Annotated in this window: 81 protein-coding genes and 1 pseudogene (1 of these 82 only partly in view); 38 read left to right on the top strand and 44 right to left on the bottom strand. The window is 66.6% G+C overall.

All coding sequences use genetic code 11. From position 1 onward, the window contains the following. The 5 genes in view from DZC52_RS09120 to ccoN are tightly spaced (at most 20 nt apart) and all read right to left on the bottom strand, a layout consistent with a single transcriptional unit that may run on beyond the window. Nucleotides 1-38 carry the beginning of a hypothetical protein gene (locus tag DZC52_RS09120; protein WP_116650830.1) on the bottom strand. Its footprint begins 244 nt before the window's first position, so 38 of the gene's 282 nt are visible here — the first part of the coding sequence; its start codon is at nucleotides 36-38; its stop codon lies off the left edge, out of view. Then, the gene (gene ccoP / locus DZC52_RS09125; RefSeq protein ID WP_116650831.1) at nucleotides 25-939 is read right to left on the bottom strand and encodes a cytochrome-c oxidase, cbb3-type subunit III; all 915 of its coding nucleotides are present in this window, start codon (nucleotides 937-939) and stop codon (nucleotides 25-27) included. The genes DZC52_RS09120 and ccoP overlap by 14 nt, the downstream gene beginning before the upstream one ends. After that, nucleotides 936-1,109: a cbb3-type cytochrome oxidase subunit 3 gene (locus DZC52_RS09130; protein WP_116650832.1), complete on the bottom strand. Its 174-nt coding sequence runs from the start codon at nucleotides 1,107-1,109 to the stop codon at nucleotides 936-938. Before DZC52_RS09130 ends, ccoP begins: the two co-directional genes overlap by 4 nt. Next, nucleotides 1,106-1,756 carry a cytochrome-c oxidase, cbb3-type subunit II gene (gene ccoO / locus DZC52_RS09135; protein ID WP_116650833.1) on the bottom strand — a complete coding sequence of 217 codons (651 nt, stop codon included), beginning with the start codon at nucleotides 1,754-1,756 and terminating at the stop codon, nucleotides 1,106-1,108. Before ccoO ends, DZC52_RS09130 begins: the two co-directional genes overlap by 4 nt. A 20-nt stretch (nucleotides 1,757-1,776) precedes the next feature. After that, entirely contained in the window at nucleotides 1,777-3,204 is a 1,428-nt protein-coding gene (gene ccoN / locus DZC52_RS09140; RefSeq protein WP_116650834.1) for a cytochrome-c oxidase, cbb3-type subunit I, read from the bottom strand. Between the two features lie 164 nt (nucleotides 3,205-3,368). Between ccoN and DZC52_RS09145 the strand changes: the two genes are divergently transcribed. From DZC52_RS09145 to cspE, 3 genes are all read left to right on the top strand, one after another. After that, complete coding sequence (locus DZC52_RS09145; RefSeq protein ID WP_116650835.1) at nucleotides 3,369-4,817, top strand: DUF2868 domain-containing protein; 1,449 nt, start codon at nucleotides 3,369-3,371, stop codon at nucleotides 4,815-4,817. Beyond that, nucleotides 4,814-6,211 (top strand): GTPase/DUF3482 domain-containing protein, encoded by a 1,398-nt coding sequence (locus DZC52_RS09150; protein ID WP_116650836.1) that lies wholly within the window; start codon nucleotides 4,814-4,816, stop codon nucleotides 6,209-6,211. Before DZC52_RS09145 ends, DZC52_RS09150 begins: the two co-directional genes overlap by 4 nt. 205 nt (nucleotides 6,212-6,416) lie before the next feature. After that, nucleotides 6,417-6,620 (top strand): transcription antiterminator/RNA stability regulator CspE, encoded by a 204-nt coding sequence (gene cspE / locus DZC52_RS09155; protein ID WP_116650837.1) that lies wholly within the window; start codon nucleotides 6,417-6,419, stop codon nucleotides 6,618-6,620. 58 nt (nucleotides 6,621-6,678) lie between these two features. Here the strand turns inward: cspE and DZC52_RS09160 are convergent, their stop codons facing one another. The 5 genes from DZC52_RS09160 to DZC52_RS09180 form a co-directional block, all read right to left on the bottom strand. Beyond that, entirely contained in the window at nucleotides 6,679-7,173 is a 495-nt protein-coding gene (locus DZC52_RS09160; RefSeq protein WP_147307647.1) for a hypothetical protein, read from the bottom strand. Between the two features lie 114 nt (nucleotides 7,174-7,287). Beyond that, nucleotides 7,288-7,755, bottom strand: a complete 468-nt coding sequence (locus DZC52_RS09165) for a PaaI family thioesterase (RefSeq protein ID WP_116650839.1) — start codon at nucleotides 7,753-7,755, stop codon at nucleotides 7,288-7,290. 56 nt (nucleotides 7,756-7,811) lie between these two features. Beyond that, a complete protein-coding gene (locus tag DZC52_RS09170) occupies nucleotides 7,812-11,642 on the bottom strand; it encodes a translocation/assembly module TamB domain-containing protein (RefSeq protein WP_116650840.1) in 3,831 nt (1,276 codons plus the stop codon). Further along, nucleotides 11,639-13,555, bottom strand: a complete 1,917-nt coding sequence (locus DZC52_RS09175; protein WP_116650841.1) for an autotransporter assembly complex protein TamA — start codon at nucleotides 13,553-13,555, stop codon at nucleotides 11,639-11,641. Before DZC52_RS09175 ends, DZC52_RS09170 begins: the two co-directional genes overlap by 4 nt. 61 nt (nucleotides 13,556-13,616) lie before the next feature. Next, nucleotides 13,617-15,125: a YifB family Mg chelatase-like AAA ATPase gene (locus DZC52_RS09180; protein ID WP_116650842.1), complete on the bottom strand. Its 1,509-nt coding sequence runs from the start codon at nucleotides 15,123-15,125 to the stop codon at nucleotides 13,617-13,619. 147 nt (nucleotides 15,126-15,272) lie between these two features. Here DZC52_RS09180 and DZC52_RS09185 point away from each other — a divergent pair, with 147 nt between their 5' ends. After that, complete coding sequence (locus tag DZC52_RS09185; RefSeq protein WP_116650843.1) at nucleotides 15,273-15,497, top strand: hypothetical protein; 225 nt, start codon at nucleotides 15,273-15,275, stop codon at nucleotides 15,495-15,497. Between the two features lie 26 nt (nucleotides 15,498-15,523). Here the strand turns inward: DZC52_RS09185 and DZC52_RS09190 are convergent, their stop codons facing one another. After that, nucleotides 15,524-18,394, bottom strand: coding sequence for a bifunctional diguanylate cyclase/phosphodiesterase (locus tag DZC52_RS09190; RefSeq protein ID WP_181918866.1), 2,871 nt, complete (start codon nucleotides 18,392-18,394; stop codon nucleotides 15,524-15,526). 162 nt (nucleotides 18,395-18,556) lie between these two features. Here DZC52_RS09190 and DZC52_RS09195 point away from each other — a divergent pair, with 162 nt between their 5' ends. Both DZC52_RS09195 and trmB read left to right on the top strand, forming a co-directional pair. Further along, the gene (locus DZC52_RS09195) at nucleotides 18,557-19,423 is read left to right on the top strand and encodes an EamA family transporter (protein WP_116650845.1); all 867 of its coding nucleotides are present in this window, start codon (nucleotides 18,557-18,559) and stop codon (nucleotides 19,421-19,423) included. 165 nt (nucleotides 19,424-19,588) lie between these two features. Continuing rightward, complete coding sequence (trmB, locus tag DZC52_RS09200) at nucleotides 19,589-20,272, top strand: tRNA (guanosine(46)-N7)-methyltransferase TrmB (RefSeq protein ID WP_116650846.1); 684 nt, start codon at nucleotides 19,589-19,591, stop codon at nucleotides 20,270-20,272. Here the strand turns inward: trmB and DZC52_RS09205 are convergent. Next, nucleotides 20,256-21,143, bottom strand: coding sequence for a polyprenyl synthetase family protein (locus tag DZC52_RS09205; RefSeq protein WP_181918867.1), 888 nt, complete (start codon nucleotides 21,141-21,143; stop codon nucleotides 20,256-20,258). The genes trmB and DZC52_RS09205 overlap by 17 nt on opposite strands. Before the next feature lie 25 nt (nucleotides 21,144-21,168). Then, on the bottom strand, nucleotides 21,169-22,020 hold the full coding sequence (locus DZC52_RS09210) for an outer membrane protein assembly factor BamD (RefSeq protein ID WP_116650848.1): 852 nt from the start codon (nucleotides 22,018-22,020) through the stop codon (nucleotides 21,169-21,171). A gap of 43 nt (nucleotides 22,021-22,063) precedes the next feature. On the opposite strand from DZC52_RS09210, the gene rluD reads away from it, so the two are divergent. From rluD to gcvT, 9 genes are all read left to right on the top strand, one after another. Beyond that, nucleotides 22,064-23,014, top strand: coding sequence for a 23S rRNA pseudouridine(1911/1915/1917) synthase RluD (gene rluD, locus DZC52_RS09215; protein WP_116650849.1), 951 nt, complete (start codon nucleotides 22,064-22,066; stop codon nucleotides 23,012-23,014). Continuing rightward, a complete protein-coding gene (pgeF, locus tag DZC52_RS09220) occupies nucleotides 23,001-23,720 on the top strand; it encodes a peptidoglycan editing factor PgeF (RefSeq protein WP_116650850.1) in 720 nt (239 codons plus the stop codon). The genes rluD and pgeF overlap by 14 nt, the downstream gene beginning before the upstream one ends. A gap of 319 nt (nucleotides 23,721-24,039) precedes the next feature. Beyond that, nucleotides 24,040-25,695 carry a CTP synthase gene (locus tag DZC52_RS09225; RefSeq protein WP_116650851.1) on the top strand — a complete coding sequence of 552 codons (1,656 nt, stop codon included), beginning with the start codon at nucleotides 24,040-24,042 and terminating at the stop codon, nucleotides 25,693-25,695. Beyond that, on the top strand, nucleotides 25,692-26,510 hold the full coding sequence (kdsA, locus tag DZC52_RS09230) for a 3-deoxy-8-phosphooctulonate synthase (RefSeq protein WP_116650852.1): 819 nt from the start codon (nucleotides 25,692-25,694) through the stop codon (nucleotides 26,508-26,510). The genes DZC52_RS09225 and kdsA overlap by 4 nt, the downstream gene beginning before the upstream one ends. Before the next feature lie 184 nt (nucleotides 26,511-26,694). Continuing rightward, nucleotides 26,695-27,981 carry a phosphopyruvate hydratase gene (gene eno / locus DZC52_RS09235; RefSeq protein ID WP_116650853.1) on the top strand — a complete coding sequence of 429 codons (1,287 nt, stop codon included), beginning with the start codon at nucleotides 26,695-26,697 and terminating at the stop codon, nucleotides 27,979-27,981. A 30-nt stretch (nucleotides 27,982-28,011) separates the two neighbouring features. Then, the gene (locus tag DZC52_RS09240) at nucleotides 28,012-29,811 is read left to right on the top strand and encodes a monovalent cation:proton antiporter-2 (CPA2) family protein (RefSeq protein ID WP_116650854.1); all 1,800 of its coding nucleotides are present in this window, start codon (nucleotides 28,012-28,014) and stop codon (nucleotides 29,809-29,811) included. A gap of 138 nt (nucleotides 29,812-29,949) precedes the next feature. After that, nucleotides 29,950-31,023 (top strand): extracellular solute-binding protein, encoded by a 1,074-nt coding sequence (locus DZC52_RS09245; protein WP_116650855.1) that lies wholly within the window; start codon nucleotides 29,950-29,952, stop codon nucleotides 31,021-31,023. Beyond that, complete coding sequence (locus DZC52_RS09250) at nucleotides 31,007-32,614, top strand: ABC transporter permease (RefSeq protein WP_220338321.1); 1,608 nt, start codon at nucleotides 31,007-31,009, stop codon at nucleotides 32,612-32,614. The genes DZC52_RS09245 and DZC52_RS09250 overlap by 17 nt, the downstream gene beginning before the upstream one ends. 35 nt (nucleotides 32,615-32,649) lie before the next feature. Next, nucleotides 32,650-33,723: a glycine cleavage system aminomethyltransferase GcvT gene (gene gcvT, locus DZC52_RS09255; RefSeq protein ID WP_116650856.1), complete on the top strand. Its 1,074-nt coding sequence runs from the start codon at nucleotides 32,650-32,652 to the stop codon at nucleotides 33,721-33,723. A 28-nt stretch (nucleotides 33,724-33,751) separates the two neighbouring features. Here the strand turns inward: gcvT and DZC52_RS09260 are convergent, their stop codons facing one another. After that, nucleotides 33,752-34,240, bottom strand: coding sequence for an asparaginase domain-containing protein (locus DZC52_RS09260; protein WP_116650857.1), 489 nt, complete (start codon nucleotides 34,238-34,240; stop codon nucleotides 33,752-33,754). Nucleotides 34,241-34,275: 35 nt separating this feature from the next. Here DZC52_RS09260 and DZC52_RS09265 point away from each other — a divergent pair, with 35 nt between their 5' ends. Further along, nucleotides 34,276-36,915: a hypothetical protein gene (locus DZC52_RS09265; RefSeq protein WP_147307648.1), complete on the top strand. Its 2,640-nt coding sequence runs from the start codon at nucleotides 34,276-34,278 to the stop codon at nucleotides 36,913-36,915. A gap of 18 nt (nucleotides 36,916-36,933) precedes the next feature. Here DZC52_RS09265 and DZC52_RS09270 read toward each other — a convergent pair whose 3' ends face one another. From DZC52_RS09270 to arsC, 3 genes are read right to left on the bottom strand one after another with little or no spacing between them, the layout of a single operon-like run. Then, complete coding sequence (locus tag DZC52_RS09270) at nucleotides 36,934-37,269, bottom strand: DUF2069 domain-containing protein (RefSeq protein WP_116650859.1); 336 nt, start codon at nucleotides 37,267-37,269, stop codon at nucleotides 36,934-36,936. Then, the gene (wrbA, locus tag DZC52_RS09275; protein WP_116650860.1) at nucleotides 37,269-37,865 is read right to left on the bottom strand and encodes an NAD(P)H:quinone oxidoreductase; all 597 of its coding nucleotides are present in this window, start codon (nucleotides 37,863-37,865) and stop codon (nucleotides 37,269-37,271) included. The genes DZC52_RS09270 and wrbA overlap by 1 nt, the downstream gene beginning before the upstream one ends. Continuing rightward, nucleotides 37,862-38,212 (bottom strand): arsenate reductase (glutaredoxin), encoded by a 351-nt coding sequence (gene arsC, locus DZC52_RS09280; RefSeq protein ID WP_116650913.1) that lies wholly within the window; start codon nucleotides 38,210-38,212, stop codon nucleotides 37,862-37,864. Before arsC ends, wrbA begins: the two co-directional genes overlap by 4 nt. A gap of 55 nt (nucleotides 38,213-38,267) precedes the next feature. Between arsC and DZC52_RS09285 the strand changes: the two genes are divergently transcribed. From DZC52_RS09285 to DZC52_RS09295, 3 genes are read left to right on the top strand one after another with little or no spacing between them, the layout of a single operon-like run. Beyond that, nucleotides 38,268-39,545 carry a virulence factor BrkB family protein gene (locus DZC52_RS09285; RefSeq protein ID WP_181918868.1) on the top strand — a complete coding sequence of 426 codons (1,278 nt, stop codon included), beginning with the start codon at nucleotides 38,268-38,270 and terminating at the stop codon, nucleotides 39,543-39,545. Beyond that, on the top strand, nucleotides 39,542-39,991 hold the full coding sequence (locus tag DZC52_RS09290; RefSeq protein ID WP_116650862.1) for a TlpA family protein disulfide reductase: 450 nt from the start codon (nucleotides 39,542-39,544) through the stop codon (nucleotides 39,989-39,991). Before DZC52_RS09285 ends, DZC52_RS09290 begins: the two co-directional genes overlap by 4 nt. Beyond that, nucleotides 39,978-40,253, top strand: coding sequence for an acylphosphatase (locus DZC52_RS09295; RefSeq protein ID WP_116650863.1), 276 nt, complete (start codon nucleotides 39,978-39,980; stop codon nucleotides 40,251-40,253). Before DZC52_RS09290 ends, DZC52_RS09295 begins: the two co-directional genes overlap by 14 nt. A 90-nt stretch (nucleotides 40,254-40,343) precedes the next feature. Here DZC52_RS09295 and DZC52_RS09300 read toward each other — a convergent pair whose 3' ends face one another. From DZC52_RS09300 to rpsB, 16 genes and pseudogenes are all read right to left on the bottom strand, one after another. Next, nucleotides 40,344-41,630, bottom strand: coding sequence for a DUF4785 domain-containing protein (locus DZC52_RS09300; protein WP_181918869.1), 1,287 nt, complete (start codon nucleotides 41,628-41,630; stop codon nucleotides 40,344-40,346). Nucleotides 41,631-41,647: 17 nt separating this feature from the next. Further along, nucleotides 41,648-42,508 carry a hypothetical protein gene (locus DZC52_RS09305; RefSeq protein WP_220338323.1) on the bottom strand — a complete coding sequence of 287 codons (861 nt, stop codon included), beginning with the start codon at nucleotides 42,506-42,508 and terminating at the stop codon, nucleotides 41,648-41,650. Nucleotides 42,509-42,620: 112 nt separating this feature from the next. After that, a complete protein-coding gene (rnhB, locus tag DZC52_RS09310; protein ID WP_116650866.1) occupies nucleotides 42,621-43,208 on the bottom strand; it encodes a ribonuclease HII in 588 nt (195 codons plus the stop codon). Further along, the gene (lpxB, locus tag DZC52_RS09315) at nucleotides 43,195-44,355 is read right to left on the bottom strand and encodes a lipid-A-disaccharide synthase (RefSeq protein WP_116650867.1); all 1,161 of its coding nucleotides are present in this window, start codon (nucleotides 44,353-44,355) and stop codon (nucleotides 43,195-43,197) included. The genes rnhB and lpxB overlap by 14 nt, the downstream gene beginning before the upstream one ends. A gap of 10 nt (nucleotides 44,356-44,365) precedes the next feature. Continuing rightward, nucleotides 44,366-45,136: an acyl-ACP--UDP-N-acetylglucosamine O-acyltransferase gene (gene lpxA / locus DZC52_RS09320; RefSeq protein ID WP_116650868.1), complete on the bottom strand. Its 771-nt coding sequence runs from the start codon at nucleotides 45,134-45,136 to the stop codon at nucleotides 44,366-44,368. Further along, nucleotides 45,133-45,600, bottom strand: coding sequence for a 3-hydroxyacyl-ACP dehydratase FabZ (fabZ, locus tag DZC52_RS09325; RefSeq protein WP_116650869.1), 468 nt, complete (start codon nucleotides 45,598-45,600; stop codon nucleotides 45,133-45,135). Before fabZ ends, lpxA begins: the two co-directional genes overlap by 4 nt. A 19-nt stretch (nucleotides 45,601-45,619) precedes the next feature. Next, a complete protein-coding gene (gene lpxD, locus DZC52_RS09330) occupies nucleotides 45,620-46,636 on the bottom strand; it encodes a UDP-3-O-(3-hydroxymyristoyl)glucosamine N-acyltransferase (RefSeq protein WP_116650870.1) in 1,017 nt (338 codons plus the stop codon). Nucleotides 46,637-46,653: 17 nt separating this feature from the next. Beyond that, nucleotides 46,654-47,229: an OmpH/Skp family outer membrane protein gene (locus DZC52_RS09335; protein ID WP_116650871.1), complete on the bottom strand. Its 576-nt coding sequence runs from the start codon at nucleotides 47,227-47,229 to the stop codon at nucleotides 46,654-46,656. A gap of 12 nt (nucleotides 47,230-47,241) precedes the next feature. Beyond that, nucleotides 47,242-49,683 carry an outer membrane protein assembly factor BamA gene (bamA, locus tag DZC52_RS09340; protein ID WP_116650872.1) on the bottom strand — a complete coding sequence of 814 codons (2,442 nt, stop codon included), beginning with the start codon at nucleotides 49,681-49,683 and terminating at the stop codon, nucleotides 47,242-47,244. A 58-nt stretch (nucleotides 49,684-49,741) separates the two neighbouring features. Continuing rightward, on the bottom strand, nucleotides 49,742-51,115 hold the full coding sequence (gene rseP / locus DZC52_RS09345; RefSeq protein ID WP_116650914.1) for an RIP metalloprotease RseP: 1,374 nt from the start codon (nucleotides 51,113-51,115) through the stop codon (nucleotides 49,742-49,744). A gap of 128 nt (nucleotides 51,116-51,243) precedes the next feature. Then, on the bottom strand, nucleotides 51,244-52,062 hold the full coding sequence (locus DZC52_RS09350) for a phosphatidate cytidylyltransferase (RefSeq protein ID WP_116650873.1): 819 nt from the start codon (nucleotides 52,060-52,062) through the stop codon (nucleotides 51,244-51,246). After that, the gene (gene uppS / locus DZC52_RS09355) at nucleotides 52,055-52,783 is read right to left on the bottom strand and encodes a polyprenyl diphosphate synthase (protein WP_245960796.1); all 729 of its coding nucleotides are present in this window, start codon (nucleotides 52,781-52,783) and stop codon (nucleotides 52,055-52,057) included. Before uppS ends, DZC52_RS09350 begins: the two co-directional genes overlap by 8 nt. Nucleotides 52,784-52,791: 8 nt before the next feature. Then, the gene (frr, locus tag DZC52_RS09360; protein WP_116650874.1) at nucleotides 52,792-53,349 is read right to left on the bottom strand and encodes a ribosome recycling factor; all 558 of its coding nucleotides are present in this window, start codon (nucleotides 53,347-53,349) and stop codon (nucleotides 52,792-52,794) included. A 98-nt stretch (nucleotides 53,350-53,447) separates the two neighbouring features. Continuing rightward, entirely contained in the window at nucleotides 53,448-54,164 is a 717-nt protein-coding gene (pyrH, locus tag DZC52_RS09365; RefSeq protein WP_116650875.1) for a UMP kinase, read from the bottom strand. 50 nt (nucleotides 54,165-54,214) lie between these two features. Next, nucleotides 54,215-55,084: a translation elongation factor Ts gene (gene tsf, locus DZC52_RS09370; protein WP_116650876.1), complete on the bottom strand. Its 870-nt coding sequence runs from the start codon at nucleotides 55,082-55,084 to the stop codon at nucleotides 54,215-54,217. Between the two features lie 336 nt (nucleotides 55,085-55,420). Beyond that, nucleotides 55,421-56,194, bottom strand: a pseudogene (gene rpsB / locus DZC52_RS09375) (30S ribosomal protein S2); the annotation flags it as partial. 361 nt (nucleotides 56,195-56,555) lie between these two features. Between rpsB and DZC52_RS09380 the strand changes: the two are divergent. Both DZC52_RS09380 and DZC52_RS09385 read left to right on the top strand, forming a co-directional pair. Then, nucleotides 56,556-57,815, top strand: coding sequence for a mechanosensitive ion channel family protein (locus DZC52_RS09380; RefSeq protein WP_181918870.1), 1,260 nt, complete (start codon nucleotides 56,556-56,558; stop codon nucleotides 57,813-57,815). 227 nt (nucleotides 57,816-58,042) lie between these two features. Next, nucleotides 58,043-59,656: a tail fiber domain-containing protein gene (locus tag DZC52_RS09385; protein ID WP_116650879.1), complete on the top strand. Its 1,614-nt coding sequence runs from the start codon at nucleotides 58,043-58,045 to the stop codon at nucleotides 59,654-59,656. A 54-nt stretch (nucleotides 59,657-59,710) separates the two neighbouring features. Here DZC52_RS09385 and DZC52_RS09390 read toward each other — a convergent pair whose 3' ends face one another. Both DZC52_RS09390 and DZC52_RS09395 read right to left on the bottom strand, forming a co-directional pair. Next, nucleotides 59,711-61,420, bottom strand: a complete 1,710-nt coding sequence (locus DZC52_RS09390) for a proline--tRNA ligase (protein WP_116650880.1) — start codon at nucleotides 61,418-61,420, stop codon at nucleotides 59,711-59,713. Nucleotides 61,421-61,679: 259 nt separating this feature from the next. Next, complete coding sequence (locus tag DZC52_RS09395; RefSeq protein WP_116650881.1) at nucleotides 61,680-62,141, bottom strand: DUF4124 domain-containing protein; 462 nt, start codon at nucleotides 62,139-62,141, stop codon at nucleotides 61,680-61,682. Nucleotides 62,142-62,255: 114 nt separating this feature from the next. Between DZC52_RS09395 and pssA the strand changes: the two genes are divergently transcribed. From pssA to DZC52_RS09420, 5 genes are read left to right on the top strand one after another with little or no spacing between them, the layout of a single operon-like run. Next, the gene (gene pssA, locus DZC52_RS09400; RefSeq protein WP_116650882.1) at nucleotides 62,256-63,038 is read left to right on the top strand and encodes a CDP-diacylglycerol--serine O-phosphatidyltransferase; all 783 of its coding nucleotides are present in this window, start codon (nucleotides 62,256-62,258) and stop codon (nucleotides 63,036-63,038) included. Next, the gene (locus tag DZC52_RS09405) at nucleotides 63,035-63,523 is read left to right on the top strand and encodes a hypothetical protein (protein ID WP_147307649.1); all 489 of its coding nucleotides are present in this window, start codon (nucleotides 63,035-63,037) and stop codon (nucleotides 63,521-63,523) included. The genes pssA and DZC52_RS09405 overlap by 4 nt, the downstream gene beginning before the upstream one ends. After that, nucleotides 63,523-64,002, top strand: a complete 480-nt coding sequence (gene rimI, locus DZC52_RS09410) for a ribosomal protein S18-alanine N-acetyltransferase (RefSeq protein ID WP_116650884.1) — start codon at nucleotides 63,523-63,525, stop codon at nucleotides 64,000-64,002. Before DZC52_RS09405 ends, rimI begins: the two co-directional genes overlap by 1 nt. A gap of 48 nt (nucleotides 64,003-64,050) precedes the next feature. Beyond that, nucleotides 64,051-66,450, top strand: a complete 2,400-nt coding sequence (locus DZC52_RS09415) for a serine/threonine protein kinase (RefSeq protein ID WP_181918871.1) — start codon at nucleotides 64,051-64,053, stop codon at nucleotides 66,448-66,450. After that, the gene (locus DZC52_RS09420; protein ID WP_116650886.1) at nucleotides 66,443-67,039 is read left to right on the top strand and encodes an ECF-type sigma factor; all 597 of its coding nucleotides are present in this window, start codon (nucleotides 66,443-66,445) and stop codon (nucleotides 67,037-67,039) included. The genes DZC52_RS09415 and DZC52_RS09420 overlap by 8 nt, the downstream gene beginning before the upstream one ends. Before the next feature lie 16 nt (nucleotides 67,040-67,055). Here the strand turns inward: DZC52_RS09420 and DZC52_RS09425 are convergent, their stop codons facing one another. From DZC52_RS09425 to DZC52_RS09445, 5 genes are all read right to left on the bottom strand, one after another. Then, complete coding sequence (locus DZC52_RS09425; RefSeq protein ID WP_181918872.1) at nucleotides 67,056-68,582, bottom strand: CSLREA domain-containing protein; 1,527 nt, start codon at nucleotides 68,580-68,582, stop codon at nucleotides 67,056-67,058. A gap of 92 nt (nucleotides 68,583-68,674) precedes the next feature. Then, nucleotides 68,675-69,430: a right-handed parallel beta-helix repeat-containing protein gene (locus DZC52_RS09430; protein ID WP_116650888.1), complete on the bottom strand. Its 756-nt coding sequence runs from the start codon at nucleotides 69,428-69,430 to the stop codon at nucleotides 68,675-68,677. 87 nt (nucleotides 69,431-69,517) lie between these two features. Next, on the bottom strand, nucleotides 69,518-71,029 hold the full coding sequence (locus DZC52_RS09435) for a CSLREA domain-containing protein (protein WP_181918873.1): 1,512 nt from the start codon (nucleotides 71,027-71,029) through the stop codon (nucleotides 69,518-69,520). A gap of 55 nt (nucleotides 71,030-71,084) precedes the next feature. Further along, the gene (locus DZC52_RS09440; protein WP_116650890.1) at nucleotides 71,085-72,206 is read right to left on the bottom strand and encodes a hypothetical protein; all 1,122 of its coding nucleotides are present in this window, start codon (nucleotides 72,204-72,206) and stop codon (nucleotides 71,085-71,087) included. A 55-nt stretch (nucleotides 72,207-72,261) separates the two neighbouring features. Continuing rightward, complete coding sequence (locus DZC52_RS09445; protein ID WP_116650891.1) at nucleotides 72,262-73,653, bottom strand: hypothetical protein; 1,392 nt, start codon at nucleotides 73,651-73,653, stop codon at nucleotides 72,262-72,264. 162 nt (nucleotides 73,654-73,815) lie between these two features. On the opposite strand from DZC52_RS09445, the gene DZC52_RS09450 reads away from it, so the two are divergent. From DZC52_RS09450 to DZC52_RS09460, 3 genes are read left to right on the top strand one after another with little or no spacing between them, the layout of a single operon-like run. Next, nucleotides 73,816-74,934 (top strand): efflux RND transporter periplasmic adaptor subunit, encoded by a 1,119-nt coding sequence (locus tag DZC52_RS09450; RefSeq protein ID WP_116650892.1) that lies wholly within the window; start codon nucleotides 73,816-73,818, stop codon nucleotides 74,932-74,934. After that, complete coding sequence (locus DZC52_RS09455; protein WP_116650893.1) at nucleotides 74,931-78,230, top strand: efflux RND transporter permease subunit; 3,300 nt, start codon at nucleotides 74,931-74,933, stop codon at nucleotides 78,228-78,230. Before DZC52_RS09450 ends, DZC52_RS09455 begins: the two co-directional genes overlap by 4 nt. After that, the gene (locus tag DZC52_RS09460; protein WP_116650894.1) at nucleotides 78,227-81,280 is read left to right on the top strand and encodes an efflux RND transporter permease subunit; all 3,054 of its coding nucleotides are present in this window, start codon (nucleotides 78,227-78,229) and stop codon (nucleotides 81,278-81,280) included. Before DZC52_RS09455 ends, DZC52_RS09460 begins: the two co-directional genes overlap by 4 nt. Here DZC52_RS09460 and DZC52_RS09465 read toward each other — a convergent pair. The 3 genes from DZC52_RS09465 to DZC52_RS09475 form a co-directional block, all read right to left on the bottom strand. Next, nucleotides 81,274-84,042 carry a valine--tRNA ligase gene (locus DZC52_RS09465; protein ID WP_116650895.1) on the bottom strand — a complete coding sequence of 923 codons (2,769 nt, stop codon included), beginning with the start codon at nucleotides 84,040-84,042 and terminating at the stop codon, nucleotides 81,274-81,276. The two genes, DZC52_RS09460 and DZC52_RS09465, sit on opposite strands and share 7 nt — an antisense overlap. Nucleotides 84,043-84,157: 115 nt before the next feature. Continuing rightward, a complete protein-coding gene (locus DZC52_RS09470) occupies nucleotides 84,158-84,559 on the bottom strand; it encodes a DNA polymerase III subunit chi (protein WP_116650896.1) in 402 nt (133 codons plus the stop codon). Nucleotides 84,560-84,778: 219 nt separating this feature from the next. Then, entirely contained in the window at nucleotides 84,779-86,272 is a 1,494-nt protein-coding gene (locus DZC52_RS09475) for a leucyl aminopeptidase (RefSeq protein ID WP_116650897.1), read from the bottom strand. 85 nt (nucleotides 86,273-86,357) lie between these two features. Between DZC52_RS09475 and lptF the strand changes: the two genes are divergently transcribed. Together lptF and lptG are read left to right on the top strand one after the other, a co-directional pair. Further along, a complete protein-coding gene (gene lptF / locus DZC52_RS09480; RefSeq protein WP_116650898.1) occupies nucleotides 86,358-87,425 on the top strand; it encodes an LPS export ABC transporter permease LptF in 1,068 nt (355 codons plus the stop codon). Then, nucleotides 87,422-88,495 (top strand): LPS export ABC transporter permease LptG, encoded by a 1,074-nt coding sequence (lptG, locus tag DZC52_RS09485; protein ID WP_181918874.1) that lies wholly within the window; start codon nucleotides 87,422-87,424, stop codon nucleotides 88,493-88,495. The genes lptF and lptG overlap by 4 nt, the downstream gene beginning before the upstream one ends. A gap of 28 nt (nucleotides 88,496-88,523) precedes the next feature. On the opposite strand, the gene DZC52_RS09490 is transcribed toward lptG, so the two are convergent. After that, entirely contained in the window at nucleotides 88,524-88,970 is a 447-nt protein-coding gene (locus DZC52_RS09490) for an RDD family protein (protein WP_281268754.1), read from the bottom strand. 210 nt (nucleotides 88,971-89,180) lie between these two features. On the opposite strand from DZC52_RS09490, the gene DZC52_RS09495 reads away from it, so the two are divergent. The 7 genes from DZC52_RS09495 to DZC52_RS09530 form a co-directional block, all read left to right on the top strand. Then, nucleotides 89,181-89,948 carry a DUF3450 domain-containing protein gene (locus DZC52_RS09495; RefSeq protein ID WP_116650901.1) on the top strand — a complete coding sequence of 256 codons (768 nt, stop codon included), beginning with the start codon at nucleotides 89,181-89,183 and terminating at the stop codon, nucleotides 89,946-89,948. Nucleotides 89,949-89,953: 5 nt separating this feature from the next. Beyond that, nucleotides 89,954-91,303, top strand: a complete 1,350-nt coding sequence (locus DZC52_RS15740) for a MotA/TolQ/ExbB proton channel family protein (protein WP_245960797.1) — start codon at nucleotides 89,954-89,956, stop codon at nucleotides 91,301-91,303. Beyond that, nucleotides 91,287-91,811 (top strand): MotA/TolQ/ExbB proton channel family protein, encoded by a 525-nt coding sequence (locus DZC52_RS09505; protein WP_116650903.1) that lies wholly within the window; start codon nucleotides 91,287-91,289, stop codon nucleotides 91,809-91,811. The genes DZC52_RS15740 and DZC52_RS09505 overlap by 17 nt, the downstream gene beginning before the upstream one ends. Nucleotides 91,812-91,855: 44 nt before the next feature. After that, the gene (locus tag DZC52_RS09510) at nucleotides 91,856-92,263 is read left to right on the top strand and encodes an ExbD/TolR family protein (protein WP_116650904.1); all 408 of its coding nucleotides are present in this window, start codon (nucleotides 91,856-91,858) and stop codon (nucleotides 92,261-92,263) included. 2 nt (nucleotides 92,264-92,265) lie between these two features. Continuing rightward, the gene (locus DZC52_RS15520) at nucleotides 92,266-92,901 is read left to right on the top strand and encodes an energy transducer TonB (protein WP_181918876.1); all 636 of its coding nucleotides are present in this window, start codon (nucleotides 92,266-92,268) and stop codon (nucleotides 92,899-92,901) included. Then, nucleotides 92,901-94,172 carry a tetratricopeptide repeat protein gene (locus DZC52_RS09525; RefSeq protein WP_181918877.1) on the top strand — a complete coding sequence of 424 codons (1,272 nt, stop codon included), beginning with the start codon at nucleotides 92,901-92,903 and terminating at the stop codon, nucleotides 94,170-94,172. The genes DZC52_RS15520 and DZC52_RS09525 overlap by 1 nt, the downstream gene beginning before the upstream one ends. Before the next feature lie 34 nt (nucleotides 94,173-94,206). Further along, nucleotides 94,207-94,422, top strand: a 216-nt coding sequence (locus DZC52_RS09530) for a hypothetical protein (RefSeq protein ID WP_181918878.1), incomplete at its 3' end; no start/stop codon positions are given.

Here is a 94,422-nt window from a genome sequence, read left to right on the forward strand (position 1 = left end):
AGGGGGCGCGGCGGGATGTCGAGATCAGCCCTGGTCATCGTCTTGCTGGCTCAAGCTGAGGACATAAGCCGCGACGAATCTCGTACGGATCTCGCCGAGCAGATCCATCTGCGCCGGCATCACGCCGTTGCGCCCGCCACGGATCGTCTCCCGGATGGTATCGAGATCGCCGCCGTAGGTATAGACGCCAGCCGTCAGATCGGGCGCACCGAGATAGATGTTGCCGGTGCCTTCCGGGCCGTGGCAGGCCGCGCAGTTCTGCTGGAAGAGCTTCTCGCCGGCGGCCGCCATGGTGGCGTCGACCGTGTTCCCGGCCAGCTGCTGCACATAGATAGCCACTCGAGTCACGCCCTGCTCGCCCAGCGAGTCACCGAACGGCGGCATGACCGCCTGGCGACCGGCCTGGATGGACTCGAGCACGCGCTGGGGAGCCCCGCCCCAGATCCAGTGGCTGTCGGTCAGGTTGGGATAACCTTCGGCGCCGCGGGCGTCGGAACCGTGGCAGGTCGAGCAGTTGTGGGCGAAGATGTTGCGCCCCACCCGCAGTGCCTCTTCATTGTCGGCAAGCTGCTCCACCGGCTGGGAGGCCAGGTCGGCGAACTGTGCCTGGAAGGCCTTGGCGGCTTCTGCCATCTCGGCTTCGTATTGCTTCTCCTGCGTCCAGCCCAACGTGCCGTCATAGCGGCCCAGGCCGGGATAGAACACCAGGTAGCCCAGCGAAAAGATGACCGACAGGTAGAACAACCACAGCCACCAGCGCGGCATCGGGTTGTTGTACTCGCGCAGGTCTTCGTCCCAGACGTGACCCGTGGTGTCTGCGCCGTCACCGTCGGTCTGCTTGTTCACCCTGGCGCGGCCGGTGGCGATGAACAGCCAGACCATCGCGGCGGTGAAGCCGAGCGTGATGATGACGACGAACCAGTGCCAGAACGCGCTCATGATGAATTCTCCTTGTCCTTTTGATCCTTGTCTTGCCGACGGCGATTTTCCTCGTCCAGCGGCAGGTTGGCCTGTTCGTCGAAGTCTTCCTTGCGCTTGACCACGAACACCCAGATGACGATGGCCACGAAGGCGATCATGGCGAAGGCGGTGACCAGCCCGCTGCTCATGAGTCGCCTCCCTGGGCCATGGCCGCGGCCGTGGCCTCGTCCTGGCCGGTCCACTCGGTACCCAGGCCCTGCAGGTAGGCGATCACGGCCTCGAGCTGGGTGCGCCCGGCGACGGCGTCCGCTGCCGCTTCGATCTGCTCTTCGGTGTAGGGGTGGCCCATACCCTTGAGCACGCGCATGCGTTTCTGGATGGACTCGGGATCGACGAATCGTTCGGCCAGCCAGGGATAGGCCGGCATGTTCGATTCCGGCACGACCGCGCGCGGGTCCATCAGGTGCAGCTCGTGCCAGGCGTCGCTGTAGCGGCCGCCCACGCGGGCCAGGTCCGGACCGGTTCGCTTCGAGCCCCACTGGAAGGGCCGGTCGTAGACGAACTCGCCGGCCACTGAATAGTGGCCGTAGCGCTCCGTTTCCGACCGGAAAGGACGGATCTGCTGGCTGTGGCAGTTGTAGCAGCCTTCCGACACGTAGATATCGCGTCCGGCCAGGCGCAGCGCACTGTAGGGCTCGACGCCTTCGGCCGGTTCGACCACGGCGGCCTTGAACATCAGCGGGACGATCTCGACCAGGCCGCCGAAGCTGATGGCGACCACGATCAGGACGGCCATCAGGCCGGCGTGTTTTTCGATCTTGTCATGCATTGCCATGATTGAAGTCTCCGTATCGATCAGGCGTGGGCCGGTGCCTTGACCGGCACTTCGAGATCATCCGTTTCGCGCATCTGCCAGGTCTTCCAGACGTTGTAGAGCATGATGAACATGCCCGACAGGAACACCAGGCCGCCGAGCAGGCGCAGCATGTAGAACGGCTCGGTCTGCTGCAGCACCTCGATGAAGGTGTAGGTCAACGTTCCGTCGTCGTTGAACGTGCGCCACATCAGGCCCTGCATCACCCCGGCAATCCACATGGCGGTGATGTAGAGCACCGTGCCGATGGTCGTGACCCAGAAGTGCCACTCGATCAGCTTGGTCGAGTACATCTTGTCGACGCCGAACAGGCGCGGGAACAGGCCGTAGAGCGAGCCGATGGTGATCATCGCCACCCAGCCCAGCGCGCCGGAATGCACGTGGCCGATCGTCCAGTCGGTGTAGTGCGACAGGGCGTTGACCGTCTTGATCGACATCATCGGGCCCTCGAAGGTCGACATGCCGTAGAAACTCAGAGCCACGATCATGAAGCGCAGGATCGGGTCGGTGCGCAGTTTGTACCAGGCGCCCGACAGGGTCATGATGCCGTTGATCATGCCGCCCCAGCTGGGTGCGAGCAGCATCAGGGAGAACACCATGCCCAGCGACTGCACCCAGTCGGGCAGCGAGGTGTAGTGCAGGTGGTGCGGACCGGCCCACATGTAGATGGCGATCAGCGACCAGAAATGCACGATCGACAGGCGGTAGGAGTAAACCGGGCGGCCGGCCTGCTTGGGCACGAAGTAGTACATCATGCCCAGGAATCCGGCGGTCAGGAAGAAACCCACCGCATTGTGGCCGTACCACCACTGCACCATGGCGTCGACGGCGCCCGAGTAGACGGGGTAGGAGTGCAGCCAGTCGGTCGGGATGGCCAGGTTGTTGACGATGTGCAGCACCGCGATCGTCAGGATGTAGGCGCCGAAGAACCAGTTGGCCACGTAGATGTGGCGCACCTTGCGCTTGACGATGGTGCCGAAGAACACGACGGCGTAGGCCACCCAGACGACCGCGACCAGGACCGACAGCGGCCAGATCAGCTCGGCGTACTCGCGGCTCATCGTGTAGCCCAGCGGCAGGGTGATGACTGCGCCGATGATCACGGCCTGCCAGCCCCAGAAGGTGAAGGCCGCCAGCGATCCGCCGAAAAGTGGGGCGTGACAGGTTCGCTGCACCACGTAGTAGCTGGTGGCGAACAGGCCGGAGCCGCCGAAGGCGAAGATCACGGCGTTGGTGTGCAGGGGCCGCAGGCGGCCGTAGCTGAGCCAGGGAATGCCGGCTCCCAGCTCGGGCCAGATCAGCTGCGCGGCGATGATCACGCCGACGAGCATGCCGACGATGCCCCAGATCACGGTCGTCCAGGCGAACTGCCGGACGACGCGGTCGTTGTAGGTGGTGGAATGCGCCATCGTGGATTCCTTGTTGTTGGTCGGTACCAGAACGGGGTGGTAGCGGATTATCCTCAGTGCGGAAGCCTGAATACTTGATCAGAATCAATCATGGGCTACCGCCGGTCCCCAGACGGTATGATTGCGGCGATGAATCCGCAAGCACCGTGCTTCCACAGGCTCGCATGCCTCGCCTGAGAGTCAATGACTGGCTGCTGGCCGAGGCCTTTCGCCATGTCGAGGAGCGCGTGGGACGACAGCCCGACGCAGCGGCACTGGCGATCGCCCGAGACCGCGGCGGGGACCTGCCCGGACGCATCCGGGCCCGGGCGAACGCCCTCGAGCAGGCGCCGGGTCTGCGCGCCGACATCCAACGCCTCCGGCGCGCGCTGGCCTGGCTGGGCGGCGCCTTGTTGCTGGTCGGCCTGGCCCTGGGCGCCCTCGCCGCGCGCGCGACCATCGCCGACCGCCAGGTCGACATCCTCCTGGCGACTGCGGCGCTGTTGCTGGTGCCGAGCCTGATGCTCATCGCCTGGGTCGCCGCAATGCTGCTCGGCTTGCGCCGTGGCGGTTCCGGCGGCCTGGTCGGTGGGGTGGTGCTCAACGCCCTGCGCTGGCTGGGTCCGCGGCTGCTTTCCTCGCCGCATTCGGCCGAAGCGATGACCGCATTCGGGGGCGCCGCAGCTACGCCCTGGGGGCGCTGGCGCCTGAGCGCGATCACCCACGGTTTCTGGCTGGCCTATGCTGCCGGTGCCTCTGCAACCCTGTTCGTGTTCTTCGCGGTGGTCCAGTACGAGCTCACCTGGGGCACCACCCTGCTGAGCGACGACAGCGTCGTAGGCCTGGTCGAGTGGCTGGCCGCCTGGCCGGAGTTGCTGGGACTCATGCCCGAGGCCGACCGGGCCTGGATCGAGGCGGGTCGGGAAGGCACCGGCGACGTCTCGGCCCGCGCGCAGTGGGCTCGGTTCCTGCTGGCGATGATCGCGGCCTGGGCGATGGTGCCGCGAGCGATTCTCGGCCTCGCCTCCCTGGGCGTCTCCGCCCTGGTCGGCCGCCGCATGGAACTCGACACCACGCGCCCGGGCTACCTGCGCCTGGCCGCCGATCTCTCGCCGGCGCGGGCCGGGGCCGAAACGAAGGATCGGCCCGTGCCGGAGGCTGCGTCGCGACCTCGGCGTCGCCGGCGATCCAACGCGGAGGGAATCCTCGCCGTGGCCGTCGAACTCGAAGGCATGGATGTCGATGTGGCCGGCCTCGTGCCCGGAATCGAGCTGATCGACCTGGGTCGCGCGGACGACCGGGCCGGCCGCAGTGCGGCGATCGAAACCGTCGAAGGGCTGCGCCGGCCGGCGGCCGCGGTGATCGGCGTGTGCTCGATGCTGCGCACACCCGACGCCGGCACCGAGCGCTTCCTGGCCCGGCTGGCCGAAGGTGCCGACGCACCCCTTTGGATCGTGGTCGATGAAGGCGGCCGCTTCGAGGCGCGCGGCGGCGATGTCGCTTCGCGCCGGCAGGACTGGCAGGCTCTTGCGGATCGCGCCGGCGGCCAGGCGGTGTTCATCGACCGCGAAGCGCCCGGCGCCGCGGAGCTCGCCCGCCTGCACCGAGCGCTCGACGGCGGGGGCGTTTCGTGAGCGGGCGACACCTGAAGGTCGCGGTCGTCGGGCACACCAATACGGGCAAGACCTCGCTGGTGCGCACGCTGACGCACAATCGCGCCTTCGGCGAAGTGCGCGACCAGGGCGGCACGACCCGGCGGATCGTCTCCGGCGAGTTGGTGGCCGACGGCGGCGCGCGCATCGAGTTGTTCGACTCGCCCGGCCTGGAGAGTGCCCCGGAGCTGCTCGACTGGCTCGACCGCCAGCCGGGCGACCGACACGACGGGCCGGCGCGCATCCGGCGCCTGATCGAGAACGCCGAGACCGCCGCGCGCTTCGATCACGAGGCGCGCGTTCTGGAGCTGATGCTGGGTGTCGACGTGGCGCTTTACGTCATCGACGCCCGCGAGCCGGTGCTGGAGAAGTACCAGGACGAACTGGCCGTACTCGGCCTGTGTGCACGGCCGATCGTGGCCGTGCTCAATTTCACCGCCGCGCCCGACAGCCGCGAGACCGAATGGCGCGAGGCGCTGGCGCGGGTTCAGCTGCACACGGTGCTGGCTTTTGACGCGGCCGTACGGGATCCGGCGACCGAACTGGCCCTGTTCGAGAAGCTCAAGAGCCAGCTCGACCAGCACGCGGCCGCGCTATCGGCCTGGCTCGAACACCGTCGGGCCGAGGAGCGGCGTCGCCGGCGCGCCGCCCTGGAGGCCACCGCGTCCCTGCTGCTCGACGTGGCCGCCTTCGCGCGCGAGGTGCCCGCCGACAGCGAGGCCGCCCGGCAGCGGGCCTGGCGCGAAATGCACGACGCCATTCATCGCCGCGAACAGGCCTGCGTGGATACCTTGCTCGAACTCTATCGCTTCGGCCGCGAGGACTTCGACGAGGAAGAACTCCCGCTGAGCGAAGGGGGGTGGCAGGCCGATCTGTTCGATCCCGAGACCTTGCGGCACTACGGGCTGCGCGCCTCCGGCTATGCCGCGCTGGGCGCGGGCGCCGGTGCGGCGATCGATGTCGGTACCGGCGGGCTGTCGCTGGGCGCCGGCACCCTGACCGGTGCGGCCCTGGGTGCGGGTGCGGGACTGGTGCGCGGCGCCGGCTCCCGGCTGGTCAGCCGGATCCGGGGCCGGGCGACTCTGCAGGTCGACGACGCGGTGATGCGATTGATCATGGTTCGCGCCCTGGAGCTGCTCTCTGCGCTGGTTCGCCGAGGCCACGGCAATCCCGGCCGTATCCGGGCGCGGATCGTTGACGACCTGCAACGGCGTCGACTGCCGCGCAGTGTTCGCCGGGCCCGCCACCATCCGCGCTGGTCGGCGCTCAACGAGGGTGGCGGAGGGGCCGATTCGCGAGCGGATGCCCTGGCGGTCCTGGTGGACGAGCTCGATCGACTTGCCGCCGATGCAGGCGATCGCTTCGAGCGTCACTGAGTGCCCGCGGGTCGACTCGTTGCGTATCTCGCAACGCGCAGATTCTTGTGGAATTTGTCATGAATCAGGCGTACAATTATTCGTGCCTGTGGTAAATGGCGCTTGCGAATTCTGGTCGACCCCTCCCTTCTGGCAGGACATCGCCAAAATCCCATCCTCATTTTCCCCGGCACTTTTATTTTTTGTTTATACAGGTAGCAAGATCATGGCAACAGGTTCAGTCAAGTGGTTCAACGAAGCCAAGGGTTTCGGTTTCATCAGCCAGGATGACGGCGGCAAGGACGTTTTCGTTCACTTCTCCGCGATCCAGGGCAGCGGCTTCAGGACGCTGGCCGAAGGTCAGAAGGTGACCTTCGACATCCAGGACGGCCCGAAGGGCCCGCAGGCCGCCAACGTGCAGCCCGCCTGAAGCGAACCGCTTCACGACGGATAGGTAAAACCCCGCCACGGCGGGGTTTTTTTTGTTTTCAGGAAAGGGGTTCTTCCGGGTCCGACTTTGGCGGTGCCTTGCTGCGGTCGGGCGGGCAGAAGAAGGGTTGGCCGTCGCGGCCTGAGTGATAGGCGTGTTCGCCGTCTGCGTCGGCGAGCAGGATGTAGAAGCCTTCGACCAGGGCCTGCGTATACATCATGCCCTCTTCGGGGCACCCCAGGGCGCCGTTGGCCCAGGTGACCTCCTGGGCCCGGACGACGCTGATCTCATCCAGCGCCCGGCCAGTGCGCTCCGACAGGTCTTCTCGCGCCGCTTCGACGGCTTCTTCCAGTGCCATTCGATCGGGAGTGTCTTGGGTCATTTTTTTGCCCTCGTCGCTCGCATTGTCGTCGTTGCCCGGTTGGGACTGTTCGCTTTCCGCCGGCTCGGCCGAAGCTTCCTTCTGTTCACCGGCCTGTTGCCCCTGGCAGGCAGCCAGGGCGATGAGCAGCAGCATCGGCGCGCCGAGGCGAAGCAATTTCGTGGCTGACATGGCGATCTCCAGGATTCGTTTGACTGGGGCGATTATGGCATTGCGGACGGCGGGCTGCATGCGGTGGGCTTGGCCTCCATCAAGGCGCCGTAGGTCCGGGGATGCGGCCCCGACCTACCAGCGGTGATAGGCCGGATGGCCGGGTTTGACGGCGACGAACTTGCCGGTGGCCCGATCGCAGACTTCGCCACCGGCCGCCAATTCCGCCTCGACGCTGACGATGCCCCTCTCGTCGGTATCCGTCACCCAGGCTTCGAGGTGCAGGGGGCCGTCCGACGGGGTGGGCCGCCGGAGCTTGACGGCGTATTCCATGGTCACCGTGCAGGGCGGCTTCTCGAGGTCCTGCGACTGCATCAGGTGCCAGGCGGCGGTCCAGTTCATGTGGCAGTCGAGCAGCGAGCCGATGATGCCGCCGTTGAGCACGCCCGGGAAGGCTTCGTGATAGGGCTCGGGCTGCCAGTCGGCCACCACGCGTTCGCCTTGTGCGAACGAGCGGATACGCAGCCCCTTCTCGTTGGCCGGGCCGCAGCCGAAGCAGGCATTGTGCGGGGCATAGCGTTCCTGCAGGCAGGGGTTTTTCATGCTTCCTCCGAGTTCGATGCTTGTGCGGAGCGGTGGCTTTCACCGGGCTCGCGGCGTCAGTTGTTGACGGTATAGCTTAGATCAACACCCGTGTCGCGTTCACCCGAGACCATGCGCACGCCCCAGTGCCGGGAGAACTCATACCGGCCCGACAGCACGTTACCCGTCTCGAACAGGCCCACGCCGTAACTGACGAACAGCCTCGGCAGCAGGTAGAAGCCGACGTTGAGCGCGCCCTGGCCGCCGGCGTGGTCGAAGTCCGAGCCGGTCACCACGTAGGCCAGGGCCTTCTCCTGGCTGGTCGGCGGGTCGGTGTAGAGCTCGATGTCCGGGTTGCGGGCGCTGCCGGCGATGTGCACCCCGGCGGCTTCGACTTCGGGGTCGCCGAAGATGTCGCGCACGGCCCGGATGTCGAGGCGCGGGTTGTCGATCGGCTGGCCGGTGAAGATGACTTCGCCGCCGCTGATCTCCAGGTTCTGGCCGTAGGCGCGGTACGAGCCTTCGGGCAGGCGGATCGTGCCGCGGCCCTCGGGTTTCGGCGGCCCGCTCCAGATCAGTTCCAGTTCCCCGGCCAGTTCGGTCTGGAAGTTCTCCATGGCCAGGCTGGCCTGCTCGCCCAGGTCGATGCCCAGTCGGCCTTCCACCCGTCGGCGGGCCGGCGCGGCCGCGACGTCCCGTTCGGCCTGCTCGCCTGCCACCTCGATATCCGGCGAGGGCTGGATGCGGTCGGCGGTGCCGGGGGGCAGGCCGCCGCGCAGGCGGTCGATGTGGATGTCGCCGTCGATGCGGACCCGATCGGGCTGCGCCTGCAGGCTGACTTGCGGGCTGGCGGTCAGTTCGAGCCAGTCGGCACCGGCGAAGGCGAATTGCTCGCCGCGGATTTCGCTGTCGAGGCGCCAGCCTTCGTCGAGCAGGCGCGCCTCGCCGGAGAGCGCCAGCTCGCCGTCTCCCGACCGTGCCCGGCCCTCCAGCGTGGCGCGGTCGGCCGATCCCGACAGGGTCAGTTCGATGTCGCGGACGTCCAGGCCGAGCGGTGCATGGACCACTTCGCCTCCGGCCACGCTCAGCCGGCCGCTGACCGACGGGCCGGTGAGGGGGCCGGCCAGCTCGATGCGACCGTTGGCCGCCCCGCCGATGCGGTCGACCCGGGGGATCAGGTGTGCGAAGGCGGCGATGTCGGGCAGGTCGAGCTGCGCTTCGCCGTCGAGCCGGGTCTCGGCCAGATTGCGCAAGTCGGCCACGCGCGCCTGGCCGTCGATGCGTGTCTGTCCCTCCAGCCGGGCGCGCAGGTCGACGGTCAGCGCGGTGTCCTCACCCGGTTTCATGTCCAGGCGAACCGAGTCGACGGTGAGCAATTCCTCATCGTCGCCGATCGCCTTGACCACGCCTGCGCCGAGCCGGAGCTGGCCGTCCACCCGCGACAGGCCGGCGGCATCCCATGCCGCTTCGACCCGTCCCGACAACGGCGTGGTCAGGGAAAACACCGGATCGATCGGCAGCAGCAGGAGATCCATGGGCACTTGTTCGACGCGCGTGACCACGCGGCCGGTCGCGCCGACGTCCAGGTGCTCGAGGCAAAGCCGTGCCGGCGTGTCCGCGGCCGTGGTCAGGCAGGCCGCGCCGGCATCCACGCGGCTGGCGGAGACCCCGAGCGGCAGGGGCTCGGCCAGTCGCCAGTCGCCGGCCAGGGTCTCTCCCAGATACAGCCGGGCGATCTCGCCGCGCCATTCCAGGTTGCCTTCCAGGCACTCGCCGAGCCGGCCGTTGGCCGCCAGATCGAGATCACCGCGCGCGCTTGAGGCGTTCAGCTCCAGGCTATGTCGGGCGCAGCTGCCGGCCAGGGTCAGTTCCAGCTGCTCGATGCGATCCCAGGGCCGCAGATCGAGATTGTTCGCCGAAACGTTCAGGTCGATTTCCGGTCGCTCCAGCCAGGCGAACGCCAGCTCGACATCGGCCCGCTCGAGGTTGTATTCGTCGTAACGAAGGTCTTCGACCTGCCCGCGCATTTCGACCCGGCCGGCTTCCGGGCGGAGTTGGCCGGCGAGGCTCGCTCTTCCGGCGAGCGTCGGCCAGAGCTGCTCGAGCGAGACGGCCTCCAGCTCCACCTGCCAGGCGGCCGATTCCCGGTTGTCGAGCGCAATCCGGTTGTCGCCCAGTTGCAGCTCGAGGTCGGCGCTTTCGGGGCGGCCGTCGACCCAGGCGACCCGGCCGGAACCGGCCAGCACCTGGCCGCGCAAGCGGCCACCGAGTTCCTCGACGCCGACGTCGATGCGCAAGCGTTCTCCGCGTTCGAAACGAAGCGCGGCACGTCCGTCGATGCGACCCGGCAGCTCGCTGACGAACACGCCGGGATCGAAAGCGTCCAGGGCCAGGTTCACGTCGGCGGACAGCGTCGGCTGCCAGGCCACGCGCCCGTCGAGGGTCAGCGCGCCGTGTTCACCGGCGTCGACGGACAATCGTTCGATCTCGGCGGCCTCGCGTGATCCGCTCGCGCTGGCCTCGATCCTCGCGGCCGGCGTCTGCGGCGATTCGAGCATGGCCTCGACCTGGGCCTGCCAGTCGCTGATGCGTCCGGTGACGTGAATGCGTCCGGATTCGCTGGCCACCAGGGGTTCGGCATCGTCGGTGACCGGCGGCCAGGCAAACTGCCGCCATTCCAGGGTGAGGTCGACGTCGTCGCCGGCCGGATCGATGCGGCCGCTGCCGGTCACGCTCAACTCGCCGGGTTCGGCGCGGAGATCCAGGGATTCGACGTCGATCACGCCGTCCCGGGTGGCGACCGCCAGCTCGCCGCTGATGCGGCCCTGGTTGGGCCATTCCGGGTAAAGCGGCGTGAGATCCAGGGATTCGAACCGCAGGCGGGCGCGCGAGGCCGGCGCAGCCGCGCTCCAGTCGAGCTGGCCGCTGCCGGTGATCCGGCCGTCGAGCAGCTGCGCTTCCAGGGTGTCGATGGTCAGCGACTGCGTGGAGCCCGACAGGGCCAGCGACCATTCGCCGGGAGGCAGTTCCGGCCCGCTCACCCGCGCGCTGGATTCGGCGCGCCAGTCGCTCGGCCGCCCGGCGAGGGAGACGACGAGATCCTCGATGTCAACGGGCAGGTCGGGCCAGCCGGCAATGCTGCCGGTGATCTCGGCGTCGATGCCGGGCGAGCGGGGCAGGTCGCGGACCTGGCCGCTGCCGTCGAGGGCGGCCGGACCGCTGCTGCTCAATTCGAAGTCCAGCGCGTCCAGCCGGCCGCTGAGTTCGATGCGGGCCGCTTGCACGCTGCCTCCGGCCAGCTCGGTTTCCGCCTCGACGGCGAGTTGCCCGCGCCCCCGGCGCTGGAGCGCCCAGCGACCCGTCGCGCTGGCGCTTCCCGCTTCGGTCTCGATTCTGAACCGCTCTAGCGCCAGTTCCTCACCGTAGCCGCCGGCCAGCGCGATCCGATCGATCCGGATCGGCTCGGCCCCGGCATGGACGTCGACTTCCTGCAGGTCCAGTTCCTCGACGACGACCTCGACCGGGCTGGCCAGCATCGACAGGTCGAAAACCGGCGCATCGCCCTCTTCGGTCTCCTCGCCCGGCGGAAGATGAACGTCGATGCCGCGGCCGCGCAGGTGGCGCACCGTCACCCGCGGACCGGCGAACAGATCGATCCGGGCGGCCAGCTCCAGGCGCTGCGCGCTGATTGCCGTGCCGGCGTGGGCGAAATCGACGCCCTCGAGCGTGAGGCCCGAGGCCAGGCCGCCGGAAAGCTCCTCGTACTGGAGGCGCTCGACGGCCCCGGCGGCACGCGCCATGGCCCAGCGGGCGCCGCTTTCGCTGCGCGTGAGCCACAGCCAGGCCGAGCCCGCCAGCAGGAACAGGACGAGCAGGGCGATGCAGACGATGACCAGCCACTTCTTCATAGCAGTTGCGTGCCGATGGTGAAATGCAGTCGCCAGGGCTCGTCGACCTCGTCGAGCGCCTGGGCGATGTCGATGCGCAAGGGCCCGATCATCGTATACCAGCGGAACCCCACCCCCACCCCGCGCTTGAGCTTGGGGTTGCCGAAATCGTTGAAGGCGTTGCCGATGTCGGCGAAGGCCGCCAGCGACCAGTTCTCCCCCACGCGATACTCGTACTCCACGGAACCGACCAGCAGGTGATTGGCACCGTTGCGATTGGTGCTGAGATCCTCGTAGCCGTAGCCGCGCACGGTGCGGTCGCCGCCGGTCTTGAAGCGGTAGCGCTCGGGCAGGTCCGTGATGGTCAGGTCCAGGCTGCGATCGCCCAGGGCAATGTCGAGCCGCCGGGTATTGGCCTCGGTATATCCGGCCTCGCCGCGCAGCAGCAGCTTGTGGCGGTCGCCGAACAGCAGGTGCCAGCGCCCGCTCACCCAGGCCTGGGCGAAGCTCACGTCCGAGCCGGCCGACTCGTGCGCGCCGAGCAGGTGCGCGCGCCAGACCGAGCCGTGGGTGCCGAAGCCGGTGCCCTCGATGCGCGGCAGGCGCCAGCGCCCGCCCAGGGCGATCACGCGGCTTTCGGTATCCAGGTAGGGTCGTAGCTCGGGGTTGGCCTCGAGCAGGGCCTCGTTTTCGGGGCTGAAGGATCCTTCGCGGAAGGCATCGAAACTCTCGTTGAGGATCGAGACGAACAGCCGTTCCTCGAGTCCCTGGTAGCGATCGGGCCACAGGCGCCTTTCCTGCAGGCGCCCGAAGGTCAGTTCGGTCTGCTCGCGGCGACCGTCGAAGGCCTCGAAGACGGGTTCGATCCGATCCTGGTCGTAGAAACGGAAGTTGTCCTGTTCGCTGCGCAGCGTCGTGCCGGCGGTGAGGAACTCCGACGGCTGGTCGCCGCGCGGATGCCGGTATTCGGCCTGCAGCACGTATTCTTGGTTGGTCTGCTGGGCGCCGAGCGCGGCTTCGAGGCGGTCGCCGCCGGAATTGAGGTAGTGGCGCGTCCAGCCGAGTTGCATGCGCGCGCCGGTGTCGGTGCCGAAGCCCACCGTGGCGCGCCAGGTGTTGGGCGGTCTCGGCTCCAGCCGGTAGTCGAGGTCGACGCGGTCTTCTTCGTTGTCCCGCTCGGTGTCGATCACCACCCGTTCGAACAGGCCGGAACGGACCAGGGCCTCGCGCTGGCGATCGAGCCGGTCGACGCTGTAGGGCTCGTCGGGCCGGAGAACGTGCAGTCGTTCCATCAGCGACTCGCTGAAGGGCTGTTCGTCGGCACGGTAGTCGCCGAAGCGATAGCGCGGCCCTGTCTCGAACACGATCCGCACGTCGGCTTGCTCGCGCTCGGCGTCGACCGTCACGCGCCGCTGCTCGAAGCGCGCCTTGAAGTAACCGCGCTCCTCGGCAACCTGCTCGAGCCGCCGCCAGGCTTCTTCCCAGGTGGGATGGTCGAGCCGATCGCCCGGCTGCAAGGGCCATTCCCGTCGCCACTGCGACAGCTCGGGGTCGTCCTGGCCGTCGCCGTGCAACTCGATGGCGACCTCGTCGATCAGCACCGGCGGGCCGGGCTTGATGTCGAGGCGGGCGCGCCAGTGCTGGCTGTCGTCCTCGGGCTCGATCAGGCGCACCTGGATGCCGGGCCGGTAGAAGCCGAAGGGTCTGAGTGCCTGCTCGATCTCGGAGCGGGCGTCCTCGGCCATCTGGCGCAGGCGCCACAGCGACAGCTCGTCGAGCTGCTCGGCCTGGACCAGCGACACCGATGCGCGCACGTTGTCGAGCAACTCGCCTTCGACGCCGTTGATTTCGGTGGCAACGGTGGCCGCGGTAACCTGGCCGCTGCCGAGCAGCGCGGCCAGTCCGAGCACGACCGGCAGCAGTCTGGCCGCCATGCAATCTCCCGGGAATTCCTGTGCTTATGGTACCCCTCGGACAGTGGTGCCGGCGCGACGTTCAGGCGCTGCGCGCGAAATCGTCCCGCCGCCGGTCGAGCTGCCGATAGCCGATCGCTTCGGTGATGTGCCGTGCCTCGATGCGGTCGCTGGCGTCGAGGTCGGCGATGGTGCGGGCCACGCGCAGGATGCGATGGTGGGCGCGCGCCGAAAGGCGCAGTTTCTCGCACGCGGCCTCCAGCAGCGTGGCCTGGTGGCCGTCGAGCGCGCAGTGTTTCCGAATGCCGCGCACGTCCAGTCTCGAATTGACGTCGCCGCGCGCTTGCTGCACGGCACGGGCCTCGAGCACGCGTTCCCTCACCTTGCCGGACGACTCGCCTTCGGGCAGGTCCTTGAGCGACTGGCGCGGCACTTCGACGTGCAGGTCGATGCGGTCGAGCAGTGGGCCGGAAATGCGGTCGCGGTAGCGCCGGATCTGGTCGGGCGTGCAGGCGCAGCGCCCGGACGGGTCACCCTCGTAGCCGCAGGGGCAGGGATTCATGGCGGCCACCAGCATGAAGCGGGCGGGAAACTCGGCCTGCACCGCGGCGCGCGAGATGACCACGCGACCCGATTCCAGGGGCTCGCGCAGCACTTCGAGCACGTGGCGGGAGAATTCCGGCAGCTCGTCGAGGAAAAGCACGCCGCCGTGCGCCAGGGAGATCTCGCCCGGGCGCGGCTTCGAGCCGCCGCCGACGAGGGCCACGCCCGAGGCGGTGTGATGCGGGGAGCGAAACTTGCGCTGCCGCCAGGTCGGCGGCTCCAGCTCCTTGCCGGCCACCGAGGCGATGGCGGCCGCCTCCAGCGCCTCGGTTTCGTCCATCGGCGGCAGGATGCCGGGCAGGCGCGAGGCCAGCAGGGTCTTGCCGGTGCCCGGCGGGCCCATGAGCAGGAGGTTGTGGCCGCCGGCGGCGGCGATCTCCAGGGCGCGCCGCGCGCGATGCTGGCCGAGCACGTCGGCCAGGTCGGGGCCGGCGAGCTCCTCGAAGCCCGAAACCGGCTCGGCGCGCGGCAGCGGCTGGTGACCGTTGAGGGCTTCGGCCACTTCGCATAGCGATTCGGCCAGGTAGATTTCGGCATCCCCGACCAGCCCGGCTTCCTCGGCGTTGGCGCGCGGCAGCACCAGCTTGCGGCCCTGCTCGCGGGCGCGCAGGATCGCCGGCAGGGCGCCCTTGACCGCGCGCAAACGCCCGGTCAGCGACAGCTCGCCCAGGAATTCCCAGTCGCCGAGATCATCGTCGGGCACCTGCCCGGATGCCGCGAGCACGCCCACGGCAATCGGCAGGTCGAAGCGCGCGCCTTCCTTGGGCAGGTCGGCCGGGGCGAGCGACACCGTCGTGCGCCACGACGGCAGGTCGAACTCGGAGTTCTTCATCGCCGCGCGCACGCGGTCCTTGCTCTCGCGCACGGCGGTTTCCGGCAGCCCGACGATGGCGAACATCGGCAGCCCCGGCGAGAGATTGACCTCGCACAGCACCTCGGGTGCCTCGATGCCGACGGCGGCGCGTGACTGGATGGTGGCGAGGCCCATGCGGCTCCCCGTGAAGCTTGAGACTGCCAACAGCTTGCGCGCACGGCAGCGACGGCGAAATGGACGCTTCGCGCGACGGCTTGTAGGAAATCTGCCATTGGCATTCGCGGGGGGGCGTGTGGCTACACTCGGGCGCAGGCAATTGACATGGGGTTGGCGATGCAGTGGAAATTGATGGTTGTGCTTGTTGCGCTGCCTGTGCTGGCCGGTTGGTATTTTTCTTGGCGTGCGACCGGGGACGAGGTCGTTGACGCGGGGGGCGCCCTGTCCTCGGATGAACTGGTGGTCGACGAGCCGGACGGCACAACCTGGTATCGGTTTCTGTTCACCACCGATCCGGAATCAAGGGGATTGGTTTTCCCGCAGCCCTGAAATCTGGCGCCGGGGTTTCTGCGGGGTCACGGGACGGATTCCTGGTCATCGGCTGGATCGTTGATCTCTTCAACCGGTACCGGGTGGCCGAACAAATAGCCCTGCAGCAGCTCGCAGCCCTGCTGGGTCAGGAAGCGGTATTGCGCTTCTGTTTCCACGCCTTCGGCCACGACCTGCATGCCCAGGATGTTCGCCATCTCGATGACCATGCGCACGATGGCCGCGTTGTAGGGTTCTCGGTCGAGGTCCTTGACGAAGGAGCGGTCGATCTTGAGTTCGTGCACGGGCAGACGGCCGAGATAGGCCAGCGACGAATAGCCCGTGCCGAAGTCGTCGATGGAAAATCGCACGCCCCGCTTGGCCAGGCGAAGGATCCTATCGCGCGCGGCGTGGACATCGTGGAGGAGCGTGCTTTCGGTGAATTCGAGGATGAGCTGCCTGGCGTCGACGCCGTAGTGGTCGAGCAGGGAATCCAGGTGGATTTCGAACTCGTCCCGGTAGAACTGGCTTGAGGCGACGTTGACGCTGATCGACCAGTTGCGCTGGGCGTCGTGGTCGCGCCATCGGGCGAGTTGCGCAATGGCCTGTTCGAGCGTCCACTTCTCGATCGGCGTGATCAGGCCCGTTCTCTCCGCCGCCGGCACGAAGTCGCCGGGGCTCAGCAGGCCGCGAGTGGGGTGCTGCCAGCGTATCAGCGCTTCCAGGCCGACGATCTCGCGATCCCGGTTGACCTTGGGTTGGTAGTGGAGCAGGAACTGTTCCTCGGCGATGGCTCTCCTGAGTTCGCTCTCCAGCGTCTGCTCCTGGGCGACGACCTGCTGCATCTCCGGGTCGAAGAAGCTGAAGATCCGGTCGGGATCCGCCTTGACCTGGTGCAGGGCGATGGCGGCCTGTCCGAGCACTTCCGCACCGTCGACCGAGGGGCCATCGAACACCGTGGCGCCGATCCGGCAGCGGTTGTAGTACTCCTCGCCGCTGATGCTGAATGCGCGATTGAGCGCGGCGAAAACGCGATCGGCGGTCGCCTGCACGAGACTGGCCGCAGACCTGGCGTCGCCGGCGGCGGTTTCGACGATCAACGCGAACTCGTCGGCGCCCTGCCGGAAGGCGTTGCCATCCTGACCTGCAATGCCGCGCAGCTCCTGGGCGACCTGGATCAGGAGCTGGTCGCCGGCGCTGAAGCCCATGGCGTCGTTCACCTTCTTGAACTGGATCAGGTTGATCAGCAGCAGGCTGCCGTAGTGTCCCGACTGGTGACCCTGCTCGATCGAGCGGGCCAGCCGCACCTCCATCAGGCGGCGGTTGCCCAGGCCGGTCAGCGAGTCATAGAGCGCCAGTTGCTGGATGCGTGTTTCGGCTTTCTTCAGCGCGCTGATGTCGATGTAGTCGTAGATGAAGTTGCGCACGCGGCCCTGTTCTCCGCGTACGGCGGTGACGAGAAGGAGCTGTGAGTGCACCTCGCCGCTCTTGCGCCGCAGGCGGATCTCTCCCCGCCAGCGGCTGCGGTCTTCCATGCGTTCGTCCATGCGCTGCCGGAATCCCGCGCGATCGTCTTCCGGCAGGAGCATGGCGGGATCCCCTCCGATCATTTCGTGCTCTGCGAATCCCGTGATGCGCGTAAATGCCGAGTTCACGCGCAGGGTTCGGTGCGCTTCGTCGGTGATGCAGATGCTCTCCTGGGATTCAAAGGCTGCAGCCGCGATGCGAAGCTCGTGATCGAGACGCTTGCGCTGGGTGATGTCCTGGACAATCACGATGTAGCGGGTCTCGGGCGTCTCGGGATCGCGAAGCAGGTTGCCCGTGGCCTCGTAGTCGCGCGTTTCTCCATCGGCTTCGAGCTTGTACTGGTAGGCGCCGGAGCGACCGTTGCGGTCGATGTCGTCCAGCAGCTTGTGGTACTCGCGTTGTACGGACTCGGGAAGGAAATCGAGCAGGCAGCGCCCGCGCACGTCTTCGGGCTGGGCAATAAGATGGGGGTAACGCGAATGCATCTGGTGAATGATGCCGCGTCGGTCCAGCTCGAAGATGATGTCCGGCAGGGCCTCGAGCGTTGCTCTGAGCCTGGCCCTCGCGCTGGCCAGTTCGCGATAGGGTTCCTCGATGCCGCTAATGACCACGGCGCGAAACAGGTAGTAGTACGCGAACAGCTTGTAGACTTGCCCCAGCAAGTTGAAGGTGTCGTTGGTCGTTGCCTGCAAGGTGAACGAGATCGAGGCCAGGACGATGAATGCGATGGCGACGGAAAGGGAGCGGGTGTCGATATTGGGGATCGACCGTCGATGGAACTGCAGGACTCCGGCGCTCAGCAAGTAAATGGCGACGGCAAAATAGTGAATACCGTCTTGGAATGCCGCGACTCCCACCACTGACTGCAGGCCCGAGAGCAAGTCCTCGCGCCCGAAGAGTATGACGGCGAAGGTGCCCGCGACCAGGCCGAGCAAAGAGGACAGGAGCAGGGAGCGCGTCTGGGGTGACGTTGGCCTGTCCTTCCAGGGAATGAGAACGGCCAAGGCAACGCCCAGAACCGCGAGAAGCCGCGCCGCCATCCAGAACAGCGGTGCCGTGCTGGCCCCGAAGAGCGCTTCCGGTTCGGTCGTGTGCTGGTCGGAAAGCAGGAAGCCCAGGCCGAAGAGGGCGACGCCCAGGAAAGTCGCGGCGATGAGCAGCACGGCGATCGGTGCTCGGCGCTGGTAGCTCATCCAGCCGACCACGAATACGAGGAAGGCGGCTACCGAAGATATTGTCTCGAAGAGTGCCTGTAGCGGCAGGTGGCGGGCCAGGGACAATGGTTCCCCGGCCGGAAGGGCGGCCATTGCCGGCAAGAGCAGCGCCGTGGCGAAGAGCACGGGCAAGCCGTGCAGGCGCTCGGCGAGTGAGCGGGTCTCCGAGTCGGTCATCCGTGCTTGACCATGGGCGGGTGCGCCGAGACTACTAAAGTGGAACATGTTAGGCGTGTTTTTCGGCAAAGTACAATCACTTCCGGCTTCCCATCGGAAGTGGTCCCGATCGCGGGAAGTGCGCAGTCTGCACCCACACCCTACAAATCTGACGAGGCTCTCATGTCATTGCTATGGATCGTGACCCTGGTTTGGGCCTTCAGTTTTTCGCTGATCGGCGTTTACCTGTCCGGGCAGGTCGACAACTTCGTCTCGGTGTTCCTGCGGGTGCTGTTTGCCCTGGCCGTTTTCGCGCCCCTGCTCGTGCGCGCCCGGCCAGGCTGGAAGGCGGGCGGTGCATTGATGGCCGTCGGCGCCGTGCAGATCGGGCTAATGTACCTGTTCCTGTTTCACGCCTACGGCTACCTGAGCGTGCCGGAGCTGCTGCTGTTCACGATCTTCACGCCGCTGTACGTGACCCTGATCGATGAAGTGCTGCTGGGGCGGCGGCACGTGGCCGGGCGTTTCTGGCTGGGCGCCGTGCTGGCGGTGGGCGGGGCGGCGATCATCCGCTTCGGTGCGGTCAGCCCCGACTTCCTCGCGGGCTTCGCGCTCGTGCAGGGCGCCAATCTCTGCTTCGCTGCCGGACAGGTCGCCTACAAGCGGCTGGAACTCGGCGGCACCGTCTCGCAGGTACAGGCCTTCGGCCTGTTCTTTCTCGGCGCCGTCGTGGTCGCCGGCCTGGGAGTGCTGCTGTTCGCCGACCATTCACACTGGCCGGCCACGGCCTTGCAGTGGAGCGTTCTGCTCTGGCTCGGCCTCGGCGCCTCGGGTCTGGGTTACCTCGGCTGGAACCTGGGCGCCAAGCGCGTCAACACGGGCCAGCTGGCCGCCATGAACAATATGCTCATCCCCGCCGGGATCCTGGTGAACTTCGCCTTCTGGAACCGCGAGGTCGACTGGCTGCGGGTTGTCGCCGGCGGGGCCGTGATCGGGTTGGCGGTGTGGGTATGCGGCCGTCATTCGAGGGCGGCGAGCCCGGTAGAATAGGTGTGGAATTGGGATCGTTGGCTGGTTGGCTGGTTGGCTGGTTGGCTGGTTCGGCTACGGCCAGTCACACGGGACTCGGGGATCGGCGTCTTCGGAGCAACGTGGTCGCCCAGTCCATCATGTACACCAAAACACCAAAACACCAAAACACCAACGAACCAACGAATGAACGAACAAACGCACCTCCGCCGCATCCGCAGCTTCGTCCGCCGACCCGGACGTCTGACCCCCGGACAGCGCCGTGCGCTCGACGAACTGCTGCCGCGCTACGGCATCGACCGCGAGGTGGCCGACCTGCGCGAGGCTTTCGAACGCGCCGCGCCGCTGGTCATGGAAATCGGTTTCGGAAACGGGCAGGCGCTGGCCTGGATGGCGGCCAACGAGCCGGACAAGAACTTCGTCGGTATCGAGGTGCACGAGCCGGGCGTGGGCAGGCTGCTCAAGAGCGTCGATTCGCACGGGCTCGACAACGTTCGCGTCGCCATGCGCGATGCCGTCGAGGTGCTGGCCGATCAGGTCGTGCCCGGCAGTCTCGACGAAGTCCGCATCTACTTTCCCGACCCCTGGCCCAAGAAGCGACACCACAAGCGGCGCCTGATTCAGCCGGCGTTTCTCGAGCGCCTGGTCGGGCGCATGAAGCCCGAAGGCCTGCTGCACCTGGCCACCGACTGGGCGCCTTATGCGGAGTGGATGCTCGAGGCCATTGCCGAAGTGCCGTCGCTCGAACTGGTCGGCAACCCCTACGTGCCGCGACCGCAATGGCGCCCGCAGACGCACTTCGAGCGGCGAGGCGAGAAGAAGGGCCACGAAATCGTCGACATTGTCTGTCGGATCAGACCCTCCGGTTGAGGAGTCGTCCGGCCAGCCAGGTCAGCCCCTCCGTTCTGCCCTCGACGTCCGCCAGCGCGGCAGCGGCTTGCCCGGACAGCTCTTCGATGCGTTCACGGGCCGCGTCGGCGCCGAATAGCGTCGGCCAGCTGGCCTTCTGGCGGCTGGCGTCGCTGTCGCTGGACTTGCCGATCGCTTCGGTGTCGCCCTCGACCTCGAGCAGGTCGTCGCGAATCTGGAAGGCCAGGCCGATGGCCGTGGCGAAGCGCGACAGGCTCTCGCGCTGGGACGGCGCCAGGTCCGGGCGCAGGGCCGTGGGCATCATCACCGCGGCGTGGATCAGCGCCCCGGTCTTGCGCATGAACATGTCTTCGACCGCCGCCCGGTCGGGCTTGCAGCCCTCGAACTGCAGGTCCAGGGCCTGGCCGCCGGCCATGCCGACCACGCCGCAGGCGCGGGCGAGTTCGCGCGACATGCTGCGTGACGCTTCTGCGTCGGGCACCGCAGTGAGCACCTCGAAGGCCATGGCCTGCAGGGCGTCGCCGGCCAGGATGGCGGTGGCCTCGTCGAAGGCCAGGTGGACGGTGGGCCGGCCGCGCCGGAGGTCATCGTCGTCCATGGCGGGCAGGTCGTCGTGCACCAGGGAATAGCAGTGGATCAGCTCGACTGCCATGGCCGGCGCGTCGAGTTCGTCGGCCGGCCGGTCGAGTGCTTCCCCGCTGGCGTAGACGAGCAGCGGACGCAGGCGCTTGCCGCCGCCGAGGGCGGCGTAGTGCATCGCCTCGGCCAGGCGTGCGGCATTGACGGGCAGTGCCCTGAGGCGGTCCCCCAGGACGCTTTCGGCGCGTCGGATCAGGCCGTCGACGCGCTCGGCGAAAGGCGACGGTGACATGGAGTCGAAGCGATGGATCCGCCGATCAGTCGAACGGCCACAGGCGACCCCAGAAACCGGGCTTGTCGTCTTCGAATTCCACATCGCCGTAGTTGTGCTCGATGACGCGGCGCGTGTCGGCGGCCAGTTCCGGCATGTCGAGCCGGGAGTATGAGCGCGCCATGAGGTCGAGCGCTTCGATGTTGGCCGGCGCCTGCGGATAGGTCTCGATGACGTGCCGGGCGCGGTTGATGGCCGCGATGTAGGCGCCGCGCCGGAAGTAGTACTCACCGATGACGACGTCCTGCTCGGCCATGACGTTGCGCAGGAACACCATGCGCTGGCGCGCGTCGGCCACGTAGCGGCTCTCGGGGAAGCGCCGGATCAGCTCCTGGAAGTCCATGAAGGCCTGGCGGGCGCTGGTCTGGTCGCGGTCGACGACCTGCCCCGGGAACATCCGGCGCAGGAATCCCATGGCCTGGTCGTAGTTCACCAGCCCCTTGAGATACCAGGCGTAGTCCACGTTGGGGTGCGTGGGGTAGGTGCGGATGAATCGGTCGAGCGTGGTGATGGCCTGCTCGGACTGGCGCGCCTTGTACTGCGCAAAGGCCATGTCGAGCTGGGCCTGCTCGGCGTGGCGACCGAATGGGTAGCGCGTGGTGAGCTGCTTGTAGCGATCGATCGCCTGCGGCCAGGCCTTGGCCCGGAGCGCCGAATGGGCTCGCTCGTAGAGTTCCTCGGCCGGCACGCCGTCGTCGATTTCCTCGCGGCTGCACGCGGCGAGGACCGTGAGCAGTACCAGGGCCAGCAGCGCGAAGCGCAGAATCGGGCGACGGGCTGAAGCGGAATTGCGCATAATGATCTCGTATTCGAATTGATGCAGGCAGCGGCCGGCCATTATGCCATCCTCCCGCCGCACCTGCCCACCAGCCGCGAGCCCGATGACGACCCGAGTGAACAAGCACGAGCGGATCGATGCCGCACACGCCGGACAGCGGCTCGATGCCGTACTGGCCGAGCTGTGGCCGGATTTCTCCCGAAGCCGGATCACCGCCTGGATTCGCGAGGGCAAGCTGCGCGTCGACGGCGGTGCGGTCAAGCCCAAGCTGCGCGTCTCCGGCGGGGAGCGGGTCGAGCTGGACGCCGAACTCGAAGCGCACTCCGGGGTCCAGCCGCAGGCCATCGAGCTCGACGTGCTCGTCGACGATCCGGCTTTCCTGGTCGTCAATAAGCCGGCCGGGCTGGTCGTCCATCCGGGCTCCGGCAATCCGGACGGCACCTTGGTCAATGCACTGCTTCATTTCGATCCCGGTCTGGCGCCGTTGCCCCGGGCCGGCCTGGTGCACCGGCTGGACAAGGACACCTCGGGCTGCCTGCTGATTGCGCGCACGACCACCAGCCACCGCGCCCTGGTGGCGGCCATGAAGCGCCGGGAGATCAAGCGCCGCTACCAGGCCCTGGTCTGGGGCGAAATCATCGCCGGCGGCACGGTGGACGAGCCGCTGGGCCGCCACCCGGTCGATCGCCGTCGGCAGGTCGTGCGCCGCGACGGTCGGCGCGCGGTGACGCACTATCGCGTGGGGCGGCGCCTCAAGGGCGCGACCCTGCTGGACGTGGAGCTCGAGACCGGTCGAACCCACCAGATTCGCGTGCACATGGCACATGTTCGCCATCCCATCATCGGCGACCCGGTCTATGGCCGGCGCGGCGCGCCCGCCGGGCTGAGCGAAGCCCAGCGCACGGCCTGGCAGCGCTTCGGGCGCCAGGCCCTGCACGCTGCGCGGCTCGGATTCGAGCATCCCGATACCGGCGAGCCGGTCGAGGCGGTCGCGCCGATGCCGGCGGACATGCGCGAACTCATCGAGATTCTTGCCGCCGATGAAGGTGATTGAGCCCGACTGGCCGATCGACGAGCGCGTGGGTGCCTTCACCACCACCCGCGACGGCGGGGTCAGCGCCGGGCCCTGGGCATCGCTCAACATCGGGGTCAACAGCGGCGACGACGCCGAATCGGTTGCCGCCAATCGCGATCGAGTGAGCGAAGCGTTGCCCGGGGAGCCGCGCTGGCTCAGGCAGGTCCATGGCAGCCGCGTGATCCACCTGGCCGACTGGCGGCCCGACATCGAGGCGGATGCCGCCTGGACCGACCGGGCAGGGGAGGTCGTGGTCATCCAGGCCGCCGATTGCCCGCCCATCCTGCTTGCTGCCCGCGACGCTTCGCTGGTGGCCGGCGTGCACGGCGGCTGGCGTTCCCTGGCCGCCGGCATCATCGACAAGACCCTGACCAGCCTGCCGGTATCGGGCGACGAGCTGTGCGCCTGGATCGGTCCGGGCATCTGCGCCGGCTGCTACCAGGTCGGCAGCGAAGTGCGATCGGCCTTCGTCGATCGCGATCCGGTGCTGGCCGCCGCCTTCCAGGCCGACGGTGATCGCTGGCGCGCCGACCTCAAGTGGATCGCCGCCCAGCAGCTTCGCGCGGTGGGTGTCGAGGTGTTCGATTGTGGTCGCTGCACCTTCGAGGAAACAGATACCTTCTATTCCTTCCGCAGGGAGGGCCAGACCGGAAGGCTGGCGTCGGTGATCTGGTTGGCGGGGTAGCCCTTCGGGCCGGCCTGCCCGTTTCGCTCGTACGACTTGTCCCGGCGCTGCCGCGCCGGGATGCCCTGCGGTACTCGGTTCGAACGGGAGTCTCCTCAACTCGCGCTTCGCGCTCAGACATCGGAGACTCTTTTCCGTTCGAACCTGCGTTCCTCGGCTGCGTCGAAGTCGCGAAATGGGCAGGCCGGCCCGAAGGGCGCGGGTTGGTGGGTAATGGGTTTCATGGGTCGGCGTGGTGAGCCGACCTCCAGGGAGGGGCTTTGCGCCCGTTATGGGTTACAATGCTCTCCCGGATTCACTGCAGCACGGATGTCCGGGCATGACCTCTCTTATTTTCGTTACCGGCGGTGTCGTTTCATCGCTGGGTAAAGGCATTTCAGCCGCCTCGCTGGGCTCCATCCTGGAAGCCCGGGGCTTGCGCGTGACGCTGCTGAAACTCGATCCCTACATCAACGTCGATCCGGGCACCATGAGCCCGTTCCAGCACGGCGAGGTGTTCGTCACCGAGGACGGCGCCGAAACCGACCTGGACCTGGGCCACTACGAGCGCTTCGTGCGCACCCGGATGACCCAGCGCAACAACTTCACCACCGGGCGCATCTACGCCAACGTCATCGCCAAGGAGCGCCGCGGCGACTACCTGGGCAAGACCGTCCAGGTGATTCCGCACATCACCGACGAGATCAAGGACTCGGTCAACCAGGCCGTCGAGGGCTACGACGTGGCCCTGATCGAGATCGGCGGCACGGTCGGCGACATCGAGTCGCTGCCCTTCCTCGAGGCGATCCGCCAGCTCGGCACCGAGTACGGCCGCCAGGCGCTGTTCATGCACCTCACTTTGGTGCCGTATCTGAAGGCGGCCAACGAGATCAAGACCAAGCCGACGCAGCACTCGGTCAAGGAGCTGCGTTCGATCGGCATCCAGCCCGACGTGCTGCTGTGCCGTTGTGAACGGATGCTCTCCGACGAGGAACGCAAGAAGATCGCGCTGTTCACCAACGTCTCGCACGACGCGGTGATCTCGGCCGTGGACGTCGACTCGATCTACAAGATCCCGCTGTTCTATCATCGCCAGGGCCTCGACCGCATCGTGCTCGATCGCCTGGGCATCAAGGCTTCCTCGCCGGATCTCTCCGACTGGGAAGAGGTGGTCGAGCGCCAGACTCGGCCCAGGCACGAGGTCACCGTGGCCATGGTCGGCAAGTACGTCGAGCACGCCGACGCCTACAAGTCGCTCAACGAGGCGCTGATGGCCGGCGGCTTCGGCGACTGGGTCAAGGTGAAGATCAAGGGCGTGGAGTCGGAGGAAATCGAGTCCAGCGGCACCGGCATCCTGGCCGACGCCGATGCCATCCTGGTGCCGGGCGGTTTCGGCGAGCGCGGTTTCGAGGGCAAGATCGAGGCCATTCGCTACGCGCGCGAAAACGGCATTCCCTACCTGGGGATCTGCCTGGGCATGCAGGCTGCCGTGGTCGAGTTTGCCCGCAATGTCTGCGGCCTGGCGGGCGCGAACTCCACCGAGATCGACGCCGACGCCGCCGACCCGGTGATCGGCCTGATCACCGAGTGGCTCGACGAGAAGGGCCGGCGCGAGCTCCGCGACGAGAACGCCGACCTGGGCGGCACCATGCGGCTGGGCGCGCAGCGCTGCAAGCTGGTCTCAGGCTCGCTCTCGCGCAAGCTCTACGGCTCCGACGAGATCGTCGAGCGCCACCGCCACCGCTACGAGTTCAACAACGCCTACCGCGAAACCCTGGACGAGCACGGCATGAAGCTGGTCGGCTTTTCAGTCGACGACATGCTCGTCGAAATGGTCGAGCTGCCCGACCACCCCTGGTTCGTCGCCTGCCAGTTCCACCCCGAGTTCACTTCGACGCCGCGCGACGGCCATCCGCTGTTCGCCGGCTTCATCCGGGCTGCGCTGGCGCAGCACGAAAAGGCCGGCGGCAGGGCCACCCGGGCCGTCCAGGCATGAAGCTTGCCGGTCGCGAAATCGGGCTCGACCAGCCCCTGTTCCTGATCGCCGGCCCCGACACGCTCGAGTCCGAGGCGATGTGCCTGGATGTCGCCGGACATCTCAAGGAGATCACCGAGCGCCTCGGTATGCCCTACGTCTTCAAGGGCAGCTTCGACAAGGCCAACCGCACTTCGGTAAAAAGCTACCGCGGCCCGGGGCTCGAAGAGGGGCTGCGTATTCTCGAGGCGGTCAAGTCGCAGATCGGCGTGCCGGTACTCACCGACGTGCACGAGGACACGCCGCTGGACGAGGTTGCCGCGGTCGTCGACGTACTGCAGACGCCGGCCTTCCTGTGTCGGCAGACCAACTTCATCCAGAACGTGGCGCGCGCCGGAAAGCCCGTCAATATCAAGAAGGGGCAGTTCCTTTCGCCCTGGGAGATGAGCAAGGTCGTCGAGAAGGCCCGCGAGGCCGGCAACGACCAGATCATGGTCTGCGAGCGCGGCTACATGTTCGGCTACAACAACCTGGTCGTGGACATGCGCTCGCTGGCGATCATGCGCGAGACCGGCTGCCCCGTGGTCTTCGACGCCACCCATTCGGTGCAGCTGCCGGGCGGGCAGGGCGAGTCGTCGGGCGGCGCGCGCGAGCACATCCCGACCCTGGCCCGGGCCGCGGTCGGCGCCGGCGTGGCCGGCGTGTTCTGCGAGACGCACCCGAAACCCGAAGAAGCCCTGTGCGACGGCCCCAACTCGATGCGGCTGTCCGACATGGAAGCCCTGCTCGAGCAACTCGTCGCCATCGATCGAGTCGTAAAGCAGTCTCCTCTTTAAAAAATAAGTGTCCACAGATGAACACAGATGAACACAGATAAAAGAACAAGAAACTGGGTTATGGGTGTTGATTGTGGCGTACTGAGGCTCGCGCCGCCGAAGTCTTGCATGTCGATTTAGAAAGCTTTTTTCAATCTGTGTTTATCTGTGTTCATCTGTGGACAAAAGAATTAAAGGTTTTTGAATGAAAATCACCAAGATCCAGGCACTCGAAATTCTCGATTCACGCGGCAATCCCACGCTGGAGGCGGAAGTCACCGTCGAAGGCGGGCACGTGGGGCGTGCGGCCGTTCCGTCCGGTGCCTCGACCGGCGCGCGCGAGGCCGTGGAGCTGCGCGACGGCGACAAGCGTTACGGCGGAAAGGGCGTGCGAAAGGCCGTGGCCAACGTCAACGGCGAGATTGCCGATGCCGTCAAGGGCATGGACGCGACCGACCAGGCCGGCATCGACAAGAAGCTGATCGAGCTCGACGGCACGGACAACAAGTCGCGCCTGGGCGCCAATGCCACGCTCGGTGTATCGCTCGCCGTTGCGCACGCCGCGGCTGCCGCCCAGGACAAGTCGCTGTGGGAGTATCTGCTCGCCGGCTCCGGCCAGAAGGCGAGCCTGCCGGTGCCGATGATGAACATCCTCAACGGCGGCGCGCACGCCGACAACCGCGTCGACATCCAGGAATTCATGATCATGCCGATCGGGCTGCCCGATTTTCCGAGCGCGCTGCAGGCCGGCACCGAGGTGTTTCACGCCCTCAAGGGCATCCTGCGCCAGCGCGGACTCAACACCGCCGTCGGCGACGAGGGCGGCTTCGCCCCGGACCTGTCCTCGAACGAAGCGGCCCTCGAACTGCTGATGACGGCCATCACCGAGGCCGGCTACGAGCCGGGCAAGGACATCTACCTGGCCCTGGACGTGGCCTCCAGCGAGTTCTATCGCGACGGCCAGTACGTGCTCGACGCCGAGGGCCGCGCCTTCGACAGCGCCGGCTTCGCCGAATACCTGGCAGGCATCGTCGACCGCTACCCGGTGGTTTCCATCGAGGACGGCATGAGCGAGGACGACTGGGACGGCTGGGCCGAGCTCACCCAAAGCATCGGCGGCAAGGTGCAGCTCGTCGGTGACGACCTGTTCGTGACCAACACGAGCATTCTTCAGCGCGGCATCGACGAGCATATCGGGAATTCGATCCTGATCAAGCCGAACCAGATCGGTACGCTCTCGGAAACGCTGGACGCCATCGCCATGGCGCGCAACGCCGGCTTCGGGACCATCATCTCGCATCGCTCCGGCGAGACCGAGGACGTGACCATCGCCGACCTCGCCGTGGCCACCGACGCCGGCCAGATCAAGACCGGCTCACTGTGCCGTTCAGACCGCGTGGCCAAGTACAACCAGCTGCTTCGAATCAACGCGCGACTGGGAGATGCCGCACGCTATGATGGTCGGCATGTGTTCTCGCGCTTTATCGACTGATCTGAATCCCAAAGGGCAGGTGCGGCCGGCATGAGCATGCTGGCCGAGGTCATCATCTTCCTGGCCGCCGCGGTGGTCATGGTGCCGCTGGCCCGCTGGGCCGGCCTGGGTGCCGTGCTCGGTTTTCTCGCCGCAGGCGTATTGATCGGGCCCTGGGTGCTGGGCCTGATCGACGACGTCTACACCATCCTGCATTTCTCCGAACTCGGGGTGGTGCTGCTGCTTTTCCTCATCGGCCTGGAGCTCAAACCATCGCGGTTATGGGTGCTCCGCCGGGTGGTCTTTTTCATCGGCTCGCTTCAGATGTTGTTGACCACGCTGCTGCTCTGGCCGCTGGCCGGCTGGTGGTCGGGCAGCTGGGGGATCGGCCTGCTCATCGCCGTCGTGCTGTCGCTGTCTTCGACGGCGATGGGCGTGCAGATTCTGGCCGAGAAGAAGCAGCTCGGTGCACCGCACGGCCGCCAGGCCTTCGGCATCCTGCTGATGCAGGACATCGCCGTCATCCCCTTGCTGGCAATCATCCCCCTTTTTGCCGGGCGCGAGCTGGACGCCGGGTCGGACTGGTCCATTGCCGTCGATATCGCGCAGGCCGCGGCCCTCATCGGCGGCCTGATCCTGGCCGGCCGGTTCCTGCTGCGTCCCACGCTGCGGGCCATCGCGGCGACCGGTGTTCCCGAGGTATTCGTGGCCATGGCTCTGCTGGTGGTGCTCGGCACCGCGGCGCTGGCCGACTACGCCGGGCTGAGCATGGCGCTGGGCGCGTTTCTGGCCGGGGTGTTGCTGGCCGACTCGGAGTACCGTCACGAGATCGAAGCCGCCATCGATCCCTTCAAGGGCCTGCTGCTGGGCCTGTTCTTCATCGCCGTGGGCATGTCGATCGATTTCGGCCGCGTCATGGCCTCGCCGCTGTCGATCCTGGCGTTGGTGGGCGTGATCATGCTCGTCAAGGTGGCCGCGCTGCTGGTGGTCGGGCGCTTCGCGGGCCTGAACCGATCCTCGACCGCGGCCCTGGCCATGGCCCTGCCCCAGGCCGGTGAGTTCGCGTTCATCCTGTTTGCGGTCGCCGTCAACGAGGGCGTGATGAGCGCCGCCGTGGTCGATCCGCTGATCGTGGCAGTGACCATCTCGATGGCGCTCACGCCGCTGATGTACGTCATCAACGACAAGCTGCTCCAGCCCTGGCTGGCCAGTTCGGAACCCGAACCCGAGCCCGACCGCATTCCCGACGATCACGGCGAGCCGCGCGTGATCATCGCCGGTTTCGGCCGCGTGGGTCAGATCGTCGGGCGCAACCTGTCGATGCTGGGCATTCACTTCACGGCCCTGGACAACAACCCCGTGCACGTCGATTTCGTGCGCAAGTTCGGTCACAAGATCTTCTACGGCGATGCCAATCGACTCGACGTGCTGCGCTCGGCCGGGGCGGACAAGGCGAGCTTGTTCATCCTGACGATTTCCGACCCGGAGCGCTCGATCCAGACGGCGCAGATGGTGCGGCGGCATTTCCCCAATCTCAGGATCCTGGCGCGGGCGCGCAACCGCGACCATGCCATGGAGTTGATGGCGCTGGGTGTCGACGAGGTGATTCGAGAGACCTGGCTGTCGAGCCTGGAGATGGCGCGCACCGCCCTGCGATCGATGGGCGTGCGCAAAGCCGACCGCTACGTCGATCGCTTCTCCGATCACGACGAGGCCACGCTGCGTGAGCAGATCGAGCACCGGGGCGATCACGAGCGTCTGGCGCGCATCGAGCGCAAGAGCCGCGAGCAGCTCGAGGACCTGTTCGCCGACGACCGGCGCTTGCTGCAGGAAGGCAAGGACTCCGACTGAAGCGGCCGCCGACGTTTGACGCGCGTCAAGCGGGGCGGGGCGAGAGCTTGTAGACTGCCTCGGTGGATATCTTGTTGTAAATGCAAATCGTTATCAGTAAAATTGATGCCCCGTTTCGCAATCGAGTGAACCGAACCCATGCGTATCCTTCTTACCGCCCTTTTGCTGGCGCTGCTGACCGCCTGCGGACCAGACCAGGGTAACGGCGAGGCCCGGCAGACGGCCGGCACCGAGCAGGCCGAGAACCTTGAAACCGCTGAACCCGCCGCGGCCGAGCCCGCTCGCCTGGTGGTCTATACCTCGCGCCAGCCGCACCTGATCGAACCGCTGTTCGATCGCTACACCGCAGAAACCGGCGTCGACATCGACTACATCAACGACAGCGAGGCGGCCCTGATCGAGCGCCTCGACGCCGAGGACGACCAGACCGTCGCCGACCTGTTCATGACCGTCGACGCCGGTAATCTCTGGCACGCTGCGCAGCGCGGGCTGCTGCGGCCGGTCGAGTCGGAGTCGCTGGTCAGCTCGGTGCCCGAAGCGCTGCGCGACGACCAGGGCCGCTGGTACGGCCTGTCGGTGCGCGCGCGCACCATTGTCTACCACCCGGAGCGGGTGGACGCCGGAGCGCTTTCGACCTACGAGGCGCTTGCCGAGGACGAGTGGGCCGGTCGCCTCTGCCTGCGTACCTCGCAGAAGGTCTACAACCAGTCGCTGGTCGCCATGCTGATAGAGCATCACGGCGAGGAACATGCGGAAGAAATCGTGAGCGGGTGGGTCGACAACCTCGCCACCGAGCCCTTCTCGTCCGACACTCGGCTGATCGAGGCGATTGCGGCCGGGCAGTGCGACGTGGGCATCGTCAACAGCTACTATCTGGGTCGAAAACTGGCCGAGGATCCCGAGTATCCCGTGGCGCTGTTCTGGGCCAACCAGGACACTACCGGCACCCACGTCAACATCTCCGGCGCCGGAGTGACCCGACACGCGCCGCGCCCGGAAGCCGCGCGGGCCTTGCTCGAATGGCTGGCGTCGCCGGAGGCCCAGGCCGAGTTCGCGCAGAACAACCTCGAGTTTCCGGTCAACCCGAACGTGGCGCCGCGCGGCATCGTCAAGGAGTGGGGCGAGTTCCGCGCGGACGATACGCCGCTGCAGATCGCCGGCGAACGACAGGCTCAGGCCGTGCGCCTGATGGATCGTGCCGGCTACCGCTGAGGCACTCTCCTTTCGGCTTCGGCCGCGGGCCGATCGGCGTTGGCTGATCGGCCCGCTTCTGCTGCTCGTGGGCATCCCGCTGCTGATGCTGCTGACCAGCTGGGCGCAACCCCAGCCGGACATCTGGCAGCATCTCTCGCGCTACCTGCTGCCCCGGCTGATCGGCCACACCGCGCTGATGATGGTCGTCGTGGGCGTCGGGGTGGCGGTGCTCGGCGTCGGCCTGGCCTGGTTGTCGGCCTGCTGCGAGTACCCGCTCAGGCGCATTCTCGACCCGCTGCTGGTGCTCCCGCTGGCTTTTCCCACCTACGTGCTCGCGTTCATCTACCTGGGCATGCTCGATTTCGCAGGCCCGATCCAGACCGCCTGGCGCGAATGGTTCGGCGCCTCGCCGGCCCTGCTCGAGGCGATCAGCCGCCCGGGCGGCGTTCTGTTCATCCTGGTGCTGGCCTTCTACCCCTACGTGTACCTGCTGGCCCGCGCGGCCTTCGTCGGCGGCGGACTGGCCGCCTTCGAGGCTTCGCGCAGTCTCGGCCAGGGACCAGTGAGGACGTTTTTCCGGGTCAGCCTGCCCATGGCGCGGCCGGCCGTGGTGGCGGGCCTGGCCCTGGCGCTGATGGAGACCCTGGCCGATTTCGGCGCCGTTTCGATCTACGGCTTCGACACCTTCACCACTGCCATCTACCGCACCTGGCTGGGCATGTTCAATCTCACCGCCGCCGTGCAGCTGGCTTCGATCCTGATGCTCTTCGTGCTCCTCCTGCTCGGCATCGAGCGATTCAGCCGCAGCAGCCGGGTGGTGCAGTCCGAGCGGCGACCGACCGGCCACCGCATCCGACTTGGCGGGCTGCGCGGGTGGCTGGCCACCTCGCTGCAGCTCGCGGTGCTGCTGGTCGGCGTCGTGCTGCCCCTGGTCCAGCTCCTCGTCTGGGCCTGGCCGCAGATGTCGGACCTGCTCGATAGCCGCATCATCGGCGTGGTGTTCAACACCATGGTGCTGGGCCTGTCCGGCGCCCTGGCGGTCGTGCTCGGCGGTCTCCTGCTGCTGGCCGCCACGTACCGGGCCTCCAAGCGCCAGCAATTGCTCGGCGAGGTGGCGGCGCTGGGTTACGCCATTCCGGGCACGGTGCTGGCAGTCGCGATCATGCTCGCTTTCCTGCAGTTCGATCAGCTCGCCGGTACGAGCCTGGCCGGCGGCATGGCCGCGCTGGTGATGGCCTACCTGATCCGGTTCCTGAGAGCCGCCTGGGGCCCGCTCGACAGCGTCGCCGGGCGCATTCGTCCGCAGTACATCGAGGTGGCCCGAAGCCTGGGCGTGCCGCGCTGGTACCGGCTGTGGCGCGTCAACCTGCCGCTGCTTTGGCCGGGCCTGGTCACCGCTTTCCTGCTGGCCCTGGTCGAGGTCGCCAAGGAGATGCCGGCCACGCTGATGCTGCGGCCCTTCGGCTGGGAGACGCTCGCGGTGCGCATCTACGAGCTCACGGCCGAAGGCCAGTGGGAAATGGCGGCCGTGCCGGCACTGATCCTCGTCCTGCTGGGCGCCATTCCCGTCGCCGTTCTGATCCGGTCCGGCCGCGTTCGGGCGATATAATGCCCGCCTGATTCTGACCAGGCACTGTTTTCGTTATGAGTTCCAAGACCCCGCTCCACGCCGCGCACCTCGACGCCGGCGGCAAGATGGTCGATTTCGCCGGCTGGGAACTGCCGATCCACTACGGCTCGCAGATGGAAGAGCACAACGCCGTTCGCGAGAACGCCGGGATGTTCGACGTCTCGCACATGACCGTCGTCGACATCCACGGCGGACAAGCCCGCGATTTCCTGCGCCGGCTGCTGGCCAACGACGTTGCCAAGCTGGGCGAGAAGGGCCAGGCGCTCTACGGCTGCATGCTCGACGAGCAGGGCGGGGTGATCGACGATCTGATCACCTACTGGCTCGAGGATGACTTCTTCCGCACCGTGGTCAACGCGGCCACGCGCGAGAACGACCTGGCCTGGATGCGCCGGGTGGCGGCCGATTTCGACGTCGAGATCGTCGAGCGCGACGACCTCGCCATGATCGCGGTGCAGGGGCCCGAGGCGCGCGAGAAAGTGATCGACGTGCTCGGCGCGCGCGAGGCCGAATCGCTCAAGCCGTTCCGTGCGACCAGCCACGGCGACTATTTCATCGCCCGCACCGGCTATACCGGCGAGGACGGCTTCGAAGTCCTGCTGCCCGCCGGGGAGGCCCCGGGCTTCTGGCAAGCCCTGGTCGACGCCGGCGTGAAGCCCTGCGGTCTGGGCGCGCGCGACAGCCTGCGCCTGGAAGCCGGGCTCAACCTCTACGGCCAGGACATGGACACCACGACCACGCCGCTGGAATCCAACCTGGGCTGGACCGTGGCCTTCGACCCCGAAGACCGCGACTTCATCGGTCGCAAGGCCCTGGAACGCCAGAAGGACGACGGCGTGCCCCGTCAGCTGGTCGGCCTCGTGCTCGGTCGCGGCGGCATTCCCCGCACCGGGGCCGTCGTCCACACTCCGGCCGGCGAAGGTCAGGTGACCAGCGGGGTCTTCGGACCCAGTACCCAGTGCCCGGTTGCCCTGGCACGCATTCCCGCCGGCGAGTTCGAAGAGGTGGAAGTCGAACTTCGCGGGCGCAAGCTGACCGCCCGAGTGGTCAAGCCGCCGTTCGTTCGGCAGGGAAAGGTGCGCGTCTGACGACGCCGGGCCGCGCCAGCGGCTGGCCTCAGCCCACCGCTTCGAAGCGGTTGGCCGAGCGGTTCTTGCGCACCGTCTTCGGATCCCAGATGCGGCCGTTCATGGCGATCCAGACGCCGGCCGGAAGCGCCTGGACGGCGCCGACGGCGCAGCCGATGTTGAACACCGCATCCGAGTCGATGAAGCGCGCCGGGTTGAGCGCGCCGGTCATGACGATCACGCGATCGCCGACATCGCCGAGCGCGGCGGCGGTTTCGACCATGGTGTCGGTGCCGTGGGTGATCAGGAAGTGGCTGTCGTTGCTGGTCATGATGGCCTGGCGGATCAGGTCGCGATCCTCGTCGTTCATGTTCAGGGAGTCCTTGCGCAGCAGGGCGCGAATCTCCCAGTCGAAGGCCACATTCATTGCCTTGAGGATCCGTCCGATCTCCGGTTCGCCGATCTGATAGTCGGACTTGTCGTCGTAGTAAATCTTGTCGATCGTGCCGCCGGTCGTGAGGATGTTGAGCTTCTTCAAGACGTCTTCCTGATGCTGTTCCGAGTGAGTGGTCGATGCGCGGGCTGCGCGAGCGTTCGGGTAGTATAGCGGCCATGAAAAGCGGCCTGAGAAGCGCCTGCCTGCTGTTGGTTCTAGCGACCCTTGCGGGCCCGGCGCACGCACAACCCCTTCCCGAGGACGTCCTGGCCCTGCACTGGCACCCGGCCACCGCCGACCGCGCCCGGAACCGGACGCTGGCGGCGGCCGCCTGGCTCGAGCGTAGCGGCGATCCCGCTGACTGGCAGCAGACGGTCGAGGCGATCTCGCTTCGCCTGCAGCCCGCCATGGAGCGCATCGGCCCGGTGCGGGTATCCCTGGGCGACGGCCTGATGGCCTGGCTGGTGAGACAGCGCGAGGTCAATCTCGGTCAGTCCGGAAACGGATTCCCACAGCCCGGGCTGGGGGGTATCGGCGAATTGCTCGAGGCCGAGCATGCCGCCGGTGAGCTGGCGCGCAAGCGCGTTGTCGCCGCCTACCGGGCCGAAGCGGTCTGGTCACGGGCGGCCGAAGCCCTGGGCGAGGAAGCCGCCGCCGGCATCGAGGCGTTCTGGGCGCCACTGCTTGCCGAGCTCGACGGCGATGCCGGCAATGGCAGTGTCGCCGCGCACGCCAGAGAGCAGGCCGAACGCGTCCGTGCCCTCGCTGCCGCTTCTTCGGAAGCGGAGCGAATCCGGATTCACGATGCCGTCCTCCTCGCCGAGGCGCGTCACGCCTGGGAAACGGGGCGCCTGCTCGACTCGGTCTGGTCGGCTTTCGAAGCCCTGGCCCGTCTGACGCAGGTCGACGAGCCGGCCGGCGGAATCGCGGCAGAGTGGTCGACCTGGCTGGAATCGATCGAAGGCGAGCAGGGCGCCGAGTTGCGCCTCGTGGACGTCGACCTGCCAGTGGTCATGGCGTTGCTCGGTGACGCCGCCGACTACCTGGCCTCGCCCGGCCACGCTTCCCAATCGGCCATTGCCGAGCTGGCCGACACCTACGCCCGCCTGGCGCTGTTCGCGCCGGACCTGGCCTTCTACCTGGACCAGCCGGTGCGCGAGGGTGTGCGGCAGGTGATTTCGACGTGCAATCCCGATCCGCTTCTCGTCGGTCCCCTGCCGCGCGAGGTGTTCGAGCGATGCGCACGCAATCTCGAAAACATGCTGGCCGGCGACCTGGGCACCGAGGAACTCGTCGGCGGCGCGCAGGGTCCGTTTGCCGCCGAGTTTCTCCGCCGCGAACTGGGACTGGTGAGCTGGCAGCGGGCCGCCTATCTCGACGGCCATCTCAACTGGCTCCTCGAGGCCCAGTGCCAGCCGCCGGAGTGGATCAACGTGCTCGAGTGGTCGCTGCTCGCCGATCACCTGGTGCGCTGGGTCTCGCAGCGTCCGGTTTTCTTCACCGGCAGCGGCTGGCGCGATACCGTCGACCGTCTGGCCGAGCAGATGCGGGATCAAGCCACGGCCCACGCCGAGTGGATCGATTGCGTCACGGGCCGCGGCAGCAGCCGGCGCGATCCCGTCGTCCGCCTGATCGCGCGCCATCGCGCGGCCTTGCTCGATGTCGAGAATCTCCTGCTCGAGGCGCGGTCTTCGTTCTACGAGAACGCGACGCGGCCGGGCGCGGACATCGAACTGGACGGACCGGCCGACCAGGTGACCGCCTACCGCCCCCAGGACCTGGTGATCGGTCCCTGTCCCGAGGCCAACACCTGTGGTTCGCGCGTCGCGCTGCCGGTCAGCCGGGCCTTGCTGGGCCTTTTTCCCAACGCCTTCCTGCTGGCCGACCAGGTCGGTATGGGCGAGCTGCACTTGTGCTATGACCAGGTTCGCTGGGTGGAACGTTCGATGGAGCCGGCCCGCCGGAGTGCGAGCCGCGTGGCGAACTATTTCGGCCGCCTGAGCTTCGACCTGGTCGGAACCTTCGCGGGCGAGGGAGATGCTCGCACGGTGTTTCGCTATCGCCTGACCGACAGCGAGACGCGCCATTACCTGTTCGGGTCCGCCGACGAGGCGATTCTCGGCGAGGACTGTCCGATCGAGCGCGTCGGGCGTTCCGTGGCCAGCAACCTGCCGGAAGATCATCCCGGCCTGGTTCCGAATCGCCTGACCTATTTCACGAGCACGCCGACGACGCCCGAGGCCGAGCTGCTCGCCAACTGGGATCAGGGCGCGGAATGGCGCGACTGGTTCGTCACCGGCCGCCGCGTCGAGCGGGTCGAGGCCGCCGACCCGGGGGACATGGAGGTGGCCGTTCAGGCCGAGCTGGCCGATCTCGTCAATCGGCGGGAACGCCAGATGGTCGCTCCCCTGATCAATCCGCCCCGTTCGGGTGACGCCGATCCGCTGGTGCTGGCCATGTCGCGAGTTGCCGATACCGCCGCCCTGCTGCGCCGGATGCTGGAGTTGCACTATCCGAGGTTGATTCGCCAGCATGCCCCGATCCGCTCGATGTTGGCCGGCGAGGCCGGTCTCGTTACGCGTGACCGGGTTCGCCTGTTGCGCGACCAGGGCGTGGCCGCCAGCCGGATGCCGGAACTGGGCCTGGAGCGCGCCGAGCGGCTGAGCAGCGCCTGGCTCGACCTGCCCGAGGCGCTGCGCGAGCAGGGCCAGCGCGCCCCCGAGATCGACTACAGCCTGGAGCGGCTGTCGAAGCTGCAGCGCGAAATGGGACAGTGAGGCGCGAGGCGCGCTGAATCAGCGCTCGTCCGTGCGTCCGAAGCGCAGCGACGACATGGCCGTGAAGTAGATGCCGATGAGCACCACCTGGATGACGGCGGGAACCCGCGCCGCCGGATTGGCCCAGGCTTCCGACACGGCCAGGCAGAAATGCACGAGCAGCAAGCAGCCGGCCACGACCAGGGCGTTTTTCCGGAGGCCCCAGACGAAAGGCAGCAGGCCCAGCAGCGGTAGCCCCATGATCGCGATGGCCATCCAGGCCGGAACCAGCTCGGGCGGCGCCAGCCAGCCGAACCACAGCGGCTGGAGCACGATCAGGCCGAGCAGCGACCAGCGGCAGGCGCCCGGGCCCATCACGATGTTTCTCCCAGACGGCCGGCGACCTCGGCCAGCCGTCGACCCAGGGCGCGGCAAAGGCGTCTTTCGTCGCCGTCGAGGTCGCGGTCGGAGTCGGTGCCTGCCACGTGGCTGGGTCCGTAGGGCGTGCCGCCGCTACGGGTGTTGCTCAGTTCAGGCAGCGTGTAGGGCAGGCCGACGATCAGCATGCCGTGGTGGATCAGGGGCACCATCATGCTCAGGAGCGTGGCTTCCTGCCCGCCGTGCATCGTGGCCGTCGAGGTAAAAACGCCGGCGGGCTTGCCGACCAGGGTGCCCGAGAACCACTCGCCGCCCGTGCCGTCGAGGAAATACTTGACGGCAGCGGCCATGTTGCCGAAGCGCGTTGGGCTGCCCAGGGCCAGGCCGTGGCATTCCGCAAGATCCTCGCGCGTGACGCGGGCCGGACCGTTTTCGTCGATGTCCCGGGCGGGCTCGTCGGCCGGGGAGACCGGGGGCACCGTGCGCAGGCGCGCCTGGCAGCCGTCGACCGACTCCACGCCGCGAGCCACTTCGCGGGCCATGTCGCGCGTGTTGCCGTGCACGGAATGGAAAAGGACGAGGATCTCGATCACGACAGGATGTCCTCGACCGCCTCGGGTGGGCGGCCGATCCGGGCCTTGTCGCCGTGCACCACGATCGGGCGCTGCAGCAGCTTGGGGTGGGCGCAGATCGCCTCGATCAGCGCCGCGTCGTCGAGCGATTCGTCGCCCAGGCCCAGTTCGCGGTATTCGGCCTCCCCGCTGCGGATGACCTCGCGCACGGGGACATCGAGACGCTGGATGATACGCTTGAGTTCATCGGGCGTTGGCGGTTGCTTGAGATACTCGACGATCCCGGGCTCGATGCCGTGCTCGCGAATCAACGCCAGGGTCTGGCGGCTTTTGGAACAACGCGGATTGTGATAAATCGTGATGGACATGAAATCATCCGGGTCTCGCGACGAAGGGAAGGGTAGCGTACCCGCTCAGCCGGGCGTGTCAACGCAGCCGGCGCCCACCTGGCTCGACGCTTTCGGCGATCCGGGCTGGCTGCGCGCCTTCGGTGCTCACCTGTGGCGGCACTTCCGCGAGGATCGCAGCTTCGAGGCGGCGGCTTCGCTGAGCTACACCAGCCTGCTGGCGATCGTGCCGCTGATGGCGGTGATGCTGGGCGTCATTTCTGCCTTCCCGGTGTTCGACCAGTGGGCGACGGATCTCGAGAGTTACATCTTTTCCAACTTCGTGCCGGCCGCCGGCGACGCCGTCCAGGAGCACCTCAACCAGTTCGTGGAGCGAACCGCCGGCCTGACGGGCGCCGGCACGCTGTTTCTCATCATCACCGCGCTGCTGCTGATGTCGACCATCGAGCGCAGCCTCAACCGGATCTGGCGCGTGGCCAAGCCGCGCGGCATCACCGGCCGCCTGCTGACCTACTGGTCGGTGCTCACGCTCGGTCCGCTGCTGATGGGCGGATCGCTGGCGTTGACGTCCTACCTGGCCGCCTTGCCGCTGCTGGCGCCCCAGGCCGTCGGCGGCGCGCTGCAGGAGTTCCTTCTCGGCTTCACGCCCTTCCTGGTCGCCCTGATCAGCTTCGCGCTCGTTTTCCTGGTCGTCCCCAATCGTCGCGTTCGCTTTCGTCACGCACTGGCCGGTGCATTCATTTCGGCGGTCCTGTTCGAACTGGCCAAGTTCGGTTTCGTGCTGTACGTGACCCACTTCCCGACCTACGAGAAGCTCTACGGGGCCCTGGCCGCCGTGCCCATCTTCCTGGTCTGGATCTACGTCTCCTGGGTGGTCGTCCTGCTGGGCGCCAGCGTGGCCGCGGCGCTGACCACCTTCAACTACCGCAAGAGCGACTGGCGCTGGTCCAGCCGGCACGAGTTGGTCCTGGCCATGCGTCTGCTGGGCCATTTCTGGCACGCACAACGCCAGGGGCGCGCCTTATCCCAGCCCGAACTGCTCTCGCGCGAGCCGGCGGCCAGCGATTCGCAGATCGGGCGCATCCTCGGCTGGTTCCACAGAGCCGGATTCATCCACGCCGATGACAACGGCGACTGGCTGCTCTCGACCGATCTCGAGGACGTGACGCTGGGGGAACTCTACCGCGCCGGTCCGTTCATACTTCCCATCGGCGAGTTGCGGACGGTGCCAATGGAAAGCCACTGGGACCGCGCCCTGGTCGAAAGTCTTGCCGCCGTCGACGAGGCCGGACGACCGGCCCTGAACCGAACGATCAAGTCATTGCTCAAGTTCCAGCGAGGAGAATATTCATGAGGTTTGCACTGTTTGCGCTCACCCTTCTGGCCGGGCCGGCGCTCGCCGAACTGGATTTCGAGCTGCCCGCGCTCGACGGCGAGCCTCAACGCCTGTCCGACTACCGGGGGCAGTGGGTGGTGGTCAACTTCTGGGCGACCTGGTGCAAGCCCTGCCGAAAGGAAATTCCCGATCTGTCCGAGCTTCATGACAGCCGCGACGACGTCACGGTGCTCGGGCTGGCTTTCGAGGATACCGAGCCGGCCGATTTCGAGGCCTTTCTCGAGTCCTACCCGGCCAGCTATCCCATCCTGCTCGTGGATGTCTACGACCCGCCGGCCGACCTGGGTCCGCCGCGCGTGTTGCCGACCACGCACCTGATCGACGGCAGCGGGGCGCTGGTCGAGACCTGGCTCGGGCCGGTCACCAGCGAAATGATCACGGAGTGGATCGATGAGCGAGAGTGATACGCGAAAGTGGCTGATTTCCGGGCGCGTCCAGGGCGTGTTCTTCCGCGAGTCCACGCGCCGTCAGGCGGAACCCCTGGGCTTGTCGGGTCACGCGCTCAACCTGCCCGACGGCCGGGTCGAGGTGGTCGCCACCGGTCCCGCAACGGCGCTCGACGAGCTCGAGCGCTGGCTGCATGACGGGCCGGAGGCTGCACGCGTCGACAGCGTGGCACGCGCCGAGGCGCCGGCAGCGGTTTCCCGCGGCTTCTCGACGGGCTGACCTGTCCCACGGCGCCGTTCCTCCCGGCGCCTGAACGCAACCGGCCGGCGCAGTGGCCGGCCGGTCGCGGTTCGCATCTGATCGGGCGGTTTACTGCTCGATCGTGTCGAAGGGCCTGCGCGGCCCGCCCGCATCGCGGGCCACGGTGAAGCCGCGGCTTCGCGTTTCCAGCACGGCCATGCGGCCCTGGTCGAGCAGTTGCACTTCGCGCACCTCGAACGGCGCCGACAGGCCCGATTCCAGAACCAGCTCGGCGGGCACGTCCAGCCGCAGCTCGCCCTTGCCCGGTTCGAGCACGGCGGCGGTCTGCGCCATCGCGAGCGGGCGCAGCGAGCCGTCCGCGGCCGTGCCCCAGACCTGCCCCGAAACCTGGTAGCGGCCGGCCGCGGCCACTTCCACGCCGAGGTCGATCGCCAGGCCGGCGCTGCCGTTGCTGGCGATGCGATCGGTCAGCCTGGCCGTGGGCGCGGCGATACTGACCGCCACCTTGAGGTCGCGACGGACCAGGGTGCCGTCCTGGTGCCCCTGCAGGTAGGCGTGAACTTCATAAAGGCCCTCGCCGGCGTCCGGCAGGTCCTGCGGCGCCAGGCCCTTCAGGCCGAAGCCGTCGTCGGTGACTTCCAGCGGCCAGGAATGCGCGGCGTCGGGGCTGACCAGTACGGCCTGGATCGACTCGGCGGCAAAACGCTCGTCACCCTTGACCAGGCCGACGTCGAGCGCGATGTCGTTACCGGCCAGGTAGTTGTGACGGTTTGCCGCGAGGCGGCCCATCCACTGGCTTTCGGGCTCGAAGACGTGAACGACCAGCGCTTGTCCGGCCGGCAGGCCGGCCATCTGGAGCCGCAGGGAATCAGGCCGGCCCTGCTGAGGCAGCTGGAAGGCCAGCGTGTCGGCGGGAACGGCCATGCCCTGGGCCTGGAGATCCGCGCCGCCGAGCACTTCGATGCCCCCGGCCCCGGCGGTTTGCGAGAGCTGCATGCCGTCGATGCTGACCTGCAGACGCTCGGCATCGAGCAGCAGGCCGGTGTCGGCGTGCAGGGCGGAAACCCGGACGATGGCGCCGGCTGAACTCAGGGGCAGCTTGAGCCCCTGTTCCAGGCCGCGTCCGGTGGTGTCGACCCAGTACTCACGGCTTTCCATGGCGGGGCCGGAGGGCGCCGGCGCGCTGCGGTCGATGGTCAGCGGCCAGGCGTAGCTGACCGGCTTCGATTCGACGTGACGGCTCGGCGGGGCGGCCGGGACGGTCGCCGGCAGGCTCTGGATTCGAAGATCGTCGCCGCCCGGCGGCGCCCATTCAGCCGGCCCGGCAGCGGAAGCGGTTCCTGCGGCCAGCGCGAGGGCCGGCAGCAGGGCGGAAATGGTGGTGAACTTTTTCATGTCGGCTCCCATTCGGTTCACAGGTCGTTGCGCAGGATGGTGTCGAGACCGAAGCAGTCCCGGCGGCTCTGGTGATGCGAGAGCACGCGATCGCTGTTGGTGCGCCAGTGGTCGTAGAACCACAGCGAACCGGCGCCGTCCTGGCTGGAGCACTCGAGGAAGCCGTCGGAGCAGTCGTCGAGCCAGTTCTGGGTGATTTCCAGGCCGACCTGGTACTGGTAGCCGCCGCAGTAGGCGTTACCGCTGAAGATCCCGGACTTGACGTCCGTGCCGACGACGTTCCAGAAGCCGACCGGCAGCGAGGGCCGACCGGCCGTCCCCAGCAGCCAGTTGGCGTTGTAGCTCTGCATCCAGCTTTGCTGCTGCATGCGCACCGCATCGCTCTGGTAGCCCAGCAGCCATCCCAGTGAGGCCTCGAACACGTTGCCCTGCATGACCGCGTCGGCCAGCGGCGTGCCCAGGCTGGAGGGGGCGACGGCATTGACCCAGCGGATGGAGTCGATGATCGCCGGGTAGCGGCTGTCCCAGGTGGGGTTCGACAGGATCCAGCGCATCACGTTGCCGCCGTTGGAGTGCGTGATCACGACCAGGTCGTCGATGCCGCGGCTGGTGATGAAATTGTGCAGCTGGCCGGCCAGGCAACCGGCTGCGCCGGACGTCCACATGTATTCCTCGAACTGGCAGTTGATCACCACGTAGTTCGAGCTGTTGGGCAGGCCCTGGCGGACCGAGTTGACCATGTCGCCGGTCCAGTAGTCGTTGTAGGCGTCGGATTGATTGCCGGTGCCGTGCACGAAGGCCACGCCCGTGGCGCTCCATACGGAACCGAATGTCAGTAGCGCAAAAAGCGCCACGACGATTCGCATCATTCGGGTCATGCGGGATCTCCTCTCTTTGGTTGTGGTTACAGTCCCCGTAAAAGACTATAGCCCAGCAGTGTGACGCGATTCAAATCGCGCATCCGGCAATGAGAGTGCCCGCTCGGGCGGATCAGAAGAGGCTGGCCTGGAAGACGGGCCGGAAGCTGCGGCGGTGGGCGGGGCAGGGCCCGTGGGCCTCGAGGGCAGCCAGGTGGGCGGCGGTCGGGTAGCCCTTGTGGCGGTCGAAGCCGTAGTGCGGCCATTGCTCATGGAGATCGAGCATCAGCGCGTCGCGGTGCACCTTGGCCAGGATGCTGGCCGCGGAGATGGCGCGGTCGAGGCCGTCGCCCCCGACCACGGTCTGGACCGGCCAGGGCAGTCGGGGCGAGCGGTTGCCGTCGATGCGCACCAGGACCGGGTCGGTGCCGAGTGCGTCGAGCGCCCCGCGCATGGCCCGGAAGGTGGCCTGGAGGATGTTGAGGCGATCGATGTCGGCCGGTTCCACGACCGCGATGCCCCAGGCAACGGCTCGCTCCCTCACGGCGCCGGCCAGGACCTCGCGGCGCGACGCGGAAAGTTTTTTGGAGTCTGCCAGCCCGCTGATCGGCCGGTGCGGATCGAGGATCACCGCCGCGGCGACGACCGGCCCGGCAAGCGGTCCCCGGCCGGCCTCGTCGACGCCGGCGATCGGTCCGCTGCAGACGTCAACCGTCGCCATGGCCGATCAGTTCGAGCAGGGCTTTGGCGGCGTTGTCGCTGGCGCCGGCAGCCAATTCGCGCCGGCAACGGCCGGCCGCCTCCTGGTAGGCCGCCAGGCGCGAAGGGTCGTCGATCCAGCGCAGCGCTTCGCGACCGAGCGCCTCGGGTCGCGCCTGCTCCTGGACGAACTCCGGCACGAGCGCGCGTCCCTGCAGGATGTTGGGCAGGGCGATGAATTGCGAACGCACCAGCCGCAGGCCGCGCAGCAGCCAGTACGTGGCCGGCGCCAGTCGGTAATAGACCACCAGCGGGCACTCGAGCAGAAAGGCCTCGAGGGTCGCGGTGCCCGACGCGCTGATGGCCGTGTCGGCTTCGGCCAGGCCTTGGCGGGTGCGCGCGCATTCGATCCGTACGTCTGCCCTGTCCAGCGACGCGCCGGCCAGGCCCTCGACCAGGGGGCGATGCGCCTCACGCGCCAGCAGCATGGTCAGCTGCAGTTCCGGCCGCTGTCTACGCAGCCAGGCGGCCGTTTCGCCCAGCAGGGCGGCGTGGCGCTCGATCTCGCCGCGGCGGCTGCCGGGCAGCAGGGCGATTCGCGGGGAGCGATCGCCGCGGCCGGTCCGGCGCTGCTCGAGCAGGGGCGGGGAGGCCGAGATCTCGTCGGCCAGCGGGTGGCCGACAAAGCGGCTGGCCAGGCCGTGCGCCCGGAACAGGGCCGGTTCGAAGGGAAACAGGGTCAGCAGCAAGTCGGTGGCGCGGGCGACCGAGGCGGCTCGCCCGGGCCGCCAGGCCCAGACCGTGGGAGCGACATATTGCACCGTGCGCTGGCCCCGGCGGCGAAGCTGGCGAGCGAGGCCCAGGTTGAAATCGGGTGCGTCGATGCCGACGAAGACATCCGGTTGCCATTCGAGGATCCGCTGCCTGAGGCGGCTGCGGAACCGGAACAGCCGGGGCAGGTGCTTGAGCACCTCCGTGAGGCCCATGACGTTGAGTTCGTCGAGGTCGAACCAGGCCTCGACGCCGGCCGCTTGCATGGCCTCGCCGGCCACGCCCGCAAGCTCGATCTCCGGATGCCGCTCGCGAAGCCTTGCCGCCAGGCTCGCGCCGAGGGCGTCCCCGGATGCCTCCCCGGCGACCAGGACGATCCGCGGCGGGCGAGCGCTCACGACGGTCGCTTCAGCGCAGCAAGCCGCGCTGGCTGCTTTCGATCGACTCGATCATCAGCGCCAGCTCCGGTTGCTCGTCCACCCGCGAACGCAACTCGGCGATCGCCTCGTCGCGGGGCAGGCCCTTGCGATAGATCAGGCGGAAGGCCTCGCGGATGTTGCGGACCTGCGCGGCGTCGAAGCCGCGGCGCTTGAGACCCTCGGCGTTGATGCCGCGCGGTCGCGGCGGCTGGCCCGAGACCATGACGTAGGCGGGAACGTCCTGGTTGACGCCGCCGTACATGCCGAGAAAAGCGTGCGCGCCGATGCGGCAGAACTGGTGGGCGCCGGAATAGCCGGCGAAGATCACCCAGTCGCCGACGATGACGTGGCCGGCCAGGGTCGCGCCGTTGGCGAAGATGGTGTGCGAGCCCACCTGGCAATCGTGTGCGACGTGGCAGTAGGCCATCAGCCAGTTGTCGTCGCCGATGCGGGTCACGCCGATGTCGTCGGATGTGCCGCGGTTGATGGTCACGTACTCGCGAATCGTGTTGTCCCGGCCGATCTCGACGGCAGTGTCCTCGCCGGCGTACTTCTTGTCCTGGGGCGCTTCGCCGATCGAGGCGAACTGGTAGATGCGGCAGTTCTCCCCGATGCTCGTGCGGCCGCTGATGACCACGTGCGGGCCGATCCAGCAGTTGTCGCCGATGACCACGTCCGGGCCGATCACGCTGTAGGCACCGACGGTGACGTTGTCGCCGATTCGAGCCCCTTCCTCGACGATGGCGGTGCGATGGATCATGGCGTGGGGTCGGGGCGGGCGGCGCAGAGCAGTTCCGCGCTGGCGACGGGCTTGTCGTCGACCAGCGTGGTGGCCTCATAGACGCCCATGTTGCGCATCAGCCGCTTCTGGGTGACGTCGAAGACGAGCTGGTCGCCGGGCACCACGATCCGGTTGAAGCGCGCCTTGTCGATCTTGACCAGGTAGTAGAGGCGGTTGTCGCCGCCGGTGGCCTCGCGAGCCAGGTGCGCCAGGCAGCCGGCCGCCTGGGCCATTGCCTCGAGCAACAGCACGCCCGGCATCACGGGGTGACCCGGAAAATGCCCCTGGAAGAAGGGCTCGTTGATGGTCACGTTCTTCAGGGCCCGGATGCGGGGCGGGTCGTCGAGCGTGTATTCCAGCACCCGATCGACCAGGAGGAACGGGTAGCGGTGCGGCAACAGCTCGAGAATCTTCTCGATATCTACCTGTGTGGTGTCGTTCATCGTTTCTTTGCTTGATGGTTCAGGATTGGTTTCGCTCCAGCCGGCGCAGGCGACGAACCCAGTCGTCGAGCTGCCCCAGCCGGACCAGGATTCGCTTCCAGCGGGCGTGGGGCCGGGCGGGAATGCCCGAGCCGTACTCGCCGGGCTCGGTGATCGAGTCCAGCACGGTACTCATGGCGGTCACGATCACCTTGTCGCAGATGCTCAGGTGGCCGCCGATGCCGCAAGCGCCCGCGATCATGCAATAGCTGCCGATGTGGGTCGAGCCGGCGATGCCGACGCAACCCGCGATGGCCGTGTGTGCCCCGATGCGGACATTGTGGGCGATCTGGACCTGGTTATCCAGGCGCACGTCCTCGGCCAGTTCGGTGTCCTCGATCGCGCCGCGGTCGATGGTGGTGTTGGCGCCGATCTCGCAGTCGTCGCCGATGACCACCGTGCCCATCTGCGGCACCTTGATCCACTGTCCCGCGTCCATCGCCAGGCCGAAGCCGTCGGCGCCGATGACCGCGCCGGGGTGGACCAGCACCCGCTCGCCGAGGCGGCACTGCGGGCCGATGTAGACGCGCCCCACCAGCCTGGAATCGTCGCCGATGACGGCGTCCTCGGCGATGACGCAGCCCGGCCCGACGACGACGTTGCGCCCGATGCGCGCGCCTGCGCCGACGCTTGCCTGGGGGCCGACGCTGGCCGACGGATCGACCTGCGCGTCCTCGGCGACCACCGCGCTGGCGTGGACGCCGGGTTCGGCTGCCGGCAGCGGTTGCAGAAAGGCCGCAATCCGGGCCCAGCTGGCGTAGGGGTTCTTGCTGATCAGGGCGTTGCCGCTCCAGCGCCCGGCCAGGTCCTCGCCGATGATCACCGCCCCGGCGCGGCATTCGGCCAGGTCGCGGGCGTAAGCCGGATTGGCGAGGAAGCTGACGTCGCCGGGGCCGGCGGAAGCCAGGGTGGCCAGCGAGCCGACGCGATGATCGGGATCGCCGCGGAGGGTCAGGCCGAAACGGTCGGCCAGCGCCTTTAGCGTGGTGTCATGCATGCGTGGTTCCGGAATTGCTACTGGCCGGTCTGTCCGCCGGGAGACTGCTGGCTGCGGAAGTCTTCCTCCAGCCATTGCAGGACGCGGTCGGTGACGTCGATCCGGTCGGAGGCGTAGGCCACTGGACTGGTCAGGATCAGGTCGAATTCGCCCGCCTCGGCGATCTGGTTGACGGCCACGTCGATGGTTTCCTCGAGGGATTTCTTCTCGGCGTTGGTGCGGAAGCGCAGCTCCTCGGTGAGATCCTCTCGCCGCCTGTCGATGGATCGCTGAAGGTTGCGGATCTCGCGCTCCATCTCGAAGCGCTCCTCGTCGGACAGGCCGGTCGATTCGGCCAGTTCGGCCTCCATGCGCTCCAGGCGGGCCTCGTCGGCCAGCAGGGTTTCGTTGCGGGGGCTGAACTCCTGTTCCAGCGCTTCGCGGGCGTTGACCACCTGCGGCGCGGCGTCGAACAGCCGCTTCATGTCGACGTAGCCGATGCGAATGTCCTGTGCAGCGGCCGCCGAGCACAGCAGCAGCAAGCCGAGCGCGATCCATCGCGCCCGGCCCGGGCCGTCAGATCTGCGCCCGCTGGCCGCCGTGCTCACGATCATGCCGGGCGCGGATCAGAACGTCTGGCCGAAGGAGAACTGGATGATCTGGGTTTCATCGCCTTCGCGCTCTTTGAGTGGTGTCGCCACGTTGATGATAATCGGACCGACCGGCGCTTGCCAGGTCAGCGACAGGCCGGTGGAGGCGCGCAGCAGGTCGGTCTCGAAGCTGTCGACGTCGCTGTAGACGTTGCCGACGTCGACGAACCAGGCCAGGCGCGTGCCGCTGGACTCGATATTGGGCAGCGGGAAGGCCAGTTCGAAGCCGCCGATGACCTTGAAGTCGCCGCCGACCGAGCGGCAGAACTGGTCCTTGGGACCGAGCGAGTTGTCGTCGAAGCCGCGGATATCGGACACGCCGCCGCCGTAGAAGTGCTCGTAGAAGGGCAGGCCGGTGTCGTAGGTTACGACTTCATCGAGCTGGCATTCGCGACCGCGCCCGTCGCTCAGCTCGGGCTCGATCGGCTGGATTCCCAGCTCGTCGTCGTAGTTGTCGTAGGCATCGCCGTAGGCCACATCGCCCTTGAGGCTGAAGGCCATGCCGTTGTCGCCGATCGGCCAGTATTTGCGGAAGCGGTAGTTGAGCCGGAAGAACTCGCGCGTGCTGCCGGGCAGCGCCACCTCGGCGCCCAGGCGGTGCAGGGAGCCTGTCGTCGGATTGAGATAGTGATTTCGGCTGTCGCGCGACCAGGTGCCGTCGAGACGATACGTCGTGACACTTCTCTCATCGGGACTCAGGAACCCGTCGCCGTCCTCATCGAGCGTGATGCCGAGCGGTCGATCTGCGACGTATCGGTACTCGAACGGAGAGTCTGGCTCATCGGGGTCGACTGGGACGAGCCGGCCGCCGATATTAATATCGACGTCCTGAACGCCGAGGCCGAAGCGCAGGTAGTCCACTTCAGACAGCGGAAACCCGAAATTGACCCCCGCAGCAGCCTGGCTGGTCGAGAATTGAGAGATGTTGGCATCGCCCTGGTCGAACTCGGTATAGCGGGCGTAGAAACCGCGTGAGATGCCGCTGTCGGTGTAGTAGGGGTTGGTGTAGTTGACCGAAGCCTGGGTATAGATGTCGCTGTGGCTGACCGCAAAGCCGACGCGCCGTCCCGAGCCCAGGAAGTTGTCCTGCTGCACCGAGATGGAGGCGATCAGGCCCTGCACCTGCGAGTAGCCGAAGCCGACCTGGAAGCTGCCGGAGGGCTGCTCCTCGACGCTGACGACGATGTCGACCTGGTCGTCGGTGCCCTCGACCGCCGGGGTCTCGACGTTGACGTTGTCGAGGTAGCCCAGGCGCTGCAGGCGCAGCTTCGAGCGGTCGATGGCCGACTGCGAGAACCAGGCGCCCTCGAACTGGCGCATTTCGCGGCGCAGCACCTCGTCCTTGGTCTGGGTGTTGCCGCGGAACTCGACGCGGCGCACGTAGACGCGCTTGCCCGGGTCGATGAAGAAGTTGAGCTCGGTCTCGAGCGTGTCGCGGTCGATTCTCGGCACCGGGTTGACGTTGGCGAAGGCGTAGCCGATGTTCGACAGCACGGTGGTGATGTTGTTGACGCTCTGCTCGACCTGCTTGCGCGAGAAGGTATCGCCCTCCTCGACCATGATCAGGCGCCGCAGCGCCTCCTCGCCGAGGATCAGTTCGCCGGTCAGTACCACGTCGCTGACGGTGTAGACCTCGCCCTCGCGGACATTGGCGGTCACGAAGATGTCGCGCTTGTCCTCGCTGATCGACACCTGGGTGGACTCGATGGAAAAGTCGAGGTAGCCGCGATCGAGATAGTAGGAACGCAGGGTCTCCAGGTCGCCCGAAAGTTTTTCGCGGGTGTACTTGTTGGCGCCCTGCCAGAAGAACCAGCCGAGCTTGCTGTCGGACTCGAAGTCGTCCCGCAACTCCTCCTCGGAGAAGGTCTCGTTGCCGACGATGTTGATGTGGCGGATGCGCGCCTGCGCGCCTTCCTCGACGACGATGCTGAGGTTGACGCGGTTGCGCGAGAGCTCGCCCACATTGGTGTCGACTTCGACGGCGTAGTAACCGCGGCTGTAGTACTGCCGGATCATTTCCTGGCGCACGCGGTCGAGCTCGAGCTTGTTGAAGATCTCGCCCTCGGCAATACCGATATTGGCCAGCGCCGGCATCAGATCCTCGGTCTTGATCTGGCGGTTGCCGGCGATGCTGATCGCCGAGATGGCCGGACGCTCTTCGACGGTGACGACCAGGACATCGCCCTCGCGCGAAAGCCTGACGTCGTCGAAGAAGCCCGTCTCCCAGAGATCGCGGATCGTGCTCCGCGCCAGCGAGGGCGTCATGGTGTCGCCGACTTCGAGCGGGACGTAGCTGAAGATGTTGCCTTCGGACAGTCTCTGCAGCCCGTCGACACGAATGTCGCTGATGCGGAATGTCTCGGCCGATGCGAGGCCGGTGGCGGCGAGCAGCATCAGCAGCAGGCAGATTCGTTTCATATCGAACGCGTTCCGGTTTTATTGTTCCAGCATGACCCGCCTTCGGGCGTGCTGCAGTTTAGGAGAAAAGGCGTAACAGATCGTTAAATATCGCCAGGCTCATCAGCCCGACGACCATCAGGATGCCCAGGTACTGACCCGCTATCTGGGTCTTTTCGGATACGGGTGACCCCTTGACCAGCTCCACAAGGTAATACATCAGGTGGCCGCCATCCAGTACCGGGATGGGCAGCAGGTTGATGATCGCCAGCGACAGACTGATCAGGCCCAGGAAGAACAGGAACCTCGAGAAACCCAGCAGGGCCGACGAATGGGCCATCTGGGCGATGGTGATCGGGCCCGAGAGATTGCTCAGGCTGGCGCTGCCGGTAATCATCCGGCCGAGCATGCCGAAGGTGGCCGCCGTCAGGCGGCCGGTCTCGGCGAAGGCCTGGCCCACGGCGTCGACCGGGCCGTGGCGCAGCACCGTGAAGGCCCGCTCCATGTCGGCGCGCGTGGCATCGTCCGGCGGCGGCGACTGGATGCCGATCACCGCGCGTCCGTCGCGCAGTTCGGGCGTGAGTGCGAGTTCCAGAAGACGTCCGTCGCGCTCGACCTGCATGTCGAGCTCGCGGGTCGTGTCCTGTTCGTCGAGACCGTGCGCCGGGATCAGGCGGGCGACGTCGCGCCAGCCCTCGACCGGCTCTCCGGCGATGCTGACGATGCGATCGCCGCTCTGGAGGCCGGCGCGATCGGCTGGCGTTGCGGGGCTGACTTCGCCGACGACGGGCGGCAGGTCCGGTCGCCAGGGGGACAGGCCGATGGCCTCGAGCGCTCGCGATTCGTCGAAATCGGCCGGCATGCGCTGCAGCGGCAGTTCCAGCGTCCGGCGCCCGCCGCCGGGCCGCTCGGTCACCACGGTGACCGATTCACCGTCCAGCGCGTGCGGCATGAGTTCCAGCAGCACGTGGGTCCAGGTCTGCGTGTCGGCATCGCCGACGCGCACGATCAGGTCCTCGTTCTCCAGTCCGGCTTCCGCGGCGATGCCGCTGGTCTCGCCGACGACCGGCCGCGTCTCGGGGACGCCGACGACGAACATCAGCCAGAACGCGGCGATGGCGAAAATGAAGTTGAAGGCCGGGCCGGCCGCGACAATGGCCATGCGTTGCCCGAGCGGCTTGCGATTGAAGGCCTGGTCGAGCTCGTCGTCTGCCACCGGCGCCTCGCGCTCGTCGAGCATGCGCACGTAGCCGCCCAGTGGGATGGCCGCGACGCGGTACTCGGTGCCGTCGCGGCCGGTGCGCGACCAAAGGGCCGGGCCGAAGCCGATCGAGAACTGGAGGACGCGAACGCCCGAGCGCCGCGCCACCCAGAAGTGGCCGAACTCGTGGAAGGTGACCAGCAGCCCGAGGGCGACGGCCAGCCAGAGAATGGGTCCGAGAATATCGAGCATGTCCGGGTCGTTATCCGCGCCGGTCAGCAACCGGCTGTAGCAGGGTTCGATCGATCAAGCCGCACATTGTACCGGCTGCAGCCTGATTCTGCCCTGAACGGGAAGGGGTCAAGGGGCTTCGGGCCGGCTCAGGTCAGGGGCGTGCCGGCGGCATTCAGCACCGCCAGGGCGAAAAACGGGACCGCAGCCGACATGCTGTCGAAGCGGTCGAGGATGCCGCCGTGGCCCGGCAGCAGCGCGGAGGTGTCCTTGAGGTCGCGCTGGCGCTTGAGCAGGCTGATGTAGAGGTCGCCGCCGATCGATATCATCGCGATGCCGAAGGCGAGGGCCGCGAGCGTGAAGGGTTCGAAGGGGTTGAGCGGGAAGATCGCGCCGGCCAGGGGCGTCAGCACGGCCGCGCCCAGCAGGCCGCCGAGAGCGCCGGCGCGGGTCTTGCCCGGGCTGATTCTCGGCGCGAGTTTCGCACCGCCGAAATGCCGCCCGCTGAAATAGGCGCCCGTGTCGGCGGCGGCGATGATCACCAGCAGCAGGAACACCAGCCAGGGCGAAATCGACTGCAGCAGGCTCAGCCCCAGCCAGGCGGCGAGCAGGACGCCGCCGAGCACGACCAGCTTGAAGGCCACGATGGGCGGCGCTCCCGAGCGTCCCAGGCCGGGACGCGAGAGCCAGGCAAGGTTGACCAGCCACAGCAGGCAGGCGATCGACAGCAGCCAGGCCGGCTCCAGACCCATGCCGTGGATCAAGGCGGCGAGACCGGCCAGGCCGACACCATAGATCCAGCGCGCGGCCGGGTGGTCGATGCCCGCCAGGCGGGCCGCCTCCCAGCCGCCCAGCAAGGGCAACACGGCGCCGACCAGCAGGGCGAAGCCCGTCGCCGGCAGCAGGAAGACTCCCAGCAGGCCGATGGCGGCCATCGCCAGGGCGGTGAGGACGCGCAGCCTAAGCACTCTTCACCTGGCTCAGTCCGCCGAAACGGCGGTCGCGGCGGGCGTAGTCGGCCAGTGCGGCACGGAAGTGCTCCTCGCCGAAGTCCGGCCACAGGATGTCGGTGAAATACAGTTCGGTGTAGGCCAACTGCCAGAGCAGGAAATTCGACAGGCGGCGTTCACCGCCGGTGCGGATGAACAGGTCCGGCGGCTCGGTCGCGGCCAGCGAGAGCATGGACTCGAAGCGCGCTTCGTCGATCTCGTCCGGCCGGATGCGTCCGGCGGCGGCGTCGGCGGCAAGCGAACGCGCGGCGTGCAGGATATCGGCCTGTCCGCCGTAGTTGACGGCCACATTGAGCCGCAGCGCGGCGTTGCCGGCGGTGCGCTTTTCGGCCTGCTGCATGCCTTCGCGCAATGTCCGGCTGAAGGCCGAACGGTCGCCGATGAAGCACAGTCGCACGCCGTGCTCGTCGAGTTCACGGACTTCGCGGTTGAGTGCGCGCAGGAAGAGATCCAGCAGCTTCCTGACTTCCGACTTCGGCCGGCTCCAGTTCTCGCTGGAAAAGGCGTAGACGGTGAGAACCGGTATGCGGTGGTTCAGGGCCGCGCGTATCGTGCGCTTGAGCGCGTCCGAGCCGGCTTCGTGGCCGGCCGAACGGGGTTGGCCCTGGCGGGATGCCCAGCGACCGTTGCCGTCCATGATGATGGCGACATGATTGGGAAGGCAGGTAAGCTCGGTCAAAGGGAACCTCAGATTTCCATCAGCTCCCGTTCCTTCGCGGCGACCGCCTCGTCGACCTGCGCGACGTACTTGTCGGTCAGCTCCTGGACCTGGCTTTCTCCGCGGCGCAGATCGTCCTCCGTCAGCTCCTTTTCCTTTTCATATTCCTTGAGCTGGTGATTGGCGTCGCGCCGGATGTTGCGGATGGCAATCTTGGCGTTTTCGCCCTCGGAATGAACGACTTTGGCCAGCTCGGCGCGGCGTTCCTCGTTGAGTGCCGGCAGCGGCACGCGGATATTGGCGCCGGACGTGGCCGGGTTGAGTCCGAGATCGGAGGTCATGATGGCCTTCTCGATCTTCTGGACCATGGACTTGTCGAAGGGCACCACGCTGAGCGTGCGCGCGTCCTCGATGTTGATGTTGGCGGCCTGGTTGAGCGGCACCTCGGTGCCGTAGTACTCGAGCGTGATGTGCTCGAGGAGGCTGGGGTGGGCCCGGCCGGTTCGAATCTTGGACAGTTCGTTCTTTAGCGCGGCAACGCTCTTTTGCATGCGCGTGTCGGCATCTTTCCTGATCTCGTTGAGCATGGTCTCACCTCTTGGATTACGCTGCCGCGCTCGGGTCGCGGCACGGCCGCCGATTGTAAGTGGTCAAGGGTCCGGCTTGTAGCCCCCCGCCGGGCCGATCAGCTCACCAGCGTACCGACTTCCTCGCCCCGAATGACCCGGCCGAGTTCGCCCGGGCGGTTGAGGTTGACGATGCGGATCGGCATGGACTGGTCACGGCACAGGACGATGGCGTTGGTGTCCATGACCTGGAGCTTGCGCTCGATGACCTCATCATAGCTGATGCGGCTGTAGCGGGTCGCCTCGGTGTCGGTGACCGGGTCGGCCGAGTAGATGCCGTCGACCTTGGTGGCCTTGATCATCACGTCGGCGCCGACCTCGATGGCGCGCAGGCTGGCCGCCGTGTCGGTCGTGAAGAAGGGGTTGCCGGTGCCGGCCGCGAAGATGACCGCGCGTCCCTTTTCGAGATGACGCACGGCGCGGCGGCGGATGTAGTCCTCGCAAACGTCGCGTACGGAAACGGCCGACATCACGCGGGTGGTCACGCCGGCTTTCTCGAGCGCATCCTGCAGCGCCAGGGCGTTCATGACCGTGGCCAGCATGCCCATGTGGTCGCCGGTGATGCGGTCGATGCCCGAGGCTGCCAGGCCCTTGCCGCGGAAGATGTTGCCGCCGCCGATCACGATGCCGATCTGCACGCCGCTGGCGACGACATCGGCCACCTCGCGCGCGATGCGCGAGGAGATCTTGGGATCGATACCGTAATCGAGCTCGCCGAGCAGGGCCTCGCCGCTGAGCTTGAGCAGAACCCGTCGATAATGGGTGGTCTCGTTCATGTTCAGCAGTCTCTCCCTGCCCGGTTTGCCCGATTACGGCTCTCGTGTCTTCAGCCGCCCTTCGCCTGCTGCATGACTTCGGCAGCGAAGTCGGCTTCTTCCTTCTCGATGCCTTCACCCACCTCGAGGCGGACGAAGCCCTTGATGGAAGCGCCCTTGCTCTTGAGCAGCTTGCCTACGGTCTGGTCGCTGTCCTTGACGAAAGGCTGACCGGTCAGGGTGATTTCGGCCAGGCGCTTGTTGAGACGACCGGTGACCATCTTCTCGATGATTTCGGGCGGCTTGCCGCTGTCCTCGGCCTGGGCGACCAGGATCTGCTTTTCGCTGTCGATCACGTCCGAAGGCACGTCCTCGACGTCGCGGTAGGCCGGGTTCAGGGCGGCGATGTGCATGGCCAGGTCGCGGGCCAGTTCTTCGTCCCCGCCTTCCAGGGCCACGAGTACGCCGATGCGGCCGCCGTGGATGTAGCCGCCCATCGTGCCGCCTTCGGCCGAGAGCTTGGCCATGCGGCGAACCTGCATGTTCTCGCCGAGCTTGGCGATGAGCTGCTTGGCCGCCTCTGCGACGGTCTGGCCGCCTTCGGTGGTGGCTTCGTTGAGCGCGTCGACGTCATCGACCGTCAGGGCCAGGCCGGCGACTTCGTCGGCGAAGCTGCGGAAGTTGTCGTCCTTGGCCACGAAGTCGGTCTCGCAGTTGATCTCGACCAGCACGGCGCTGTCGCCGGACTCGGCCATGACGACCGTGCCTTCGGCGGCCACGCGGTCGGACTTCTTGTCGGCCTTGGCCAGGCCGCTCTTGCGCAGGTGTTCGATGGCGGCATCCATGTCGCCGTCGGTCTCGACCAGCGCCTTCTTGCACTCCATCATGCCGGCGCCGGTGCGCTCGCGCAGTTCCTTGACTTGTGATGCGGAAATACTCATTGCTGTCTCAAAGCTCCTTGCAAATCGGGTTCGGCAAATCGGGTTCGATCAGGACTCGCCGTCTTCATCGTCAGCCTTGGCCGCGGTCTTCTTGGCGGCCTTCTTCTTGGCAGCCTTCTTCTTCGTGGTCTTCTTCTTGGCGGCCTTCTTCTTGCTCGCCTTCTTGGCGGTCTTGGCTTCGCCTTCTTCCGCAGATTCTTCCTTGGCCTCGGTCGCTTCCTCTGCCTTGGCCTCGGCGGCCGGGGCTTCCTCTGCCTTGGCCTCGGTGGCCGGGGCTTCCTCGGCGCTCTCTTCTGCCTTGGCCGCCGTTTTCTTCTTGGCGGTCTTCTTGGTCGCGGCCTTCTTGGCGGGCTTGGCGGACTGGACCGGGTTGCCTTCGGCATCGAGCTCGACGAATTCGTCGGCGTCGCCCTCGCCGGGCTGCGGCACCGAGGCGCGGCCTTCCAGGATGGCGTCGGCGGCCAGCTGCGTGTAAAGACGGATGGCGCGGATGGCGTCGTCGTTGCCCGGGATCACATAGTCGATGTTGTCCGGGTTGTGGTTGGTGTCGACCACGGCGACGACCGGAATGCCCAGCTTGCGGGCTTCGGCCACGGCGATGTCCTCGTGTCCGACGTCGATGACGAACATGGCGTCGGGCAGGCCGTTCATGTTCTTGATGCCGCCCAGGCTGCGCTCGAGGCGATCACGCTCGCGCGTGAGTTCGAGCACTTCCTTCTTGACCAGCTTCTCGAAGGTGCCGTCGGTTTCCATCGCCTCGAGTTCCTTGAGACGGTTGATCGAGCCGCGCACGGTGCGGAAGTTGGTCAGCATGCCGCCGAGCCAGCGGTGCGAGACATACGGCATGCCGCAGCGCTGCGCTTCCTCGGCCACGGCCGTGCTGGCGGCGCGCTTGGTGCCGACGAACATGATGTTGCCGCGGCGGGCGGCGAGCTTGCCCATGTAATTCAGGGCGTCCTTGAGGAGCGGCAGGGTCTCTTCGAGGTTGATGATGTGGATCTTGCCGCGAGCACCGAAGATGAAGGGCTCCATCTTTGGGTTCCAATAACGGGTCTGGTGACCGAAATGAACGCCAGCTTCGAGCATCTGGCGCATGGTGACGTCAGGCATGTCTTCTACTCCATTGTCGTGGACAAGACGCCCGCCAGGAAATTTTCCTTCGGGTCAGTTCGGCGGAACGCGAATTGTCCGGGGTTTAAGCCTCCGCTGATCCCATGCGGCGATCCTCGGGCCCGAAGGCCGGGACAACCCCGACGCATGTGTCGACCAGCGTGTGTTTTTTGGTTCTTTGCCCGGGTCGGCCAGGCAAATCCCGTCAATTATAGCGGAGCCTTTGGCTGCAGCGCAACGCTTTGTTCGGACCCGAACCACTGCCGGCGGCCTCCACGGGGGCGGCGGGCGAGGGTATAGAATGCCGGTAAGGAGACGGGTGGTCCGGATCGGCGGACTGCGGACAAGACAGGGAGCGAAGATGCAGGACGCCAGCAGCCAGGAGAGCCAGAGCGCCAGCGACTCGACGGCCGGTGGAGCGAGCGCATCCGCCGAGCAGGCTGCTGCGGCCTCCGCCGAGGGTGGGCCGACCCCGGGAGCGGGCGCGGCCGATATCGGCCTGCCTTTCGCCGATCCGATCGGCAACGGAGAGGCGCCGGCCTGGCTGCCGACGCAACTCGAGACCCCCTGGGAGTTCCTTGCCGCGTATCCGCCGGTTCTGGCCCTGGTCGTTGCCCTGGTGGGCGTGGGGCTGGCCCTGCTTGGGCGGAGTTTCGTGCTGTTCTGGGGCCACAAGCTGACCTCGCGGATTCGTGGCGATCTCGATGAGCGCCTGCTGCGCATGGGCGCCAACGTCGCCGCCCTGATCGTCTCCTACCTGGCCATCGTGCTGGCCATCCAGGTGCTCCAGCTGGGCGACACGGCCGAGAAGATCCTGATCCGGATCGCCCTGACGCTGCTGGTCCTGCGCCTGATGACTTCGGCGCTCAAGGCCGGGCACCTCGGCCTGGAGATACTCGGGCGGCTGCGCGAGCGCTTCGCGATCGTCGAGGAGCGCACCCTGCCGCTGTTCGACCTGATCATGACGGTGCTGGTCATCGGTGCCGGCGCCTATGCGCTCCTGCTCGTCTGGAACATCGACCCGACCGCCTGGCTGGCCTCGGCCGGCGTGATCGGCATCGCAGTGGGCTTTGCCGCCCGCGACACCCTGGCCAACCTTTTCGCGGGGTTTTTCATCATCGCCGACGCCCCCTACAAGCTGGGCGACTACGTGGTGCTGGACACGGGCGAACGCGGCGAGATCACGAAAGTCGGTATCCGCTCGACGCGCATTCTCACGCGCGACGACGTGGAGATCACCGTGCCCAACTCGATGATGGCCAACTCCCAGATCTACAACGAGTCGGGCGGCAAGTGGGAACGCTTCCGCATCCGCATCAAGGTGGGCGTGGCCTACGGCAGCGACGTCGACGAGGTCTGCGAGCTGCTCGAGAACATCGCGTTCGAGCACGACACCGTCTGCCAGGATCCCAAGCCGAGGGTCCGCATGCGCGGCTTCGGCGACTCCAGCCTGGATTTCGAGCTGCTGTGCTGGGTGGCGCAACCGGCCCAGCGCGGCCTGGTCAGCCACGAGCTCTACATGGCCATCTACAAGGGCTTGAACCAGGCCGGCATCGAAATCCCCTTCCCACAGCGCGACGTGTGGATGCGGGGCGGCGCCGAAACGGAGGAGTCCGGCTAGCCCCGTCAATCGAGCGAGAGCCGGTGCAAGCGGGCCCACCCGCCCGCTGGATTGTCGTTTTTGAGGCCCACGCGGGCCGTTTCGTTCACGCTCTGCCGGGATCGCCGCGCGCGATACGGCCGGCCCGGCTGAGCGCTTCCTGCAAACGTGTCCTCCTCCGGCGGGCTTTGCCGTAGTCATCAATAGTGCCACGAAGATCATTCACCCCCGCCTCGAGGAGAGAAAGCATGCGCGCCCTGTTCCTGTTTCTGAAACTGTCGCTGGCGTCTCTGCCGGCCGCCGCCCAGCCCGACACCACCATCACTTACCAGGGCCAGCTTCAGGGCGTCAGTGGTCCGTTCACCGGCACGCCTGACATGGAGTTCCGGCTGTTCGACAGCCTGACGGATGGCAATCAGATCGGTACGGAAGTCGTCGTGCCCGCGGTGCCGGTCGCCGACGGCCTGTTCCAGGTCGAGCTGGATTTCGGTGCATCGTATGGCGTCGAACCGACCTTTCTGGAAGTCATGGTCGACGGCGAGACGCTGACCCCGCGCCAGCAAATCTCAGCTGTGCCGCTGGCACTTAAGGCACTGGCGCTGGATGGCGAATATGCCGATAGAAGTTTCTGGCGGATCGGCGGGAATGCCGGCACCACACCGGGTACGGACTTTGTGGGTACCACAGACGAGGTCGCCTTTGAACTCCATGTGGATCACAACCGGGCGCTGCGAATTGAACCATTCGCGCCCGACCCCGGCTCCGACTGGTTCTATGGCGCTGCCAATATCATTGGCGGTTGGGCTCACAACTACGTTATCAACGGAGCGGTCGGTGCAACAATCAGCGGTGGCGGTGGCGAATGGGATGTGTTGCATGAGGAAGAGCCCAACACAATTGGGGGGTCTTTCAGTACTATTGCGGGTGGCGCAGGCAACCATGTCGGCAGCAGTTATTCGACAGTCGGTGGTGGCATAAATAACTCCGCCGGCGCATTCGGTGAAACTGGGGAATTCTCCACGATTTCCGGTGGTTTTGAAAACGTCGCCAATGCAAGTTATGCAACCATCCCGGGGGGATGGAATAACAGAGCGAATGGAGACTTCAGCTTTGCTGCCGGGAAATCGGCTAGAGCCGATAATGATGGCGCCTTTGTCTGGGGTGATTCGACCTCGAGCGGTTTCGAGTCAACCGGCAACGATCAGTTCTTGATTAAGGCCTCCGGCGGCGTCGGAATCGGCACCAACAGCCCCGCCCGCGACCTGCACATCAAGCAGCGCAGTACCAACAACGCCGAAATCGGCCTGCAGATCGAACGCAGCGGCGGGAGTACCAATAACTGGGGGTTCTATATCGCCACCTCCGACAACCTCGGATTTCGCTACAACGACACCCTGATGAGCCGGATCAACGCCTCGGACGGTGCCTATGTTGCGCTTTCCGACGCCCGAGCCAAGCACTCGGTCGAACCGCTGACCGGCGTGCTCGATCGCCTGCTCAAGCTGCGGCCGAGTTCATACCGGATGAGCGCCGGCGCCTCCTCGCAAACGCGCTCGACCGGTCTGATCGCCCAGGAAGTGCGGGAACTGTTTCCGAGCTCGGTCAGCGTGCAGGACGGTTTACACGGCATAAAGTACAGCGAGATCACCGTTTTGAACACAGCCGCGCTGATTGAGCTGAATGAACGCTACAGCAATCGAATCGCCGAACTCGAAAGCGAGTCGGCACGGCGCTTTGCGGCGCTCGAAGCCGAAAGCGCCGCCTTACGCGAACTGGCCGAGCGCAACCGCAATCTCGAAAAACGCCTGGCGGCGCTGGAGTCGATTCTGCTAGCGAACGAGCGAGTCGTCCGCTCGGATTGAAATCGCGCCCCGGCGGCGCGCCTTGCGCCGCCGGGCTGACGCGGCTGAACTCTGTCAGGACAGTTCCGACTTGATGAAGTCGATGGTCTTGTCGATTTCAACCTCACGATTGTCCCCGCCGCGCCGACGGTACTCGACGATGCCCTTGTCGAGGCCGCGGTCGCCGATTACGAGTTGGTGCGGGATGCCGATCAGCTCGGCGTCGGCGAACATCACGCCCGGCCGCAGCGGGCGGTCGTCCATCAGCACTTCCACGCCGGCGGCGGTGAGCTCCTCGTAGAACTTCTCGGCCTGCTCGCGCGTGCGGTGCGACTTGTGGCCGTTGATCGGCAGGATGGCGACCTTGAACGGGGCCATCGGTTCGGGCCAGATGATGCCCGCCTCGTCGTGGTTCTGCTCGATGGCGGCCGCCACGATGCGCGAGACGCCGATGCCGTAGCAGCCCATCGTGGGATGCACGCCGCGGCCGCCTTCGTCCATGACCACGGCGTTCATCGATTCGGAATACTTGCGGCCGAGCTGGAAGATGTGGCCGACCTCGATACCGCGGATGATCTCGAGCGTGCCGTCGCCTTCGGGGCTGGGATCGCCGGCGACGACCTTGCGCAGGTCGGTAACCTCGGGCAGTTCGACGTCGCGGCCCCAGTTGATGCCGAAGTAGTGCTTGTCGTCGACGTTGGCGCCGGCGCCGAAATCGCTCATCACGGCCACCTGGCGGTCGATCACGCAGGGAATCGGCAGCTCGACCGGGCCCAGGCTGCCGGGGCCGGCGCCGATGGCGTCACGAATCTCCGCTTCGGTGGCCATGCGCAGCGGCGCGGCCACCCAGGGGTGTTTCTCGGCCTTGACGTCGTTGAGTTCGTGGTCCCCGCGCACCAGCAGGGCGACGAAGTCCGCATCGCAGTCGTCACTGGCCTCGACCACCAGTGTCTTGACGGTTTTTTCGACGGGCAGGTCGAACTGTTCGACCAGCTCGGCGATGGTCTTGGCGTCGGGTGTGTCGACCAGGCGCATCTCCTCGGAGGGTTCGGCCCGTTCGCCCACGGCGACGGCCTCGGCGAGCTCGACATTGGCGGCGTAATCGCCGCCCGGTACGTGGGCGATGGCGTCTTCGCCGGAGTCGGCCAGCACGTGGAACTCGTGGCTGACCGCGCCGCCGATGGCCCCGGAGTCGGCCTTGACCGGCTTGAACTTCAACTCCAGCCGTTCGAAGATCCGCGAATAGGTCTCGAACATCACCTGGTAGTACTCGGCGAGGCTCTCGTCATCGATGTGGAAGGAGTAGCCATCCTTCATCAGGAATTCGCGCGCGCGCATCACGCCGAAGCGCGGGCGGATCTCGTCGCGGAACTTCGACTGGATCTGATAGAAGCAGATCGGCAGCTGCTTGTAGGAGCGAAGCTCGGCGCGGGCGAACTCGGTGATCACTTCCTCGTGAGTCGGCCCGAAGGCGAACTCGCGCCCGGCCCGGTCGGTGATCTTGAGCAGCAGCGGGCCGAAGTCGTCCCAGCGGCCGGTCTCCTCCCAGAGTTCGGCCGGCTGGATGGCCGGCATCAGCATTTCCAGCGCGCCGGCGGCGTCCATTTCTTCGCGCACCACCTGCTCGACCTTCCGCAGAACCTTCAGTCCCAGCGGCGTCCAGTCGTAGATGCCGGAGGTGAGCTTGCGGATCATGCCGGCGCGCAGCATCAGCTGGTGGCTGACGATCTCGGCGTCGGCCGGTACTTCGCGCTGGGTGACGAGGTGGAAGCGGGAGGTTTTCATCGGATGAGCCGTTGGCGCTTGGGTGGTTAAACGGCCGATTTTAGCAGCCGGCCGAGCTGATTGGCACCGGGGGAGGGGAAGGTTTCAGGGAGCAACGCCCGTCGCCCCGGACTTGATCCGGGGCCTTCCATCCAGTGGCGCCTTCGGTTGGAAGGTCCCGGATCGGGGTCCGGGACGACGCTTTGCGTCGGTTTCAGGTTTCAGGGGCGCATCGGGTGTTCGGGACTGAAGGTTCGCGTTCGGGCGAGGGGGTCGGGGTTCAACACCACTCGTCGATGAAGTCGCGGGCTTCCTGCAACATGCGCTGGCGCTCCTCGTCGGAAATCTGCCGGCGTTCGCCGTCGTCTCCGCGAATCAGTACATTGGCACGCTGGGTCAGGTTTTCGATATTGCGACGGGCCTGGGCGCAACGCTCAGCCACCATTTCGGGATCCGGTTCGGCCGCTTCCATTTCCGGCTGCGCGGGCGGTATGCCTTGCGCCGCGGCCTCCGCGCCGCCTTCCGCCATCTCTTCCCCGGCGCTGGCGGATTCGACCGGCTCACGGGTCTCGATACCGACTTCTTCGTAGTCGATGCCTTCGGGCGGGCGTGCGGTGTAGTGGACGACCCCTTCTTCGTCCACCCACTTGTAGATGGTCTGCTCTTGCGCCACGGCTCCGGGCAGGGCCATGAACCCGGCCAGCAGGGCCGCGAGCAGGGTGCTGACGATGGTCTTGTTCATGCGTGCTTCCTCGAGAAGGGGCTCACGAACCGACTTTGCCGCAGTCTCGGCGCAGACGCAAGTACGGGGTGGAATGCTATTCTTGTGGCCCCCTAAACGAGATCAGCCCGAGGCATGGCAGCCGACGATCAACCCGAACAGACTCCCGCCCGCGGCGCGTTCCTGCTGCCCAACGCGCTGACCACCGGTGCATTGATGGCGGGCTTCTTCGCCATCGTGTCGGCGATCGGCGGCGAGCCCGTGTCGGCTTGCATCGCGATCATGATCGCTGGACTGCTCGACGGGCTTGACGGCCGCGTGGCGCGCCTGACGGGTACGCAGTCGGAGTTCGGTGTCCAGTACGATTCGCTTTCCGACATGGTTTCATTCGGGATTGCGCCGGCCGTGCTGGTATTTACCTGGACGCTCGATACACTGGGTGACCCGGGCACCGTGGCCGCCAAGGCCGGCTGGCTCGGCGCCTTCTTCTTTGCCGCCTGCGCCGCACTTCGCCTGGCCCGGTTCAACACCCAGGCCGGGGTCGCCGACAAGCGCTACTTCCAGGGTCTGGCCAGTCCGGCGGCCGCCGGCATGCTGGTCGCCATCGTCTGGTTCTCCGACGATCGCCAGATCAATCCCGAACTCATGTCCTGGCCGCTGCTGGTGGTCACGATCCTGCTGGGCACCCTGATGGTGTCGCGGGTGCGCTACTACAGCTTCAAGGCCGGTCCGCGCGGGGATCGCGTGCCGTTTGCATGGATCTTCCTGCTGCTCGTGCTCCTGGTGCTCCTGGCGATCGACCTGCCGGCCGTTCTGCTGACCGTGGGCATTCTCTATGTCCTGTCGGGTCCGGTCGTGACCGTTCGCGGCCGCAATCGCCAGCGCATCCGCAGGCGGCGCGAGGGAGACCGCTCGTGATGCGCTCGGCGGCCTCGAGGGAACGCCTTGCGGCGCTGGGTATCGACGTCTGGATTCGGCGGGAACGCGACAGGGCATCGGCCGATGCGGCCGCCCCGGTGCTCGAAACGCCGGCCGTTGAGGTGACGGATTCCGGGGCGGGAGGCGCCGTCGCTCGGGTGCGAATGGCCTCCGGCGACGGCGATTGGCTGCTGGTTCAGGGCTCGCCATGGGATGGGCGCCACGACGTCCTGCTGGGCGACATCCAGGCAACCATCGGTTCAGCGCGCTGCCGCTTCGGCCAGTGGGCGCATTCGGACTCGGCCGGCGTGCCGGTCGACGAGCTGGATTCCCGCGGCGTTTTACACGTACTCGCTTTCGGGGATCCTCCGCCCGGGGCGATGAAGCAGGGCGTGCTGGTCGCGCCGGAACTCTCCGTGCTGTCGACCAGCGCCGAAGCGCGTCGCCGGCTGTGGCGAAAGCTGGCTGGGGAGATCGCGGGCTAATGGCGGCCATTCTCTCGCCGCGCGTGGAAGTTCGTGCCATGGCGCGCGGCGACCTGGACGCCATCACGCGTATCGAGACGGCGTCGTATCCCTTTCCGTGGACACGCGGCATCTTCCAGGATTGCCTGCGCGTGGGCTACCGTTGCCACGTGCTCGAGGCCAACAGCGAGATTGCAGGCTACGGCATCGTCTCCCATGCCCTCGACGAAGCGCACCTGCTCAATCTCTGCATCCACCCCGAACAACGTCGGGGCGGCCTGGCCCGCCTGTTGCTGGAGCACGTGGTCCGCGAGGCCCGGGTCGGCACTGCCAACCGGCTCTTCCTCGAAGTCCGGCCCAGTAACGAGGCCGCGGTGGCGCTCTATCGGGGCAGCGGCTTTCGCACCATCGGCCGGCGCCCCGGCTACTACCCAGCCAACGAGGGCCGCGAGGACGCGATGGTGATGGTGTTGCATTTGGACGACCGGCGGGGACAATGAAGGTTACAGGCCATGCGGCGCGGCCGGGGGGCGCGCCACGAGGGATGCATGAACCAGGACAGCCGTTGGCAGCAGGTCAAGTCGTTCTATTCGGCGGCGCAGGATTTGCCGCCCGACAAGCGCGAAGCCTGGCTGGCGGATAACTGCACGGACGCCGATATCCGGCGGGAAGTCCGGGAGTTGCTGGCGGCCGACCGGGAGGCGACCGGCTGGTTGCCCGACAGCAGCGAGCTCGGGGCATCAGCCCCCGAACTGCCGCCGGACCTCGAGGGGCAGCGCTTCGGTCGTTTCGAGATCGTCCATCGCATCGACAGCGGCGGCATGGGCGCCGTCTGGCTGGCGCGTATCCGCGACGACGGTCGGGAAGTCGCGCTGAAGGTCATCCAGCGCGGTCTCGTCACCGACCAGGCCATGGCCCGATTCCTGCGCGAGCGCGAGATCCTCGCACGGCTCGACCATCCCGGCATCTGCCCCATGCTCGACAGCGGCACGACGCCCGACGGCCGGCCGTTCCTTGTCATGCCCTTCCTCGAGGGCGCTGGACCGATTACCGATTATTGCGAAGCACATGCGCTCGACCTGAAGGCCCGGGTGCGTCTTTTCCGCCAGGTTTGTGTAGCGGTGCAGCACGCCCACCAGAACCTGGTCGTCCACAGCGATCTCAAGCCCGGAAACGTTTTGGTGACCCGCGACGGGCGGGTGCAGCTGGTCGATTTCGGGATTTCCCGCCTGCTTTCGCCGGGCCACGAGGAACTGACCCGGCGCTTCGGCGAGCAGCGGCCGGCCACGCTGGACTACGCCTCACCCGAGCAACTGCGCGGCGACTCGCCCAGCACCCTGTCGGACGTCTATTCCCTGGGCGCGCTGCTTTACCGTTTGCTGGCGGGCAGAAAGGCCTACCACGTCGGGATGGGCGAGGATGCGGCGAACGACGTCGTGCCTCCTGAGCCCGCCCGCCCGGCATCCATGCCGGTCGACCTGTTCAACATCTGCCGAAAGGCCATGAGCGGCGAGCCGCAGTGTCGATACGGCTCGGCGGCCGCCCTGGGCGAAGACCTGGCCTGCTGGCTCGGCAACCGTCCGGTGGCCGCTCGCGCCCCCAGCCTGGCCTACCAGGCGGGCAAGTTTATCCGGCGAAATTTCTGGCCCGCGGTCACCGCAGCGACCGCGCTGTCAGGAATCGTGGCGCTGACGGTTGTGCTGGCCGTCAACAATGCCCGGATTAATGCCCAGGCCGAGCGAATCGCCCTCGAGCGCGACCGGGCCGAGGCCACGGCCGAATTCTGGGCGCATTTGTTCGAGCAGACGGACCCCGTGGCCAGCGAAGCGGCCGCGCCCAGCGTCGAGCAGCTTCTCGATCGCGCCCAGGCCGAACTCACGGATTCCTCGAGCCGATTGCCGGCGGTCACGCGCGCCCGCCTGCTCGGTGTGCTGTCGACCAGCTACTGGAACCTGGCCCAGCAGCAGCGCGCCCGCGAGGCCGCGCAAGCCGCCGTGGACGCCATTTCCGAGGCCCCCGGCGAGCCCGCCGCCGCGGCCGCCGCGTGGAAGCAGCTGGCCAACATCGCCATGGCGCTAGGCGATGCGGAAGCTGCCAGAACGGCGGCGAATGCCGCGCTTTCGGCCATGCAATCGGCCCCGGGCATTCCTGCAGAACAACGGGCGTCGATCCTGGACGCACATGCCCTCGTCCTGGAAATGGAAGGTCAGCTCGAAGAGGCGGCCGCGGTGATGGAACGGGTCATCGAAATCCAGCAGACCCTGCCGCTCGAGGAGGTGATCGTCGACCACGCCACCGCCTGGGGTAACCTGGCATTCATGTATTTCAACCTGGCGCGGAGGTCCGAGGCCCCCGAACCCTGGTTCGAGCGGGCCGCCGGAGGCGTCGAGCGGTCGCTGACCCTGCTCGAGCGCCACTTCGGGCCGGATCATCCGCGCGTGGGTTTCATGCGCAACGCCTCCGGCGCGCTCAACCTGGAGCGGGGCCGTCCGCAGGCGGCCCTGGCCGATTTCCGCGCCGCAGCACGTATAGCAGAGAAGACGCTTCCGCCGGGGCACGAGATGCTGGCTCACCTTTACTTCAACCAGGGCACGCTGCAGCGACAGCTCGGTGATCATGCCGGGGCGGAGGCCGCTTTCGCCCGCGCCTTCGAGGCCAGCAGCGGCTTCGACGACGAGCATCCGCACCGCGTTCGCTCTCTGATCGGCGTGCTGCGAGCCCGGCTCGCCCGGGGCGAGCGCGACGCCGCGCGTGCAGCGCTCGACCGACTGGCCGAGCTTTCCGGGCGCCTGGTGGAAAATCACTCCGCCCGCCTGTGGCAGCGTGTTTTCGAGCGACGCCTGGCCGCCGAGCCGATCGACCACGCGCTGGCGGCGGCGGCGCGCGAGGCCGGTGACCAGGAACTCGTCGAGTATCTCGAATCCCTGCCGGGCCCGGGCGATGAGTGACGCTGCTCGTGATCTGACCGACCTGCTCAACCGCCCCGCGGCCGACGGCGGCGGGCTCGATGCACTGATGCCGCTGGTGCACGAGCGCCTGAAGCTGCTCGCGCGCAACCAGATGGGCAAGCAAGCACCGCAGCCGACCCTGTCGGCGACGATGCTGGTCAACGAGGTCTATCTCCGGCTGGCGAAGAGCGAGCAGAAGCACTGGCAGGACCGCCAGCATTTCTTTGCCACGGCCGCGACCGTGTTGCGCCGCATCATCATCGACCATGCCCGGAAGGCCCACGCCGACAAGCGCGGCGGCGAGGAGCGGGCGGTCTCCGTCTCCCAGCTCGAAGAGGATCGTCGTGTCGAGCTGTCCTGCGAAAAGGCGGACCAGCTGATCGCCCTCGACGACGCTCTCGAATCACTCGCACGCCACGACCCGCGGGCTGCCCGCGTGGTCGAATGCCACGTCTTCGGTGGCTACACCTTCGAGGAAACGGCGCAGTCGCTGAAGATCTCGCCGGCCACGGCCAAGCGCGACTGGCAGTTCGCGCGGGCGTGGCTGAAGCGCGAGCTGGGTGGCGAAACGACGGATCGGGGCGGCTGAAGCGCCGGGCGACCCGTCAGCCGCCGGATTCGAAGCGGTCGCTGAACAGCAGTGGTTGGTCGGCAGGCTGGAATTCGATCGCGCCGATATCGCAAAGCGGCCCGGTGCCTCGCGCGAGTACGCTCACCGGGCGCGTCTCGCCACGTTGGTCTTCGGTCGTGTTGCCGCCGAACGGGCCGGGACATCCGCCCGCCGTCCCGCCGTCGATGGCCGGGCTGCCGGAATCGGGGATCAGCAGGAATTGCTCGAAGGGGGCGCCGGGCTCGCTGAAGCCGCTGGGGTCGCCCAGGCCCGGTGAGGTGTCGGACCGATCGGTCGCTTGTGTCGCGCAGCTGTCGCCGGAGTCGATGTTGTAGCCCGATGACTGGATCGTGCCGCCGGTCGTCGCGGTGCAGTAGGCGGACGTCGGCCACTGGGTCGCGATGATCGAGTGATTGAAAGAAGCGCTCGCCCCGTCCCGTGCCTTCACTCCGACGTCCGACGCGATTCCGCTGCCGTTGTCGACCAGGGTGGAATGAAAGACGGCCATCGAAGCCGAGCCGGTCAGAAGAATCGCCGAGCCGCCATCGGAGGTTGCGCTGTTGTTGCCGAACAGCGTTGCGTTGCGCAGGATGGCCGCCACGTTTGAGGCCACGGTAATGGCGCCTCCATGTTCGGCGAAGTTGGCCACGAAGCTGCTTCGCTCGATCTGGGTCAGAACCGTCCCGATCACCGCGCCGGTCTGTCGCACGTGGACTGCACCGCCCCGCGACGTTCCCGCACCCGACGGCGTGGCCTGGTTTTCCTCGAGGAGGGAGTCGACGATCGCGAGGATGGGGACCTGGTTGGCGTAGATTGCGCCCCCGGAGGCGCCGCTGGAATTGCCCCGGAAATGGGTCGAGTCGATCGACACGGAGTCCACGCGGGTGGATTCGTTACCGGAGATCGGTTCGTTGTCGACGTGTATCGCGCCGCCCGGACCTGCGGCCTGGTTTTGGTCGATCCTGGAATCGATGATCTCGAGACGGGTGTTGCAGCCGGTATCGGGGTTGACCAGGATTCCTCCGCCGCCGCCTGTTCCCGCGGCTTCGCTGGTCGTCACGCGAAGCGATTCGAGACGAACCGTGTCGGCGCACTCGACGAGGAGTGCGGAGCCGCCGAGAAAACCGTCGGTATAGCCGTTGGCAAGTGCGAGGTCTCTCAGCACCACGTCCTGGCCGGGTGCGTCGATTCTCATCACGCGGGTGAGCAAACTGCCGGAGACAACGGTGGTATCCCCGCCCAGGCCCTGGATTGTCACGGCTTCGGTGATGTCGAGCTGGCTGAGCAGGGGTATCCGCCCGTTCACCAGCACCGTAATCGTGTCCGCTCCTGCGCTTCCCTGATTACAGTTGTCGATAACAAGGCCGGTGTTGGCGGTGTGGATGGCCTCTCGCAGCGAGCAGTCGCCGTCGCTGTTGAGTTCGTCGTCGACGGTGTTGACGAGAATCGAAGCACCGATCGCAATGCCGGGTACGAGCAGGCCGAATGCAAGAAGGCTCCGCAAGGTCCAGATCAGATTCATCGTTTGCCTCCGAGGGTCGGGTCGCTTCTTGGCGGTCATCGGCCCGGGTCCCTGGCGCCCTCGCGAGCACCGGGGAAGTTGCCGGCAACGATTCAGTCGTTGTTGCCCAGATCCACGCCCTGACCGACGTAGGCGCGGGAGACCTCGGCGGTCAGGTTGTCGCGGAAGCGCACGGCCGAACCGCCGAACAGCCGGAAGCCGTACTGAGCCTGCTGGACGCGATTGCCGGCGATGAGGGCGGCGTTGCCGTTGGACGTGCCGATACCGATCGAGTTCTCGCCGACAACCGACATCACGTCGTTATCGACGATGGCGTTGCCCGAGCCTTGCACCTGGATGCCGGCCGCGAATTCAACGCCTCGCGCGAATCCGGTGCGAAACACGTGGTTGCCGCGAACGGTTGCATTCCACGCGTCGAGAAAGATGCCGTAGCTCCCCGACTGGTGAACGTTCATGTTCTCGATCGTGTGACCGATCGAGCAGCCGTCGCAGGCGCTCACGCCCTCGATGCCCCGTCCGAAACACGACACGCTGCCGTTGCGCACGGTCACATTGGCGACCGCGCCGGTGATGCCAATCCCGACCGTCGGTGCGTCGAGCAGTTCGTTCGGACAATAGCCATCGGCGTTGCCCTGGTTGGACAGCGCGAAGCCGTTGAGATCGAGCGTGACGTTACCGGCGTCGACGAAAATCGCCTCGCCGCTGGAGATTCGAACGTTTGCCGGGGCGTCCAGGCAATAGCGCCCGGGTGCATCGATGGTCGCTGGAAAGCGGGTCAGTGGCTTGCAGTCCGCGTGGGCGGCAAGCGCGGCCAGGGCGGTCGTTACCAGGAGACTGATTCGAAGCATGACGATGGTCCTCTGATGAAACTCGGGTTCTGAATCTCCTATCGGAGCGCGACGGCCAATCGGCTCATTCCCCGCGACGCTTTCGATTCACGGGCTGCCTTCGAACCGGTCGGAGAAGATCACCGGGTTGTCGGCTGGCTGAAACTCCACCGCGCCGATATCGCACTGCGCCTCGCCCGACGCATCGCCGTCGATGGCGCGCGTCTGACCGCGCTGGTCGGTCGCCAGCGTTGCGCCGAAGGCGCCCGCGCACGGACCGACGCTGCCCCCGTCGATGGCGGGACTGCCGCTCAGCGGAAGGAACGTCTCCAGCATCGCCCAACTGGTGTCGTCGCCGAAGTCGTCGAGCATCGACAGGTTCGGGTCCGTCATCGGCAGATCGTCGGCATGCCCGGTACACGTGCCGCTGGTGTCGATATTGAAGCCGAGCGAGTTGAACACCGAGTCGGTGCTCGTCAACTTGCATTCCGGCTCCGACTCGGAACCTTCTGTCCAGACGATGCTGTGGCCGAGCGAGAGCGTGCTTGACTCGCCGATCGAGAAAACGCTGTCGGTCGGCCGTCCGGACAGGTCGTTTCCCACCAGAGTGCTGAAGAACACACTGGCGGTCGTGTCGAACCGAAGATGGACGGCGTTGCCGAAGTTCGAGCCCGAGTAGTTGCCGGTGAACGTGCTGTTCTCGACGATCAGCACGGAGCCGGATATGGCGGAAATGGCGCCGCCGCCGCTATCGGCATTGTTGTCGTCAAACGTGGACGAGGTAATTCGCACGAGGTCGGAGGACCGGAGACTGAGGGCACCGCCGGCGATCGCACCGTTCGACGTACCTTCCGCGATGTTGCCGCTGAAGACGCTTCGGTCGATCGCGATCGCTCGTACATCATCGGCGTAGATGACGCCCCCGCTGAGCCCGGCGGAATTCCCGATGAAGCTCGATTCTTCGATCAGCAGGCTGTCGAGCGGTTCTTGCCCGGGAAATCCCGCAAGGTATATGGCGCCGCCGCGACCGGCTGCCGAGTTGTTTTCGAAGCGCGATCGAATCACCTCGAGGCGGGTGATGTCTTCGGATTCGACCGGCAGCTGCACGGCGATGGCCCCTCCGGGCGCGTCTCCGTTCGTCTGGTTGCCGGCGACTCGAAGTTGCTCGAGGCGGATGGTGCCTCCGCGCTGGATCCAGAGGGCGGCGCCGGGGACGGCCTCCGAGCCGTCGGCCAGCGTCAGGAGTCTGATCTCGACGTCGTGCGTATCGTCGGGCGCGTTGATGATGAAGATCGAGCTCGCGCCCTGGCCGGAGATGGTCAGGCTGTCGCGACCCGCTCCGAACAGATCGACGCGTTCGGTGATCTGGATGGCATTGCCCAGATTGATCGTGCCGGTCACGCCGATGAAGATGGAATCGGTGCCAATGCTGTCTCCGGCGGTGCAGCTGTCGAAGGCCGTGTTCTGGTTGGCCGACTGGATCGCTTCCCGCAGCGAACAGTCGCCGTCCGCATTGGCTTCGTCGTCCAGGGTGTTGACCGTGATGAATGCGGCCAGCGCGCTGGCCGGGGCGAAAAGCGCCGATAACAGGGCACATCGAAGGAGGAATGTGTGAATCATAGTGGTACCTGCTGAGTACGAGATGAGTGGTTGCCTGTGAACTGACGCCGTCTCTTCAGGGCAGTGCATCCAGGTTCAGGAAGAAGTTGTCGCCGACCCAGAAGCCGTCCCAGGGCGGGGATTTCGGCGCGTCGTTGGCCGCGCCCTCCATGGCCACCATGCTCAGCTCGTAGGCGCGGGCGATGCCGTCGGGCCTGAGTTCTTCGTCGGTGACGGCTACCAGCACGGGCAGGCGCCATTGAACCGGCTGGCCGAGGATGTCGCGCTTGGCGACCTGCCAGGGGCCGCGAACGGCCACGCTGAGGATTTCCTGGGGCTTGACTTCGCGCTGCCCCCAGTCGCGGTCGTTCGAAAGGTATTGATGGACCGACCTCGAGAGTTGCTCGATGGAACCGGGGCCGTCGAAGGACGCAACGTGGCCGGGCCATTCGGCCGATTCGATCCGTGCCTTCTGCTCGGCCTGCTTTTCGCTTGCGGCCTCTTCCACGGCCACACGCAGGCGGCCGAGTTCCGGGTGGCTCGGATCGATCTCCTGGGCGATCTCGATCATCTCCATCGCCTCGGCAAGGCGCTGCTGCTGGATGTTCGCGGCAAAATCGTCGAGGTCGTCCAGCCTCGAACGAACGCCGTCGACGAGGGTCTGGGCGCTCGCCGATCGCGTACCCGCCAGTTGCTCCAGAAACTCGAACAGGTCGTGGGCGTTGGCGGCCACCATGTAGTTGGCCTTGTCGACCGACACGCCGGCGGCGTCCATGGCCTCGGTGATGGCGCCGCGCTCTCGGCCGTATCGCTCGGCGACGTTCTGCATCAGGGGGCGAATCTCCGCGGCCGCCGTTTCGGCGGCTTCGATTCTGTCCAGGCCCTCACTCGCGGCGTCCGGATTGTCGTAGTAGACGACGCTGTTGCCGTGGATGGTGTCGAGCACGTCGCCATGCTCGGCATGGAGCGCAATGATCTTCTCGGCGTCGGCCGTCGCGGTGTCATGACCGGCGCTGTCTTCAGGGTCGTGGGCGCCCTCGGTGTCCCCGGAAGCCGGTTCCTCGACGCCCTCGACCAGGCCGCCGACACGCTCGGCGGCGCTCTTGAGGCGATCGAGTTGAGCCTGAGTCCCGGGAGACCAGGCAAGGAAGACGATGGATAGGAGCAGGATTGCGAACGTGATTGGTTTCGACGACATGGTTGACTCTCCTTGCGAATGGTGCAGCGCTTTCAGGTGCCGGAATGTGCTTGATTCAGGGCATCGGGGTGAGTGCGTCGACCGCTCTCAGCTCGATCGCGCCGACATCGCAGTTGGCGCCCGGCTGCCCCGACGCGTAGTCGACGGGCCGTGTTCGCCCGAGCCGGTCGTGGTCGATCGACGAGCCGTGCAGATCGCCGCAGGCGTATGGCGGAACGGCATCGACGGCGGCGTAGTGATAGGGATCCGGCGCGGGAACGGGATAGGCCGATGTCCCGCCGCGGGTTCGGTAGAGGGTCATCTGCGCGTGATCGACGTCACCCGGACCGTTGAGTCGGCACGAACCAGTATCGAGCTCGAGGTTGTAGCCCATTGAAGTCAGGCCCCGGGGCTGGCAGACGGCCCACGCGTTTCCGGGGCGCATCAGGTTGCCGGCCAGCCAGAGCGTGTCCGGGGCGTCGTTGACCAGGGCGGGTGCTGCGCCGCCCCGGTCGTTGTCGACGAGCGTGGAGAACAGGAGCTGCGATTGCCCGCTCGCACCGGTCAGTTGCAGGACCTGTATGGCCCCGGCGTAAGGGCTGCCGTTGCGCTCGAAAACCGAATTGGCGATGCGAAGCCGGTCGGCGACGACGAACAAAGCGCCCGATTCCTGCGCGCGATTGCCGACGAACGTGCTGCGGGTCAGGTCGAGTTCGGCCTCGTCCAGCGAGGCGATGGCCCCGGACAGGCCGCCGAGCGACTGGTTGCCGACAAACAAGCTGTCGGACACGTCGACCCGGATCGGACCGGCGCCGTCGAGCAGGAGTCCGCCGGACAGGTCGCCGGCATTGCCCAGGAAGTCGACATCGTCCAGGGACAGGCGCAGGGTCTCGCCCACGACGGCCAGCGGGCTGTCGCCGCCCTCGTTGCCTTCGAAGCTCGAGTGCCGGATCGAGATCGCTCCCACCGGACCGAAGCGCGAGCCGTGCACCTGGATGGCCGAAGCGCGGCTCATCCGGCTGCGGATCGACTTGAACCGGACCGAGCGGATGTTGACAGCCGCCGCGGCTCGAATGAACAGGCCCGTTCTCATCTCCAGGTTTTCGAGATCGACACGCGCCTGGCCCGCGGTCACGACGTTGACGACCCCGTCTGAGATCGCAAGGCGGTCCCGTCCCGGTCCCTCGATGGCGAGATCGGATTCGATGTAGAGCGGTGATTTCAGGCGGATGGCGCCGCCCAGCCCGGCGCGAAACCGGATCGTGTCGGCGCCCGGCGTACCGGCCTTGCAGGCGCCGACGGGGCGGTCTGTGTGGGCCGCCTGGACGGCAGCCCGCAGCGAGCAGGCGCGTCGGTCGATGGTGTCATCCAGCGTGTCGACGGCAATCGTGGCAGCCGCCGCGGGGGCTGCCTGAAGCATCAGCAGGACGAGTCCGGCGGCGGGCAGAAGGCGAAACATGGACTGCATGGCGATTCCCTCGATCAGAAGCGTTTGTCCCTGTCATCGGAAACGCGCAGCGATTCGGATCATCCGGGTCGGCGACCATGACCTTTGGCCCATGCCCTCGAGTCGTCCTACTGTTATAGTTCACCAACACACTTGATTGCCCCATCCGAGGCGAGCCGAATCATGAACAAGACGCTGTCACTTCTGCTGGTTGCGAGCCTGGGGCTTGCGACGGCTTGTGGATCGAAGCAGTCAACCGCCGTGAACGAGGAGAAGGAGGAATCGCCGGCGGTGCCGGTCGAGGCGGTTGCCGCCCGGCAGGATGCCATCGAGGCCTTCTACTCGGCCACGGCTACCCTCGAGGCCGACGGCGAGGCGGCGGTCGTGCCGCGCGTGGGCGGCCGGATTACCGCCCTGGAAGTCGAAGAAGGCGATCGCGTTGCTGCCGGCGACGTGCTGGCGCGGATCGACGACGAGCGCCTCCGACTGGAGCTGCTGCGCGCCGAAGCCGATCTCAAGCGCCTGCGCCAGGATCTCGAGCGCCAGCGCGAAATGCACGAGCGCGACATGATCAGCACCGAGGCCTTCGAGCGCCTCCAGTATCAGTTCGAGGCACAGCAGGCCGCCGTCGAGCTGGCCCGGCTCGAATTGTCCTACACGGCCATCGAGGCGCCCATCACCGGCGTCGTCTCCGAGCGCATGATCAAGGTGGGCAACATGGTTTCCACCAGCGAGCCGGTCTTTCGCGTGACGGCGCTCGATCCGCTGCAGGCGACCTTGCACGTGCCCGAGCGCGAACTGTCGCGCCTGGCCCCCGGTCAGGCGGCCTCCCTGAGCGCCGACGCCATTCCGGGCGAGCGCTTCGTCGGCGTCATCGATCGCATCAGCCCGGTCATCGACGCCGACTCGGGCACGTTCCGCGTCACGGTGGAGCTTCGCGATGAATCGGGACGGCTGCGGCCGGGGATGTTCGGTCGCTTCGACATCGTCTACGACCGCCGCGACCAGGCCGTGCTCGTTCCCGTCGAGGCGGTGCTGATCGAGGACGGCGAAGCCTCGGTGTTCGTCGTGGCCGACGGCCAGGCCCAGCGCCGGGGCGTGGAGGTCGGTTACCGCAACAACGGCGACTACGAAATCGTCGCCGGGATCGAACCGGGCGAGTCGGTGGTCGTGACCGGGCAGGCCAGCCTCAAGAGCGGGGCCCGCGTGCAGGTGCTCGGCAGCGAGGACGCCGAGCCGCCGCAGGCGATCAGCGAGCAGGCCGTGGCCGAAAACACCGAAGCGGTGGATATCTCGTCATGAACGTCATCCGCCTCGCTACGCGCCGGCGGGTGACGATTGCCATGTTCACCCTCGCCGTGCTGCTTTTCGGCCTGGTTTCGCTGTCCCGGCTCGATATCAGCCTGCTGCCGGACCTGGCCTATCCCACGCTGACCGTGCGCACCGAGTTCGCCGGGGCCGCACCCGGCGAGATCGAGAATCTCATCACCCGGCCCATCGAGGAAGTCGTCGGCGTCGTCCAGGGTGTGCAGCGCGTGCGTTCGATCTCCCGGACGGGGCAGTCGGACGTCACCCTGGAGTTCGCCTGGGGCAGCGACATGGATCGCGCCGCCATCGACGTGCGCGAACGCATCGAGCGATTGACCCTGCCGCTGCAGTCCGAACGCCCCCTGTTGCTGCGCTTCGATCCCTCGACCGAGCCGGTGATGCGCTTTGCGCTCTCGCGCGACACTTCCGAGGCCGCGCGCGAGGCCGACGCCGCCAGCCGCATCCTGCCCGGTGACGAAAGCGACCAGTTCGCGACCCTGCGCATCCTCCGGCGCCACGCCGAGGAGCGCCTCAAGAAGGACATGGAGTCCATCGAGGGCGTGGCCGCCATCACCGTCTCCGGCGGCCTGGAGGACGAAATCCAGGTCCTGCTCGACCAGTACCGCCTGGCCCAGCTCGATCTTGACCCCGCCGAGGTCGCCCAGCGGCTGCGCGCCGAGAACGTCAATCTCTCCGGCGGTCGCCTGGAGGAGGGCACACGGCAGTTCCTGGTGCGCACCATCAACGAATTCGAAACCGTCGAGGAAATCTCGGGCCTGATCGTGACCACCCGCGACGGCGAGCCGATCTACCTGCGCGACATCGCCGAAGTGCGCGAGGGCTGGCGAGAACGCGACGCCATCACGCGCGTCGACGGCCAGGAAATGGTCGAGCTGGCGCTCTATCGAGAAGGCGACGCCAACGTGGTTTCGGTGGCCCGGGCGGTCGAGCGGCGGCTGGGCCGGATCCGCTCCGAGTTGCCCGCCGACCTCGCGCTGACTCGCGTCTACGACCAGTCGGTCTTCATCCGCAACGCCATCGACGAGGTGGTGCAGGCGGCGTTGATCGGCGGCCTGCTGGCCATCGCCGTGCTCTACCTGTTCCTGAAAAGTGCGCGGGCAACGGTGGTCGTCGGCCTGGCCATCCCGGTCTCGGTCGTGGCGACCTTCGCGGCTATGTACGGCGCCGGACTGACCCTCAACATCATGTCGCTTGGCGGCATCGCCCTGGCCATCGGCCTGCTGGTCGATAACGCCATCGTCGTGCTGGAGAACATCGCCGCCAAGCGCGAGCAGGGCATGGGACTGATCGAGGCCGCGCGCGCCGGCGCCGGCGAGGTGTCCGGCGCGGTCGTGGCCGCGACCCTGACCACCATCGCCGTGTTCCTGCCGCTGGCCTTCGTCGACGGCATTGCCGGCCAGTTGTTCCGCGACCAGGCCCTGACGGTCACCTTCGCGCTGTTGGTCTCCCTCGCGGTGGCCCTGACCCTGATTCCCATGCTGGCCTCACTGGGTGAGCGTACGCGTAACGGCGTCGGCGGGGAGCTGCCGCTCGACGATTCGGACGTGGTGCGGCCCGACGGGCGGATGGCCCGCATGCGGGCGCGGCTTCAGGGCCTGGTCACGAGCCTTGCCGTGCTGCTTGCCCGCGTGGCCGGGGGCCTGTTCCGCGGGATCGGCCGCTTGCTGGCCCTGCTGCTGCGCCCGATGGTGGGGGCGTTCAACCGCGGCTACGATTTCCTGTCGCGCGCCTATCCGCGCGTGCTGGAAGCGTCGATGCGCCGGCGCGGCCGCACCGTGCTGCTGGCGGTCGGACTATTCGCTCTGGCCATGGCGATGGTGCCGCGCCTGGGCATGGAACTGGTGCCCGCCCTCGACCAGGGCGAGTTCCGCGTCGAGATCGCACTCAGCCCGGGCACCCCGCTCGAGCAGACCGGCGAAATGGTGGCTGGGCTGGCCGCCGTGGCCAGGCAGTGGCCGCAAGTCGAACGCACCGATGCGCTGGTGGGCACCGGCGATCGCATGGACGCCAACCCGGAAGAGGCCGGCGAGCACCGGGCCACATTCAACGTCGTGCTCAAGCCCGGCGCCGACGGCGAGGCGGTCCAGGCCGCCCTGCGCGACTACCTGGACGAACGGGCGGGCGTGGACTACACCATCGGCCAGCCGGAGTTGTTCACCCTCGCGACGCCACTGGAGGTCGAGGTCGCCGGCTACGACCTCGAGGACCTGAGAACCGTCGCCGCGCGGATCGCTGCGGGCATGAACGAGTCGTCCCGCTTCGACGACGTGCGCTCCTCGGCCGAGCAGGGCTATCCCGAGATCCGGATCCGTTTCGATCATGAGCGTGCTGCGCGGCTGGGGCTGCGGGCCGACCAGATCGCCGACACCGTCGTTCGCCAGGTGCGCGGCGACGTGCCCACCCGCTACAGCTGGCGCGAGCGCGAGATCGACGTGCGGGTGCGCGTAATCGACGAGCAGCGGGCCTCGCCCGAGCGTATCGGCCAGCTGGTCGTCAACCCGGGTGCCGAGCGTCCCGTCACGCTCGATGCGGTGGCCGACATCGACGTGGCTGTCGGCCCCGGCGAGATCCGTCGCGTCGGCCAGCAACGGGTGGCCGTGGTCTCGGCCGACGCCAGTTTCGGCGACCTGGGGTCCGCCGCGGCGGAGGCGAGAGAGATCATCGCGGCCATTCCCATGCCGCGGGGTGTGAGCGTGCGCGTCGCCGGCCAGAGCGACGAGATGCAGCGTGCCTTCGGTTCGCTCGTGCTCGCACTGGGCCTTGCCGTGTTCCTGGTCTACCTGGTCATGGCCTCGCAGTTCGAATCGCTGCTGCACCCCTTCGTGATTCTCCTGACCATTCCGCTGGCGCTCACCGGCGCGGTCTTCGCGCTGTGGCTGACCGGCACCACGCTGTCCGTCGTGGTCTTCATCGGGGTGATCATGCTCGCCGGCATTGTCGTCAACAACGCGATCGTGCTGGTCACTCGCATCAACCAGTTGCGTGCCGAAGGCATGCCGCGCGAGACGGCCATCGTCGAGGCCGGGCGCGCTCGCTTGCGGCCGATCGTGATGACTACGCTGACCACCGTTCTGGGCCTGCTTCCGCTGGCAATAGGCCTCGGCGAAGGGTCCGAAATGCGCGCGCCCATGGCGATCGCGGTCATCGGCGGCCTGTTGCTTTCGACGGCCCTGACCCTGGTCGTGATTCCCGTGGTCTACAGCCTGCTCGACCGGCGCCGCACGGCGGCCGACGACGGCACGGCTCGGGAAGCGGTGACGGCATCATGAATCGGCTGCCCCGCCTGGCCATCCGTCGCCCGGTGACGACCTGCATGGTCTTCTTGAGCCTGGCCGTGTTCGGCCTGGTCGCCACCCGGCTGCTGCCGCTGGAATTCTTCCCGGACGTGGACTTCCCCGGCATGATGATCGAGATCCCGTATCCCGGCAGTTCGCCCGAGGAGGTCGAGCAGCTGATCGCGCGTCCCGTCGAGGAAGCGCTGGCGACCATGGACGGCATCCAGCGCATGATCACCAACGTCGGCCAGGACGCGGTGATGCTGATCGTGTTCTTCGACTGGGATGCCGACATGGACGCCCGGGGCGTCGAGGCCAAGGACAAGATCGACGGCATCCGCCATCGCCTGCCCGATGACGTCGATCGCGTCTTCGTGCGACGTTTCACCAGCAGCAACGATCCCATCCTGGGGCTGCGCATCGGCTCCAACCGGGATCTCAGCGACGCCTGGGAGCTGCTGGATCGCAACGTCCGTCGTCGCCTCGAGCGAATCGAGGGCGTGGCCAGCGTGGAAATCGACGGCGTCGAGCCGCGCGAGGTCCGGATCCTGCTGCACGCCGACCGGGTAGCCGCGCACGGTGTCGACATCAACGCGCTGCGCGATCGGCTGCGCGGGGCCAACTTCTCGGTCTCGGCCGGCTACGTCGAGGACGATGCCGCGGGACGGCGCATTCGCGTCACGCCGCTGGGCACCTTCGCCGACGTGGATGAGATCCGGCGCCTGCCCATCAACGATCGCGGCCTGCGCCTGGGCGACATCGCCGAGGTCAGCGTCGAGTCGCCGCCGCGGCGCTACGAACGCCTGCTCGACGGGCAGTTCGCGGTCGGCGTGAACATCTTCTCCGAGAGCGGCGCCAACCTGGTCGAAGTCTCCGAGGCCGTGCTCGACGAAATCAACGCCATCAACGAACTGCCCGAAATGGAAGGGATCAACCTGTTCGTGCTCTTCAGCCAGGCCGAGGGCGTCGTGCAGTCGCTCAAGGACCTGGCCCTGGCCGGGCTGATCGGCGCGCTGATGTCGATGGTGGTGCTGTACGCCTTCCTGCGGCAGTGGGCGACCACCCTGATCGTGATGCTGTCGGTGCCGGCGGCGGTGCTGATCACGCTCGGGGCCATGTACTTCCTGGGCCTGTCGCTGAACATCCTGACCATGATGGGCCTGATGCTGGCCATCGGCATGCTGGTCGACAACGCGGTCGTCGTGACCGAGAGCATCTATCGCTGCCGGCAGCGCTTTCCCGACCAGCCGGGGCGCGCCACGCTCGTCGGCGTGCGCGAGGTGGCCATGGCCGTCACCGCCGGCACGCTGACGACCGTCATCGTGTTCCTGCCCAACATCTTCGGCGCCCAGAACGAGATCACGGCCTTTCTGTCTTTCGTCGCCTATGCCATCACCGTGGCGCTGATCGCCTCGCTGCTGATCGCCCAGACCATTATCCCGCTGCTCACGCTCAAGGTGCCGGCTCCGCCGCCGCCGAAGGCCGGCGGCTGGCTCAACCGCCTGACCGATGCCTACGCTTCGGTGCTCGACTTCAGCCTGCGGCGGCGCTGGCTTACGGCGCTTGGCGTGTTCGTCCTCCTGGCCAGCGCGGTCGTGCCGCTGGGCCAGATGAAGACCAACATGTTCCAGCAGGCCGAAGGCGACCGCATGATGTTGCACTACAACGTCGAGGGCACTTATTCACTCGAACGGGTTCGCCGCGACGTCGACCGCATCGAGGCCTACCTGCGCGACAACCAGGAGCGCTTCGGCTTCGAATCGCTCTACAGCTACTACAGCGAGGATCGTGCCGAAACCACCCTGATCCTCGATCCCGACCGGAAGGTCTCCAACGAGCGCATCCGCGAGCTCGTGCGCGAGGACCTGCCGGCCATCGCCATCGGGCGGCCGGGCTTCGAATTCCAGCGCGGGGGCGGCGGCGAGTCGCTCAGCCTGACCTTGCACGGGGAGTCGAGCGAGCGCCTTTTCCAGTTGTCCGACGAGGTCGCGCGCGTGCTCTCGACGGTGGAAGGCCTGGTCGATGTGCGGTCGGATTCGACCTCGGGTGCGCAGGAAGTGCAGGTGCGGGTGGACCGGCAGCGCGCCATCCGCCACGGCCTGTCGAGCCGGCAGGTCGCGCAGGCGATCTCGGTGGCGATGCGCGGCGATCGGCTCAACGAATTCCGCGGCCCCGAAGGCGAGATGACCATGCGCCTGGCCTTCCACGGCGGCGATCGGCAAAGCGCGGCGCAACTGGCCAACCTGCCGCTGGTCAACGACCGCGGCGAGCGCATCCGCCTGGCCGCGGTGGCCGATTTCGAGACCGTGGACGGGCCGACCAACGTCTTCCGGCTCAACCGGCGCACCAGTCTCAACGTCAACATGAACCTCGAGGACCTGTCGATGGGCGAGGCGCGGGAGGCCATCGGCGCCATGATGGAACAGGTCGCCCTGCCGCCGGGCTACGGCTGGAGTTTCGGCCAGGCCTTCCAGCGAGAAAACGACGCGATGACCCAGATGATGTTCAACATGCTGCTGGCGATCGCGCTGATCTTCATCGTCATGGCCGCGCTGTTCGAGTCGACGCTCTTCCCCGCCTCGATCGTCACCTCGATCGTGTTCTCGTTCATCGGCGTGTTCTGGTTCTTCTTCCTCACCGGTACCGAGATGTCGCTGATGGCGATGATCGGCATGCTCGTGCTGATGGGTATCGTGGTCAACAACGGTATCGTGCTCATCGATCACGTCAACAACCTCAGACGCCGCGGCATGCCGCGCGACGAGGCCGTGATCCAGGCCGGTCGCGATCGCCTGCGCCCGATCCTGATGACGGCGGCGACCACCATCCTGGCCATGATCCCGCTGGCCCTGGGCCAGACCCGCATCGGCGGCGACGGCCCGCCTTACTTCCCGATGGCCCGGGCCGTGATCGGCGGCCTGGCCTTCTCGACCGTGGTCAGCCTGGTGGTCGTGCCCTTCGTCTACGTGCTGCTGGATCGGCTGCGCGGCTGGACGCGGGTCGTGCGCCAGCGTGCGTCGCTTGGAACGAGGCGCAGCTACTGAAGCCTCGAGAGCTTATCGATCTGGTTCGACAGCTCGCAGACCTTGGTCTTGTGCTCTTCCAGGCGCTGGCGTTCCTTGTCGACCACCTCGGCCGGCGCGTTGTCGACGAAGCGTTCGTTGGCGAGCTTCTTTTCGGCCTGGGCCAGCCCTTTCTGTTCGCGTTCGAGCTGCTTGTTCAGCCGCGCGACTTCCTCCCCGATGTCGACCAGGCCGGCCAGCGGTATCAATAGCCGCAGGTTGCCGGCCAGGGCAACGGCACAATCGCCGCTGTCGCGGTCGTCCGACACCCGCTCGATCGACTCGATGCGCGCCAGGCGCCGGATCAGGCTGCCAAATCGCTCCAGGCGTTCGTGGTCATCGTCGCCGCCGAGCTGCACCATCAACGGCATCGGTTTGCCCGGTGCCAGGCCGAGTTCGGTGCGCGCCGAGCGGATGGCGGAGATCACGGTCTTGAGCCACTCGGCGTCCTGCTCGGCCGCTTCGTCGATGGCGCCGGCTTCCGGCCAGCGCGTGGCCATGATGGTTTCGGCTTCAACGCCGGCGGGGATGCGCACGCGCTGCCAGATTTCCTCGGTGATGAAGGGCACGAAGGGGTGCAGCAGCTTGAGCGTGGCTTCCAGCACGGTGGCCAGGGTATGGCGCGTGGCCCGGGCCGTCGCCTCGTCGGCATCCTCGGCCAGGGCGGGCTTGGCGAGTTCGAGATACCAGTCGCAGAACTCGTGCCAGACGAATTCGTAGAGCGCTTTGGCGGCCAGGTCGAAACGATAGTCGGCCAGGGCGGCATCCACCTCGTTGATCGTCCGACCGAGCGCCGAGCGGATCCAGCGCGACAGGACGTCGTAGTCGCCTTCGGCCGGCACCGGCAGCTTCTCCTCGCCGGTGTTCATCAGCGTGAAGCGCGCGGCGTTCCAGAGCTTGTTGAGGAAGTTGCGGTAGCCCTCGCAGCGGCCCAGGTCGAACTTGATGTCGCGGCCGTGGCCGGCCAGGGCCGTGAAAGTGAAACGCAGGGCGTCCGCGCCGAAGGCGGGAATGCCGTCGGGGTATTCCTCGCGCGTGGCCTTCGCCACCGCCTTGGCTTTCTGCGGCTGCATCATCGAGGCGGTGCGCTTGTCCACCAGCGATTCGAGATCGATGCCGTCGATGAGGTCGATCGGGTCGAGCACGTTGCCCTTAGACTTCGACATCTTCTGGCCGTCGCGGTCACGGATCAGGCCGGTGATGTAGACCTGCTCGAACGGCACCTCGCCGGTGAAGTGCTTCGTCATCATGATCATCCTCGCGACCCAGAAGAAGATGATGTCGAAGCCGGTGATCAGCACCGAGGTGGGCAGGTAGCGATCAAAGCCCTCGCTGTTCATGCGCGCTTCGTTAGGCCAGCCGAGCGTCGAATGCGCCCATAGAGCGGACGAGAACCACGTCTCGAGGACGTCTTCGTCCTGTGTGAGCTTCGCGTCGGCGGGCAGGTCGCTGTTGGCGCGGGCCTCGTCCTCGGTGCGGCCGACATGGACGTTGCCGTCCTCGTCGTACCAGGCGGGAATGCGATGGCCCCACCACAGCTGGCGCGAGATGCACCAGTCCTGGAGGTTTTCCATCCAGTGCCGGTAGGTGTTGATCCAGTTGCCCGGCACGAACTCGACCTCGCCCGACTCGACCGCGTCGAGCCCGATCTTGCCGAGTTCGTCCATCTTTACGAACCACTGGTCGGTGAGATACGGCTCGATCACCTGGCCCGAGCGGTCCCCGCGGGGCACCATCAGCGTGTGCGGCTTTTCCTCGACCAGCAGGTCCTGCGCCTTCAGGTCTTCGATCACGCGCTTCCTCGCCTCGAAGCGGTCGAGGCCGCGGTAGGCCTCCGGCGCGTTGTCGTTGATCTCGGCCGTCGGGGTGAAGATGTTGATCGGTTCGAAGTCGTGGCGGCTGCCGACTTCCCAGTCATTGAAATCGTGCGCCGGCGTGATCTTCACGCAGCCGGTGCCGAATTCCATGTCGACGTATTCGTCGGCGACGACGGGAATCTGCCGGTCGGTCAGCGGCAGCTCGACCGTCTTGCCGACCAGGTCGGCGTAGCGATCGTCGTCGGGATGTACCGCCACGCAGACGTCGCCGAGCAGGGTTTCCGGGCGCGTGGTGGCCACGATGACGTCGCCTTCGCCGTCGGTACGCGGATAGCGAATCGACCAGAGCTTGCCCTGCTCCTCGCTGTTGACGACTTCGAGATCGGAGATGGCCGTCTTCAGGACCGGGTCCCAGTTGACCAGGCGCGGGCCGCGGTAGATCTTGCCTTCCTCGAACAGGCGCACGAAGGTCTCGTTGACCGCCTCCGACAGATCCGGGTTCATGGTGAAGCGCTCGCGCGACCAGTCGGCCGAAGCGCCCAGGCGTCGCATCTGCGAGGTGATGGTCGAGCCCGAATGTTCCTTCCAGTCCCAGACCTTCTCGATGAACTCCTCGCGCGTGTAGTCGTCGCGCTTGCCGCCCTCGGCCTCGATCTGGCGCGTGACGACCATCTCGGTGGCGATGCCGGCGTGATCGACTCCGACCTGCCAGAGCGTGTCGCGCCCTTTGAGCCGCTGGTAGCGGATCAGCGCGTCCATCAGGGTGTGCTGGAAGGCGTGACCCATGTGCAGCGTGCCGGTGACGTTGGGTGGCGGCAGCAGGATGGTGAACGGCTCGCCTTCGCCGGAGGGCTTGAAGCAGCCTTTATCTTCCCAGTAGGGATACCAGCGCGCTTCGATTTGGTCGGGGTTGTAGGTCTTGTCCATGGTCTTCGGGATCTCTGTGGTCTCGAAGGCTTCAGGTTTCAGGTTTCAGGTTTCAGGAAAGACCAATCGAAGCCCGCCCCTGAAACCTGAAACCTGAACCCTGAAACCCTGCTTTCTATTTCAGTACATGATGTTGCAATTCCGCGCCGCGTTCCTTCCAGGCCATCCAGCGCTCGCGCAGTTTCTGCTTGAGCGATTCGTCGGGCGGCACGATTTCCAGCACGCGCTGGTAGCGCCCCTCGGGAAGCGGAGCCGCCGGATCCAGGTTGATCAGGATGCCGGCTTCGGCCGGCGCCTTCTCGAGCAACTGGATGGGTGCCTTCGCGGGTGCGCGATCGTGCGGAAGGAAACGGCCCTCGGGTTGCGCCCACAGCTGCTCGTCAAGCTTCGCCAGGTCGCCGGCAGACCCGACGACGGCAATGTCCTTCGTCGCCGGCCAGGCCTTCGAAACCAGCACCCCGGCCACGTACAGCGGATCGGAAAACCGCCCGCCCATTTCGTAGAAGTCCACTCTCATGGGCTGGAAAAGCCTCTCGCAAAGGCGCTATGGCGCAAAGGACGCAAAGCTACGATAAGTATGTCTGATTCCTGGTGCTTCACCGGAGCGCATTACCGTTTCTTCCTTCTGGAGAACTTGATCATTTTCCCTTGCGACCCTTGCGCCTTGGCGCCGTTGCGAGAAATCAATCCCCACCGGCGGGAAACGAAGACGTGATACCCAGGGACGCGCCAGGGCTCAGTCGAGGGCGTCCCAGCCGCCGGCGCGGTGCACGAGCCAGTCGACGAGCATGCCCACGGGCCGGCCCGTGCCGGATTCGGGCTTGCCCCACTGCCAGGCCGAACCGGCGCAGTCGATGTGGGCCCAGCGCTGGCCTTCGGCGAAGCGCGACAGGAAGCAGCCGGCGGTAATCGAGCCGGCCGGCATGCCGCCGATGTTCTTCATGTCGGCGAACGGCGACTCGATCTGCTCCTGGTAGTCGTCCCACAGGGGCAGGCGCCAGGTGCGGTCGGCCGAGCGCTGGCCGGCGGTGAGCAATTCTTCGGCCAGTTCGTCGTCCTGCGTCATGACCGCGCTGGCGTGATGACCCAGGGCCACGACGCAGGCACCGGTCAGGGTGGCCATGTCGACGGTCGTCTGCGGCTTGAGCTTCTGGCCGGTCCAGGACAGGGCGTCGGCCAGGATCATGCGGCCCTCGGCATCGGTGTTGTGAACTTCGATGGTCTTGCCGTTCATCGCCGTGATGACGTCGCCGGGGCGGTAGGCCTTGCCGTCGGGCATGTTCTCGACCGCGGCGACCACGCCCTCGACGTTCATCGGCAGGCCGAGTCGGGCGACAGCTTCGATGGCGCCGATCGTGGCGGCTGCGCCGCCCATGTCGAACTTCATCTGTTCCATCAGGTCGCGCGGCTTGATCGAGATGCCGCCGGTATCGAAGGTCACGCCCTTGCCGACCATGGCCAGCGGGGCGTCGCCGGAAGCGCCGCCCTTCCAGCTCAGGCGAATCAGGCGTGGGCGGTTGGCGCTGCCCTCGGCGACTGCCATCAGGGCGTTCATGCCGAGCGAGCGCATCGTGTCTTCCTCGAGAATCTCGACTTCGAGCTTGGCGTGCTCGGCGGCCATCTTCTCGGCGGTTTCGGCCAGGTAGGCCGGCGTGCAGATATTGGGCGGCAGGTCGGCCAGGTCGCGGGCGCGCCGGACGCCGGCGGCGATCGCCGAGGCCAGCGACAGCTGCTGCGCTGCGCCGTCTCCGCCCGGGAAGCTGACCGTTTCGGTCGCCGGCGGTGCGTCGTCCTTGGGTTGCTTGGTGGCGCTGTAGATGTAGTCGGCGTAGACCAGCGCGATGCCGGCCTGCCGCAGCTTCCAGTCGTTGCCGCGGTCGGCCACGTCGGCGTCGGCGAGCAGGCAGTGAGCCGACTTCGCCCGAGATTGTCTCAGGGCCTTGCCGGCGGCCTTGACGGCCTTGTCGAAGGCGACGCCGTCGAACTTCTCGGTCTTGCCGAGTCCAACGATGAGCAGCCGGTCCGCCTGGATGCCCGGCACGGCGTGCAGCATGACCGTCTGGCCGGCCTTGGCCGGCAGGTCGCCGCTTTCATGCAGGCGTGACAACAATCCGTCGCTGGCACGGTCGATTTCGGCTAGGTGGCCCGAAAGCCCGTCTTCACTCAGGCCGGCGATCAGGCAATCGGTATCAACCGCGGTCGGCGCGGCATCGGTGGTTGTAAACTGCATGGGTTCTCAAGTCCTGCTCAGATTCGAAGTTATTCTGCATGATAATGGCAGCCCTTCATTGTAACCATCAGCGGCTGAAGTCCGGATGCTGATTCTCCAGCGCTATATCCTGCGGCAGGGCCTGCTCGCCAGCGTCCTGAGCCTGGTCGTGTTTCTCGGCGTGGTCAGCGCGCTGTTCCTGGCCGAACTGCTCGGCGAGGCGGCGCAGGGCGACCTGCCCGGAGGCAGCGTGCTCCTGATGCTGGTGCTCAGACTGCCCGAGGCCATCATGCTCGTCGGGCCGCTGGCCCTGCTCACGGGGCTTCTCATGACGCTCGGCCGGCTGCAGGAAGAGAGCGAGATGGTGGTGATGCGAAGCGGGGGGCTGGCTTACCGCAAACTGCTGCGGCCCGTGGCTTCCGTCGCGTTGCTCTGGGCCGGGGGGCTGCTGATCGTGTCCGGCTGGCTTTCGCCGCTGGCGGTGGAGCGTTCGGCCACGCTGCTCGCCGACGCCGCGCGCAACGCCGTGGTGGCCGGCTTGCGGCCGGGGCAGTTCGATCGTCTCAACCAGGGCCGCACGACGATCTACGTCGGGGGCATCGACCGCCGCAGCGACGAACTCAGCGACATCTTCATCCAGCACATGGAGGACGGCACGACGCAGGTCCTGACGGCCAGCAGCGGGCGGCTGTGGCTGCCCGGCGAGGACGAGGATCGTTACCTGCTGCTCACCGACGGCCACCAGGTGTCGCATCTTTCGGAGCCGCTCGAGGGCGGGATTCGCGAGATGTCGTTCGCGCGCAATGAATTGAAGCTTCCGGCGCCCGAGGACGCGTCGGTCGAAAGCGAGGCGAGCTTTTCCCTGCCGCAGCTCTGGCCGGCCGACACGCCTTCCGAGCGCCGGGAGTGGCACTGGCGCCTGGCCGCACCGCTGGCCGGGGTTCTGCTCGGCCTGCTCGCCCTGCCGCTGTCGAGCCGCAAGCCGAGGCAGGGGCGGCACGGCAGCGTCGTCGCGGCCCTCCTCCTCTACCTGGTCTACAGCAACGCCATTCATGGTGGGCTCATTCTCATGGAGCAGCACGAAGCGATGCGCGGTCCGGGGCTCTGGCCGGTTCACGGCGCCCTTTTGCTGCTCGTGCTCGGCCTGTTCTGGCGGCACTGGAGGGCGTGGTGACCGCGGGCATCCTGGGGCGCTACATCAGCCGCACGGTCCTGGTGTGGGTGCTGATCGTGGCCGTGCTGCTCGTCGGGCTCTACACGCTGATCGAAGTGGTGCGCGAAGCGCAGGACATGTCCGGCGACTACGGGCCGCTCCAGGTGCTGGCCTTCATCGTCCAGACCATGCCCAGCCGGCTCTACGACATTTTCCCGTTCGCCGCCCTCATCGGCACCATGCTGGGGCTCGGGGGGCTGGCTGCAACGAACGAGCTGGTTGCCATGCGCGCTGCCGGCTACGACCGCGGGCGGATCCTGGCTTCGGTGATGCTCTCGGTCGGAGCGTGCCTGATTGTGCTGTTCATGCTGGCCGAGTTCGTCATTCCGGGGCTGGAGGCGCGTGCCAACGCCCAGCGCGACCAGTGGCGAAGCGGGCAGGTTCATCTGGGCCGCTTCGGGGCGCTCTGGCTGCGGGACGGCAACATGATGCTTCGCATCGGCTACTCGGCCTGGGCCGACGACAACCGGCCGGAGTTCGGCAACGTCCTGGTCTACCGCATTGAAGAAGGCATGAAGCCGACCCTGGTGATGCATGCAACGGGGGCGACGCATACCGGCGATTCCTGGCAGTTCCGCAACGTGTCCCGTCGCGCCGTTTTCGAGGGCGGTGAGTCCACGCGTGAGAGCCCCGTGACCCTGGATTCAACACTCAGTTACGACCTTTTCTCCTCGGCGGTGAGCAAGCCGCGAATGCTTGCCATCGGTGACCTGGTCGGCATGATCGAATTGCTCGACGCCAATGAACTGGATACCGGGCAGTACCGGCAGGCGCTCTGGAATCGGCTGTTCTTCCCGCTCAACGTCCTGGCCATGATTCTTGTCAGCTTGCCGTTCGCCTTCCGGGGCGGACGACAGGGCGGACGGGGACTCAGCACCTTCGTGGGTCTTTCGCTGGGGCTGATGTTCTTCGTCATCAGCCGGCTCATCAAGGGCACCGCCATGCTCTGGCCCGGTCCGTTGTGGCTGTTGATGATCCTGCCCGCGCTGTTCTTTGGCGTGATCGGGCTGCTGCTGTTGAGAAGGCTCTAGTCGTGGGGCGTGCCGGTCCGGTGCCGGTTCAGTTCGATGATCGGTGCTTGTCCGCCTTGGGAATGACCACGAGCCCGGTGGCCGAAGCCAGATCGTGCCAGGTGCGTCGCCGTGGCTCGAACAGGCTCCACAGGAAGCCGAGGCCGAGCGCGGCCGCCGAAATCCAGGCAACAAGGAATCTCACTACGGTTGCGCCCCAGCTGACCCGCTCTCCTTTTCTTGCGACGAGTTTCACGCGCCAGGCCCTCATTCCGACAGTCTGTGCGCGCAGTCGCCAGCAGACTGCGAAGTAGGCCCACCAGACGACGAGGATGTAGGCCTGGAACCAGAGCGTGCCCGAGCGGATCTCCGATCCCGCCGGAATCACGACGAAGGCCGCTGCGACCATCACGAGCGCAATGACGAGCAATGTGTCGTAAACCATTGACGCCACACGTCGGAGTAGCCCGCAGGGCGCGAGGTGGCCGGGAACCATGGCTTCGCTTGAAGGGTTTTTGTCGTTCACGGGATTTGACGTCGGGCCCGGATGCGGGTAGGTTCCGCATTCCGGCAATTCGGTGCGGGTTCGCGACGGCCCCTCGTCTTTCAATTCGGGGGTGTGCGCGGTATTCTAGTTCGATTGCCGGTCTAGGCCAATGCCAAGACATTTGCAAAGCCACGAATTTCAAGCATAGCGGATACGACAATGTCACAACATTCAACCCCTATTTCACGCCTGCTGGTGCTGGGCTCCGGGCTGATGCTCGGCGCTTTCGCCGCCCACGCGCAGGTGCTTGACCGCAGTATCGATACCGAAAACCGGATCACGCGTCAGGCCGCGCAGACCCAGGAGCGGATCAACCAGGTCGACGAAGAGACCCAGCAGCTGATCGACGAGTATCGGCAGGTTCTCGCGGAGACCGAAAGCCTGCGTGCCTATAACGAACAGATGCAGGCGGTGGTCAACAACCAGGAAGAAGAGATTGCCTCGATCAACGAGCAGCTCGAGGGCCTGGAGCAGACCAACCGCGACGTCGTCCCGCTGATGATCGAGATGGCCGAGACCCTCGAGCAGCTGGTGCAGGCCGACGTGCCCTTCCGCCTCCAGGAGCGTCTCGATCGAGCCGACAACGTCGTCGATACGCTGGATCGCTCGGATATCACCAACTCCGAGAAGTTCCGCCTCATCATCGAGTCCTACCAGGCTGAACTGGAGTACGGGCGCACGATGGAGGCCTATCGCGGCGCGTTGCCCGACGGCCAGCAGGTCGAGTTCCTGCGCGTGGGCCGCACCCTGCTGTTCTGGCAGTCGCTCGACGGCGAGTCGACTGGCTGGTGGAACCCGAACAGCCGTCAGTTCGAACAGCTCGACGACGGCTACCGGCTGCCCGTCAGCGACGGCCTGGCGATTGCCCGCAACCAGGTCGCGCCCGACCTGATTCCGCTGCCCGTGCCCGCCCCGGAGAGTGAATGATGAGCATGACTAGACTTCTTATTGCAGTGCTGGCGCTGGCCATGCCCTTCGCGGCCAGCGCGCAGGACACCCTCGACGAGCTCCTGCAGCAGGTTCAGCAGGCAGCTCAGGAAGAACAGCGCGTGGACCAGCAGCGCCTGCAGCGTTTCATCAACGAGCGCAACAATCAGCGCCAGCTTCTCGAAGAGGCTCGCGCCGAACTGCGCGCCGAAGAGCAGCGCTCCGATCGCCTGCAGAACCAGTTCGACGAGAACGAACTGCAGCTGGTCGAGCTGGAAACGACCCTGGATGAGCGTATGGGCAACCTCGGCGAGCTGTTCGGCGTTGTCCGCCAGGTCGCCGGCGACCTGCGCGGCAACCTGGCAGAGTCGATGGTCAGCGCGCAGTACCCCGGCCGCTCGGAGTTCTTCGCCAACCTGGCCGAGGCGCGCGAGCTGCCCACCGTCGGCGAACTGCGCCAGATGTGGTACGAAATGGTGCGCGAGATCACCGAGTCGGGCAAAGTCGTCGAGTTCCAGTCCGACCTGATCAACGCCGACGGCGTGCGCGAAGAAAACCGCGAAGTCGTCCGCGTCGGCGTGTTCAACGTCGTCTCCAACGGCAAGTTCCTGCAGTGGGACGGCGATCAGGGCCTGCTCGTCGAGCTGCCCCGCCAGCCGGCCGGCCGTTTCCAGAACATGGCCGAGAACCTGCAGCAAGCCAGCGGCGACGAAGTGGTCGACATGGCCATCGACGGTACCCGCGGCGCCATCCTGGCGCAGGTCGTTCGCGCCCCGACCATTCAGGAACGCATCCGCCAGGGTGCCGAGGTCGGTTACGTGATCATCGCCCTGGGTATCTTCGGCGTTCTGTTCGCCCTGTGGCGCGGCATCGTGCTGACGATCAAGGGCAACGCCATCAAGCGCCAGCTCAAGCGCGAAGAGGCCGACGAGGGCAACGCCCTGGGCCGCGTGCTGAAGGTCTACCAGGACAACCCGGATCAGGATGTCGAAACTCTCGAGCTGAAGCTCGACGAAGCGATCCTGCGCGAGACCGCGCCGCTGGAATCGGGCCTGCCGCTGATCAAGGTGCTGTACGTGGTGGCGCCGCTGATCGGTCTGCTCGGTACCGTGGTCGGCATGATCCAGACCTTCCAGCAGATCACGCTGTTCGGTACGGGTGATCCGCGCATGATGGCCGGCGGTATTTCGATGGCACTGATCACGACCGTCCTGGGTCTGACGGTGGCCATCCCGCTGACGATTCTCCACAGTCTGCTGCAGAGCCGCAGCCGCTCGCTGATCCAGATCCTGGAAGAGCAGGCCGCCGGCATCATTGCACGACTCGCAGAGCGTCGCCATGGTAGCGCTAGCTAATTTCTTCGACTCGATTCGCGGGTTCATCGAGCTCGGCGGGGACGTCCTCTGGGCGATCTTCGCCGTGCTCCTGGTGATGTGGACCCTGATCATCGAGCGCTACTGGTTCTATTTCCGTGTTCTGCCCGAGCGTCGAAAGGAAGTTCTCGATCAGTGGCAGCAGCGGACGGACCACCAGTCCTGGCATGCCAGCCGGATCCGCGAGGAGCTGATCAGCAAGGTCGGCCAGGAAATGCAGCGCAACATTCGAACCATCCAGACGCTGATTGCCGTTTGCCCGCTGCTCGGGCTGCTTGGAACGGTGACCGGCATGGTGGCGGTCTTCGACGTCATGGCCTTCTTCGGCACGGGCAACGCCCGCGCCATGGCCGCCGGCGTGTCGCAGGCCACCATTCCCACCATGTCGGGCATGGTCGCGGCCCTGTCGGGGCTGTACTTCGGTTCCTTCCTCGAGCGCAAGTCGGAGATCGAGACCGAGCGTCTCGAGGACTTGCTGCGGTTCGACTGAACGACCAGCTGGCTATTGGCGTCGCAAACAGGTTTAACTAGAACATGGCACGCAGACACGCAACAAAGGATGAGCCCGAGATCAACATCACGCCGATGTTGGACATCGTGTTCATCATGCTGATTTTCTTCATCGTCACCACGTCGTTCATCCGCGAGACGGGGGTCGAGGTCAACAAGCCGACGGCATTGACCGCGGAACCTCGTCCACAAGGTAATGTTCTAATTGCCATACGGGAAAACGACGAAATCTGGATGAACAAGCAGCAGGTCGAGATCCACCAGGTTCGCCCGGAGGTCGAGCGAGCGAAAGCCGAGAATCCTGAATCGGCCGTGGTGCTCATTGCCGACCGGGGCGCCCGCACGGGCATGCTGGTCGAGGTCATGGACCAGGTCCAGGCCGCCGGCATCAACCGCATTTCGATCTCGGCCGAGCCGGAAGGCGGGAGGTAACCATGGGTTCCGGAATTCGCTACGCCGTTGCCGTCGTGCTGGCCGTCGTGGTCACGCTGGTGACCTTCTACATCATGCACACCCTGATCTCGGGTGCCGGTGGCGAGCGCGAAAAGCTCGAGCCGCCGCCGGGGATTCGCTTCGGGCCGGTCGAGATCGACGATACCATCGAGGAGCGTGATCGGCGTCGTCCGCCGCCGCCGCCGCCGCCGGAAGAACCGCCCCCGCCGCCGGACATGGAAATCGCGCAGATGGAGCAGCAGGTCCAGGAAATGCCTCAGCTGGACATGCCGGATCTCGATCTGTCGATGTCGGGCACCGGACCCTTCCTGGGCTCGATGAGCCAGGCCGACCGCAATGCGGAAGGCGACGTCGTGCCGCTGGTGCGCATCCAGCCCCAGTATCCGCGTGACGCCGCCGTGGCCCAGATCGAGGGTTACGTGACGATCCAGTTCACGATCGACGAAACCGGTTCGGTGCGTTCGCCGCGGGTGATCGACTCCCAGCCGCCGCGAGTCTTCGACCGCGAGGCGATTCGCGCCATCCTGCGCTGGAAATTCAAGCCGCGCGTCGTCGACGGCCAGGCCGTGGAACGTCAGGCGACCCAGACTATCGACTTCTCTCTGGACGACGCATGATGAAGACTGCCAACATTGTTTTGCTGAGCGCGCTGTTCGTCGTTTCCGGTCAGGCATTGGCCCAGACCGAAGTGGCGGGCTACCAGTGCGGAGTGGAGCGCGAGGTCTCGGCCGGCGCGCTCACCGAGCGGACCTACAATCGCCTCAGCGATATCTACGAGATGATCGGCGAGGACAACTACGCCGAAGCCTATCCGGCACTCGAGTCGCTGCTCGAACGCAATCGCACGGACGAATACGCCAGCGCCACGATTCTCCAGGCCATGGCCTTCGTTCGCGCCCAGCAGGAGCAGTACGAGGACGCGATCAACTTCTTCAAGCGCGCGATCGATCTCAACCAGCTGCCCAACAGCCAGCATTACCAGATGATCCTGCAGGTCGCGCAGCTCTACTACACGATAGATCGCTTCAGCGACGCTCTCGATCAGCTCGATATCTGGTTCTGCGTTACGCCCGATGAGCAGGAAAACAAGGTCGACGTGTGGGTCATGAAGGCCAGCATCCACGCCCAGATCGACGAGTTCCGCGAGGCGATCGCAGCTATCGAACGCGCCATCGCGCTCTCCGACGAGCCCAAGGAACAGTGGTACCAGCTCAAGCTCGGCATGCACTTCGAGCTCGAAGAATACGCTGCGGCGGCGGAAGTGCTCCAGATTCTCATTCGGATGAATCCGGAGAAGAAGAGCTATTGGGTTCAGCTTGCCTCGGTTTATGTCCAGCTCGATCGCAATCGCGATTCCATGGCCGTGCTGTCGCTGGCCCATCGCAAGGGGCTGCTCGACAAGCAGGGCGAGTACATGCAGCTGGCCAGCCTGCAGCAGGAATTCGACTTTCCGCGCAAGGCCGCCGAAGTGCTCCAGGAAGGCCTGGAACAGGGCATCGTCGAGAACACCCGTCGCAACTGGGAAATGGCCGGCGGCGCCTGGTACGAGGCCAAGGAGCTCGAGCGTGCACTCGACGCCTATGAACGGGCGGGCGCGCAATCGACCGACGGCAAGATCGACCTTCAAAGAGCGTTCATCCTGACCGACCAGGAGCGCTGGGAAGAAGCGGTCGAAGCGCTCAGTCGAGCCGTCGAGCTCGGCGGCCTGTCGGACAGCCAGACGGGCAATGCTTACCTGTTGCTGGGAACCGCCCTGTACAACACGGGCGATGTGGATGGCGCGCTGGAAGCCTTTAACGAGGCAACGGATTATGGCAGAGTAGAAACTGCTGCGAGGGAGTGGATGAACCATATCCGCAATGAACGCTCTCGCCGGGCGAGTAGTTAGATAATCCTGATCACGACCCAGGGAGGTCAGCATCATGCAAATCAACGAAGAAACCCAGCTGGAACAACAGGTGCCTGACCAGGGGACCGCGACGGCTTCGACCCCGGCATCGCCTGGCGCCTCCGCGCCGGCCGCCAAGAAGGCCGCCAAGAAGAAGGCGACCAAGAAGAAGGTTTCGAAGAAGGCCTCCAAGAAGAAGGCCTCCAAGAAGAAGGCTTCCAAGAAGAAGGCTTCCAAGAAGAAGGCCTCC

This window comes from Wenzhouxiangella sediminis (assembly GCF_003410055.1).
In the GTDB taxonomy this organism is placed as follows: Bacteria; Pseudomonadota; Gammaproteobacteria; order Xanthomonadales; family Wenzhouxiangellaceae; genus Wenzhouxiangella; species Wenzhouxiangella sediminis.

Bases quoted from the DNA above. Each gene is read 5' to 3' on its own strand.
- ccoP (WP_116650831.1), bottom strand. From the start codon at position 939: ATGAGCGCGTTCTGGCACTGGTTCGTCGTCATCATCACGCTCGGCTTC.
- DZC52_RS09130 (WP_116650832.1), bottom strand. From the start codon at position 1,109: ATGAGCAGCGGGCTGGTCACCGCCTTCGCCATGATCGCCTTCGTGGCC.
- ccoO (WP_116650833.1), bottom strand. From the start codon at position 1,756: ATGGCAATGCATGACAAGATCGAAAAACACGCCGGCCTGATGGCCGTC.
- ccoN (WP_116650834.1), bottom strand. From the start codon at position 3,204: ATGGCGCATTCCACCACCTACAACGACCGCGTCGTCCGGCAGTTCGCC.
- DZC52_RS09145 (WP_116650835.1), top strand. From the start codon at position 3,369: ATGCCTCGCCTGAGAGTCAATGACTGGCTGCTGGCCGAGGCCTTTCGC.
- cspE (WP_116650837.1), top strand. From the start codon at position 6,417: ATGGCAACAGGTTCAGTCAAGTGGTTCAACGAAGCCAAGGGTTTCGGT.
- DZC52_RS09160 (WP_147307647.1), bottom strand. From the start codon at position 7,173: ATGTCAGCCACGAAATTGCTTCGCCTCGGCGCGCCGATGCTGCTGCTC.
- DZC52_RS09165 (WP_116650839.1), bottom strand. From the start codon at position 7,755: ATGAAAAACCCCTGCCTGCAGGAACGCTATGCCCCGCACAATGCCTGC.
- DZC52_RS09170 (WP_116650840.1), bottom strand. From the start codon at position 11,642: ATGAAGAAGTGGCTGGTCATCGTCTGCATCGCCCTGCTCGTCCTGTTC.
- DZC52_RS09175 (WP_116650841.1), bottom strand. From the start codon at position 13,555: ATGGCGGCCAGACTGCTGCCGGTCGTGCTCGGACTGGCCGCGCTGCTC.
- DZC52_RS09180 (WP_116650842.1), bottom strand. From the start codon at position 15,125: ATGGGCCTCGCCACCATCCAGTCACGCGCCGCCGTCGGCATCGAGGCA.
- DZC52_RS09185 (WP_116650843.1), top strand. From the start codon at position 15,273: ATGGGGTTGGCGATGCAGTGGAAATTGATGGTTGTGCTTGTTGCGCTG.
- DZC52_RS09190 (WP_181918866.1), bottom strand. From the start codon at position 18,394: ATGACCGACTCGGAGACCCGCTCACTCGCCGAGCGCCTGCACGGCTTG.
- DZC52_RS09195 (WP_116650845.1), top strand. From the start codon at position 18,557: ATGTCATTGCTATGGATCGTGACCCTGGTTTGGGCCTTCAGTTTTTCG.
- trmB (WP_116650846.1), top strand. From the start codon at position 19,589: ATGAACGAACAAACGCACCTCCGCCGCATCCGCAGCTTCGTCCGCCGA.
- DZC52_RS09205 (WP_181918867.1), bottom strand. From the start codon at position 21,143: ATGTCACCGTCGCCTTTCGCCGAGCGCGTCGACGGCCTGATCCGACGC.
- DZC52_RS09210 (WP_116650848.1), bottom strand. From the start codon at position 22,020: ATGGCCGGCCGCTGCCTGCATCAATTCGAATACGAGATCATTATGCGC.
- rluD (WP_116650849.1), top strand. From the start codon at position 22,064: ATGACGACCCGAGTGAACAAGCACGAGCGGATCGATGCCGCACACGCC.
- pgeF (WP_116650850.1), top strand. From the start codon at position 23,001: ATGAAGGTGATTGAGCCCGACTGGCCGATCGACGAGCGCGTGGGTGCC.
- DZC52_RS09225 (WP_116650851.1), top strand. From the start codon at position 24,040: ATGACCTCTCTTATTTTCGTTACCGGCGGTGTCGTTTCATCGCTGGGT.
- kdsA (WP_116650852.1), top strand. From the start codon at position 25,692: ATGAAGCTTGCCGGTCGCGAAATCGGGCTCGACCAGCCCCTGTTCCTG.
- eno (WP_116650853.1), top strand. From the start codon at position 26,695: ATGAAAATCACCAAGATCCAGGCACTCGAAATTCTCGATTCACGCGGC.
- DZC52_RS09240 (WP_116650854.1), top strand. From the start codon at position 28,012: ATGAGCATGCTGGCCGAGGTCATCATCTTCCTGGCCGCCGCGGTGGTC.
- DZC52_RS09245 (WP_116650855.1), top strand. From the start codon at position 29,950: ATGCGTATCCTTCTTACCGCCCTTTTGCTGGCGCTGCTGACCGCCTGC.
- gcvT (WP_116650856.1), top strand. From the start codon at position 32,650: ATGAGTTCCAAGACCCCGCTCCACGCCGCGCACCTCGACGCCGGCGGC.
- DZC52_RS09265 (WP_147307648.1), top strand. From the start codon at position 34,276: ATGCGCGGGCTGCGCGAGCGTTCGGGTAGTATAGCGGCCATGAAAAGC.
- DZC52_RS09270 (WP_116650859.1), bottom strand. From the start codon at position 37,269: ATGGGCCCGGGCGCCTGCCGCTGGTCGCTGCTCGGCCTGATCGTGCTC.
- arsC (WP_116650913.1), bottom strand. From the start codon at position 38,212: ATGTCCATCACGATTTATCACAATCCGCGTTGTTCCAAAAGCCGCCAG.
- DZC52_RS09290 (WP_116650862.1), top strand. From the start codon at position 39,542: ATGAGGTTTGCACTGTTTGCGCTCACCCTTCTGGCCGGGCCGGCGCTC.
- DZC52_RS09295 (WP_116650863.1), top strand. From the start codon at position 39,978: ATGAGCGAGAGTGATACGCGAAAGTGGCTGATTTCCGGGCGCGTCCAG.
- DZC52_RS09300 (WP_181918869.1), bottom strand. From the start codon at position 41,630: ATGAAAAAGTTCACCACCATTTCCGCCCTGCTGCCGGCCCTCGCGCTG.
- DZC52_RS09305 (WP_220338323.1), bottom strand. From the start codon at position 42,508: ATGACCCGAATGATGCGAATCGTCGTGGCGCTTTTTGCGCTACTGACA.
- rnhB (WP_116650866.1), bottom strand. From the start codon at position 43,208: ATGGCGACGGTTGACGTCTGCAGCGGACCGATCGCCGGCGTCGACGAG.
- lpxA (WP_116650868.1), bottom strand. From the start codon at position 45,136: ATGATCCATCGCACCGCCATCGTCGAGGAAGGGGCTCGAATCGGCGAC.
- fabZ (WP_116650869.1), bottom strand. From the start codon at position 45,600: ATGAACGACACCACACAGGTAGATATCGAGAAGATTCTCGAGCTGTTG.
- lpxD (WP_116650870.1), bottom strand. From the start codon at position 46,636: ATGCATGACACCACGCTAAAGGCGCTGGCCGACCGTTTCGGCCTGACC.
- DZC52_RS09335 (WP_116650871.1), bottom strand. From the start codon at position 47,229: ATGATCGTGAGCACGGCGGCCAGCGGGCGCAGATCTGACGGCCCGGGC.
- bamA (WP_116650872.1), bottom strand. From the start codon at position 49,683: ATGAAACGAATCTGCCTGCTGCTGATGCTGCTCGCCGCCACCGGCCTC.
- rseP (WP_116650914.1), bottom strand. From the start codon at position 51,115: ATGCTCGATATTCTCGGACCCATTCTCTGGCTGGCCGTCGCCCTCGGG.
- frr (WP_116650874.1), bottom strand. From the start codon at position 53,349: ATGCTCAACGAGATCAGGAAAGATGCCGACACGCGCATGCAAAAGAGC.
- pyrH (WP_116650875.1), bottom strand. From the start codon at position 54,164: ATGAACGAGACCACCCATTATCGACGGGTTCTGCTCAAGCTCAGCGGC.
- tsf (WP_116650876.1), bottom strand. From the start codon at position 55,084: ATGAGTATTTCCGCATCACAAGTCAAGGAACTGCGCGAGCGCACCGGC.
- DZC52_RS09380 (WP_181918870.1), top strand. From the start codon at position 56,556: ATGCAGGACGCCAGCAGCCAGGAGAGCCAGAGCGCCAGCGACTCGACG.
- DZC52_RS09385 (WP_116650879.1), top strand. From the start codon at position 58,043: ATGCGCGCCCTGTTCCTGTTTCTGAAACTGTCGCTGGCGTCTCTGCCG.
- DZC52_RS09390 (WP_116650880.1), bottom strand. From the start codon at position 61,420: ATGAAAACCTCCCGCTTCCACCTCGTCACCCAGCGCGAAGTACCGGCC.
- DZC52_RS09395 (WP_116650881.1), bottom strand. From the start codon at position 62,141: ATGAACAAGACCATCGTCAGCACCCTGCTCGCGGCCCTGCTGGCCGGG.
- pssA (WP_116650882.1), top strand. From the start codon at position 62,256: ATGGCAGCCGACGATCAACCCGAACAGACTCCCGCCCGCGGCGCGTTC.
- rimI (WP_116650884.1), top strand. From the start codon at position 63,523: ATGGCGGCCATTCTCTCGCCGCGCGTGGAAGTTCGTGCCATGGCGCGC.
- DZC52_RS09415 (WP_181918871.1), top strand. From the start codon at position 64,051: ATGAACCAGGACAGCCGTTGGCAGCAGGTCAAGTCGTTCTATTCGGCG.
- DZC52_RS09420 (WP_116650886.1), top strand. From the start codon at position 66,443: ATGAGTGACGCTGCTCGTGATCTGACCGACCTGCTCAACCGCCCCGCG.
- DZC52_RS09425 (WP_181918872.1), bottom strand. From the start codon at position 68,582: ATGAATCTGATCTGGACCTTGCGGAGCCTTCTTGCATTCGGCCTGCTC.
- DZC52_RS09430 (WP_116650888.1), bottom strand. From the start codon at position 69,430: ATGCTTCGAATCAGTCTCCTGGTAACGACCGCCCTGGCCGCGCTTGCC.
- DZC52_RS09435 (WP_181918873.1), bottom strand. From the start codon at position 71,029: ATGATTCACACATTCCTCCTTCGATGTGCCCTGTTATCGGCGCTTTTC.
- DZC52_RS09440 (WP_116650890.1), bottom strand. From the start codon at position 72,206: ATGTCGTCGAAACCAATCACGTTCGCAATCCTGCTCCTATCCATCGTC.
- DZC52_RS09445 (WP_116650891.1), bottom strand. From the start codon at position 73,653: ATGCAGTCCATGTTTCGCCTTCTGCCCGCCGCCGGACTCGTCCTGCTG.
- DZC52_RS09450 (WP_116650892.1), top strand. From the start codon at position 73,816: ATGAACAAGACGCTGTCACTTCTGCTGGTTGCGAGCCTGGGGCTTGCG.
- DZC52_RS09455 (WP_116650893.1), top strand. From the start codon at position 74,931: ATGAACGTCATCCGCCTCGCTACGCGCCGGCGGGTGACGATTGCCATG.
- DZC52_RS09460 (WP_116650894.1), top strand. From the start codon at position 78,227: ATGAATCGGCTGCCCCGCCTGGCCATCCGTCGCCCGGTGACGACCTGC.
- DZC52_RS09465 (WP_116650895.1), bottom strand. From the start codon at position 84,042: ATGGACAAGACCTACAACCCCGACCAAATCGAAGCGCGCTGGTATCCC.
- DZC52_RS09470 (WP_116650896.1), bottom strand. From the start codon at position 84,559: ATGAGAGTGGACTTCTACGAAATGGGCGGGCGGTTTTCCGATCCGCTG.
- DZC52_RS09475 (WP_116650897.1), bottom strand. From the start codon at position 86,272: ATGCAGTTTACAACCACCGATGCCGCGCCGACCGCGGTTGATACCGAT.
- lptF (WP_116650898.1), top strand. From the start codon at position 86,358: ATGCTGATTCTCCAGCGCTATATCCTGCGGCAGGGCCTGCTCGCCAGC.
- DZC52_RS09490 (WP_281268754.1), bottom strand. From the start codon at position 88,970: ATGGTTCCCGGCCACCTCGCGCCCTGCGGGCTACTCCGACGTGTGGCG.
- DZC52_RS09495 (WP_116650901.1), top strand. From the start codon at position 89,181: ATGTCACAACATTCAACCCCTATTTCACGCCTGCTGGTGCTGGGCTCC.
- DZC52_RS15740 (WP_245960797.1), top strand. From the start codon at position 89,954: ATGACTAGACTTCTTATTGCAGTGCTGGCGCTGGCCATGCCCTTCGCG.
- DZC52_RS09505 (WP_116650903.1), top strand. From the start codon at position 91,287: ATGGTAGCGCTAGCTAATTTCTTCGACTCGATTCGCGGGTTCATCGAG.
- DZC52_RS09510 (WP_116650904.1), top strand. From the start codon at position 91,856: ATGGCACGCAGACACGCAACAAAGGATGAGCCCGAGATCAACATCACG.
- DZC52_RS15520 (WP_181918876.1), top strand. From the start codon at position 92,266: ATGGGTTCCGGAATTCGCTACGCCGTTGCCGTCGTGCTGGCCGTCGTG.
- DZC52_RS09525 (WP_181918877.1), top strand. From the start codon at position 92,901: ATGAAGACTGCCAACATTGTTTTGCTGAGCGCGCTGTTCGTCGTTTCC.